This is a genomic window from Archangium lipolyticum, assembly GCF_024623785.1.
GTDB lineage: Bacteria > Myxococcota > Myxococcia > Myxococcales > Myxococcaceae > Archangium > Archangium lipolyticum.
Genome location: NZ_JANKBZ010000004.1, coordinates 283,504 through 397,613 on the forward strand (window position 1 = coordinate 283,504; position 114,110 = coordinate 397,613).

At 69.4% G+C, this 114,110-nt stretch carries 101 protein-coding genes (2 of these 101 only partly in view); 62 read left to right on the forward strand and 39 right to left on the reverse strand.

Annotated elements, in window-relative coordinates:
- The 3 genes from NR810_RS11395 to NR810_RS11405 all read left to right on the forward strand — a co-directional run.
- Positions 1-661, forward strand: partial view of a hypothetical protein gene (locus NR810_RS11395; protein ID WP_257451293.1) — the 3' portion only. The gene continues 2,243 nt to the left of window position 1, outside the view; the window shows 661 of its 2,904 coding nt (coding positions 2,244-2,904); its start codon lies off the left edge, out of view; it ends in the stop codon at positions 659-661.
- 24 nt (positions 662-685) lie between these two features.
- A complete protein-coding gene (locus tag NR810_RS11400) occupies positions 686-1,876 on the forward strand; it encodes an OmpP1/FadL family transporter (protein ID WP_257451295.1) in 1,191 nt (396 codons plus the stop codon).
- 95 nt (positions 1,877-1,971) lie between these two features.
- A complete protein-coding gene (locus tag NR810_RS11405; protein WP_257451297.1) occupies positions 1,972-3,246 on the forward strand; it encodes a YecA family protein in 1,275 nt (424 codons plus the stop codon).
- A gap of 3 nt (positions 3,247-3,249) precedes the next feature.
- Here the strand turns inward: NR810_RS11405 and NR810_RS11410 are convergent, their stop codons facing one another.
- The gene (locus NR810_RS11410; protein ID WP_257451299.1) at positions 3,250-3,822 is read right to left on the reverse strand and encodes a class I SAM-dependent methyltransferase; all 573 of its coding nucleotides are present in this window, start codon (positions 3,820-3,822) and stop codon (positions 3,250-3,252) included.
- Positions 3,823-4,028: 206 nt separating this feature from the next.
- Complete coding sequence (locus tag NR810_RS11415) at positions 4,029-5,591, reverse strand: LVIVD repeat-containing protein (protein WP_257451302.1); 1,563 nt, start codon at positions 5,589-5,591, stop codon at positions 4,029-4,031.
- A gap of 83 nt (positions 5,592-5,674) precedes the next feature.
- Here NR810_RS11415 and NR810_RS11420 point away from each other — a divergent pair, with 83 nt between their 5' ends.
- The 9 genes from NR810_RS11420 to NR810_RS11460 all read left to right on the forward strand — a co-directional run bounded on the left by NR810_RS11420 (position 5,675) and on the right by NR810_RS11460 (position 13,126).
- The gene (locus NR810_RS11420) at positions 5,675-7,000 is read left to right on the forward strand and encodes a WD40/YVTN/BNR-like repeat-containing protein (RefSeq protein ID WP_257451304.1); all 1,326 of its coding nucleotides are present in this window, start codon (positions 5,675-5,677) and stop codon (positions 6,998-7,000) included.
- 2 nt (positions 7,001-7,002) lie between these two features.
- Positions 7,003-7,596 (forward strand): hypothetical protein, encoded by a 594-nt coding sequence (locus NR810_RS11425; protein ID WP_257452016.1) that lies wholly within the window; start codon positions 7,003-7,005, stop codon positions 7,594-7,596.
- On the forward strand, positions 7,593-8,822 hold the full coding sequence (locus tag NR810_RS11430) for a YncE family protein (RefSeq protein ID WP_257451305.1): 1,230 nt from the start codon (positions 7,593-7,595) through the stop codon (positions 8,820-8,822). The genes NR810_RS11425 and NR810_RS11430 overlap by 4 nt, the downstream gene beginning before the upstream one ends.
- Positions 8,819-9,514, forward strand: a complete 696-nt coding sequence (locus NR810_RS11435; protein WP_257451307.1) for a c-type cytochrome — start codon at positions 8,819-8,821, stop codon at positions 9,512-9,514. Before NR810_RS11430 ends, NR810_RS11435 begins: the two co-directional genes overlap by 4 nt.
- Before the next feature lie 69 nt (positions 9,515-9,583).
- Positions 9,584-10,105: a hypothetical protein gene (locus tag NR810_RS11440; RefSeq protein WP_257451309.1), complete on the forward strand. Its 522-nt coding sequence runs from the start codon at positions 9,584-9,586 to the stop codon at positions 10,103-10,105.
- A 51-nt stretch (positions 10,106-10,156) separates the two neighbouring features.
- On the forward strand, positions 10,157-10,564 hold the full coding sequence (locus NR810_RS11445; RefSeq protein WP_257451312.1) for a DUF2203 domain-containing protein: 408 nt from the start codon (positions 10,157-10,159) through the stop codon (positions 10,562-10,564).
- Positions 10,565-10,704: 140 nt separating this feature from the next.
- The gene (locus NR810_RS11450) at positions 10,705-11,304 is read left to right on the forward strand and encodes a prolipoprotein diacylglyceryl transferase (RefSeq protein WP_257451314.1); all 600 of its coding nucleotides are present in this window, start codon (positions 10,705-10,707) and stop codon (positions 11,302-11,304) included.
- A 73-nt stretch (positions 11,305-11,377) separates the two neighbouring features.
- A complete protein-coding gene (locus NR810_RS11455) occupies positions 11,378-12,301 on the forward strand; it encodes an NmrA/HSCARG family protein (RefSeq protein ID WP_257451317.1) in 924 nt (307 codons plus the stop codon).
- 93 nt (positions 12,302-12,394) lie between these two features.
- Entirely contained in the window at positions 12,395-13,126 is a 732-nt protein-coding gene (locus tag NR810_RS11460) for a hypothetical protein (protein WP_257451319.1), read from the forward strand.
- Positions 13,127-13,129: 3 nt separating this feature from the next.
- Here the strand turns inward: NR810_RS11460 and NR810_RS11465 are convergent, their stop codons facing one another.
- Positions 13,130-13,420: a YgaP-like transmembrane domain gene (locus NR810_RS11465; RefSeq protein WP_257451325.1), complete on the reverse strand. Its 291-nt coding sequence runs from the start codon at positions 13,418-13,420 to the stop codon at positions 13,130-13,132.
- 170 nt (positions 13,421-13,590) lie between these two features.
- On the opposite strand from NR810_RS11465, the gene NR810_RS11470 reads away from it, so the two are divergent.
- Entirely contained in the window at positions 13,591-13,848 is a 258-nt protein-coding gene (locus NR810_RS11470; protein ID WP_257451327.1) for a PRC-barrel domain-containing protein, read from the forward strand.
- A gap of 111 nt (positions 13,849-13,959) precedes the next feature.
- Positions 13,960-14,613: a hypothetical protein gene (locus tag NR810_RS11475; RefSeq protein ID WP_257451329.1), complete on the forward strand. Its 654-nt coding sequence runs from the start codon at positions 13,960-13,962 to the stop codon at positions 14,611-14,613.
- A gap of 3 nt (positions 14,614-14,616) precedes the next feature.
- Here NR810_RS11475 and NR810_RS11480 read toward each other — a convergent pair whose 3' ends face one another.
- A complete protein-coding gene (locus NR810_RS11480) occupies positions 14,617-15,579 on the reverse strand; it encodes an ornithine cyclodeaminase family protein (protein WP_257451331.1) in 963 nt (320 codons plus the stop codon).
- Positions 15,580-15,824: 245 nt separating this feature from the next.
- Between NR810_RS11480 and NR810_RS11485 the strand changes: the two genes are divergently transcribed.
- Complete coding sequence (locus tag NR810_RS11485; protein WP_257451341.1) at positions 15,825-17,891, forward strand: ATP-binding protein; 2,067 nt, start codon at positions 15,825-15,827, stop codon at positions 17,889-17,891.
- Positions 17,892-17,909: 18 nt separating this feature from the next.
- On the opposite strand, the gene NR810_RS11490 is transcribed toward NR810_RS11485, so the two are convergent.
- The 3 genes from NR810_RS11490 to NR810_RS11500 form a co-directional block, all read right to left on the reverse strand.
- A complete protein-coding gene (locus NR810_RS11490; protein WP_257451343.1) occupies positions 17,910-19,541 on the reverse strand; it encodes a Sapep family Mn(2+)-dependent dipeptidase in 1,632 nt (543 codons plus the stop codon).
- A 25-nt stretch (positions 19,542-19,566) separates the two neighbouring features.
- Entirely contained in the window at positions 19,567-21,321 is a 1,755-nt protein-coding gene (locus NR810_RS11495; RefSeq protein ID WP_257451346.1) for a DUF6311 domain-containing protein, read from the reverse strand.
- Positions 21,322-21,431: 110 nt separating this feature from the next.
- Positions 21,432-21,833, reverse strand: coding sequence for a DUF962 domain-containing protein (locus NR810_RS11500; RefSeq protein WP_257451348.1), 402 nt, complete (start codon positions 21,831-21,833; stop codon positions 21,432-21,434).
- A gap of 107 nt (positions 21,834-21,940) precedes the next feature.
- Here NR810_RS11500 and NR810_RS11505 point away from each other — a divergent pair, with 107 nt between their 5' ends.
- From NR810_RS11505 to NR810_RS11515, 3 genes are all read left to right on the forward strand, one after another.
- Complete coding sequence (locus NR810_RS11505; RefSeq protein ID WP_257451350.1) at positions 21,941-22,969, forward strand: hypothetical protein; 1,029 nt, start codon at positions 21,941-21,943, stop codon at positions 22,967-22,969.
- Positions 22,970-23,034: 65 nt separating this feature from the next.
- Positions 23,035-23,286 carry a hypothetical protein gene (locus NR810_RS11510; RefSeq protein WP_257451352.1) on the forward strand — a complete coding sequence of 84 codons (252 nt, stop codon included), beginning with the start codon at positions 23,035-23,037 and terminating at the stop codon, positions 23,284-23,286.
- A gap of 13 nt (positions 23,287-23,299) precedes the next feature.
- Positions 23,300-24,217 carry a hypothetical protein gene (locus tag NR810_RS11515; protein WP_257451354.1) on the forward strand — a complete coding sequence of 306 codons (918 nt, stop codon included), beginning with the start codon at positions 23,300-23,302 and terminating at the stop codon, positions 24,215-24,217.
- 16 nt (positions 24,218-24,233) lie between these two features.
- Here NR810_RS11515 and NR810_RS11520 read toward each other — a convergent pair whose 3' ends face one another.
- On the reverse strand, positions 24,234-24,668 hold the full coding sequence (locus NR810_RS11520; protein WP_257451356.1) for an acyl-CoA thioesterase: 435 nt from the start codon (positions 24,666-24,668) through the stop codon (positions 24,234-24,236).
- 290 nt (positions 24,669-24,958) lie between these two features.
- On the opposite strand from NR810_RS11520, the gene NR810_RS11525 reads away from it, so the two are divergent.
- From NR810_RS11525 to NR810_RS11535, 3 genes are all read left to right on the forward strand, one after another.
- A complete protein-coding gene (locus NR810_RS11525; protein ID WP_257451997.1) occupies positions 24,959-26,662 on the forward strand; it encodes a metallophosphoesterase in 1,704 nt (567 codons plus the stop codon).
- A gap of 204 nt (positions 26,663-26,866) precedes the next feature.
- Complete coding sequence (locus tag NR810_RS52585; protein ID WP_257451358.1) at positions 26,867-27,364, forward strand: energy transducer TonB; 498 nt, start codon at positions 26,867-26,869, stop codon at positions 27,362-27,364.
- A gap of 31 nt (positions 27,365-27,395) precedes the next feature.
- The gene (locus tag NR810_RS11535) at positions 27,396-28,454 is read left to right on the forward strand and encodes an MBL fold metallo-hydrolase (RefSeq protein WP_257451361.1); all 1,059 of its coding nucleotides are present in this window, start codon (positions 27,396-27,398) and stop codon (positions 28,452-28,454) included.
- Between the two features lie 9 nt (positions 28,455-28,463).
- Here the strand turns inward: NR810_RS11535 and NR810_RS11540 are convergent, their stop codons facing one another.
- Positions 28,464-28,802: a hypothetical protein gene (locus NR810_RS11540; RefSeq protein ID WP_257451362.1), complete on the reverse strand. Its 339-nt coding sequence runs from the start codon at positions 28,800-28,802 to the stop codon at positions 28,464-28,466.
- 145 nt (positions 28,803-28,947) lie between these two features.
- Positions 28,948-30,387: an aminotransferase-like domain-containing protein gene (locus NR810_RS11545; protein ID WP_257451364.1), complete on the reverse strand. Its 1,440-nt coding sequence runs from the start codon at positions 30,385-30,387 to the stop codon at positions 28,948-28,950.
- A 197-nt stretch (positions 30,388-30,584) separates the two neighbouring features.
- Here NR810_RS11545 and NR810_RS11550 point away from each other — a divergent pair, with 197 nt between their 5' ends.
- A complete protein-coding gene (locus NR810_RS11550) occupies positions 30,585-31,718 on the forward strand; it encodes an EamA family transporter (protein WP_257451366.1) in 1,134 nt (377 codons plus the stop codon).
- Between the two features lie 146 nt (positions 31,719-31,864).
- On the forward strand, positions 31,865-35,026 hold the full coding sequence (locus NR810_RS11555; RefSeq protein ID WP_257451369.1) for a sensor histidine kinase: 3,162 nt from the start codon (positions 31,865-31,867) through the stop codon (positions 35,024-35,026).
- Here the strand turns inward: NR810_RS11555 and map are convergent.
- Positions 35,013-36,011 carry a type I methionyl aminopeptidase gene (gene map, locus NR810_RS11560; protein WP_257451371.1) on the reverse strand — a complete coding sequence of 333 codons (999 nt, stop codon included), beginning with the start codon at positions 36,009-36,011 and terminating at the stop codon, positions 35,013-35,015. The two genes, NR810_RS11555 and map, sit on opposite strands and share 14 nt — an antisense overlap.
- 149 nt (positions 36,012-36,160) lie before the next feature.
- Between map and hsdR the strand changes: the two genes are divergently transcribed.
- The 10 genes from hsdR to NR810_RS11610 all read left to right on the forward strand — a co-directional run bounded on the left by hsdR (position 36,161) and on the right by NR810_RS11610 (position 49,239).
- Entirely contained in the window at positions 36,161-39,559 is a 3,399-nt protein-coding gene (hsdR, locus tag NR810_RS11565; RefSeq protein WP_257451373.1) for a type I restriction-modification system endonuclease, read from the forward strand.
- Positions 39,560-39,770: 211 nt separating this feature from the next.
- On the forward strand, positions 39,771-41,204 hold the full coding sequence (locus tag NR810_RS11570) for a class I SAM-dependent DNA methyltransferase (RefSeq protein ID WP_257451375.1): 1,434 nt from the start codon (positions 39,771-39,773) through the stop codon (positions 41,202-41,204).
- Entirely contained in the window at positions 41,201-42,709 is a 1,509-nt protein-coding gene (locus NR810_RS11575; protein ID WP_257451377.1) for a restriction endonuclease subunit S, read from the forward strand. The genes NR810_RS11570 and NR810_RS11575 overlap by 4 nt, the downstream gene beginning before the upstream one ends.
- A gap of 31 nt (positions 42,710-42,740) precedes the next feature.
- Positions 42,741-43,040: a hypothetical protein gene (locus tag NR810_RS11580; RefSeq protein ID WP_257451379.1), complete on the forward strand. Its 300-nt coding sequence runs from the start codon at positions 42,741-42,743 to the stop codon at positions 43,038-43,040.
- A 58-nt stretch (positions 43,041-43,098) separates the two neighbouring features.
- Positions 43,099-43,989, forward strand: a complete 891-nt coding sequence (locus NR810_RS11585) for a DUF3396 domain-containing protein (protein ID WP_257451381.1) — start codon at positions 43,099-43,101, stop codon at positions 43,987-43,989.
- A 137-nt stretch (positions 43,990-44,126) separates the two neighbouring features.
- Positions 44,127-44,957 carry a hypothetical protein gene (locus tag NR810_RS11590; protein ID WP_257451384.1) on the forward strand — a complete coding sequence of 277 codons (831 nt, stop codon included), beginning with the start codon at positions 44,127-44,129 and terminating at the stop codon, positions 44,955-44,957.
- Positions 44,936-45,841: a DUF3396 domain-containing protein gene (locus tag NR810_RS11595; protein ID WP_257451386.1), complete on the forward strand. Its 906-nt coding sequence runs from the start codon at positions 44,936-44,938 to the stop codon at positions 45,839-45,841. Before NR810_RS11590 ends, NR810_RS11595 begins: the two co-directional genes overlap by 22 nt.
- 83 nt (positions 45,842-45,924) lie before the next feature.
- On the forward strand, positions 45,925-46,530 hold the full coding sequence (locus NR810_RS11600) for a Uma2 family endonuclease (RefSeq protein WP_257451388.1): 606 nt from the start codon (positions 45,925-45,927) through the stop codon (positions 46,528-46,530).
- 138 nt (positions 46,531-46,668) lie between these two features.
- Entirely contained in the window at positions 46,669-48,492 is a 1,824-nt protein-coding gene (locus tag NR810_RS11605; RefSeq protein ID WP_257451390.1) for a restriction endonuclease fold toxin 5 domain-containing protein, read from the forward strand.
- A 12-nt stretch (positions 48,493-48,504) separates the two neighbouring features.
- A complete protein-coding gene (locus NR810_RS11610; protein WP_257451391.1) occupies positions 48,505-49,239 on the forward strand; it encodes an immunity 52 family protein in 735 nt (244 codons plus the stop codon).
- A 16-nt stretch (positions 49,240-49,255) separates the two neighbouring features.
- On the opposite strand, the gene NR810_RS11615 is transcribed toward NR810_RS11610, so the two are convergent.
- The 4 genes from NR810_RS11615 to NR810_RS11630 form a co-directional block, all read right to left on the reverse strand.
- Positions 49,256-49,906 (reverse strand): hypothetical protein, encoded by a 651-nt coding sequence (locus tag NR810_RS11615; protein WP_257451392.1) that lies wholly within the window; start codon positions 49,904-49,906, stop codon positions 49,256-49,258.
- A gap of 3 nt (positions 49,907-49,909) precedes the next feature.
- A complete protein-coding gene (locus NR810_RS11620; RefSeq protein ID WP_257451394.1) occupies positions 49,910-51,145 on the reverse strand; it encodes a serine/threonine protein kinase in 1,236 nt (411 codons plus the stop codon).
- Positions 51,142-51,987: a DUF2381 family protein gene (locus NR810_RS11625; protein ID WP_326522497.1), complete on the reverse strand. Its 846-nt coding sequence runs from the start codon at positions 51,985-51,987 to the stop codon at positions 51,142-51,144. The genes NR810_RS11620 and NR810_RS11625 overlap by 4 nt, the downstream gene beginning before the upstream one ends.
- A 453-nt stretch (positions 51,988-52,440) precedes the next feature.
- Positions 52,441-52,782 carry a TraR/DksA family transcriptional regulator gene (locus tag NR810_RS11630; protein WP_257451398.1) on the reverse strand — a complete coding sequence of 114 codons (342 nt, stop codon included), beginning with the start codon at positions 52,780-52,782 and terminating at the stop codon, positions 52,441-52,443.
- A gap of 265 nt (positions 52,783-53,047) precedes the next feature.
- Between NR810_RS11630 and NR810_RS11635 the strand changes: the two genes are divergently transcribed.
- Positions 53,048-53,863 carry a YwiC-like family protein gene (locus NR810_RS11635; RefSeq protein ID WP_257451400.1) on the forward strand — a complete coding sequence of 272 codons (816 nt, stop codon included), beginning with the start codon at positions 53,048-53,050 and terminating at the stop codon, positions 53,861-53,863.
- Positions 53,864-53,882: 19 nt separating this feature from the next.
- Here the strand turns inward: NR810_RS11635 and NR810_RS11640 are convergent, their stop codons facing one another.
- A complete protein-coding gene (locus tag NR810_RS11640) occupies positions 53,883-54,521 on the reverse strand; it encodes an SRPBCC family protein (RefSeq protein WP_257451402.1) in 639 nt (212 codons plus the stop codon).
- A 113-nt stretch (positions 54,522-54,634) separates the two neighbouring features.
- On the opposite strand from NR810_RS11640, the gene NR810_RS11645 reads away from it, so the two are divergent.
- Complete coding sequence (locus NR810_RS11645) at positions 54,635-56,140, forward strand: HAD-IG family 5'-nucleotidase (RefSeq protein ID WP_257451404.1); 1,506 nt, start codon at positions 54,635-54,637, stop codon at positions 56,138-56,140.
- A gap of 39 nt (positions 56,141-56,179) precedes the next feature.
- Here the strand turns inward: NR810_RS11645 and NR810_RS11650 are convergent, their stop codons facing one another.
- Together NR810_RS11650 and NR810_RS11655 are read right to left on the reverse strand one after the other, a co-directional pair.
- Positions 56,180-58,759 (reverse strand): response regulator, encoded by a 2,580-nt coding sequence (locus NR810_RS11650; RefSeq protein ID WP_257451406.1) that lies wholly within the window; start codon positions 58,757-58,759, stop codon positions 56,180-56,182.
- Positions 58,760-58,910: 151 nt separating this feature from the next.
- Complete coding sequence (locus tag NR810_RS11655) at positions 58,911-59,366, reverse strand: DUF2267 domain-containing protein (protein ID WP_257451409.1); 456 nt, start codon at positions 59,364-59,366, stop codon at positions 58,911-58,913.
- 174 nt (positions 59,367-59,540) lie between these two features.
- Between NR810_RS11655 and NR810_RS11660 the strand changes: the two genes are divergently transcribed.
- The 5 genes from NR810_RS11660 (at position 59,541) to NR810_RS11680 (ending at position 62,104) form a co-directional block, all read left to right on the forward strand.
- A complete protein-coding gene (locus NR810_RS11660) occupies positions 59,541-60,053 on the forward strand; it encodes a hypothetical protein (RefSeq protein ID WP_257451411.1) in 513 nt (170 codons plus the stop codon).
- A gap of 96 nt (positions 60,054-60,149) precedes the next feature.
- Entirely contained in the window at positions 60,150-60,416 is a 267-nt protein-coding gene (locus tag NR810_RS11665) for a hypothetical protein (RefSeq protein WP_257451413.1), read from the forward strand.
- A 53-nt stretch (positions 60,417-60,469) separates the two neighbouring features.
- Entirely contained in the window at positions 60,470-61,138 is a 669-nt protein-coding gene (locus tag NR810_RS11670) for a hypothetical protein (protein ID WP_257451415.1), read from the forward strand.
- 83 nt (positions 61,139-61,221) lie between these two features.
- Positions 61,222-61,500: a hypothetical protein gene (locus NR810_RS11675; RefSeq protein ID WP_257451417.1), complete on the forward strand. Its 279-nt coding sequence runs from the start codon at positions 61,222-61,224 to the stop codon at positions 61,498-61,500.
- Positions 61,501-61,600: 100 nt separating this feature from the next.
- A complete protein-coding gene (locus NR810_RS11680) occupies positions 61,601-62,104 on the forward strand; it encodes a hypothetical protein (RefSeq protein ID WP_257451419.1) in 504 nt (167 codons plus the stop codon).
- Here NR810_RS11680 and NR810_RS11685 read toward each other — a convergent pair.
- The 5 genes from NR810_RS11685 to NR810_RS11705 all read right to left on the reverse strand — a co-directional run bounded on the left by NR810_RS11685 (position 62,055) and on the right by NR810_RS11705 (position 66,170).
- Positions 62,055-63,119 carry a S1 family peptidase gene (locus tag NR810_RS11685; protein WP_257451421.1) on the reverse strand — a complete coding sequence of 355 codons (1,065 nt, stop codon included), beginning with the start codon at positions 63,117-63,119 and terminating at the stop codon, positions 62,055-62,057. The two genes, NR810_RS11680 and NR810_RS11685, sit on opposite strands and share 50 nt — an antisense overlap.
- Positions 63,120-63,324: 205 nt before the next feature.
- Positions 63,325-63,894 carry a hypothetical protein gene (locus NR810_RS11690; RefSeq protein ID WP_257451423.1) on the reverse strand — a complete coding sequence of 190 codons (570 nt, stop codon included), beginning with the start codon at positions 63,892-63,894 and terminating at the stop codon, positions 63,325-63,327.
- A 43-nt stretch (positions 63,895-63,937) separates the two neighbouring features.
- Positions 63,938-64,327 (reverse strand): hypothetical protein, encoded by a 390-nt coding sequence (locus NR810_RS11695; RefSeq protein WP_257451425.1) that lies wholly within the window; start codon positions 64,325-64,327, stop codon positions 63,938-63,940.
- Positions 64,327-65,232, reverse strand: coding sequence for a hypothetical protein (locus tag NR810_RS11700; protein ID WP_257451427.1), 906 nt, complete (start codon positions 65,230-65,232; stop codon positions 64,327-64,329). The genes NR810_RS11695 and NR810_RS11700 overlap by 1 nt, the downstream gene beginning before the upstream one ends.
- A gap of 110 nt (positions 65,233-65,342) precedes the next feature.
- Positions 65,343-66,170 (reverse strand): CheR family methyltransferase, encoded by an 828-nt coding sequence (locus NR810_RS11705; protein ID WP_257451428.1) that lies wholly within the window; start codon positions 66,168-66,170, stop codon positions 65,343-65,345.
- 234 nt (positions 66,171-66,404) lie between these two features.
- Between NR810_RS11705 and NR810_RS11710 the strand changes: the two genes are divergently transcribed.
- Positions 66,405-67,784 carry a hypothetical protein gene (locus NR810_RS11710; protein WP_257451429.1) on the forward strand — a complete coding sequence of 460 codons (1,380 nt, stop codon included), beginning with the start codon at positions 66,405-66,407 and terminating at the stop codon, positions 67,782-67,784.
- Between the two features lie 14 nt (positions 67,785-67,798).
- Here the strand turns inward: NR810_RS11710 and NR810_RS11715 are convergent, their stop codons facing one another.
- The gene (locus NR810_RS11715) at positions 67,799-68,644 is read right to left on the reverse strand and encodes a DUF3396 domain-containing protein (RefSeq protein ID WP_257451430.1); all 846 of its coding nucleotides are present in this window, start codon (positions 68,642-68,644) and stop codon (positions 67,799-67,801) included.
- 62 nt (positions 68,645-68,706) lie between these two features.
- The gene (locus NR810_RS11720) at positions 68,707-69,504 is read right to left on the reverse strand and encodes a hypothetical protein (protein ID WP_257451432.1); all 798 of its coding nucleotides are present in this window, start codon (positions 69,502-69,504) and stop codon (positions 68,707-68,709) included.
- Positions 69,505-69,791: 287 nt separating this feature from the next.
- Between NR810_RS11720 and NR810_RS11725 the strand changes: the two genes are divergently transcribed.
- Both NR810_RS11725 and NR810_RS11730 read left to right on the forward strand, forming a co-directional pair.
- Positions 69,792-71,501: a DUF1592 domain-containing protein gene (locus tag NR810_RS11725; protein ID WP_257451434.1), complete on the forward strand. Its 1,710-nt coding sequence runs from the start codon at positions 69,792-69,794 to the stop codon at positions 71,499-71,501.
- On the forward strand, positions 71,498-72,832 hold the full coding sequence (locus NR810_RS11730; protein WP_257451435.1) for a DUF1552 domain-containing protein: 1,335 nt from the start codon (positions 71,498-71,500) through the stop codon (positions 72,830-72,832). Before NR810_RS11725 ends, NR810_RS11730 begins: the two co-directional genes overlap by 4 nt.
- 21 nt (positions 72,833-72,853) lie before the next feature.
- Here NR810_RS11730 and NR810_RS11735 read toward each other — a convergent pair whose 3' ends face one another.
- Positions 72,854-73,795, reverse strand: coding sequence for an agmatinase family protein (locus NR810_RS11735; RefSeq protein WP_257451437.1), 942 nt, complete (start codon positions 73,793-73,795; stop codon positions 72,854-72,856).
- A gap of 129 nt (positions 73,796-73,924) precedes the next feature.
- Here NR810_RS11735 and NR810_RS11740 point away from each other — a divergent pair, with 129 nt between their 5' ends.
- Positions 73,925-74,500: a CAP domain-containing protein gene (locus NR810_RS11740; protein ID WP_257451444.1), complete on the forward strand. Its 576-nt coding sequence runs from the start codon at positions 73,925-73,927 to the stop codon at positions 74,498-74,500.
- 13 nt (positions 74,501-74,513) lie between these two features.
- On the opposite strand, the gene NR810_RS11745 is transcribed toward NR810_RS11740, so the two are convergent.
- Both NR810_RS11745 and NR810_RS11750 read right to left on the reverse strand, forming a co-directional pair.
- Positions 74,514-75,362, reverse strand: coding sequence for a dienelactone hydrolase family protein (locus NR810_RS11745; protein ID WP_257451445.1), 849 nt, complete (start codon positions 75,360-75,362; stop codon positions 74,514-74,516).
- Between the two features lie 153 nt (positions 75,363-75,515).
- Positions 75,516-76,310, reverse strand: a complete 795-nt coding sequence (locus NR810_RS11750) for an FKBP-type peptidyl-prolyl cis-trans isomerase (RefSeq protein ID WP_257451447.1) — start codon at positions 76,308-76,310, stop codon at positions 75,516-75,518.
- Between the two features lie 170 nt (positions 76,311-76,480).
- Here NR810_RS11750 and NR810_RS11755 point away from each other — a divergent pair, with 170 nt between their 5' ends.
- From NR810_RS11755 to NR810_RS11770, 3 genes are read left to right on the forward strand one after another with little or no spacing between them, the layout of a single operon-like run.
- Positions 76,481-78,904, forward strand: a complete 2,424-nt coding sequence (locus tag NR810_RS11755; RefSeq protein ID WP_257451449.1) for an ATP-binding protein — start codon at positions 76,481-76,483, stop codon at positions 78,902-78,904.
- A gap of 57 nt (positions 78,905-78,961) precedes the next feature.
- Positions 78,962-80,560, forward strand: a complete 1,599-nt coding sequence (locus NR810_RS52085) for a sensor histidine kinase (RefSeq protein ID WP_306818076.1) — start codon at positions 78,962-78,964, stop codon at positions 80,558-80,560.
- A 38-nt stretch (positions 80,561-80,598) separates the two neighbouring features.
- Positions 80,599-81,093 carry an SRPBCC family protein gene (locus NR810_RS11770; RefSeq protein ID WP_257451451.1) on the forward strand — a complete coding sequence of 165 codons (495 nt, stop codon included), beginning with the start codon at positions 80,599-80,601 and terminating at the stop codon, positions 81,091-81,093.
- A gap of 27 nt (positions 81,094-81,120) precedes the next feature.
- On the opposite strand, the gene NR810_RS11775 is transcribed toward NR810_RS11770, so the two are convergent.
- On the reverse strand, positions 81,121-82,335 hold the full coding sequence (locus tag NR810_RS11775) for a choice-of-anchor D domain-containing protein (protein WP_257451454.1): 1,215 nt from the start codon (positions 82,333-82,335) through the stop codon (positions 81,121-81,123).
- Positions 82,336-82,592: 257 nt separating this feature from the next.
- On the opposite strand from NR810_RS11775, the gene NR810_RS11780 reads away from it, so the two are divergent.
- The 6 genes from NR810_RS11780 to NR810_RS11805 all read left to right on the forward strand — a co-directional run bounded on the left by NR810_RS11780 (position 82,593) and on the right by NR810_RS11805 (position 88,952).
- Complete coding sequence (locus NR810_RS11780; protein WP_257451456.1) at positions 82,593-82,793, forward strand: DUF6229 family protein; 201 nt, start codon at positions 82,593-82,595, stop codon at positions 82,791-82,793.
- Between the two features lie 118 nt (positions 82,794-82,911).
- On the forward strand, positions 82,912-85,767 hold the full coding sequence (locus NR810_RS11785; protein ID WP_257451458.1) for a type 2 lanthipeptide synthetase LanM family protein: 2,856 nt from the start codon (positions 82,912-82,914) through the stop codon (positions 85,765-85,767).
- Positions 85,768-85,900: 133 nt separating this feature from the next.
- Positions 85,901-86,629: a hypothetical protein gene (locus tag NR810_RS11790; RefSeq protein WP_257451461.1), complete on the forward strand. Its 729-nt coding sequence runs from the start codon at positions 85,901-85,903 to the stop codon at positions 86,627-86,629.
- A gap of 64 nt (positions 86,630-86,693) precedes the next feature.
- On the forward strand, positions 86,694-87,206 hold the full coding sequence (locus NR810_RS11795; RefSeq protein ID WP_257451464.1) for a hypothetical protein: 513 nt from the start codon (positions 86,694-86,696) through the stop codon (positions 87,204-87,206).
- Complete coding sequence (locus NR810_RS11800; protein WP_257451466.1) at positions 87,203-87,748, forward strand: hypothetical protein; 546 nt, start codon at positions 87,203-87,205, stop codon at positions 87,746-87,748. Before NR810_RS11795 ends, NR810_RS11800 begins: the two co-directional genes overlap by 4 nt.
- A gap of 97 nt (positions 87,749-87,845) precedes the next feature.
- Positions 87,846-88,952, forward strand: coding sequence for a hypothetical protein (locus NR810_RS11805; protein WP_257451468.1), 1,107 nt, complete (start codon positions 87,846-87,848; stop codon positions 88,950-88,952).
- A gap of 13 nt (positions 88,953-88,965) precedes the next feature.
- Here the strand turns inward: NR810_RS11805 and NR810_RS11810 are convergent, their stop codons facing one another.
- Positions 88,966-89,787, reverse strand: a complete 822-nt coding sequence (locus NR810_RS11810; RefSeq protein WP_257451470.1) for a GNAT family N-acetyltransferase — start codon at positions 89,785-89,787, stop codon at positions 88,966-88,968.
- A gap of 88 nt (positions 89,788-89,875) precedes the next feature.
- Here NR810_RS11810 and NR810_RS11815 point away from each other — a divergent pair, with 88 nt between their 5' ends.
- The 3 genes from NR810_RS11815 to NR810_RS11825 all read left to right on the forward strand — a co-directional run bounded on the left by NR810_RS11815 (position 89,876) and on the right by NR810_RS11825 (position 93,412).
- A complete protein-coding gene (locus tag NR810_RS11815; protein ID WP_257451472.1) occupies positions 89,876-91,087 on the forward strand; it encodes a tetratricopeptide repeat protein in 1,212 nt (403 codons plus the stop codon).
- A gap of 76 nt (positions 91,088-91,163) precedes the next feature.
- Entirely contained in the window at positions 91,164-91,793 is a 630-nt protein-coding gene (locus NR810_RS11820; protein WP_257451475.1) for a hypothetical protein, read from the forward strand.
- 5 nt (positions 91,794-91,798) lie between these two features.
- Entirely contained in the window at positions 91,799-93,412 is a 1,614-nt protein-coding gene (locus NR810_RS11825; RefSeq protein WP_257451477.1) for a TIM44-like domain-containing protein, read from the forward strand.
- 42 nt (positions 93,413-93,454) lie between these two features.
- Here the strand turns inward: NR810_RS11825 and NR810_RS11830 are convergent, their stop codons facing one another.
- Complete coding sequence (locus tag NR810_RS11830; RefSeq protein WP_257451479.1) at positions 93,455-95,155, reverse strand: phosphatidylinositol-specific phospholipase C domain-containing protein; 1,701 nt, start codon at positions 95,153-95,155, stop codon at positions 93,455-93,457.
- A 149-nt stretch (positions 95,156-95,304) separates the two neighbouring features.
- On the opposite strand from NR810_RS11830, the gene NR810_RS11835 reads away from it, so the two are divergent.
- From NR810_RS11835 to NR810_RS11845, 3 genes are read left to right on the forward strand one after another with little or no spacing between them, the layout of a single operon-like run.
- Complete coding sequence (locus NR810_RS11835; RefSeq protein ID WP_257451482.1) at positions 95,305-96,564, forward strand: saccharopine dehydrogenase family protein; 1,260 nt, start codon at positions 95,305-95,307, stop codon at positions 96,562-96,564.
- The gene (locus NR810_RS11840) at positions 96,561-97,316 is read left to right on the forward strand and encodes a glutathione S-transferase C-terminal domain-containing protein (RefSeq protein WP_257451484.1); all 756 of its coding nucleotides are present in this window, start codon (positions 96,561-96,563) and stop codon (positions 97,314-97,316) included. Before NR810_RS11835 ends, NR810_RS11840 begins: the two co-directional genes overlap by 4 nt.
- Before the next feature lie 52 nt (positions 97,317-97,368).
- Positions 97,369-97,875, forward strand: a complete 507-nt coding sequence (locus NR810_RS11845) for a VOC family protein (protein WP_257451486.1) — start codon at positions 97,369-97,371, stop codon at positions 97,873-97,875.
- Between the two features lie 9 nt (positions 97,876-97,884).
- Here NR810_RS11845 and NR810_RS11850 read toward each other — a convergent pair whose 3' ends face one another.
- Complete coding sequence (locus tag NR810_RS11850; RefSeq protein WP_257451487.1) at positions 97,885-99,519, reverse strand: sensor histidine kinase; 1,635 nt, start codon at positions 99,517-99,519, stop codon at positions 97,885-97,887.
- 162 nt (positions 99,520-99,681) lie between these two features.
- Positions 99,682-101,019, reverse strand: coding sequence for an MFS transporter (locus NR810_RS11855; protein WP_257451489.1), 1,338 nt, complete (start codon positions 101,017-101,019; stop codon positions 99,682-99,684).
- Between the two features lie 80 nt (positions 101,020-101,099).
- Here NR810_RS11855 and NR810_RS11860 point away from each other — a divergent pair, with 80 nt between their 5' ends.
- A complete protein-coding gene (locus NR810_RS11860) occupies positions 101,100-104,021 on the forward strand; it encodes an ATP-binding protein (RefSeq protein ID WP_257451491.1) in 2,922 nt (973 codons plus the stop codon).
- 15 nt (positions 104,022-104,036) lie between these two features.
- Here NR810_RS11860 and NR810_RS11865 read toward each other — a convergent pair whose 3' ends face one another.
- The 4 genes from NR810_RS11865 to NR810_RS11880 all read right to left on the reverse strand — a co-directional run bounded on the left by NR810_RS11865 (position 104,037) and on the right by NR810_RS11880 (position 110,701).
- The gene (locus tag NR810_RS11865) at positions 104,037-105,224 is read right to left on the reverse strand and encodes an aromatic ring-hydroxylating oxygenase subunit alpha (RefSeq protein WP_257451493.1); all 1,188 of its coding nucleotides are present in this window, start codon (positions 105,222-105,224) and stop codon (positions 104,037-104,039) included.
- Positions 105,221-106,942 carry a GH3 auxin-responsive promoter family protein gene (locus NR810_RS11870; protein ID WP_257451496.1) on the reverse strand — a complete coding sequence of 574 codons (1,722 nt, stop codon included), beginning with the start codon at positions 106,940-106,942 and terminating at the stop codon, positions 105,221-105,223. Before NR810_RS11870 ends, NR810_RS11865 begins: the two co-directional genes overlap by 4 nt.
- Positions 106,943-107,067: 125 nt before the next feature.
- Positions 107,068-107,841 (reverse strand): hypothetical protein, encoded by a 774-nt coding sequence (locus NR810_RS11875; RefSeq protein WP_257451499.1) that lies wholly within the window; start codon positions 107,839-107,841, stop codon positions 107,068-107,070.
- A 7-nt stretch (positions 107,842-107,848) separates the two neighbouring features.
- Positions 107,849-110,701, reverse strand: coding sequence for a CRTAC1 family protein (locus NR810_RS11880; RefSeq protein WP_257451500.1), 2,853 nt, complete (start codon positions 110,699-110,701; stop codon positions 107,849-107,851).
- Between the two features lie 179 nt (positions 110,702-110,880).
- Here NR810_RS11880 and NR810_RS11885 point away from each other — a divergent pair, with 179 nt between their 5' ends.
- Positions 110,881-111,516: a hypothetical protein gene (locus NR810_RS11885; RefSeq protein ID WP_257451502.1), complete on the forward strand. Its 636-nt coding sequence runs from the start codon at positions 110,881-110,883 to the stop codon at positions 111,514-111,516.
- Between the two features lie 260 nt (positions 111,517-111,776).
- A complete protein-coding gene (locus NR810_RS11890) occupies positions 111,777-113,339 on the forward strand; it encodes a S8 family peptidase (RefSeq protein ID WP_257451504.1) in 1,563 nt (520 codons plus the stop codon).
- An 83-nt stretch (positions 113,340-113,422) separates the two neighbouring features.
- Here NR810_RS11890 and NR810_RS11895 read toward each other — a convergent pair whose 3' ends face one another.
- Positions 113,423-113,812: an STAS/SEC14 domain-containing protein gene (locus tag NR810_RS11895; protein ID WP_257451506.1), complete on the reverse strand. Its 390-nt coding sequence runs from the start codon at positions 113,810-113,812 to the stop codon at positions 113,423-113,425.
- Positions 113,813-113,929: 117 nt separating this feature from the next.
- Positions 113,930-114,110, reverse strand: partial view of a CinA family protein gene (locus NR810_RS11900; RefSeq protein ID WP_257451509.1) — the end only. The gene runs 317 nt beyond the window's last position; only the last 181 of its 498 coding nucleotides appear in the window; the start codon falls outside the window, past its right edge — the gene reads right to left on this strand; its stop codon occupies positions 113,930-113,932.

Consider the following 114,110-nt stretch of genomic DNA (forward strand, 5'->3'; position numbering starts at 1 on the left):
CCACCAGGTCATCGACCTCGCCCAGGTCGTCCGCGTCCTCCGGGGCACCGGTGACGACAGCCTCGACACCCGGTTGGCGGCCCTCGGCGCCTCCGGGCTGGACGGCACCCGGATCGACTACGTGGGACAGAGCCTCGGCGGGCTCCTCGGTACCCTGTATGGCGCGGCGTCTCCGGACGCGCACCACGTGGTGCTCAACGCCCCGGGCGGGCGCCTCACCCAGGTGCTCGACGAGGCCACCGACAAGAACCTCGCGGCGCTGCGCGACAGGCTCTACGCCACGCTCGCCAGCCAGCAGATGCCGCAAGGCAGCCCGGCGTTCGACACCTACGTGCGCACCGCCCAGTGGATCCTCGACCCGGCCGACCCCGTCAACTCCGCCTGGTACGTGAGCAACGGCCCCGGCGTGCCCGCCAACCGCCGCGCCCTGGTGCAGTACATCACCCGGGACCAGGTCATCCCCAACTCCACCACCCAGGCGCTCATCGACGCCGCCAACGCACGCGGGGGCTCCTCACGGACCATGAGCGTCTCCAGATTCGACCCCGCCGATACCGAGCTTCCCGGGGAAGCCCGCCATGTCTTCCTGACCAGCGGCAACCCCACCGTGACGCAGCAAGCACAGTCAGACGTGGTGAAGTTCCTCAACGACATCCCGTAGTCCGCTTCGCGACGAAGGACCCGTATGAAGAAGACACTCCTGGTCGTGACCCTGCTCGCCGCCGGCACCAGCCAGGCGGCCGGCCTCGCCATCGATACCCAGAACGCCCGGGCCACCGGCATGGGCTCCGTGGGCGTGGCGAGCTCGCAAGACGCCTCGGCCATCTACTACAACCCCGCGGGCATCCTCGGAGTCACCAAACTGGACGCGCAGCTCGGCGACTCCCTCATCCTCCTCGGCCTGGGCTTCACCCGCGAGGGCGGCTCCAAGCAGACACAGAACACGGTATCCCCTCCACCCCACGCCTACTTCGTCTACAAGTTCGACGAGAAGGTGGCGGCGGGCGTGGGTGTCTTCACCCCCTTCGGGGCCAACAGCAACTGGCCGGATGACTTCGTGGGGCGCTTCCTCGCCAAGAGCTCCAAGGTCGCCACCTACGACATCAACCCGACCGTGGCCTTCGCCCCCATGCCGTGGCTGCGGTTCGGCGCCGGCTTCCAGGCGGTGTATGGCACCGTCGACGTCAGCCGCCAGCTCAACCTCATCACCACCGAGGGTACCGCGACGCTGTCGGGCAACGACTGGGGCATTGGTTTCAACGCCGGCGTCCAGGCGGACGTGGTGCCGCAATTCCTCACCCTCGGCGTCCAGTACCGCAGTCAGGTGGACATGCGCTTCAAGGGTGACGCGGACTTCAACACGCCTCCCGAGTTCGCCCCGGTGACGCCCCCGGATCAGCCCTTCACCCTGGACGTGACGATGCCCGCCTCGCTCGGGCTGGGCGTGGCCATCGTTCCCCTGCCGAAGCTGCTGGTGTCCGCCGACGTGAACTGGGTCCAGTGGTCCACCGTCGAGCAGCTCTACTTCCAGCTCCAGGACACCCCCCAGGCCAATCCCCCCGTCCCCAAGAACTGGGAGGACCGGTGGAACGTCCACGTGGGCGCGGAGTACGGCCTGACGAGCAGTCTGGCCGTGCGCGCGGGCTTCGTCTACGACCCGACCCCCTCTCCCGAGGAGACCCTCTCGCCGGACCTGCCCGACGCCGACCGCATGCGCATCACCGTGGGCGCTGGTTATTCCTTCTCCTCCTTCCGCGTGGACGCCGGCTACCAGCTCGTCCTCCTCTCGGACCAGGAGAGCACCTTCCAGCCCCTGCCCGGCACCTACAGCGGCTCGGCCCACGTGGTGGGCCTGACACTCGGTTACTCGCAGTGACCCGTCCTCCCTGTTAGGGAGGAATCCGGGTGACCCGGGCCCGGCCCCTCCGTGGGTGCCGGGCCTCGTCATTTCTCCAGGAGAGGTACAGCACCGTGAGCAGCCAAAAGCCCGGACGCAACGACCCCTGCCCCTGCGGCAGTGGCAAGAAGTACAAGGCCTGTCACGCCGCCGAGGACCGCGCCCGCGAGGTGTCCGCCGCGCCCGCCGCACCCCAGCACCCCATCGCCAGGGACCTCGAGGCCGCCATGGGCATGCTCGGCGACTCGGACATGTCGCGCGTCTCGGAGGCCCTGGAGCGACTCGGTTCGTTGCTCGCCGGGTGGGGCCCCGCCCCGGGTCTGCGCTTCGACGCCACGGCCTTCGACACGCACGTGTCCCGTGAGTTCGAACGCATGGAGGACGCCATCGAGCGCGACGCCGCCCAGGCCAAGAACGCCCTGCGGCTCGGTACCCTTCGTGAGCTGGGCACGCGCTCGTTCCTCGAGAAGCTGCGCTCCACCCTGCTCGCGCGCGCCACCACCGCCGGCCTCTCCTCCGAGGACCGTCAGGCCCTGTGTCTGGGCGCCCTGCTCTCCTCCACCCCCAAGGGCGGCCGCTTCCAGCCCGAGGACCGCCCCGTGCTGGACGTCGTCTTCGACGTGCAGTTCCGCGAGTGGGCCTCCCGTCAGAGCCGCGAGCTGGCCTCCAGAATGGAGACGCTCCAGGCGGGAGGCGCCCTCTCCGAGGAGGCCGTCGACGCCCTCCGCAAGGCCGGAGAAGGCGAGATGGAGCCCCTGGTGAAGTACGTGGAGGCCGACCCGAAGCTCGCCTCGCGCATCGCCCAGGAAGGCCGCGAGCGCGCCACCCGCGTCGAGTCCGCCATGCGTCTGGGCGCCATGCCCTCCGTCTTCACCCCCGACGAGCAGGTCTGGCTCACCACCGTCCTCTGGGAGCCCTTGAATGCCTTGAAGACGGGCTCCAGCGACAAGGACCGCACCGCCACCGTCTCCGCCTTCCTCGCCGCCGTCAGGACCGCCCTCGACTCGGACAAGGAGTTCCTCGCCGGCATGCTCGACCGTCTGCGCATCCGCTCCAAGGACGCCACCCTCGACGAGGCCACCTGCGCCTTCCTCTCCGACGCCGCCGTCGCCTTCGAGGCCGAGCCCGTCCGCATGGTGCTCGCCGCCATCCTCACCTCCCGCAACGAGCCCCAGGCCCGCTCCGCCGAGGAGCAGGTCGTCCGCGCCGACCTCGAGGCCAAGACCCGCTGGACCGCCGAGGACCTCGAGCCCTACCGCGAGCTCCTCGCCAGCATGAACCTCCCCGCCCCCGCCGAGCGCATCCGCCGCGCCCAGGAGTGGCTCCGCTCCCACCCCATCGCGATGTGACCCTCAGCCCCGCTCGAACACCAGGAAGTACTGGTCCGGCAGGAAGTCGTGCGTCCCGACCTGCCGGAACCCCACTGACTCCAGCTCCCCTCGCACCTGCTCGGGCGGCAGCTTGTGCTCCGCCGGTGGGCCCCTCGGCGACTCCTTCCGGTAGTCGATGATGACCACGCGCCCCCCCGGTCTCAGCGACTCATGGACCCGCCGCATGTAGCCGGCCCGGTCTCCGAAGTGGTGGTACGTGTCCACGATGATCGCCACGTCCACCAGCTCCGGCAGTCTTGGGTCTTCCGCTCCGCCCAGCACCGGCTCCAGGTTGCCCAGGTTCTCGCGCTTCGCCCTCTCGCCCAGGTAGCGCGCCATGTCCGGCTCGATGTCCACCCCGTACACCCGCCCCCTCGGCACCGCCCTCGCCAGCCTCACCGCGAAGTACCCCGTCCCCGCTCCGATGTCCGCGACCTTCGCGTCCTCCGGGAGCGCGAGCGCCTTCACCACCTCGTCCGGCTTCTGCCACGTGTCCCGCTCTGGATCGTCGAATCGCTTCGCCCACTCCTCCGCGTTCTCGAAGCGGTGCGGCATCCCTCCGTGATGTTGGCCTTGGTGTTGGCCAGGGTGTTGGCCGTGTTTGCACCCCGTGGCCGACAGCAGCATCACTGTTGCGAGGACGTACAGGACTCGGGGACTCGGAAATCGCTGGTTGGCGCTCATGGGCTTCTCCTTTACACGGATCTCACTGCCACGGGTTCTCTTACCCTCACCCCGTCCCTCTCCCAGAGGGAGAGGGTCTAACCCTCGGGCAGGATGAGTAGACCTCTCGCCGTGTCAATCACATACAGGTACCCGTCCCCTGGCACCCTCATCCCGATCGCCCCATCGTAGAAGCTCCCCCCTCTCCCCTCATCCGTCTCCCGGTACGTGTTGAAGTACCCCACCTCCCTCGGCTTCTCCGGCTCCGATACGTCCAACACCCTCACCCCGTGTTGGTAATGCGCGATGTACAGCCTCTCCCCCTTCAACACCATGTTGTGGATCGACGCGCTCGGCCCCAACTCGTACTCGCCTATCCGGTGCGGATTCGTTGGCTCCGTCACGTCCAGCACCCTCAGGTGCGCCCCCCAGTTCTCCCCTCCCTCGAATGCAATGAGCCGCTCCCCGAACCTCCCCACCGCGTTCGCGTGGCTCGTCGCGTACGGATATGTGTACGTGCTCAGTTTCCTCGGCTGCTCCGGATCCCCCACGTCCACGATCAGGTAACCCCCAGACCAATGGTTGATGTACAGCCTTCCCTCGTACGCCAACGCGTCGTGCGGATAGCCCACCTGCGCATTCGTCGTCGCCCCCGGCTCCGCGTACATCCCCCTCAGCACCGGCGCCGTGGGCGTGCCGATATCGAAGATGAGCGTCTGTGGTTGCGGGCCCGGTGACATCGCGTACAGGCGATCCCCTTCCACGAAGACCGTATGCACGTCGATCCGGCCCCCCGGATAGCTCCGCAGCAATCGCGGCTCCTCCGGCTTCGAGATGTCGAAGACGATCACTCCCGAGCTCGCGCTCGCCACGTAGAGCGCGTTCCCCTTCGACCACACCCCGTTCCAGTAGTTGTCCGTCGGCAGGGCGATCGTCTTCTTCAGCACCGGCGCCCTCTTGTCGCTCACGTCGAAGACCGTGAGCCCTCCACCCTCACCCCCATCCGGCACCGACACCACGTAGGCGTGCCCCTGCGTGACGTAGACGTCCACTGGCATCCCCTGGTCCACGAATGATTCGGATTCGAGCCGCAGCCCCGAGGCCTCCGCCTCCCCCGCGCGCCGCTCCCACTTCTCCGCCAGGAAGGTGCCCGAGACGGAGGGCCTGCCACCGCGGCAACTGACGAAGCAGCCGTACAGCCGGTTGCCCTCGGCCCGGCAGCCCACCAGTGAATCGCGCTGGGTCGACCTCACGCTCGACAGGAAGAAGCTCTCCGCGTCCACCCGCCGCTGCGTCGGCGTCATCCCTTGATAGGAATCGAGACTCCCGTCCGCCGACACACGGAAGGCGTCCGGGTCGATGCGCGGTAGCGGGGCGTCGATCCGGTACACCAGCGTGAAGACTCCGTCCCGTGGCAGGCCGCCCAGCGAGGCCCGGTCACACCCCGCCAGGTCGAAGGACTCGAAGTCCCCACACGCCGCACCGCTGGTGGACAGTCCGCAGGTGGCGTAGCGGCCCATGTCTTCCCAATCCCCCCGTGCATCGGTGGTGGTGGGAGACGGAGGAGGCGCCGGCTCCTCGGGACGGCAACCCGCCAGGCACAGTCCTCCCATGGTCAGGAGTGCACTCGCTCGGCTCATCCATCTCAGCAGTGTGAACATATCGGTCACTCCTCGGACTCGTCGGTATACCGCATGCCCCACGACGTCTATCGTCGGGCCCTGTCCCCTCCGGAGTGTCGCCCATGAGACTCCCGCTCTCCGTCCTCTGCTGGTTGGTGCTGGCTTCACTCGCGCTGCGTGCACCTCCCGCCCTCGCGCACGCGGGCCTCCCCGAGACCTCCAACGTCACCGTCCGCCGCGGCCACCCCGAGGATCTCTTCGCTGGCGCCACCTTCGGCGCCGTGGTCTCCCGCGACAGCGGGAAGACCTGGCGGTGGATCTGCCCCGAGTCCATGCTCTACGGCGGCTGGCGCCCCGAGTCCTTCCTCTGGCAGGCCAATGGCGACCTGCTCGCCGCCACCGGCGCCTCCCTCATCCGCTCGCGCGACGGCGGCTGCACCTGGCAGGCCCACCCCTTCTTCTCCTCCAACAACCTGTGGCCCTCGGGCCTCGAGGCGCCTCCCTCCACTCCCTCGCGCCTCTGGGTGACGACGGCCCGCGCCTCCTCCCCCAATGGCCTCTTCCGCAGCGATGATGGTGGCGAGACGTTCACCGCCATCGACGCACTGCGGAGCACGACCCACGTCTACTCCTCCGTGAAGGTCGCTCCGTCCGACACGCGGCGCATCTACGTCTCCGCCGATACGCCCCAGGGACTGCGCATCTTCCGCAGCGACGACGAGGGCTCCACCTGGGAGGAGATTCCCCATCCCTTCCCGGAATACTCGGTCGACTCGCGGCCGTATGACCTGCTCGTCCTCCGGGTGGCGGAGAACGACCCGGACCACCTCTGGGCCCGCGTCACCGCCCAGGGCTGGACCTATCTGCTGGAGAGCAAGGACGGAGGCCACTCCTTCCAGTCCATCCTCCATCCCCCCAACCAGGAGCATGATGGTCTCGACGAGTACCTCGTCGGCATCGAGGTCTCCGCCGACGGGCGCACCGTCTGGGCCGCCACGTACACCCGCTTCTTCCGCATCCGCGAGGGTGGGCCCACCACCCTCCTGTCACTCCCCGAGGGCAATGCCTGCGCGGACCGCCAGGGCGACACCCTCCTCGTCTGCGGCTCCACCTGGGTGCATGACTGGGCCCTGGCTCGCACCCGCGACGAGGGCGACACCTTCGAGCCCCTCTTCTCGCTCCCCCACATCCTGCCCCCCGCGTGCCCCGCCAGAACCCCCACCCAGGACATCTGCCGGCCCCGCTGGCCGCAGTTCGCCCCCTCCATCGGCGCGGACCCCACCCTGCCGCCAGAAGAGCCCGTCACGGTGGAGCCCGGAACGCCGGAGCCTCCCCCCAAGAAGGGCGGGTGCTCGTCCGCCGGGGGACTCGTGCCCGCCGCATGCCTCCTCACCCTCACCCCGCTCCTCCGCTCGCGACGGCGCGATCCGGAGTCCTCACGGAGATGAACATGAGACACCCGAGCACCGCCTGCATCACCGCCCTGGCCCTCACCCTCTCCGCCTGCGACCCGGAGACCTCCGAGTCCGAGTGCGGTGAGCCCCTCTACGCCGGCAAGGCCACCGACGAGGCCTGGCGCGCCATGGTGGACGCGCGCAAGAAGCCCCGCGACTCCTCCAGGGCCGTCACCCTCCACTCCCCCACCGAGGGCGAGGTGTACTCGGCCGACGCCACTCCGCCCGTCTGGCAATGGAGCTCCCTGAGCGCCTCGCTCTTCCGTCCCCAACCCCCCCGCGCTCCCCGTTCCCTCGCCTCGTGGTTGGGCGAGCTGCTCGTCCCCTCCGCCCACGCGCACCTGCCTCCCTACACGGGGGACCTCTACTGGGTGGAGGTCTCCACCCCCGGCGGCAAGTGCCCCGTGGTCCAGGTGCTGACCTCGGAAGTGTCTTGGCAGCTCGACGCCAACTCCTGGGCCGAGCTGGGCAAGAACGCGGGCAAGGACCTCACCGTGCAGGTGACGAGCGCCCACCTCCTGCAGAACACCGTCACCGAAGGCCCCTACTCGCTCGCCACGCCCCGCACCTTCCGCAGGGGTGCGCCATGAGGCTCCTCGTGCCCGCCCTGCTCGCGCCACTCGCGCTCGGAGCCTGCTCCAACGACAAGGTGCCGGAGCTCGACTACTCCATCGACTCCCCCTGGCCCTCTGCGCGGGAGCTGCCCCCGCTCGGGAGCGGGCGCATCGTCGTCACCAACAGCATGGACGACACCGTGAGCCTGCTCGACCTGGACTCGTTGGGCTCGCCGGGCTGGGGAGAGCTCGCCCGCGTCCCCGTGGGGCTCAACCCCGTGGAGTTGGAAGGCCCCCACCACGCCGCCTTCTCGCCACGCGGGGACTTCTACTATGTGGGCCTCTCCTACTCCGTGCCTGGCGCCGGCTCCGGCCCTCACGGGGCGCACGGCACCGGCACCGCCGACGGCTACTGCCTCAAGCTGGACGCGAAGGACAACCACCTCGTGGGCTCGGTGCGCGTGGACCGCAACCCGGGCGACCTCATCGCCAGCGCCGACGGCCGCACGCTCTTCCAGACCCACTTCGACCTGCTGAGGATCACCGACGTGGCGCGCCGTGGCGGGCCCGAGAGCGACATGGACGCGCGGCTGGCCATCCTCGACGCGGACACGATGACACGCAGGGCGATGGTCACGGTGTGCCCCGCTCCCCACGCGGTGCGCCTCTCCCCGGACGAGAAGCGGGCCTATGTCACCTGCATCTCGGACGAGGTGGCCGTGGTGCAACTGGACGCCGAGGGCTACCCCGTCACCCGCCTCAAGGTGGCCACCAACGCGGGCACCGCCGTGGCGCCCCGGCACGAGCCCTATGCGCTCACCGTGTCGCCCATCGATGGCTCGGTCTGGGTGAGCTCGCTCACGAGCGGCGTCGTGCAGGTCCTGGACCCGGAGTCGCTGACCATGCGTCCCGAGCGCGCCGTACACGTGGCTCACAGTGGCTCGCCCATGTTCGGCGCCTTCAGCACGGACGGCCGCACGCTCTACATGCCCTACAGCAAGCAGGACGTGGTGGCAGTCATCGACACGGCCGTCACCCCGCCCGTGGTGACCCGGGAGATTCCGCTCGCGCCCTCCGGCTGCGTCAACGCACATCAGGTGACGCTGACGCCAGATGGCCAGCACGGGCTCGTGGTGTGCGAGGGTGGCCACCAGGGCCCGGGCACACTGCATGTGCTCGACCTGGCGGCGGGCACGGTGACGAAGACCGTGACGCTGGGAATCTATCCGGACTCGGTGGGCATCCTGCGGGGGTCGCCATGAGGTGGCCGTGGCTGGGAGCGGTGCTGCTCGCGGTGGGCTGTGGCCCCGTGCCCGCGGCGGAATACGGCGAGGAGCTCTTCAGCGACCCGAAGCTGTCGGGCAGCCAATACAACACCTTCTCGTGCGCCACGTGCCACGCGACGACCGCCACTCCCCCGAAGGACGAGGTGTACGCGGGACTGTCCCTCTATAATGTGGCGTCCCGCCCCCACTGGTGGGGCGGCTACGAGACGCGCCTGCTGGACGCGGTGAACTTCTGCTACACGGCCTTCATGCGCGGCGTCACCCCGCTCGCGCCGGACGACCCGAGGAGCCGCGCCCTCTACGAGTATCTGGTCCGCATCAGCCCGGACGAGACCGCGCCCGCCCAGCCCTTCACCCTCATCAAGGACATCACCGACGTGCCGCGAGGCAACGCCAGGCGGGGCGCCGACGTCTACGAGGCCGCCTGTCGGGAATGCCACGGTGAGGCGCACACCGGGAAGGGCCGGCTGACACAGCTCGCGCCCGTGCTCCCCGAGGTCTCCCAGGAGTACGGCTCCCTCTTCCCTGGCGTGGCTCCCGGTCTCATCTTCATCGAGAAGGTCCGGCATGGCCGCTTCTTCGGCGTGGGGGGAAACATGCCGCCGTACAGCCGCGAATCCCTGTCCGATGAGGACCTGGGAGCACTGCTCACCCATCTCGGCCTCTAGGACCATGCCGCGAGTGGGAATCGTCCCTAACTTCCGGGACAGCCCGGATACACACGCAGGGAGACATTCATGGGTAGGACCTACAGTTTCGAACCTTTCCTTTCGCAACAGCCCGCGCAGACCTTCAAGGGTTCGGGCCCACGACTCGGCAACGACGAGTCCAAGGTCACGCTGGCCAAGGACATGGAGAAGGACACCCTGCCCAAGTCCTCCACCAGCTATGGACAGGCCCACTCGGAGACCGTGAAGCGCTATCGCACACGGGCCCAGGCACGTAAGCGCGCGGCGAAGACGGCCACGCCCCAGGCCAGGCCCGCGGCGAAGAAGGCCGCGACCCAGGCCCGCCCCGCGGAGCCGAAGCGGACCTCCACCCGCAAGCAGGCCACCGAGACGGCGGTCTCCAAAGCCCCCGCCCGTCAGGCCAAGGCCACGACGGCCTCGAAGACTCCCGCGAAGAAGAGCGAGCCCGCCATCCCCTCGCTCCGCACCATCGGCCGCAAGGTGGTGACGCGCGCCGCCGCCGCCGCGAAGAAGACCGTGGCTCGCGCCGTGAAGACCGCCACCGCGCGCAAGCCGGCGAAGAAGCGCTAAGAACACGATCGGCACGCACGCGTGGAGCCCGGGCGATATGCTCGGGCAGCCATGCGCTATTTCGGAGTGGAAGAGGCCAACCGTCTCATCCCGCTGCTCACCCGCACCTTCGAGCGGGTGCGCCCGTGGGTGGCGCGCGTGCAAGCCATCGTCCGCGAGCTGGAGTCACTCCAGGACTCCGGGGCAGGGCCGGAGCGCACCGCGCCCGTCCGCGCCGAGCGCGATGCCCTCTTCGAGCGCATCCGTGCCGAGTTGGAGCAGTTCCAGGATCTGGGCGTGGAGATCAAGGCCGCGGATGGTCTGGTGGACTTCCACTCCCTCAAGAGCGGACGTCCGGTGTACCTCTGCTGGCGGTACGGTGAGTCGGCGGTGACGCACTGGCACGAGCTGGACGGCGGTTTCGCCGGACGGCAGCTCATCGTCCACCCCAACGACTTCTCTCCCTCGTACCTGAGCTGAAACCCGGAGCACCGCAATGGGGCGTCCTGGCGATGGGGGACTTGCTCCCCCGCCCGCCCCCGACTGCGGTTCCATGCCCTGGAGGGGCTCCCTAACTTCCGACGAGTGACGCCAACAGCCTACTCTCCAAGGAGGCAGGGATGCGGACGTATAGCTTCGACCATTTCCGTGCGGACAAGCCGGAGCCCAGCGTGACCAATCCGGGCGGCGCCCGGCAGACCCCTCCGGCCGAGGAAGCCAGGCCCACGGTGCCGCCCTCGGCGGAGACGCCCATCCACTACGGCCGCCAGCACGCGCAGACGGCGGAGCTGTACCAGAAGCACCGCGAGGAGCGTGAGCTCCAGGAGCGCCTGCGTGCCTCCGAGGAGGTGCGGCAGGAGCCCGCCGAGGTGCGGCAGGAGCCCGCGGGCGCGGAGGCCCCGCCCCTCGAGGCCCGTGAGCAGGAGTCCACGCCGCCCGGGGAGCCCGAGGCCGTCCAGCCGCTCGAGCTCCAGCCCGAGAACCTGAAGGAACTGGCCCGGGAAGCGGTGGCGAGTGTTCTCCGGGCGGCGAAGGAAGCCGCCAAGGGCAATCCGTTCGAGGGCGCGAAGCATCTGGCCGGCGACGCCATGTCCGGTGCGCTCCGGGTGGCACGCGGCGTGTCCGCCCGCCGCGCGGCCAAGAGCGAGCAGAACAGCGAGAAGAAGGCTCCCCAGAAGCGGGGCGCCGCGAAGGCGAAGGGACCAGGCAAGAAGCGGTAGGCCCTGGCCCACGCCCCTCGCCTCGCGCGCCACCCGTCCCCACCTTGAGACAGGTTCTCTCCGGAGGAATCGCATGTTCCGACCCCTGACCGTGTTGGTGACCGGTGCCACCGGAAAGCAGGGTGGCGCGCTCGCCCGCCTGCTCCTCAAGCGGGGACATCGCGTCCACGCCTTCGTTCGCACCCCGGACTCGCCCGCGGCGAAAGATCTGGAGCAACGGGGCGCGGAGCTCGTCACCGGCGACTTCGATGATCCAGACAGCCTCGAGCAGGCCATGCGCCGCGACGTGGACGCCGTGTTCGCCATGGCCACCCCCTTCGACGCCGGAGGCCTCGAGGGCGAGGTGCGCCATGGCCGCCATCTCATCGATGCCGCCAAGCTCGCCCACGTGCGGCACTTCCTCTATTCCTCGGTGGCTGGCGCGGACCAGAACACCGGCGTCCCCCACTTCGAGACGAAGTTCGTGGTGGAGGAGCACCTGCGTCAGAGCGGCCTGCCCTACACCATCGTGGCCCCCGTCTTCTTCATGGAGAATTTCCTGGGGCCCACCTTCGCCCAGCGGCTGCACGAGGGCGTGCTGAGCATGGCCCTGCCGCCCCACCGCGGGCTGCAGATGGTTCCCACGGCGGACCTCGCCGCCTTCTGCGCCCGGGTGCTGGAATGGCCCGAGGATCTCTTCGGCCGGCGCATCGAGGTGGCCTCCGACGAGGTGACGGGTGAGCAGGCCGCCGCCCTCATCTCCTACGTCAGCGGGCACAAGCTGCGCTACGAGGAGGTCCCCCTGGAGATCGTCCGCTCCTTCAGCGAGGACATGGGCCGCATGTTCGAGTGGTTCCAGCGCGACGGCTACCACGCCAACATCGCCCTGCTGCGCCGGGACTTCCCGGAGGTGGGCTGGCACACCTTCGAGGACTGGGCCCGCGTGCAGGACTGGGACACGCTGCTGGGCACCACCTGGCGCGGCACCACCGCCGCGGAGCCCTCGCACACGCCCTAGTGCGCGGCTCCCGTCCGCACACCGGGCGGCCTCGCCACGACCTCGCGCACGCGCTCGGGTCCACTCCTAATTTTTCCCAGAGGAGACCCCCCCATGCGCATGCGCGCTCCCTGGCTCTTGCTCGCGGCCTCGCTGCTCGCCGCGGGCTGCGTGACCGAGACGAAGTTGCAGCCCCTGCCCTCCGCCGAAACCACCCGGGGCGGCGCGGCCGTGAGCGAAACCCAAGGTGTGCGCCTGGTGGCGGACGGAGACGCCTGGCGTGGCACCCCCTCCACCCTCGAGCGCATCGTCACCCCGGTGCAGGTCCGCATCGAGAACCAGAGCGGCCGGCCCCTGCGCATCCGCTACGAGGAGTTCACCCTGCTGGGCGACTCCCGCTTCCAGTACTCCGCGCTCTCCCCCTTCGAGCTGGCCGATGAGGGCCGCGCCGCGTACGGCGGCTCCGGCCCTGGCGGCTCGGGCGGCAGCGTCCGCATGTCCGTGGGCCTGGGTTTCGGCTGGTACACGGGCTGGGCCAACCCGCCGTTCTACACCTGGCGACACCGGGGCCGGGGCATCTACAACCCCTGGTACGATCCCTGGTACGACCCCTTCTACCGGCCCTATGCCTATTGGGACCCTCCGGAGCCACTGCCCACGCGGGACATGCTCAGGGAGGCCCTGCCCGAGGGCACGCTGGACACCGGCGGCACCATCACCGGCTTCCTCTTCTTCCAGGGCGTGAGCGAGCGCGAGGGCCGCGTCACCCTCCAGGCGCGCCTGGTGGATGCACGCACCGGCGAGCAGTTCGGCACCCTCTCCATCCCCTTCGACGTGCGCTCCTAGCCGCTAGTGCAGCAGCGTGGGGCGCTCCGTCATCGGCATGGGCGGGTGGGGCAGCAGCGAGTCCTCGCCGATGAGCCCCACCTTGCGGCGGATGGCCTCGCCCTTCACGGGCAGGCCGAAGAACGGGCCGAAGAGGCACAGGTCGAACGCCCCCGCGAGCAGCGGCACCAGCCCCACCACGGCCAACATCTTCCCCTTCACGGAGTCCGTGGACAGGCCGCCCACCACCAGGCTCGCGCCCGCCAGCATGCGCATCCAACGCCCCGTCCTCGAAGCCAGAAACCCCACCATCATCGAGCACCTCCCAGGCCCGATGAAGATGGGCATGCACGTGCCGACCCGTGTACCGGCCAACCCTTGGGACGTGCCCGGCCGCATGCCCGGTGCCGTCCCGGTTCCTCGTCCCTAGCTTGAAATCCGGGACTGCCGCTCGCTGCCCCTGCCCGGGGAGGAGGAAAGGGTACATGGTGGAACGTTCGGAGCTGCACGAGGGGATGCCAGTGTTCACCCACCGTGGCGAGAAGCTCGGCCATGTCGTCGAGGTGACGGACGAGGAGCTCATCGTCGAGAAGGGGCTGCTCGTCTGGCGCAAGGACTACGCCGTGCCACTCGACGACGTGCGGGAGGTCATCGCCGACGAGGTGCACCTCCACCACGGCCCGGACAGCCTGCTGTCGGGCCCGAGGGAGATCGACCGCGCGAGTCGCCGGACCACGCACTGAGCACGGCTCATCACATCCCCCGAGCTCCTATTCCATCCGGGAGAAGGCCACTGTCCGCCACCAGCCACGAGGCCCCGGCGGGCGGGTACGGCCACCACCTGGAGGGTCGTCGTGGCCGAGTCCCGAAAAAGATGGGTCCTGGACCTCCCCGTCATCCGAGCTGGGGGGGTCCTCTCCTTTCCGAAGGACTCCGCCCCGCCACGCGACGCGGACCAGGAGAACGGGCTCCTCGCGGTCGCCGACCTCGATGCGCTGCGCGAGCAGGCCCGTGTGTCGGAGGAGTTGCTCGCGGCGACCCTGCCCCGCTCCGACGAGTGGATCGCGCTCCTTCGCTGGAAGATCACCTGGTCCCGGCACTTCCTCTTCACCGGACAGCTCCTCCCGCTCGTCGGCGGAGCCGCGGCCCTGACCCAGCTCACCGAGGCCAGCGGACTCATGCGCAACCTGATGGGGATGTTGACGATCCTGGGCTCCGTCGTGGGGCTCCTCGCCCAGCACGTCGAGAGGACGCTGCTGCCGGGGCACACCGCCAGCGAGTTCCTCCCCCAGCTCGTCGAGGCGCGGGCGCGCGGGGAGCGGCTGCTTCACGAGCTCCAACTCCTGCGGAACAAGGGACAGGATCTGGAGGCCGGCAGGGAGCTCATCCAGCAGGCCCACCGCGTGGCGTACACCCTCCAGACCCTGGGCCCGATAATCGGTGGCGGCCCCTGGCGCGGACTGGTCCTCCGGCTGGGCACCCGCCTCCTGGGTGCCGGGCACGCCTGAGCCTCAGCCCTGGAAGTCCACGCGCTGCACCGAGTCGTCCGTGCGCGCGCCCTGGTAGACGTGCCAGGCCGCCACCAGGTCCTGGAAGGGCAGCCCCACCGCGCCGAAGATGGTGACCTGCCCCGCGTCGGTGCGCCCCGGCTTCCTGCCGGCCAGCACCTCGCCGAGCTCCGCGTGGATGCACTCCTCGCCGAGCCCCGCGCCGGCCGGTGCGCCCATGGCCACGTTGAGCGCCCGGTTGTCGCAGAAGAAGGTGGACTGGCGCAGCAGCCCGGCGGAGACCTCGGCCTTCCCCGGTTCGTCCGCGCCCAGCGTGGTGACGTGCGTGCCCGCGCGCAGCATGCCCGGGTAGAGGAAGGGCTCTCGTGACGGGGTGGCGGTGACGATGATGTCCGCGTCCTCCACCGCCTCCTCCACCGACATGGCCGGCCGCACCGGCAGGTTCAGCGCCTTGTACATGCGGGCGGCGAACTCCACCGCGCGCGCCACCTCCACGTCATAGACACGCACGTGCGAGAGGCTGCGCACCAGCCGCAGGCTCTTGAGCTGCATGGAGGCCTGGGCCCCCGCGCCGATGAGCGCCACCCGGGCGGCGTCCTGCCGGGCGAGCACGTCCGAGGCCAGCGCGCCCACCACCCCCGTGCGCAGCGCCGTGAGGTGCCCCGAGTCCATCACCGCCAGCAACGCCCCCGTCTCCAGGTCATGGAGTTGCACCACGCCCTGGATGGCCGGAGAGCGGCCGGGGAACTTCGCGTGCACCTTCACGGTGTAGGCGGGGATGCCGGTCAGGATGCCGGGGAAGACCACCAGCGAGGACCCCTGGGCGTGCAGCGGAGCCCGGGCGCGCTGGGGCTCCACCGTACGGCCCTCGGCATCCGCGCGAAAGGCCTCGCGCATCTCCGAGAGCAACGTGAGGGCCTCCATGTGGCGGACGACATCGGTGCGGGTCAGCAGGAGCGTGCTCATCTTGCCCCCAACCTAACCCTTCCCCTCCACTCCGGTGGGGTCTCGTTTCATCCAGGAGGCACGAGCCTGCCCACCGGGGCTGGACGGCCGGGCCCCGGAGCCCCAGGACGTCCCGAAGCGTGGCGAGGGAAGTGGCGGACCCCTCCCGGGTCCCTCCTCCTGGTTCTCTGGTACGAGGCCGGGGTCTCCCTACATGAGCAGACTCAAGGCTGGCGGCGGGGAGGCAGCCTTCGGGGAGCGCTCTCATGAGGGATCAGGATCCACCTCAACCGCTCCGGCCATCCGGTCCGGAGCCTGGTGAATCCCATCGGCTGGCGGACTTCCTCCGGAAGCACCGGGAGGACATCCTCTCGGACTGGGAGCACGCCCTGCATGCGCGGCACCCGGAGCAGCGGCCGGACGACTCCCCCCTGCGAGACCACATCCCCGAGTTGCTGGACAGACTCGCGGACGCGGCGGAGCACGTCCACGACGCGCAGCGCCCCCCCATGTCCCAGCTTCTCGGCGACGAGCACGACCTGGAACGGCTGGTGCTGGGGTGCGAACCGGGAGAAGTCGCCTTCGAGTACGGACTGCTGCGCACGTGCATCCTCCGCACCCTGGAGCGGAAGGGCCACTGGCCGGACTTCGCCGAGCTGGAGCTGCTCGACGAAGCCATCGACCACGGCATCACACGCGCCGTCAACAACTACGCACGGGTGCGCGAGCGGATGCTGCAGGCGCTGGAGCGTGTCTCCCATGCGGCGCTGGAGAGCGAGGACGTGGACTCCTTCCTGCGCAAGCTGCTGAAGGTGCTGATGGAGGCGGCGGTGGCGGTGGACGCGTCCTCCATCCTCCTGAGGGAAGGAGACCGGCTGCGGGTGCGCGCGGCCGAGGGGCTGGGCGCCCAGGAGGGGTTGGCCATCGACTACACCATCGCCATTGGCGAGGGCATCAGCGGCAAGGTCGCCGCCGAGCGCCGTCCCTTCTCCTCGCGCTCGGTGTCCAGCGATCCGCGGCTGGCGTACGACGTCATCCGGCGGCTCGGCGTTCGCGCCAGCTACAGCATCCCCCTGCTGCACGGGGAGGACCTGGTGGGCGTGGCGCACATGAGCTCACGGACCCTCTTCGACTTCAGTGAAGCCGACAAGCTGCTCTTCCGCACGATGATGACCCGCGCCACCGGCTTCATCGTCCAGGCGGAGCTGGCCGAGCGCGAGCGGGCCGCGCGGGACGAGGTGCGGCGAGCGCTGGCGCAGCTCAACACACTGCTGGAGGCCGCTCCGGTGGGCATCAGCCTCATGGACCGGGAGCTGCGCTTCCTCCGCATCAACGAGACGCTGGCGGAGCTGCACGGCAGGCCCGTGGACTTCCACCTGGGAAAGACCGTGCGGGAGGTGCTTCCCAGCCGGGTCGCCGACATCTGCGAGCCCATCTTCCGCCGCGTCGTCGACACGGGTCAGCCGGTGTCCAACCACGAGTTCAGCAGCTGGCCTCGCGGGAACACCTCCGCCCGTCACTGGCTGGGCAACTACTACCCGGTGCGGACCGAGAGCGGCGAGGTGGTGGGCCTGGGCTGCGTGGTGGTGGACATCACGAAGCAGAAGGAGGTGGAGACGGAGCTGCGCCGCTCCGGCGAGATGCGCGAGCAGCTCATCGCGGTGGTGGGGCATGACCTGCGCAACCCGCTCAACGCCATCACCGCCTCGGCCTTCCTGCTGCGCAGGACGGAGGAGCTGAGCGAGGGAGGAGTGCGGGCGGTGGAGCGCATCCGCAACAGCGCGGCGAGGATGGCGCGGATGCTCACCGACATCCTCGACTTCGCGCGCAGCAGCATCGGAGGCGGGCTGCCCGTGCACCGCGAGCGGGTGAACCTGCACGACATCTGCCGGAGCACGGTGGAGGAGTTGCAGGTGGCCAACACGGACCGGAGGTTGGAGCTGGACGTGGAGGGAGACGGGTGGGGGTACTGGGACCCGGACCGGCTGGCGCAGGTGGTGGGCAACCTGGTGAGCAATGCGCTGCAGCACGGAAGGCCGGACACGCCCGTGCGCGTGAAGGTGCGCGACGCCGGCCCCGAGGTGCTCCTGTCCGTCCACAACGAGGGAGAGCCCATTGGCCCCGAGATTCAGGCGGTGCTGTTCCAACCCTTCCGGCGAGGCACCACCGGCAAGGCGGCCACCCGCAGCGTGGGACTGGGGCTGTACATCGTCCAGCAGGTGGCGCACGCGCACAGGGGAGAGGTGAAGGTGCACTCCACCCAGGAGCACGGCACCACCTTCACCGTGCGCCTGCCGCGCGGCCTCCCCGAGCCGGGCAAGGACCCGGGTTGAGGAGGACGCGCCCGGGCCTTACTTCGCGGGCGGCGTGAGAGCCAGCGTGTGGAGGGCCTCGGCGACCATGCGGGTGGTGGCGTCGAGGTTGTCGAGCGAGATGGACTCGTCCGGGGCGTGGCCCGTGTAGAGGTCCCCGGGGAAGGCGGGCCCGAAGTCGACGGAGCGCGGGAAGAGGCGCGCGTAGGTGCCACCGCGCACCGACTGGGGCTTCGCGTCCGGCTCGTTGCGGTGCCGCTTGTAGATGTCGAGCAGCGTGGTGACGAGCGGCCCCGAGGTGTCCGCCACGTGCGGCTCTCCCACGTAGCGGCCGCCCTCGCCCGGCTTCCCACCCTTCACCTCCTTCACCCGGCCACCGGTGTCCTGGGAGAGCCGCTCCGCGGCGGCATCGAGCGAGGCGTTGAAGGCGGCGGCGTCCTTGCCCCGAGGCCGGCGCATGTTGATGCCCAGGCCCACCTTGCCGTCCTTCACGCGCAGCACCGTGGGCGCGACGAGGAGCCGGCCCATCAGCTCGTCCTGGTAGGCCACGCCCAGCTTCTCGCCCCAGTGGTCCCCATCGAAGCGCAGCGTCACCGCCTTCAACATCGCCCCGATGCCGTTGGTCTCCAGCGGCAGCTTCGCGGCCACGGCGGCCAGGTCCCAGAGGGCGTTGTTGCCCTCCTCCGCCACCGAGGCGTGCACGGCCTTGCCGTGAGTCATGAGGATGACCCGGGTGCCCTCCTGCTTCACCTCGGCCCGCAGCGTGGGGCGCTCCTGGCTCACCGCGGCCACGGCCTCCCGCACGGCGGCGAGCGCCTTCTCCGGTTCCAGGCCCGCCGACTCCAGCTTCAGCGTGGCGGCCCCGGGCACCTGGGTGAGGAACTCGCCCGCGGTGACGTCCACGGCGCGCAGCCGGCCCGCCGTTGGCTTCTCCGGTGCGACCCCCAACTCGGCCTCGAGCTGCCAGGCGACGAAGCCACACTGCGCCGCGATGACCGGGAAGTTCGAATCCACCGAGATGACGTGCGTGGGGTGCGGCTTCTGCGTCTCCGCGTACTGCTGCATGCCCGTCCAGTCGCTCTCCTCGCCGTTGCCGACGATGACGAGCACCTTGCCCTGTTGCGGCGACAGGCCCAGTTCCTTCGCCATCGCGAGCGCCACGAGCGCGGAGGCCAGCGGCCCCTTGTCGTCCTCGACGCCCCGTCCGTGGAGGCGGCCCTTCTCGACGTACGGCTCGAACGGAGGCTTCTTCCACTCGTGCGCGGGCGCGGGCACCACGTCTCCGTGGAAGACGAGCCCCAGCCGCGGCTCCCCCTCGCCCCAGGACAGCTCGAACACCTCGTTGCCGCCCACCGCGCGGAAGCCGAGGCCCCGGCCGCGCGCCCACTTCTCCAGGAAGCGCCCCATGGCGGCGATCTCCGGGCTCTTCGCCGCGGGCTGCTCGCTGCTCACCGTCTTGAAGCGGACGAGCGACTTCGTGAGCGCCACCACCTCGTCGAGGGCGCAGGCGCGGACGTACTCGGCGTAGCGCTCGGCGGGGGATTTGCCCTTCAGCGCCTTCTCGGAGAAGCGGGCGGCGCGGGCCTGGGGCGTGCCCTTGCAGCGGGCATCACCGGCGAGGGCGAGGGAGGGCAGCAGCAGACACAGGGGGACGAGGAGTCGGGAGCGCATCGCCCCCCCACCTGTACACCAGGGCCTACGGCGTGTCCCGGGCCACGTCCGCCGTCACCGGCTCCCGCGCGAGCGCCTCGCGGAAGGGCCCCTGGGCCTCGCTGGACACACAGACGAGCACCCCTTCCAACCTGCCGCAGGAGGCGTGTCCGGCGGTGCTCGCCAGGAAGCCCGCGGCCACCTGGTCATGCACCACGTAGACGGTGTCCGGCGACAGGCGGCCGGCCTGGATGTCCTCCTGTTCCCCCTCGCAGGTGGCCAGCGCGGAGGGCCCATCCAGCCGGGCGACATACCCGCTGTTGAACGTCATCCCGTTCAGCCAGGCCTGCCAGGCGTAGGGGGGCAGCTCGTTGTTGGTGAACAGGCCCGGGCAGCCGCGCCCGGCACCGTCCACGCGCGTGGCGGGGTAGAGGGCGAGGTGCTGGTACGTGCCCCTGGCCAGGGCCCACGTGGCGTCGCCTCCGGGCGCCGGCCGCACGTGCGGGGTGAAGCGGGCACGGCAGCCGTCGGCGGGCACCTCGACGGCCTGGAGCACCACGGCGAGGCCCAGGGCGGCGGCGGCCCAGGCCGGGCGGTTGCGTAGCACGCGCAGCAGGCCCGCGATGGCACCGAGGATGAACAGGTAGTGCATGGGCCAGATGAAGCGCCCGGACGAGCGGAAGACGCGGGCGAGCGGCGCGAGCACCGCCTCGGAGACGCGCTGGTAGCTGAAGACGGTCCACCCGGCGAGTTGCATGCGGGCCGAGAAGGCGAAGAGCGCCATGAGCCCGCACACGGTCAACAGCGGCCAGAGGCCCGGGGGCAGCAGCGGCCCGAACCGCTCGCGCTTCGCCAGCAGCACCCCCAGCGACGCGAAGCCCAGCAGCAGCACGCCGATCCCGAGGTACGCGGCGCCCTCGTACTGCCCTCCGCCGACGGGAATCTCCGGCACGAAGCGCGACATGCCGCCCTGGTTGAAGAAGGTGAGGAGGTTGGCCGAGTAGTGGTTGAAGCCCGTGGCGGACGTGGTGGAGAGGGAGAAGTAGCCGAACAGCACCATCACCCCGAGCGCCGAGCCGGAGAGGCCGGCGGCCCACGCCCCAGCCCTCGCGCCGGAGAAGAGGCCCTGCACGCGCCACAGGCGCAGCACGAGCCCGAGCGCCAGGGCCAGCGCCATGGTGGCCAGGTAGACGTGGACGCCCGCGGCCAGCACGACGAAGAAGGCGGCGAGGCCCAGCGTGCGCGAGGCGGCGCGCGCATCGGGGGAGGGCCGCAGGTGGAGCCACAGCGACGCGAGCACCAGCCAGTGCGCGCACAGCGAGAGGTGGCCCAGGCGCATGGCCAGGGCCGGGGACATCACGAAGAGCAGGCCCCCGAGCACCTGGTGCAGCGGGCGCGGGGAGAGCCGCGAGACGAGGAGCGCGCCGAAGAGGCCCTGCAACGAGAAGCACAGCGCCACCCACGGCCCATGAATCTGGAAGGCCAGGGGCAGCAGCGAGGTCAGCGGCTTGAAGAGGGTGCTCCACCACGGCGTGGCATCCGTGTAGGCCAGCGAGGTGCCGACGGGGTGGAGGAAGCCCGCGGCGTCTCCCAGGGGGAGGCCCCAGGGGCTGGTGCGCGAGTAGAGCCAGCCGAACAGGATGGGCGACCAATCGTCCTGCAGCATCCAGTCGACGTTGCCGGGCAGCAGGGCCCCGGGGCCGACGATGTACGCGCTCCAGGCGAGGCCCGCCAGCGTGCACAACACAGGGGCCCACCAGCGCGGAAGGGTGCTCTGGGACGACTCGGCGAGGGGCTGCATGGAGCGTGCAAGGTAGACCAGTGGAGGGGCGGCGAGGAAAGAACCCGCGCGCCCTGGCTGCCCGCCTGCTCCCTCGAACCGGGGAGTGGTCCCCGGTCAGGCCCCGAGACTCAGCGCCCGTTGCGGCGCGAGCGGACGGGCACGGGAATCGGGCGGAGGTGGCCGCCGGACTGGTCGTCCTCGTCACGCACGCCCGCGCGGGCGAGGTGCTTGGAGAGCCGGCCGACCAGCATCAGGCCCGCCATGCGGAAGTCGGAGAAGAGCGACCACAGGGGGTACTTGAAGGTCGCCGGCCGGTTCTTCTCGAGGGTGAAGTGGCTCACCCAGGCGAAGCCGTAGCCCGCCACGAACATGGCCGGAACCAGATCCGCCCTGCCCGTCAGCGCGGCGGTGATGCCCAGACCCACCGCCACCGAGGTGCCCACGAAGTGCAACCAGCGTGTGATGGGTAGCGAGTGCTCACGGAGGTAGTACGGCCAGAACTCGGCGTAGGTCGGGATGCGCTCGTTCATAGGTGAATTGTGCTGCCGGAGCCTCCCCATTCGTCAACCCTCCGCCACACCTCTTTGGCGCTTCTGTGTCATTCGTCTAGGCTCGAGGGTCTCCGGGGAGACGGATCGTGAACGACTGGACGCCCAAGCCCATTCCCTCGGCCGCCGTGGCGAAGCTCCCCCTCTCCCCCGAGGAGGGCTTCGTCCTGTCCCGTCTGGACGGCGCCACGCCCGTGAAGCACCTCACCGCCCTCACCGGACTCCCTCCCGAGCGCATCCAGGCCATCCTGACGCGCCTGGTCGAGCACGGCGCCGTCCTACCCGCGCCCACCTCAGCACCGCCGCCGTCCACCGGGGCCCGGGCCGCCGCTCCGCCCGAGGAGGACACACCGGCCGAGGCCGAGGAGCCGCTGGCCGCCGAGGAGGAGGCGCCCGAGGACGCCACGGTCGAGGCCGCCGCGGGCAACTGGAGACAGATCTTCGAGCGGCAGTTGCACCCGCTCCCCGAGGACGAGCGCGCCCGCAGGGCCCGGGGCGCGGAGGATCCGGAGCTGTCCGCGTTCTGTTTCGACCCGGTGCCCGCGGTCATCAAGTCGGTGCTGGAGAACACGCGGGTGGGACTGGGGCACGCGCGGCTCATCGCGCGCCACCATCACAACCCGGTGGGACTGGAGGCCCTGTGTGGCCGGGCGGCCTTCGTGGCGGACACGGGGGTGAGGCGCTGGCTGGTGCGCAACCCGCAGCTGCCCGCGGGCCTCTACCGGCGCCTGTGGAGCGGCCGCCGGTTGCTGGAGCAGTACAAGGTGGCGATGGACCGGGACGTGCCCGAGGGCACCCGCCGGACCGCGCGCGAGGTGATGCGGACGCGCTTCAACACCGCGCCCGCCGAGGAGCGGGTGGAGCTCATCCTCAACACCGAGGGCCGGGTGCTGGCCTCGCTGGTGGGGCTGGCGGTGGACGGGAAGACGGCGGCGCTGCTGTGCGGGCGCACGTACCGCTCGCCCATGCTCATCCAGAACATCGCGCGGTGGAGCGCGGCGCCGCCGGCCCTCATCGCGCACCTGCTCAAGCAGGAGGCCGTCCGGAGGCAGCCGCAGTTGCGCATGCTGCTCCAGCGCCACCCCAACGCCCCCGCGGACGCGCGCCGCGGAGGGTAGCGCCTGCCCTCACCACCGGCGGATGCCACGCGGTGCTAACGTTGGGCCACCACGTGGGGGGCGACATGGCAAGACGGATCCTGCTGCTGGCGCTGCTGCTCGCCGTCGAGACCGCATGCCCGCATGCCTGGGGTCGAGGAGGCACGATCGACCGGACCGCGGAGCGCGACATGATCGAGTACCAATCGAGAAAGGACTGTCCTCTCGACGAAGAAGACTGGATGGACTTCTGCGCGGACTTCCATGCGCGCAAGAACGACCCCAAGGCACAGCGACTCTGTCCCCTGGAGTGTCGCCCGAACGGTGGAAGACCGTGAGCCCGGAGCCCCCATGAAATGGCGCATGCTCCCGGCCATCCTGCTCGGCCTGATCCTCGTTCTGCCGCTGGCGTGGCTATCCCGCACCGCCCTGTTCGGAAGCGGAACGAACACGTCGACCCCCCAGGGAAAGACCCTCGTTCCCATGCTCTCGCCCGAGGAACGCCAGCGCCTCCTCACCTACGAGCGCGACTGCGAAACGGACGCCGACTGCGAGCCGCCCCTCCGCTGCTTCTTCAGCACCCGCTCGATGAGCCGCTATTGCTCGGACAGCAGGTGCGTGACGGACCTGCAATGCAAGGAGGGATTCGCCTGCCGCACCCAGACCACCACCCAGGGCGAGGCTCCGCTCCGTGTCTGCTCGCTGGTGGGCGCTCGCAAGGAGGGAGAGGAGTGTCTGGAGCATGCCTCCACGACCGATTACGCATGCGAGAAGGATCTGCTCTGCCAGGGCCGGTGTGGCCGTCCGTGCCAGTTGGAGGACCCCTCCTCCTGCCCCGAGGGCTTCTTCTGCCACGGAGGATCCGAAGGGCCTTCCTGCCTGCCCACGTGCGAGGGCCGCACCTGCCCTGATGGCCAGCGATGCGTCGCCCTGGAAAGACCCAGGCTCCAGGGCAGGCACGTCTCCCTCTGTGCCAGGGTGTACGGCCAGGATTGTGGGCGGAACCCCTGTCCCCAGGGACAGAGCTGCGTCCAGCGCGATTACCCGGAGCACCCGGGCTCGGTGTGGATGGAGTGCATCTCACCTTGCGGCGAGGACGCGCCTGCCTGCCCCGAGGGTACCGTCTGCGCCATGCACCAATGCCTCGCGTCCTGTACTCCCGAGGACCCCTCGGACTGCGCGCCGGGCTTCACCTGTCATCGCAAGACAGCCCAGGAGCCCTGGAGGTGCGTGCCAACCCCCCGCGCCTCCAGCAGGCCCTCGCCGTAGCCCCGACGCTCCCACCTCACTCGAAGATGCGGCCCTCGAGCGCCTCGATGGCGGCGCGGATCTCCGGAGGCACGGCCACCTTCTGGTAGGTGGGGTACTGCAGGGTGACGAGCACCGCGCCGCCGCGCGCATAGCGCACCCCGGTGTGCGCATCGTCCACCGCGTACTCCATGGTGATGCTGGTGGTGCCGAGGCGCGAGACACGTGCCCCCACCACCAGATCCGCCGGGAAGACGACGGGGCGCAGGTACTCCGCGTTCGTCGCGGCGACGATGGGACCCACGCCCCCGTCGGGCTTCTGCATCTCGGTGCTCACCAGACCCACCCGCGCCATGTAGGCGATGCGGGCCGACTCGAACCAGGTGAAATAACGCGCGTTGTTCACGTGGCCGTACGCGTCCATCTCGCTCCAGTGAACGGGGAAACGAACGGTGATGGGGAAGTCGTTCATGGACGGGCCATGCATCACGCCCGGCGGCCCGGGGCAACCGGAATCATCCGATTGGATGCCCGGAGGGCAGGAAGAGGAGCGCTCGCCAGGGCTCCAACGGCGCCACCCGACGGGGAGTTGACCCGGACACGGTGCTGGGGGACCGTGCCTCGGTGACACCGCACGAGCCCGGCACCGCGAAGCAACAGCACGCCGAGGGGACGCACGAAGCGCCTCCCCGCGACCCCCACCTCCACGAGACCCGCCCTCCTCGGACTGGCACCGCGACGAAGCCCGAGCAGCACGCGGACATGGTGCGCTGGCTCCACCCCGCAATGCTCGTGCGCACCGGGTTGGACGCGCTGGTGGCCGCCGCGTTCGGCGCTCGCGCGGACCACCGCCTCATCGAGGCCGTGGTGCGCCCGCAGCCCCCCTTCTTCGACTACTCGGAGGAGTCCCCCGATGGGGACTTCTGGCTGGACTACGCGGCCGACAGCGGCGACGGGTGGAACTCCACCTATACGGTGGCGCGGTTGATGGCGCTGCCCTCCCTGGAGCTCAAGGACGCCACGGGCCAGGCGCACGCCACCGAGCGCGGACGCATCCTCGTGCTCGGCGGCGACCAGGTGTACCCGGGCGCCAGCCGCGAGACGTACGAGGAGCGACTGGTGCTTCCCTACGAGGAGGCCATGGCGCGCACGAAGCAGCCCAGCCCGGACCTGTTCGCCATCCCCGGCAACCACGACTGGTACGACGGGCTGTCCGCCTTCATGCGGCTGTTCTGCGCCAACCGCTGGCTGGCCGGTCGGCGCACGCGCCAGAGCCGCAGCTACTTCGCCCTCAAGCTGCCGCGCGGCTGGTGGCTCATCGGCACGGACGTGCAGCTCAACAGCGACATCGACGTGCCCCAGGTGGAGTACTTCCACCAGGTGGCCGCGCACATGAAGCCGGACGACCGCGTCATCCTCTGCAACGCGGAGCCCGCGTGGATTCTCGCCGCCACCAGCCAGCGCCGCGGCTACCTGGAGAACAACCTCGAGTACCTCCAGGAGAAGGTGTTCGGCCGGCGCATCAGCCTCTTCCTCGCGGGAGATCTGCACCACTACAAACGGCACGAGGACCCCGAGGGCCGGCAGAAGATAACGGCCGGCGGCGCCGGGGCCTTCATGCACCCCACGCACACGCCGTCGGCGCACCGGCTGCGCGACGGGTACGTCCAGAAGGAGTGCTTCCCGGATGAGCGGACGTCCCGGAAGCTGGCTCGCGGGAACCTGATGCTCATCCGCTCCAGCCCCCTCTTCGGGTTGATGACGGGCGCGCTCTACCTGCTGCTCGCGCTGGCGACGTATACGGAGATTGGCATCTTCGGGCTCTCGCACATGCTGGAGGCGCTCTCCGCGGTGGCCTCCTCGGTGGTGACGCGCCCGTGGTCGCTGACGCTGGGGCTGGCCACCATCGGTGGGCTCATCGGGTTCGCGGACGTGGCCTTCGGGCGCTGGCGCGTGCTGGCCGGCACACTGCATGGCCTGGCGCACATCACCACCGCCTTCTTCGTGGCCTGGGGCTCGGTGTACCTCACCGTCAGCGTGCTGGGCATCTGCCCGGAGGTCATCTCCGGCAACACGGCCCTGGTGCCCGGGGTGGCCCTGTGCGCCGCCGGGTGGACACACGTGTGGGCCAAGTTCCTGCTGGGCGCCCTCTTCACCTTCGCGGGTGGCTTCCTGGTGGGCCCCTTCATCATGGGCCTCTACCTGACGGTGAGCGTCAACGCCTTCGGGGCCCACTACAACGAGGCCTTCATCTCGCTCGCCATCGAGGACTGGAAGAACTTCCTGCGGCTGCGCATCGACAAGGAGGGGCAGCTCACCGTGTTCCCGGTGGGCATCCAGCGAGTGCCCCGCAAGTGGAAGGCGACACACGCCGGTCCCTACGCACCCGCCTACGACCCGGACGACCCGAAGGCCACCGAGCCCGTCCTCATCGAGCCTCCGGTGCGCGTGCGACCCCGCCCCTGAGACATGGGGCAGCACGGATTTCTCGGTGGGCCCGCACCACTTCAGCCGTTTTTGGTGTAAAATTACGGCATGACTGGCGCTTCCTTCTCCCTTCAGCCTCGCCTTGCCCTTGCCGTCCTGCTGACCGCGTGCGTGGCCTTGGGTGGTACAGGGTGTGCCACCACCTCACGAGCTACCACCTCCGCACTTCCCGCGCCCGAGCCCGTGGCCCAGCCCACCTCGGCCCCCGCGCCCGAACCAGCTCCGGCTCCGGCTCCGGCCCCCACCAAGGCGGAGCGCCCGAAGGCCGTGGCGAAGCGCTCCACCCCCAAGGCCGCCGCCGCGCCGGCTCCAGAGGTGAGGACGTCCGTCGCGGCGAGGACGCTCGAGCCCAGGCGGCCCCAGCCGGAAGGGTTCGGCGCCGCGCCGTCCGAGCCCGTTCCGTTCGAGCCCTCGGCCATGACGCGCCCGCAGCGGGTCAGCGGCAGGGAGCCCCGGCTCACCGAGGAGGCCCGCGCCGCGCGTGTGCGAGGCACCGCGCTGGTGCGCTGCGTGGTGACGCGCGAGGGACAGGTGAAGGGCTGCAAGATGCTCAATGGCCTGCCCTACATGGATCAGGAGCTGCTCGAGACGGTGTCCACCTGGCGCGTCACGCCCGTCACCCAGCAGGGCAGGCCGGTGGACGTGGAGTACACCTTCGTCGTGCGCATCCCCGCGAGTTGAGGCCAGGAGGGTCCGGCGTTAAACCCACCCCATGCCCAAGGGTTCCGTCTTCGGTGGGAAGGCCCAAGGCCTCCGCCTCGAGCGCATGCGCGCCTCTCCCCGTTTCCTCGAGGGGATCTTCAAGAACACCGCGGGGGTGGGCCCCGGGCTCAAGCCTGGCACCGCGCTCTCGACGATGGGCGAGTTCCTCCTCGGAGGACAGAACCGGACGCCGCCCGGGCCGCTGCCGCTCGAGAGCCCGCTCGCGACGTGGGCCCGGCCGGCGGACACCGGGCTGCGCGCGACGTGGCTCGGGCACTCGACGGTGCTGCTGGAGCTCGACGGACTGCGCGTCCTCACGGACCCCGTCTGGGGCGAGCGCGTGTCACCCTCGTCCTTCGCCGGGCCGAAGCGCTTCCATCCGGTGCCGGTGACGCTCGCGCAGCTGCCGCCGCTGGACGCGGTCATCGTCTCGCACGACCACTACGACCACCTCGACTACCCCACCATCCTCGAGCTGGCGCGCACGGACGTGCCCTTCTACACGTCGCTCGGCGTGGGCGCGCACCTGGAGGCCTGGGGGGTGCCGCCGGAGCGGATCACCGAGCTGGACTGGTGGGAGTCCGCCACCCTCCCCCGCGGCGAGCTGCGCATCACCGCCGCGCCGTCGCAGCACTTCTCCGGCCGGGGCATGGGAGACCGCAACCGCACGCTCTGGTCGTCATTCGTCGTCGAGAGCCCCCGGCACAAGGTCTTCTTCAGCGGCGACACGGGGCTCACGCCGGAGTACGGAGAAATCCGCCAGCGGCTCGGTCCGTTCGACCTGGTGATGCTGGAGGTCGGCGCGTACCACCCGGCCTGGGGCGACATCCACCTGGGGCCGGAGAACGCGCTGAAGGCGCTAGAGCTGCTCGGTGGCGGCGCGTTCCTGCCCGTGCACTGGGGCACGTTCAACCTCGCCATCCACGCGTGGGATGATCCGGCGGAGACGCTCCTGCGGCTCGGACAGGAGCAGCGGGTGCGGCTGGTGATGCCGAAGCCGGGCATGCCCGTGGAGCCGTCGCGGGTAGAGGGCGTGGAGCCCTGGTGGAAGCTGAAGCTGGCGGCCTGAGCCCGGCCTTCAATCCGGAGGCAGCGGCTTGTACGTGCCGCCCTGGGACTCCACGGCCTGCCGCACGGCCTGATCGAACTCCGCCCGCGTGGTGAAGATGCGGATGCCGCCCAGCTTGATGCCGGCCATCGTCACGCCCATCTCCACCAGGCTCGAGCCGATCAACACGCTGAGCGAGTTGATCCGCGGTGCGAGCCGCAGCCCCAGCTCCGTCAGCTCGGTCCGGGCGTCGGTGGTGTACAGCTCCATCGCCTCCCAGTCGTGGAAGATGTCCACCTTGCGCGAGGTGTCGGCGACGAACTCGTTGATGACCTCCACGGCGATCCTGGAGCGCTCGGCGTCGAACAAGCGCCCGCGGAATCTCAACACGAGGACATGAGGGGCGGGCAGCCAGCGACGCAGCTCTCCGTTGGGAGAGGGCCACGTCCTGGTTCCATTCACGAGCGGCTGGGTGGGCATGCGCGGACGGACAGTATGGCAGTGAGACCACACCTCATGCCATGTTGCGCGCGAGGCACCCCAGGGTAGCCAGTGCCCCCTCCAGGCGGGGTGACCACGGAAAACCACAGCTCAGACGGATGAAGTTCCCGTAGCGCTTCTGCGCCGAGAAGATGGGGCCGGGCGCGATGCTGATACCCGCCTCCAGCGCCCGCGCGTGCAGCACCAGCGCGTCCACCTTGCGCGGCAGCTCCACCCAGAGCAGCGAGCCGCCCTCGGGGCGCGTCGCGCGCGTGCCCTCCGGGAAGTGCTCGCCGACGGCCTCCACCACCTGCCGGACCTGCGCCTCGAGCCTCCGGCGCAACGTGCGCAGGTGTCTGTCATAGCCCCCATCCCGCAGGAAGGCGGCGATGGCGAGCTGCGGCAGCGTGGGCGTGGCCACCGTCTGTGCGAACTTGAGCAGCTCCACCTTCTCCCGGAAGCGCCCCGGCGCCACCCAGCCCACCCGGTAGCCCGGCGCCAGCGTCTTGGAGAACGAGCCGCACAGCAGCACCAGGCCCTCCTTGTCGTGGGCCTTCGCCGGCCTCGGGCGCCGCGGGCCGAAGTGCAGGTCCCCGTAGATGTCGTCCTCGATGAGCGGAATGCCGCGCCCGGCGAGCATCTCCACCAGCCGCTGGCGGTTCTCCTCGGGCATGCAGCTGCCCAGCGGGTTGCTGAAGCTGGGCACCACCAGCACCGCGGCCACCTTGCGCTTCGTCAGCGCGGCCTCCAGCGCGTCCAGCTCCATGCCGTGGCGCGGGTGGCTGGGAATCTCCAGCGCGCGCAGCCCCTGGGCCTCGATGGCCTGCAGCGTGCCGTAGTAGGCGGGAGACTCGATGGCCACCGTGTCCCCGGGGCGCGCCACCGCGAACAGGCTCAGGTGCAACGCCTCCGAGGCCCCGCACGTCATCACGAAGTCCTCCGGCGCGAGCGGGCAGCCCCAGTCCAACGAGCGGCGCGCCACCTGCTGGCGCAACGCCAGGCACCCCGGCGGCATGTCGTACTCGATGGCCACCTCACCCGCCTCGCGGGCGATGGCGGCCAGCTCGCGGTTGAGGCGCCGCGTGGGCAGCAACGCCGACGAGGGGAGCGCCGCCCCGAGCGGGACGATGCGTGGGTCGTTCGCCGCGCGGTACACCCGGGCCACCAGCGCGCTCACGCTCACCGGCGTGGCCAGGGCCGCGGGCCGCGACACCTGGGGCTCGGCGGGCAGGGGGCGCTCGCGCTGGCGCACGTAGTGCCCGGACTGGGGCCGCGTCTCGATGAGCCCCAGCGACTCCAGGTGCAGGTAGGCCTGCAGCACCGTGGACACGCTCACCCGCTCGCTCGCGCTGAGCTGGCGCACCGAGGGCAGCCGGTCTCCCGCACGCAGCGTGCCCGCGGCGATGGCCTCTCCGAGCCGCTCGGCCACCTGCTCGTACAGCGTGGAGTGGGGTGTCACACTCGCCTGCCTCATCGCGCCTCCCTGCAGGGCCCGAAGCCACCTCCTCCTCTAACGAGGAGCCGCCGCCCGGCCCAGGTACAGCTGACCCCCGCGAGGACCAGCACAGTTCGGGAAGAGTAAACTGTACCGGTCACAAACGCGAGTCGCTGAATCTGTTCTGCTTTCCGCGCCGGACGCATGTTGTGCGTGGAAAAAGGAGGTGCAGAGACATGGCCACGACAACACTCGGTGCTGGCGGAGAGCCGGTGGGACTGGCGCTCGCGCAGGGCGCGCTGTGGACGTACCTGCCACGCATGGGAGGGCTGAGGTTCTCCTGCCGCGAGGGCAGGGTGTGGCTCACCCGCGAGGGGGACGCGGAGGACCACGTGCTCGAGCCCGGAGACGTGCTCCAGATGGAGGGACACGGACGGGTGGTGGTGCAGGCGCTCCAGCCCGCCCGCCTGGACTTCGCGCTCACGCCGCCCTCCGAGACCGCGCGTGCGTGGGAAGGACTGCTGCTCGGCGCGCTCGGCGTGCTGGCCTTCAGCCTCACCCTGCCCGCCACCCGGGTGTCCGTGCCCGAGCTGGGCGGCACCGTGGTGGGGCTGGGGCGCGCGCTCATCGCCGCGGGCCTCGCGGGGCTGGTGCTGGCCGTGCGGCGCGAGCGGCTCCCCGAGCGCCGGCACTGGCCTCGCCTGGCGCTGGTGGCCGGGGGGGTGGTGGTGGGCTTCCCCCTCTTGTCCGCCCTGGCGCTGCGCCACATGCCCGCCTCGCACGGCGCGGTGCTGGTGGGCCTGCTGCCCGCCGCCACCGCCGTGGCCGCCGTGTTCCGCGCACGCGAGCGGCCCTCGTGGGGCTTCTGGCTGTCCGCGTTGGCGGGGCTCGGCTGCGTGGTGGGCTTCGCGCTGGCCCAGGGCGCGGGGCGGCCCACGAGCGGGGATGCGCTGGTGCTGCTCGCGGTGGCCGCGGGCGCGGTGGGCTACGCCGAGGGAGGAGTCCTGGCGCGCGAGCTGGGCAGCTGGCGCGTCATCTGCTGGGCCCTGGTGCTCTCCGCGCCCTTCCTCGCCCCCGTGGTGGCGCTCTCCCTGCGCCCCGAGATGCTCTCCGCCAGCCCGCGTGCATGGCTCGGCCTGGGCTACGTCTCGGTGGTGAGCATGTTCCTCGGCTTCTTCGCCTGGTACCGCGGCCTGGCGCTCGGCGGCGTGGCGCGCGTCAGCCAGCTCCAGCTCGTCCAGCCGCTGCTCACCCTGCTGTGGTGCGCGCTGCTGCTCGGCGAGCCCGTGGGACGCGGCACGCTCGGCGCCTCCGTGCTGGTGATGCTGTGCGTGCTCACCAGCGTGCGCAGCCGCGTGCGGCGTGCCTGACCAGGGGCTCCCTCATCCGGCAGCCCGTGAGCGGGCGCGCGACGCGCACGAGAGGGAGGGGAGCATCCCTGACACGGGGACTATGGGGCTGGGAACGGGTGTCTTGAAGGGGAATCCGTTCTCGCCGCAGGGGGAGGAGAGCCGCCGTGAACCTCGAGATGCCTTGGCCCATGTCCTCGCCCACCACCCTGGCGGACATGCTGGAGGCCCGGCGGGAAGACATCATCCACCACTGGGTCGAGCGTCTGAGCGGAAGCCTGGCGCCTACTCCCCAGACGCGGTGCATGTTGGAGGACCACGCCGAGGGCTACCTCCACGAGCTGACCGAGGAGTTGCACCAGAGCGCCCCCGAGCTTCGAGCGCACGGTGGCCAACACCCCCGCCCCGGCGTGGACCTGCCGGCGCTGGTGCGGGAGTACGGCCTGCTGCACGAGTGCATCCTCGACTCGGTGGCGGAGACGGGCACGCATCTCTCCCTGGCGGAGGTCCGGACCCTGGCCTCCTTCATGATCCACGGCATCACCGAGGCGGTGGACGCGCTCTCCACGGAGCTCGCCGCGCACAGGGAAGCCGAGGCCCGGCTGCTGCGCGAGTCCGAGGAGCAATACGAGCGCATGGCCGCCCTCTTCCAGCAGGCCCCCTCCGCCATCGCCTTGATGCAGGGCCCCGAGCATGTCATCACCCTGACCAACGATCTCTACGCCCAGCTCTTCGGCGCCCGGGACGTACTGGGCAAGCCCGCCCGCGAGGCCGTCCCGGAGGTCGAGGGCCAGGGCTACTTCGAGCTGCTCGACCACGTCTACGGCACGGGCGAGCCCTACGTGGGCAACGAGGTGCCGTTGTGGTGGGACCGGCGGGGGGACGGCACGTTGGAGGAAGGCTTCTTCAACACCACCTACCACCCCATCACCGGGCGGGACGGACGCATCACCGGCATCTTCGCGCAGGGGGTGGAGGTGACGGAGCTGGTGCGCGCGCGCCGGCGGGCCGAGGAGGAACGGGCGCTGGTGGACATCCTGCTCACCAATGCCCCGGTGGGCCTGTGCTTCGTCGACAAGGACATGCGCTACGTGCGCATCAACCGGCTCCTGGCGGACATCACCGGTGTCTCCATGGAGGAGGCCCTGGGCCGCACCCTGTACGAGCTCGCTCCCGCCCTGGACGCCAGCCTGCCCATCCTGCACCAGTGGGTGCTGGACACGGGGCAGCCCCTTCTCGACTACGAGGTGACGGGGCGTCCCGCCGGAGAGGGTGGAAGGCTCCGCCACTACCTCGTCAGCCACTACCCGGTGCGCAACCCGGCCGGCGAGGTCTTCCTGGTGGGCACCTCGGTGCTGGACATCACGGATCGCAAGCGCGCGGAGGACGAGACCGAGGAGCGCTTCCGCCTGCTGGTGGAGGGCGCGGAGGACCACGCCATCCTCATGTTGGATCCCGAGGGCCGCGTGGCGAGCTGGAATCCCGGGGCGGAGCGCATCAAGGGCTGGAAGGCGGAGGAGGTGCTCGGCCGCTCCATCTCCCTCTTCTATCTCCCCGGGGACGTGCAGGCCGGGGTGCCCGAGGAGGCCCTGCGCATCGCCGCCACCGAGGGACACTACCGGACGGAGGCCCTGCTGCTGCGCAAGGATGGCCACCAATACTGGGCGGACATCCACCTCACCGCCCTGAGGGACGAGCGGGGCCACCTGCGAGGCTTCGCCAAGATGACCCGGGACATCACCGCGCGGCGGCGGGCCGAGGAGACCCTGCGCGCGACGACCCAACGGCTCCAGGCCATCCTGGAGACGGCGGCGGACGGCATCCTCACCCTCGACGAGCGGGGCCGCATCCAGAGCCTCAACCCGGCCACGGAGCGCATCTTCGGCCATCCGGCCGAGGAGCTCCTCGGCCGCGACATCCACCAGCTGGTGCCCGGGTTCCACCCGCGCACCAAACACAAGCCGGGGACGCGCGGCACCCGGCGCGAGGTGCGGGGCCGGCGCCAGGACGGGAGCCTCTTCCCCCTGGAGCTCTCCACGAGCGAGATGCGCCTGCCCCAGGGGCGCTTCTTCACCTGCATCACGCGCGACATCACCGCGCGCAAGTGCGCCGAGAAGGCACAGGCCCTGTTCGTCGAGCTGGGGACGCTGCTGTCCCAGTCCCTCGACGTCCCCACCACCCTGAGGAGCATCGCCTCGCTCGTGGTGACCCACCTGGCCGACAACTGCCTGGTGTACCTGGTGGGCGAGGACGGACACATCCACCGGCAGGAGATGGCGACGGGCGATCCGCGGCGGCATGCCATCCTCCAACGCTTGAGGCTCCACTCACCGGGAACGGGCGAGTCCCACGCCTTCACCCGGCTCCTGGAGCGGGACGAGCCCCTGGCCGTGCCAGAAATCACCCCCGAGTGGCTGGATGCCCACGCCTTCAACGCGGAGCACCGGGAGCTCCTGGAGCAGCTCGCCCCGAGGTCGTTGCTGCTCATGCCCCTGGTGGCCCGGGGCCGGAGGCTCGGCGTCATCAACTTCATCTGGAACCGGCCGCGCCCCACGTGCACCTCGTCGGATCTGGAGGTGGCCCGGGGCGTGGCGGATCGCGCGGCCATGGCGCTCGACAACGCGCGGCTCTACCAGGAGGCCCAGGAGTCCATCCGGGTGCGTGAGGACGTGGTGGCCATCGTCAGCCACGATCTGCGCACGCCCCTCAACGCCATCGCCCTGTCGGCCACCACCCTGCTCGAGCGCGAGGACGTGGACGCGCGCACCACGAAGACGGCCCGCCGCATCCACGCGGCGGCGGACCGGGCCAGCCGGATGATCCGCGACCTGCTCGACTTCCACCAGGCGCGCACCCGGGGCCTGCCCGTCCACCGCGAGCCCATGGACTTCCACGAGCACATCCTGCGGGTGGTGAAGGAGGTGCGGCTCGCCTGGCCCGAGCGGCGCATCGTGTTCCACTCCAGCGGAGACGGCCGGGGAGAATGGGATGGGGACCGGCTGGCCCAGGTGGTGACCAACCTGGTGGGCAACGCGCTCCAGCACGGGCCGGGGGGCACGCCCGTGCGGGTGTCCACCCGGGGCGAGGACTCGAGCGTGCTGCTCGAGGTGCACAACGAGGGGCGCCCCATCCCCGCCGGGGTGTTGCCGGGCCTCTTCGAGCCGTACCGGCGGGGACCGGAGGCGGGGGCGCGCCAGGGAAGCCTCGGGCTGGGCCTCTTCATCACCCGGCGCATCGTCCTGGGCCACGGCGGCACGCTGGAGGTGCGCTCCACCGAGGCGGAGGGCACCACCTTCACCGTGCGCCTGCCACGGCTCAGGCCACGGTGAGGATTTCCACGCCCGTGTCCGTCACCAGGATGGTGTGCTCGAACTGGGCCGTGCGGCAGCCATCCGCCGTCACCGCCGTCCAGCCATCGTCCCACACCCGGTGGTGCCAGTGGCCGAGCGTGATCATCGGCTCGACGGTGAAGATCATCCCGGGCTCCATGATCGTCTTGGCCTCGGGGTCGTAGTGGTGGGGAATCTGGAGCGAGGTGTGGAAGCGCTCGCCGATACCGTGGCCGCAGTAGGCGCGCACCACGCCCATGCCGTGCTGGGTGGCGTGGGCCTCGATGGCCTTGCCGATGTCGCTGATGGGCCGGCCCGGCTTGATGGCCTCGATGCCGAGCATCATGCACTCGCGGGTGACGCGCACCAGACGCTCGCTCTCGGGGTCCACCGTGCCCACGAAGTAGGTGGCCGAGCAGTCCCCATGCACCCCATCCAGGAAGATGGTGATGTCGAGGTTGACGATGTCCCCGTCCTCGAGCGGCCGGTCATCGGGGATGCCGTGACAGATGACCTCGTTGATGGAGGTGCAGAGGGACTTGGGATAGCCGTGGTAGTTGAGGGTGCTGGGGTAGCCGCCACGCTTGATGTACTCCTCGTGCGTGATGGCATCGATTTCATCGGTGGTGATGCCGGGGCGCACATGGGCGGCCGCGGCGTTGAGCACCTCGGCGGCGGCCTTACAGGCGCGGCGCATGCGGGCGATGACGTCGGCGCTGTTCACCTCGGAGGGAGGGAAGAAGCGGCCGGGCCGCCCGGAGACCGCGTAATCGGGGCGCTTGATGTGGGCGGGGACGGTGCGGATGGGGCTGATGACGCCCGGCCGGATGCCCCGCGAGCGGGCCTCGGGCCCTCGCTTGCGTGCCTCGACGGAGTCCGCGCCCCGATGGCACTTCTTGTACTTGGTGCCACTGCCGCACCAGCACGGGTCATTGGGTTTTGGCAACACTGCGGGTGCGACCCGCGCGGTGGAGACGTCGGTCATACCCTGGACCTATAGCCTCTGGGGCCGCACCGCGCACGCCTTCTCGGCCGCCTGCCCCTTGGGTTTGCCGTCCTGGGTACACCGTGGTGGGTTGTCTGGCCACCAACCTGCGGATTTCCCGGCCCTTCGGCTAGGCTGCGTGTCTGCCCATGGCCGCACCTACCTCGTCGAATTTCCAGTTCCTCTCCGCTCACGACACGTTGCTGGTGGCCCTCGGCGCCCAGGCCGAGCGCTACTTCGTGGAGGACCCCAATACCAGCTTGATGAAGCTGCGGCAGTTCGGCGAGCGGTTGGCACAGCGGGCAGCGGCCCACCTGGGCATCCGATGGGACAACCTCCGGCAGTTCGAGCTCATCGAGAAGCTCGCCTCGCCCCCGTACAATGCGCTCTCGGCCGAGGTGCGGAGCATGCTCCACGAGCTGCGCAAGGGCGGCAACGACGCCGTTCATGACTTCACCGCCAGCCACGAAGAGGCGCTCCAACTCCTCAAGCTGGCCCGGCAGCTCGCCATCTGGTTCCACGGCACTTTTGGCAAGGTGTCAGGATTCAACCCCGGCCCCTTCATCCCCCCGCCGGACCCCGCCCAGGAGAACCGGGCCCTCGCCACCGAGTTGGAGCGCCTGCGCGGCGCGCTCAACGCCGCCCAACTCGATGCGGAGACGGCCCGCTCGGCCGCCGAGGCCGAGGCCCGCCGCCGGCTCGACGCCGAGGAGCGCGCCCGGCGGGATGCCGAGGATTGTGCTGTCTGGCAGCAACTCGCCGAGGAGGCCGAGAAGCGGCTCGTCGAGGAATTGAATACCCTCCAGACCCAAGCCGCCGCCCAGCCGCCGGAGGCCCTCAAGCTGCTGGCCGCCGCGTCCTACCAGGCGGGCGAGAAGCTGGAGCTGGACGAGGCCGAGACCCGCCGCCTCATCGATGCCCAGTTGCGCGAGGCCGGTTGGGAGGTGGACTCGGAGCGCCTCACCCACGAGAGCGGTGCCCGTCCCGTGGCTGGCCGCAACCTGGCCATTTCCGAGTGGCCCACCGGCAACGGCCGCGCCGATTACGTCCTCTTCGCCGGACTCCAGGCCGTGGCCGTGGTGGAGGCCAAGCGCTGGCGCACGGATGTCTCCGGTGCCTTGCCGCAGGCCCGCCGCTACGCCGAGTCCTTCGCCCCCACGGGGGACGCGACGCTCCCGGGTGGGCCCTGGGGCACCAGCCAACTGCCCTTCCTCTTCGCCACCAACGGGCGCCCCTACCTCAAGCAGTTGGAGACCAAGAGCGGCATCTGGTTCCACGACGTGCGCCGCCCAGCCAACCTGCCTCGTGCCCTCCCCGGCTGGTACTCGCCCCAGGGCCTGATGGATCTGCTGAAGCAGGACATCGAGGCGGCGGAGAAGCAGCTGCGCGAGCAGCCCGTGGATCTGCCCTCGCTGCGCCTGCGCGACTACCAGAAGAGCGCCATCCAGGCCATCGAGGACGCGCTCGCAACGGGCCGCCGCGCCTGCCTCGTGGCCATGGCCACCGGCACTGGCAAGACTCGCACCTGCCTGGGACTCGTCTACCGGCTGGTGAAGTCCAACCGCTTCCGCCGCATCCTCTTCGTCGTGGACCGCAGCGCCCTGGGCGACCAGGCCTCGGACACCTTCAAGACGGAGCTCATCGACGGCCACCAGACCTTCGCTACCATCTACGGCCTCAAGGAGATGAAGGACATCTCCCCCGACGAGACCACCCGGCTGCACGTCGCCACGGTCCAGGGCCTGCTCAAGCGCGTCCTCTCCCCGTCCGAGGGGGAGCCGCCTCCCGCCGTCTCCCAGTACGACTGCATCGTCGTGGACGAGTGCCACCGCGGCTACACGCTCGACCGGGAGATGTCCGACGGGGAGCTCACCTTCCGTGACCAGGACGACTACCTCAGCAAGTACCGCCGTGTGCTGGAGTACTTCGACGCGGTGAAGATCGGCCTCACCGCCACCCCAGCCCTGCACACCCAGGAGATCTTCGGCTCCCCGGTGTTCCAGTACGGCTACCGGCAGGCCGTCATCGACGGATGGCTGGTGGACCACGAGCCCCCCATCCGCATCTCCACCGAGCGCAGCGAGGCTGGCATCACCTTCAAGGCTGGCGAGGAGGTGCCCACGCTCGTCACGGGTACCCAGTTGGAGCTGTTCCGCCTGCCGGATGAGATCAACTTCGAGGTGGAGGACTTCAACCGGAGCGTCATCACCGAGCCCTTCAACCGCGTGGTGGCCGGTGTGGTGGCCCAGTACGTGGACCCCCGGCTGGAAGGCAAGACGCTCGTCTTCTGCGTGAACGAGCAGCACGCGAACCTGATGGTGAAGGTGCTCCAGGAGGCGCTCGCGGCCCGCTATGGAGAGGTGGACAGCAACGCGGTGATGAAGATCACCGGGAAGACGGACCGGGTGGACGAGCAGATCCGCCGGTACAAGAACGAGCGCCAGCCCTCCATCGCCGTGACGGTGGACCTGCTGACGACGGGCATCGACGTGCCCTCCATCTGCAACCTCGTCTTCGTGCGCCGGGTGAAGAGCCGCATCCTCTACGAGCAGATGCTGGGCCGCGCCACGCGGCTGTACGACTTCAAGACGGAAGGTACGGTCAAGGAGAGCTTCCGCATCTTCGACGCGGTGGACCTATACGAAACACTCCAGCCGTACTCCGCGATGAAGCCGGTGGTGGTGCAACCGCACATCCCCTTCGCCCAGCTCGCGCAGGAGCTCCAGGGGCAGGCGGATGACGCGTGGAAGCGCGTGGTCCTGGACCAGCTCCTGGCGAAGCTCCAACGCAAGAAGAAGGCGCTGCGTGAGCGTCACGCGGAGCTGTTCGAGGCCGCCGCGGGCGCGCCGGTCGACGAGGTGCTCGAGACGCTGAAGGCGGCCTCGCCCCGGGAGGCGGCGGAGTGGTTCACCGCGCACTCCCAGGTGGCGGAGCTGTTGGACCGGACCACGGGCAACGGAGACCAATCACGCGTCTACATCTCCGAGCACGCGGACGCGCTGAAGTCCCTGACCCGGGGCTATGGCGAGGGCCGTGAGCGCCCCGAGGACTACCTGGAGGGCTTCGGGCGGTTCGTGAAGGAGAACGCGAACAAGCTGCCAGCGCTGCTGGTGGTGACACAACGCCCGCGCGAGCTGACGCGCGATGCACTCAAGGAGCTGAAGCTGGCGTTGGACACGGCGGGCTACACCGAGCCGCAGCTCCAATCCGCGTGGCGGGAAGTGAAGAACGAGGACATCGCCGCCACCATCATCGGCTTCGTGCGGCAGCAGGCACTGGGCGAGCCGCTGGTGCCCTACGCGGAGCGGGTGGAGAGGGCGATGAAGAAGGTGCTGGCGAGCCGGCAGTGGGAACCACCGCAGAAGCAGTGGCTGCGGCGCATTGGCCAGCAACTGACGGCGAACGTGGTGCTGGACCGGCAGATCTTCGATTCAGCGCCGGCCTTCAAGGACCACGGAGGCTGGGCCGCGCTGGACAAGGTGATGGAAGGCAAGCTGGAGCAGGTGCTCGGAGAGCTGGCGGACAACGTCTGGAGCCCAGCTGCCTGACCACCCTCTCCCTCTGGGAGAGGGCCGGGGTGAGGGTTTTGTCCTTGTTCGTCAACAACCCGGATGCGGTGTGAGTGCTCTCCTTGTAGCTGCCTTCCGCGTACCCGGAAGAGCATGAGGAGGGCCATGCGAGCGAGCCCGCCTCGGTTCACGCGGTGGCGCTTGGGAGACCCGCTTCCCTGGGGTACGAAGGGCTTCCGGAGAGAGGCCCATGCAGACGACGAACGACATCGTCCAGAAGCTGTGGAACCTGTGCTCGCTGTTGCGCGAGGACGGCGTCACCTACCACCAGTACGTCACCGAGCTGACCTACCTGCTCTTCCTCAAGATGCTGAAGGAGACGGGGCGCGAGGACGTGCTGCCCAAGGGCCAGCGCTGGGATGACCTCGCCGGGAAGAGCGGCATGGAGCAGCTCGACTTCTACAAGCGCCTGCTGCTCAACCTGAGTGCCCTGGGCTCGCCGCGCGTGCGCGACATCTACACGGATGCCTCCACCACGCTGCGCCAGCCCAAGACGCTCACCGAGCTGGTCAGGCACATCGACGGGTTGCAGTGGTACAGCGAGACCCGCGAGCACATGGGCGACCTCTACGAGGGCCTGCTGGAGAAGAACGCCACCGAGGTGAAGAGCGGCGCGGGCCAGTACTTCACCCCCCGGCCCCTGGTGGAGTCCATGGTGGCGCTGGTGAAACCCCAGCCCGGCGAGCGCGTGCAGGACCCGGCGGCGGGTACCGGCGGCTTCCTCATCGCCGCGGACCGGTACGTGAAGGACCAGACGGACGACCTCTTCACCCTCCCAGAGAAGCAGCAGCGCTTTCAGAAGCACGAGGCCTTCTACGGCATGGAGTTGGTGCCGGACACGCGCAAGCTGGCGCTGATGAATTTGATGCTCCACGACATCGAGGGTGACCTGCGACTGGGCGACACGCTCTCCCCACAAGGAGCGGCGCTGCCTCCGGCGGACGTCATCCTCACCAACCCGCCGTTCGGGACGAAAAAGGGCGGCGGACGGCCCACGCGCGACGACTTCACCTTTCCCACCTCGAACAAGCAGCTGGCGTTTCTGGAGCACATTTATCGGGGACTGAAACCGGGCGGTCGGGCGGCGGTGGTGGTGCCGGACAACGTCCTTTTCGAGGACAACGTGGGCGCGGCCATCCGGGCGGACCTGATGGACAAGTGCGACCTGCACACTGTGCTGCGGCTACCCACGGGTATCTTCTACGCGCAAGGAGTGAAGACGAACGTGCTGTTCTTCACGCGCGGGCAGACGGACAAGGGGAACACGAAGGCGGTGTGGTTCTACGACCTGCGCGCCAACATGCCATCGTTCGGCAAGCGCACGCCGCTGACCCGCAAGCACTTCCGGGAGTTCGAGGAGGCATTCGGCGAGAACCCCCATGGGAAGAGCAAGCGAAAAGATCAGGGAGAGGAGGGACGGCTCCGGAAATACACTCGCGATTATATTCGGGATCGCGGCGACAATCTGGATATTTCCTGGCTACGCGATGAGAGCCAGGGGAGCGCGAATGACCTGCCCCAGCCGGAGGTGATTGCAGTGGAACTTCGGGAACAGTTGCAGGTGGCCCTTGCGGAGATTGATGCACTCAGTGCACTGCTGGGACGTGAGGATGTCGGAACATGAAAAGCAGTTACATCCCGCCCGGCTGGAGCGAAGCCCCTATCAGCGACCTTTGTCATCTCATCAATGGGCGAGCATTCAAACCCACCGAATGGGCAAAATCAGGGTTACCCATCGTCCGTATCCAAAACCTCAATGAGCCAGACAGCTCATTCAACTATTGCGACAAAGAGGTCGAAGAAAAATTCATCATTGATGCTGGCGAGCTTTTGTTTGCTTGGTCCGGCACACCGGGCACCTCATTCGGAGCACACATCTGGAAGGGACCGAGGGCTGTACTCAATCAGCACATTTTCCGGGTCCACATAGAGGAGCGCCATCTCAACAAAGAGTTCTTCCGCCTTGCTCTCAATCAGCGTCTCAACACCTTCATTGAAAAAGCCCATGGCGGGGTCGGGTTGGGGCACATCACCAAGGGCAAGTTCGAAGACACGACTCTCTATATTCCACCTCTTAACGAGCAGCGCCGCATCGTCGCCAAGCTTGAATCTCTGCTGGCCCGAAGCCACCGCGCCAAAGAAGCTCTGGACGCCATCCCGACTCTGCTAGAACGATTCCGGCAGTCGGTGCTCGCAGCAGCTTTCCGTGGCGACCTCACTGCGGACTGGCGCGCGAAACATCCTGACATCGAGCCCGCGTCCAAATTGCTGGAGCGCATCCGCGCCGAGCGCCGCCGCAATTGGGAAGAAGCAGAGTTGAAGAAGATGCAGTCAAAGGGGAAAGCCCCAAGAGATGATGCATGGAAAGACAAGTACGAGGAACCAAGCACACCAGACACCCGCCTACTGCCCGAGATACCTCAAGGATGGTCATGGGTAAGGCTGCCTGAGCTTGGAGAGGTGGCTCGTGGGAAATCCAAGCACCGGCCCAGAAACGACCCACGGCTATTCGATGGCCCATATCCATTCATCCAAACGGGAGATGTTGCCCAATCGAACGGTCGTATCGACTCGGCATCACAAAGCTACAGCGAACTTGGCTTAGCTCAAAGCCGTCTATTCCCCAAGGGAACTGTGTGCATCACCATCGCAGCCAACATTGCTGACACAGCAGTGCTTGGCATTGACGCCTGTTTTCCGGATAGCGTCGTTGGCGTCATTACTGAAAGCAGGCTCGTGTCCCCAGAATATCTTGAGCTTTTCATTCGAACCATCAAGTCGGACCTCGCCGATTTTGCACCGGCAACGGCACAAAAGAACATCAATCTGGAGGTTCTATCCGAAGTAGCCATTCCAATTCCTCCACCAGAAGAAAGAGTCGAGATAGAAGGGCTCCTAAACTCCGCACTAGGGCACATCAACGCACTCGAAAGGACTCACACATACGCAGTGCGCATGATGTCATCACTGGAAAGCTCTATGCTCAGTAAGGCGTTTCGCGGCGAACTCGTCCCGCAGGACCCGAACGACGAGCCCGCCTCGGTTCTCTTGGAGCGCATTCGCGCCGAGCGCGAAGCCACCGCCAGCTCCGTGCCCAAGCGGTCCCGGGGCCGCCGTCCCGCCGCGTAAGCCCCACCTCCTCTCCTCACCGAGCCTGGACATGAGCAAGCAGGATTGGCGCCCTCAACTGACCACCATCGAGGATCCCATCGCCGAGGACCGCTGGTCCTACACCGCGAGCGATGGGAGTACGAAGGTTTCGAGAATCCTCGTCGGACGCCCTCAGCCACTCCCCGGAGAGGAAGACCGGGCCTGGTACTGTCCTCTCGCCATCGAGGGATATCTCCCCGGCATCAAGTGCGTCATGGGGGTTGGGCCCGTCGATGCCCTCATGAACGCCATGTCGCTCGTGAGAAGGTTGTTCGAGGAGCAGTCCAACGTCACCCCTCATGAAGGGTGAACAATACGCGCCTGAAGGTAGGGCCCAACCTCGTGGCCCCCATATGGAAGATCATCCGATGGTTCGCATCCCCCAGATAAGGCTCCACGCGGAGCATGGCGCGCTCGTGGTGCGCGAGGGCTTCAGCATCTGCTTCTACATACGCCGCTCCCACAGGGAGATTGCCCCGGCGGTCATGCACTCACTGGATACGTACCTGCACGCGGTGGGTCCGCGGGCGCTCGGCTGGTACGTGGACCCAGAGGGAGACTGGCAGGAGCTCGATGCCACGGGTTGGACACACGTCCGCGACAAGCTTCACAAGAGCAGCCCCATCCTCAAGTTGAGGGATACTCCGAGCGGCGCTGGCCAGTACGAGCTCAATTACCACGGCAAGTCACTCGACGCGCCCTTGTTCGTCGACAACCCGGATGCGGTGTGTGCTCTCTCCTTCTGGCTGCCTTCCGAGTACCTGGAAGAGCACGGACCCGCGCACGTTCGTGAGCTGGCGCTGGAGCTGGCCGCACCACTGCCCATCAACTCCGGGCACGCGGGCCCCGCCTTCAACTTCCTGTTCATGCCCCCGGAGTTCCGTTCGTTGTGCTTCCGCTACCCGGGAATGGACGTCTGCTCGCCGATGGATGTGTCCTGGAGCATCGGCACGCGCGTACGAGGACCCCATTGGCTGACCTTCCTGGGTCAGCCGGTGCTCGGTGAGGTGGGGGGCTCGGCTGGCCTGCGCACCCGCCTTTCCTCTCCGGGCATCACCGTCCAGGAGATGGATGGCGAGCGAGCCGTCGTCACCCTGGGGGAATCGCCCGAGGCGGGTGACACCGAACAGGGCCGGGACCTGCCCCTCCACCGTGAACTGGCACGCGTCCTGGAGCCCTGGCTCTACCAGCAACGAATCCCCTGGAGTGGCTTCACCCAGGAGGACATGCGCAGGTGGGAGCGCCGCTTTCTCGACTGAGACCCATCCTGTGAGGGCACCGGTGACCAGCACATCGGGCCCCGGCATTGCACAGCGCCAGGGGCATGCTGGTTGGACCCGTCGATCCCCTCATGAGAAGGGTAAACGATCTGCGCCGTCGATTGTATGAGAACTCCATGACATCACCCGTAAACAACCTGCTGCGACAAGCGGTGCTCACCGCAAGTTCCCTGCTCACGGCCTGCGGCTCGGCGGCCTACACCATCGACTCCGCCACGAGCGCCTGCCGCCAGAACCCGGCCTACTGTGCCCACGTAGCGGGTGAGGAGACCATCGTCCCCACCCTCCGGAGCGCCGCCCAGGAGACCGTGGTGTCCACCGTCAAAGGGGGCACGGAGGCAGCCTCCGTGGTGGCCACGCTCAAAGTGCTCTTCGCCAAGAAGCAACCTGACATAGAGAAAGCCCTGGTGGAGTGCGTCGATTGGGCGGACACAGCGGTCAACCGCAAGCGTTTCGGAGGCAACGACCCCACACGAACCCAATGCCAGGAAGAGGTGGAGAAGGACCCTTGTGGGAAGCCGGTGACCCGGGCCATGCAACTGGGCACCGAAAAGCACCGTCTGGCCATCCAGTGCACGAAGGAGAAGCTGGACGCATTGATTCCGGGGCGCTTCAGCCTGGAACAACGCTACCGCTACGATGAGCAGACGGGACAGAAGCAACTGGTCAGCCCCGAGGAGGAACGCGCTCTCAAGCAGCAGGGATGCAGTGGCGCACTCGAAGGCACACTCGTTCCCGATGTCGTCATCCACTCGGGAAATCCGCTCCAAGCCCTGGCCGTCTACGACTTCAAGTTTCCCTGCCCCATTACCAATCGACCCAGGTGGAAACCCTACCCCCACCTGGGCGTGAATCAGGGAGATATGTACCGCAAGCTCCTCGAGGTAGCGCCCAATATCGTGACACCCATACGGGGCATCATCCGATGGCTCGCATCCCTCGAATAAGGCTCTACGCCAAGAATGATGTGCTCCTGGCTCGTGAGGCCCTGAGCATCTGCTTCTACATGCGCCGCTCTCATCGTGAGATCGCACAGGCAGTGCTGTGCTCATTGGAGGTGTACCTACGAGCGGTGGGTCCACAAGCGCTCTGCTGGTATGGAGACGACCAGGGCGATTGGCAGGAGTTGGATACCGCGGGCTGGGCCCACACCCGGCACGAGCTGCGCGAGAGCCCCGGTCTCATCGTCGAGTTGGCGGATACACCGAGTGGTGCGGGCCAATACGCCTTCGAGTATTACGGCAAGCCGCTCGACTCTCCCTTGTTCAGCAACGACCCGGGCGCGGTGTGCGCGGTCTCGTTCTGGTTGCCTCCCGAGTACCTGGAGAAGCACGGTCCCGCGCACGTTCGTGAGCTGGCGTTGGAGCTGGCCGCGCCGCTGCCCTTCAACTCCGGCCATGCCAGCCTCGCCATCAATGCCCTGACGCAACTCGTGGGAGTGTCAGCGGAGCTCCGGCACGGGTGCTTCCGCCACCCGGGAATGGACATGCCCGGTCTCGGAGACCTCTCGATGAACCTCGGCACGCGAGTGAAGGGAGCCTACTGGCTGACCTTCCTGGGTCAGCCGGTGCTCGGTGAGGTGGGGGGCTCGGCTGGCCTGCGCACCCGCCTTTCCTCTCCGGGCATCACCGTCCAGGAGATGGATGGCGAGCGAGCCGTCGTCACCCTGGGGGAATCGCCCGAGGCGGGTGACACCGAACAGGGCCGGGACCTGCCCCTCCACCGTGAACTGGCACGCGTCCTGGAGCCCTGGCTCTACCAGCAACGAATCCCCTGGAGTGGCTTCACCCAGGAGGACATGCGCAGGTGGGAGCGCCGCTTTCTCGACTGAGACCCATCCTGTGAGGGCACCGGTGACCAGCACATCGGGCCCCGGCATTGCACAGCGCCAGGGGCATGCTGAAATCTTCCCTCATGACCTCCCGTCGCCCTCCCGGCAATGAGTCCACCGAGCGAAACGCCCCATCCGTCGAGGCGGCCTTCCAGGCGGTTCCGCCTGAGATGGTGGCGGAGATCCTCGACGGGGAGCTGCACGTCAGTCCCCGCCCGGCCCGCCCCCATGCCAACGTGGCGTCGAACCTGGGCGGCATTCTCCTGGCGCCCTTCAAGTTCGGCACGAGAGGTCCGGGAGGCTGGGTCATCATCAATGAGCCGGAGCTCCACCTCGGTCCCCGCCCGGACAAGCTCGTGCCGGATCTCGCCGGGTGGAGGCGCGAGCGTCTGCCTCGCGCTGTTGGAGGGGACGATGCTCCGGCGCATTACGACCTCGCCCCGGACTGGGTCTGCGAGGTCCTCTCCGAACGTACGCGAAGCAGGGACAAGGGACAGAAGATGCGCATCTACGCCCGCGAAGGCGTCCGGCACGTGTGGCACGTGGACCCGCTCGCGCGCACGCTCGACATCTTCCGGCTCATGGAAGGCCAGTGGCTCCTCGTCCATTCCTTCGCCGGAGAGGAGACGGTCCGCGCCGAGCCCTTCGACGCCATCGACCTCGAGCTGGCCCTCGTCTGGTCCGAATAGTCAGCGCGCAGTGCAGTGCCGGGAGAGGCAGCGGCACCATCAAGAGAAGGCACGAGGATTCAGGGCTGTGCCCCTAACAGGTTGGCCATCCAGCAACCTATCCTTCAGGGTTGTCGCACCTGGGGAAAGGCCAGCGTCATGGCGAAGGAGTACTGGAGTCCTGGGACGGGGGAGGGCGGCGGTACGCAGTTCGAGACACGGCGGAACTCGCGCGACCGGCCCTGGTGGGCCTCCGGAGTGCTGGCGCTGGTGATTCTCGGGCTGCAGGCGGCGTGTGCCTCGGGCTACCCCATGGGAGGGACGCTGGCAGGCACCGCGCGCCACTGGGGAAGTGCTCAGCGGGTGAGTCCAGGTGAGGAGGAGCGCGTTGACGGAGCCCTGGTGGTGGCCGTGGCGAGGCCCAACGCGCCCAGCGAGGACGTAGAGGTTGCTGACGTCGGCGCGGAGGACCGCGAAGGTACTGGGGTGGAGGAAGTGAGCGCGGCCGAAAGCGACAAGGCGGCGAGGCGGCCTCGGTACCTGTCCAGCCGCGTGAGCAGGGTGGAAGAGGAGGAGGTACTGGAGAGGGAGGGCGTTGGATGGCCGGATGGAGTGGGCGACGGGAGACCGTTCGAGGTGCCTATGAGCCTCGACTACTTCCAGGGCTTCCTCGTGCAGGCCGGGGTGCCCAGCACCGCAGTGCCCAGGGACGGGCGCACGCTGTCGCCCCAACAGGCGTTGGAGCTGGTGCCGTACCTGCTCGCCACACCGGTGACGTTGGGCAGTTTCGGGCCGCGCCGCATGGCGGCGCACGTGCTCATGGAAGTGGCCACGGGTGGGGAGTTGGTGACGCGGGACGAGCTCCACGCGCGCATGCGGCGCTTCTCGCGGCTGCTGGTGCTGCGACCTGACGGCTATCTGGTGAAGGTCACCTCGGGGGAGGCAGTCCAGAAGGCCGGGCAGGTGGTGCTCGCCGAGGATGGGACGCTACGGGCTGGCCGGTTCGAGGTGGGTCCCTTCTACGCCATCGACGGCGAGCGCCTCTTTCCGGTGGATGAAAAGCTCGAGGTGCCGAAGGGAGCCCGCCCCACGGGCATCTACGAGCCGGACGACAACCCCGGGCTCGCGGTGGCCGAGGGCGCAGTGCTGGCGATGGTGGACATGGTGGAAGGCCTCTACCGGCTCGTCTTCTACACGGGCGAGACGCTCGAGGGGCTGGCCCAGCTCCCAGGCGCGGTGAGGCAGCTCTACGAGAGCTCGCCACAGCTGTGGGAGGAGTTCCGCCACAAGCCCCATGCGGAGAAGGTGCGGACCGTCTCCCGGCTCGTGACGGGCATGGTCCTGACGGTGGGCACCTCGGGAGCGGGTGCCGCGAAGGCAGCATCGTGGGGAGGGAAGCTCGGGAGCGTGGCCGTGCCGCTGCTTTCGCTTTCGGGGGAAGGACTCCTGGCGGTGCGCCTGGTGGCGGTCCCCGTGGGTGGAGCCGTCGCAGTGGCGGGCAACGCGCTGAGTGCCACCTACGTCCTGCACATGGCCAACACGAGTGCTCAGGGGGCAGGAGGAGGTGGTGGGTGGCCTCCGGTAGGAGGGCCCGGGCAGTGGGTGGAGGACACCTCCAGCATGTCCGAGCAGGCCCGGGACTATCAGGCCCAGGTGACGGGCGCCCCCAAGCGGTGGGCCTACAAGGTCTGTCGGGACGGTGAGTGCGTGAACTACGACGGTTACGAGCCAAAGACGGGCACCCTGCTCGAGGCCAAGGCGCGCGAATATGCGAAGTGGTTCGACGAGAAGCTCGACCCTAGATTCAACTACGAGGGACTGGAAGACATGGTCGCGCAAGCAGAGCGGCAGCTTCGGGTGGCTGGCGGGAGACCGCTTCGCTGGCACGTCGCGGAGCCGCGTATGGTGGCCGTGCTCAGGAAGTGGTTCGACTTGAATGACCTTCAGGCAGTCGAAGTTGTCTACACGCAGCCCATACGGTGAGGGTCACCGCGCATGAGTGAATCCTATGGAGCTGGAGCCTATTGGGGGCGGCGTCCGGAGGGAGCTGAGGCGTGCGCTCGACGCGCGGAGACATTCTTCCACCTCCTCGCGGAGTGTCACCCGAGCTATGCCCGGTGGTACGAGAAGAACAACTCCACGCGCAAGGCGCTGCAACTCGGCTTTGAACCCACCCGAGAGACCTTCGAGCGCTTCTTTGGACGAGAGAAGTACCAGAGCGGAAATGACGGGTTCCGCTTCAGTGCCTGGACAGGGCACGTCGAGCAGGACCAGGGCGGCGCGGTCTCGGTCCGTTGTGGGTCGAAGGCCGAGTTTTCGTCCAATGTGGTGCGCGTGCAATTCCCGCATGAGGAATCCGGTCACGAGCGCATGCTCACGATGCCGGTGCTCGCGGGCATCATGCGCGCCATGGCCGTGGCCTGGGAGCCGGACTGGGCTCTCGCGACAGCGGATGGACTGTGGGAGCAACTCTCCGGAGGCAGTCGGATCGGCTGCTTCCTCGGGTGGATGACGTACTTCTCGCGCGAGCGTGGGGAGGTGCCCCCCCTGCCCGAGCCAGTGCGTGTGGAGCCGGTAGGCGACAAGGGTACGCTCGTCATTTTGACTCCCGAGCGGCTCATGCCGAGCAATCCCGAGCATGTGGCGCTCGCCTGGCGCGTTCAGAGGCTGCTCGAGGAACGAGGGCTGCTCAGACGGGTGGTCGAGCCGCCCCCTGTGGCGCGTCCATGAGAGAGCGCGTGCTCAGTCAGCGCCAGTCCGGCGGCGCCAGATTGATGCGCGGCACGTAGTAGCCCTCGGGCCCCTGCAACACCGTCTCGAAGCGCGGATCATTGAGCACCACGCTGCCGGGGCTCTTGTCCACCCGGGCCGGATCCACCTTCGTGCCCGGAATGGGAAACTTCGCGTACGTCGCGATGCCGTACTGATGCAGATCATCCACGGCCACGCCGCAGATGGGCATCGAGGTGCCGTCCGGAAGGTAGAGGCGATCGAACTGCATGTAGACGCGGTGGGGCGTCGTCACCGCTTCACCCGTGATCTTCAGGTACAGTTCCTGGCCCTTCATGTCGACGTACATGGAGGCGGTGACGGGGCCCGGCTTCAGATTGAGCGCGCCTCCATCCTCGATGGATTCGTCCGAGACGGCGGTCCCCGTCTCCAGGAAGGAACCCTGCTCGTCGGGCTTGATGCCCAGCTTGACCGGAGTGGCGCGCGCCTCGGGAGAGCAGCGGGCGAGGTAGCCGATGGGATCCGGCCGCACGGGAGCGGTGGCGCATCCCACGAGCTGCGCGACGGACACGCTCAGCAGGCTCGTGAGCAGCGCACACCAACGGGAGGGGGACGGCTCGGAGGCGGAGATGCCGATGGGCGCTTCGATAGAGGAAGAGGAGGACACGGACTACGTTCCTTTCGCGGATGGCGCCGGAGAGACCGACGCGGTGGGCTCCGCGCGCAAGCCATCCTCCCCAGGAGGGACACACGCCACGCGGAGGAGCATCCACCCTACCCCGAGCAGCCCCAGCATGAACGGAAGAGCCATCAGTCGCCGCGGCCACTGTCCCACCCTGGCCGCGAACCGGGGGGAACGGGTCGTTCCGGCGGAGGTCGGAGGAGAAGGTGGAGACTCCGGCTCCGGTGGCTCCTCCTTCACCTCCTCCAGGATGTCCACGTCCGGGAATGACGCCTGGAGCCGCGCGCACTGGGCTGGCCATTTCGCCGGGGCCTGCCAGGAGGCGGTGAGTCCCTCTTCCGCGCGCATCCGCTCCAGTTCCTCGCGCACGATGCGGGCACTCACGGGGCGTTTGCCGGGCTCCTTCTCCAACAGCCACATGGCCATCGCACACAGGGACTCGGGAAGTCCGGGATCGAGCAGCCGGGGATGAGGCGGAGACGTGGAGGCGATGGCCACCAGCAACCGCTCCAGCGGCAGCCGTGTGCTGAAGGGACGGCAGTTGGTGAGTGTCTCGTACAGCAGCACGCCAAAGGCATACAGGTCCGCGACGGGCCGGGCCTCCAGGCGCGCACCCGGGCGCAAAGCCTCGGAAACCAGGAAGGTGACGACCTCGGGAGGCTGGCAATGGATCGTGCCCGGCGCCAGCCCCTCCGTCAGCGTACGAGCCCAGGGCAGGTGCACCGAGCCGAAGTCGATGAGGAAGGGTTTGTCATCTCCCCGTCGCACCAGGAGGTTGTCCGCCTTGATGTCCCGGTGGCACACGCCGCGCTCATGGAGCACCTCCAGGAGCTTCAATCCCTCGCACAGCACGCCCACGCAGCGGTAGAGCGTCGCGCGCTCGCGCCAGCGCCACGCGTGGAAGGTGCTCCCGGAGACGTAGGGGGTGACGAAATAGGCGTAGCCCGTCTCCGAATCGGGCCACCGCCCCCACTCAATGACCGGCAGCAAGTTGGGATGTTCCAGATGCCCCAGCGAAGCCACCTCGCGACGCATCCAGGCATCCACTTGGTCCTCATCCACCTTCGAAGCAGGCCGGACCGCCATCTTCAGCGACGAGCGACGGCCCGCGCGCTCCACCAGGAACACGAACGCGAAGCCCCCGACGCCCAACCGGCGCACGATGCGGAAGTCCCGCACCATGTCTCCCGGGCGAAGTTGATTGGGGTGCAGCGGCGAATTCATGGGCGAGACGAACCCGCTTCCAGCCGCAGCGGTTGGAAGTTCCCTGGCGAATCCTCCCCATCCAGTGCCAGCTCCAGACCAAGGGCTCCCTCTGGGAGCAGCCCGGTCAGGACGTGACGCTGGCGTATGGCGTTCGCCACACCTGACAGCACATGCGCTGGCCACTCCAGGAGGACACCGTCCGCGAATGACACCCGCAGCCGCCCCTGCACCAACCTCCACGCGGGAGACCCCTTCTTGCGGCTCCTCACGCCCACGGTGACGAAGAAGCGCCGACCCAGCCACAGCACGGACTCGACCCGTCCTCGCGAGTCATGTGGATTGCGCTCCACCACCTCCTGCGGCACGGCCAGCGTGGCACGAGCATCCGGCGCATCGAGGAGGCTCCTGGCCATCAGCTCCGCACCGTCCTCATCGGCGGAAGCCGGAGCGCGCACCACGCGCACCCACAGGTCAACAGCGTCACGCTTCGTCACGAGTGAAAAGCGGATCGGCTCGGCGCCGTCCTCGGCACTCACCGTCAGGAGCACCGGCTCATCCGGGAGCACCGCAGCGGTTGCGATGAGGACCAAGGCCCTCTCGTTCAGACGGCCGATCTGAACGGGCCCATCCTCACAGGCTGGCTGAACGACCTCGGCCCGCAGGGGCGGTTCAAGCTCGACGACCGTGGCCACGCCCGGCGCCAGATGCAGCTCCAGCGGTAGCACCTGCCCGGGACTGGAAGGGAGAACAAGTGTGCGTCGCTGGTGCTCTGGCCTTCCCACACCACCCCATCCGGAGCTGCCGAAGCCAGGGAGGGAGACGAGGAGAGGCAGGAGCAGCCAGGCACCAGGACGCACCACTCATCCATAGGAGGAACCGGCTCCCGTGGCAAGCAAAAAACCACTTTTGCCGTCACCTCGAACGGGGTGACTTCTGCGATGGTGTCCTCACACAGTCCCAACCCTGGACGCCGACCGCGTTGACGCGCCACCTGGAACTTCCGGATGATCAGCGGACACGCAGAACTTCCAGGGGGTGTTCCATGCGCGCCGATTCCACGGACTCTCGACCTGTCGTCATCAGGAGGCGCCGCGGAGCACGGGCTCTCGGCATGGCGCTCCTGCTACTGCTCGGGGGATGCGCCACGAGCGCTCCGCTCCCGGGACTGCTGCCGGGTTCCCACCGGCGTCCCGCCCTCCGGCCTCCCCAGGTCGCCTCTCCCGCCCCCTCCTCCGGGCAGACAACCCCAGCCTCCGGCGGTGGCTTCAACACGCCCTACACGCCCTACCAGTGACACTCCGCACGCGGGTGGATCAGCGCTCCACCTGCTCGCTGCACGTCATGCAGTGACGCGCCTCGGGAATGGCCCGCAGCCGGTGCCTCCCGATGGCCCCGCCGCACCGCGCGCAGTGCCCGAACCCGCCCTGCTCGATGCGCACCAGCGCGTCGTCGATGTCCCTCAGCTCTCGCCGCTCCCGCTCCGACAGCCGCTCCAGCACCGCCTCCACGCTCTCCTCCGCGGCCTCGTCCGCCGGGTCGGACGGCCGCCCGTCCCTGAGCTCCTCGGCCTCCGCATGGTTGTCACGCAACAGGCCACGCAGGCTGCTCCGCCGCTGCAGCAAGGCCTCCCGTGCCTGGTTCATCAACGTGTGCATGATGGCTTCCCCACTTCGCGCGGCGAGCCTCGTGGGCCACCGAGGTATGAGTCGCGCCGGTCCATTTCAGGAACCGTGCCTCGCACCGCCTTCCTCTGGACGGCCCCTCCCGCGCGCAAGGTTTGCGGCTCTCTCCAGGCCCCTTGTGCACCCCTTGCGCACGGCCCCCTCTCCTCCTCCCACACGCACGCTGGAACACGCCTTGCTCCGGGTGTTGGCGGCCACCCTCCCGGTGTCCAGACTCCCTTGGATCGAGGTCGCTCGCATGATGTCCTCCCCCTCCGCGTCCACCCCTCCCCGCCCGCTCCTCCAGGGACTCCTCCCCCGCGAGCATGGGGCGTACTTCCAGCTCGGCCTCCCGCTGGCCACCGCCCTCCTCGTCTCCGGCGCGCCCCCCGCGGCCCGCTGGCTCTCCGGGGCCGCCATCGCCTGCCTGCTCGCCCACGAGCCCCTCCTCCTCCTGCTCGGCCACCGGGGCGCCCGCCGCGGTGAGCGTGATGGGGGCCGTGCCCGCTCATGGGGTGTCGCCGTGGGGCTCCTCGGCGCGCTGTGCTTCGTGCTCGGCACCCTCTCCCTGCCCGCCGGGGTGTGGCCCTTCCTCGCGCTGCCCCTCATCCTCGGCGGCGAGGTGCTGCTGCTCGCCTGGAACCATCAGGAGCGCACCCTCGCGGGCGAGGTGCTCGCCGCGCTCGCGCTCGCGGCCTGGGCCGTGCCCATCGCCATGGCCGGCGGTCTTCCCGCCTCCACCGCGATGACGCTCTGGGGTACCTATGGACTGGCCTTCGGGCTGGCCACCCTGGCCGTGCGCACCGTCATCGCCAGCCACCGCCCCCGCGCCCACCGCGAGCGGCTGCGCTGCTCGGGCGCCGCCCTGGTGGCCGCCTTCCTCCTGGCGGCCGTGGCGTGGGCGCTGCAGGCCGGGCTGTCCCCGTTGTGCGTGGCGGCGCTGCTGCCCGTGGGCCTCGTGGCGCTCGGGCTGTGCGTGGCCCTGCCCTCGCCCCGGCGGCTCAAGTCCATCGGCTGGACGCTGGGCGCGGCGGGCACCCTCACGTCGGTGCTGCTCGGCGTGGGCCTGTCCTGAACGGGGACGGCCCGCGCGTCTAGCGTACCGAAGCCCGCTCCGTGGCCAGCTTGCGCGCCCGCTTCTCCACCGCGCGCACCGTGTCCATCACCGCGTCCTTCTGGCCCACTCCGGCCAGGAAGCCGGGGATGGAGCCCCCGGGCTCCACGGTGAAGCGGTAGACGAAGCGCACCCGGCTCTCACCGGCCGGGGTGAAGTGCCAGCTGCCCTCGTTGTGGTACAGCCGCACCACGCCCGTCCGCTCCGGCAGCGCCTTGCCCTGGGAGAACCACCGCTGGCGGAACTGCCCCGTACCGTCCGCGGCCAGCAGCTCCTCGTCCACCACGCGCAGCACGTAGTCCCGGTTGGAGATGATGGGGAAATCCAGTTGCGTGTACGTCACGCGCCCGTCCGGCTCGTGGGACACCACCTTGGACTCCGTCACGTACGGCATCCAGTGCCGGAAGCTCTCGTGGTCCCTCAGCGCGGACTGCACGTCCTGGATGCTGACGTCCAGGTGCCCCTCGGCCCAGACCTCCCGGCCACCGGGGATGTCCGCACGCTTGCGGGCCTTGATGGCCACATCCCCCCCGGCGACCTTCTCCCATTCCTCCGCCGCCCCAGCACCACTCATCGTCAGGACCACGAACAGGGCCGTCAGGCCCGGCAGGCTCCGCATGTTCGACTCCCCTCACTTCGAGGCGGGTCACCGGCCGGTTTCCCGCCATCCACCAACACCGCCACCACCAGAATCATCGACTTTTGGTACCGGCCAGGGCACGAAGGTAGACCATGACCGGCCACCTGCCAGCCCCCCCACCCGAGCGAGGACTTTTCTGCAATCGCACCCTCAACATGAGGGCCATCAAAGCCATCGGTTATGACATGGATTACACGCTCATTCACTACAAAGTGGAGGCGTGGGAACAGCGGGCCTATGAGCATATGAGAAACCGGCTCGTGGCCCAGGGTTGGCCCGTGGGCCACCTGACGTTCGATCCGATGCTGGCCATGCGCGGCCTCATCATCGACACGGAGAAGGGAAACCTCCTCAAGGCCAACCGCTTCGGCTTCGTGAAGAAGGCGCTCCATGGCACCCGGCCCATGGACTTCGAGGCCCAGCGCCGCGAGTACTCCGGCACCATCATCGACCTGGCCGACCGGCGCTGGGTGTTCCTCAATACGCTTTTCTCACTTTCCGAGGCGTGCCTCTACGCGCAGGTGGTGGACCTGCTGGATGACGGCAAGCTGCCCGGCCCCATGGGCCCCATGGGCTACGGCGACGTCTACGAGCTGGTGCGCCGCAGCCTGGATGCCACGCACATGGAGGGCGCGCTCAAGGCGGAGATCATCGCCGACCCGGGGCGCTACGTGCTGGCCGAGCCGGACACGGCGCTCGCGCTGCTGGACCAGAAGAACGCGGGCAAGAAGCTGCTGCTCATCACCAACAGCGAGTGGGCCTACACGCTGCCGATGATGCACGCGGCGTTCGATCCGTATCTCCCGCCGGGGATGACGTGGCGGGAGCTGTTCGACGTGGTCATCGTCAGCGCCCGCAAGCCCGAGTTCTTCACCACGCGCTCCTCGCTCTTCGAGGTGGTGACGGCACCGGGCCACGAGGGCCTGCTGCGTCCGCACTCGGGGCCGCTCAAGCCGAGGACGCCCTACTTCGGGGGCAGCGCCACCGAGGTGGAGCGCTTCCTGGGCATGAGCGGGGATGAAATCCTCTACGTGGGCGACCACATGTTCGGCGACGTGCACGTGACGAAGAACGTGCTGCGCTGGCGCACCGCCCTCATCCTGCGCGAGCTGGAGGATGAGATCCGCGCCATCAGCGCCTTCCGGGGCACCGAGGCGCGGCTCGCCGAGCGGATGCAGCACAAGGAGCGTCTGGAGGCCGAGTCCTGCCAGGTGCGGCTGGAGCTGCAGCGGCGGCGGCTGGGCTATGGCCCGCGCGAGCCCTCGCCGTCCGACGAGCAGCTGCACGCCCGCGCGCTCGAGCTGCGCACCCAACTGGAAGCGCTCGACACGGAGATCGGCCCGATGGCCCGTGCCGCCAGCGAGCTGGCCAACCCCATCTGGGGCCTGCTGACGCGGGCGGGCAACGACAAGAGCCACCTGGCGCGCCAGGTGGAGCGCTACGCGGACATCTACACGTCGCGGGTGAGCAACTTCCTCTTCGCCACGCCCTTCGTCTACCTGCGCAGCCCGCGCGGCAGCCTCCCGCACGACCCGACCACGCCCGGCGGCACGCCCGTGTTCCCCGCCAGCGCCACCGGGGACACGAGCGCTCCCTGAGCCCCGGGGCCGCTGGGACTCCCCCAGCGGCCCCGCCCGTCACCCGTTGGAAGGCCGTCCCGCGAGGGCGTCCATCATCCGGTCCAGCACGCTCTCGAGCTGGGAGAGCTCATAGGGCTTCGGCAGCAGCACGGCGCCCGGCACCGTGTTGCCCGCCGCGCCGCCGTAGCCGGAGGCGATGATGACCTGGAGACCGGGCCGCTGGCGGACGGCCTCGCGGGCCAGCTCCACCCCCGACATGCCGGGCAGGCTCACGTCCGTGAACAGCACGTCGATGCCGCCGGAGGCGAGCACCTTCTGGGCCTCCTCCGCGCTCGGCACGGCGAGCACGCGGTGCCCGAGGACATCCAACAGCTCGCAGACGGAGGAGCGGATGGACTCGTCATCTTCCACGAGGAGGATGCGCAGTTCCTTGGGTGCGGGCGCGGGCGCGGGCGCGGGCGTGGGCGCCGTCCGCGCGGCCATCCGCTGCTGGCGGTTGCGCAGCAGCTGGCGGAGCTTCCGGGCCAGGTCCTCCCGGCGATAGGGCTTGCTCAACAGGCTGACACCGGGATCCAACCGGCCGCCGTGGACGATGGCGTTCTCCGTGTAGCCCGACGTGAAGAGCACCTCGAGGTCCGGCAGGAGCGCCTTGGCCTGCCTGGCGAGCTCCGGGCTGCGCACCGGGCCGGGCATCACCACGTCGGTGAACAGCAGGTCCACCGGCACGCCGCTCTGGATGACCGCCAGGGCGCTCTGCCCGTCGGTGGCCTTGAGCACGCGGTAGCCGAGCTCGCTCAGCAGCTCCACCACCGTGGCACGCACCTCGGCGTCGTCCTCGACCACCAGGATGGTCTCGTTCCCCCCCTCGATGGGGCCCGAGACGACCTCGGTGCGCTGCACCTCCGCCTGGAACGAGCGCGGCAGGTAGATCTTGATGGTCGTCCCGTGTCCGACCTCGCTGTAGATCTTGATGTGGCCGCCGGTCTGCTTGACGAAGCCGTACACCATGCTCAGCCCCAGCCCCGTGCCTTGGCCCTCGGGCTTGGTCGTGAAGAAGGGCTCGAAGACCCGCTCCATGATCTCCGGCGACATGCCACAGCCGGTGTCGGAGACCGCCAGCATCACGTACTGGCCGGGGGTGACCTCCGAGTGGAGCTGGGCGTAGTGGTCGTCGAGCATGGCGTTGCCGGCCTCGATGGTCAGCTTGCCCTCGCCCTCCATCGCGTCGCGGGCGTTGATGGCCAGGTTCAGGATGACGTTCTCGAGCTGGTTGGGATCGGCGAACGTGTTCCAGAGGCCCCCGGCGATGACCGTCTCGAGCGCGATGTCCTCGCCCAGGGCGCGCCGCAGCAGGTCGTCCATGGCACGCACCAGCCGCCCCACGTTGAGGGCCATGGGCTCGAGCGGCTGCCGCCGCGCGAACGCGAGCAGCTGGGAGGCGAGTCTGGCACCGCGCTCGACGGCGCCGACGGCGGTCTGCAGGCGCCGCTGCGCCTGCTCGCTCCCGGAGATCTCCCGCTGCAGGAGCTGGAGATTGCCGCCGATGACCTGCAGCAGGTTGTTGAAGTCGTGCGCCACCCCGCCCGTGAGCTTGCCCACCGCCTCCATCTTCTGGGCCTGCCGCAGCGCGGCCTCGGTCTGCCGCCGCTCGGCCTCGCTCTCCTCGAGGGCGCGGGTGCGCTCGCGGACCAGCTCCTCGAGGTGCTCGCGGTATTTGAGCAGCTCGTCCTGGGCGCGCTTCTGCGCGGTGACGTCGTTCCCCTGAGCGAAGATGCCCGAGATCGTCCCATCCGGTTCGATGATGGGCTGGTACACGAAATCGACATACGCCGCCGTGAGCGTCGAGCCCGGCTCCCGCTGCACGAGGAGCCGCTGTCCCCGGCCGACGATCGGCTCGCCCGTCGTGAACACCTGGTCGAGCATTTCGAAGAAGCCCTGCCCCTCGACTTCGGGAAGGGCTTCCCGAGCCGGCTTGCCCAGGAGCTCCCGATGGCCGACGAGCTGGTAGTAGGAGGGGTTGACCAGTTCGAAGACATGCTCCCGGCCCCGGAGGAAGGCCACGAACCCGGGCGCCTGTTCGAACAGCCGGCGGAGATGACGGCGCTCGGCGTCGAGGTTCCTGTTGGCCTCCTGGACGAGCCGCGCGCGCTGAAGGACCCCCGCCTCCATCTGTTCCATGGGAGGGGCCTCCTCCCGGGCGAGCTCCGCGGCCCTCACGGCCTGCTTGAGCCGTTGCAGCTCCGTCACGTCCACGGTGTGCTGGAGGATGAAGGCCACCTCGCCCCGGTCATCGAGGAGCGGCGTATGGGTGGCACTCCAGTAGCGGTCCTCGACGACCACGCCCCCGGGGGTCTGGCGGGGGACCCGATAGGGGATCAGCGCCAGGGTGTCCGGTACGCGCCCCTTCAGGACCCGCTCGAACGACTCCCGCAGCTGGCGCGCGCTGCTGTTGTTGGGGTCGTTCGGATCATGGGGGAACGCCTCGAAGACGCTCCGCCCCAGGATGTCCTCGGCCCGGCTCGCGGTCACCCGCAGGTAGGCCTCGTTGGCCGCGACGTACCGCAGCTCCCGGTCCAACACCATGTAGGGATTGGGCGAGCGGTCGAAGAGCGTCTCGAAGTCGATGGTGTGGGGCATTGTTGAAGGCGGGCCGAAGCCCCTCCGCTCTCTTGCCTGGCTGCGAGTCCCTGGAGGGCTCATGCTTTCCAGGTACACAAACAATCGAGAGGAGGCGACACCAAATCCCGCCCCGGGCCCTCTCGGAGACCATCGCCTGACACAACCCGGCCTACTGCGTGCGGCGCCAGAGGTCCCGCAGGTCGGGCGACAGGTTGCTCTCGACGTCCTCGGCCTCGCCCTCCGAGATGTGCTCGCGCAGCCCCTGGAAGACGGCGCGCACCAGGGGCTCCACCTCGGACACGTCCTTGCGCAGGTCCTCCGCCACCACCCTCAGGAAGTCGTCCCGGTTCTTGCCAAAAGCGCGCACCGGCTTGTCCTCACCCTCCTGGGGCAGGAACTCCACCAGCTTGCGCGGCAACTGCGCCTTCAGGTCCTTCGCCTCGCCGGGCTGGATGCGGTGCAGCAGGGCATTGACGACCGACACCGCCGCACATTCCGCCACCCCGGGTTCCAACTTCCCTACCTCGCACAGGTGTTTGATGAAGGCGGCGTAGGTAGAGCCGACACGGGACAGGTGCCGCTTCTCGCTCCGGCTCAGGGGGGTTTCCTCTGGAATATCAGCCATTTCGCGCTCCTCGGTGTCGTCTCCTGAAAGGTGGACATGCCCTGGCGGGAGGGGAGATGGGCTGATCGGAGGGCGGGCGGTGGAGACCGGGGCGGGGGTGGAACGCCTGGAGAGCGAGCGGGCGACCTGGGCGATCAGCAAGGAATGTCAGACCCCTCTAGTATCAGTGGTGCCGTGAGCCATTCGACCACCAACGGCGCGTTGCGAGTCCTGGAGCAGGGCAATCTTCTCGACGGGGCGTACCTGGTGCCTGGCCTGAACGGAACCGGAGACAAGAAGCGGGCCCGCAAGAAGAAAGCGGCGCCCAAACCGGGCTTCGTCACGGCGCTGGCGCTGGCGGTGCAGCAGGGGCGGCAGCTCGCGAAGGAAGTGGGCAAGACGGCGCTGTCGCGCTGCCCGCGCTGTGGACACGTGGGGCCGACGCAGCGGGACTTCGGCACGCGCATCATCCGGGGCGAGCGCCGGCCGCAGTCCTGGTGCCGCAACTGCCGGAAGACGAACCTGCCGCCGCTCAAGGCCCTGCCGGATGCCTCGGGCCGGGACGTGAAGGCCGCGCACGGGGAAAAGGCCCAGGAGAAGCACGAGAAGTCCCGCCGCGCCCCGGTCCGCGAGGTTCGCCAGGCCCGTGAGGACGGCTGGCTGTTCCCGCCAGAGATGCTGGGCGGCGGCAAGCGCCGCGACTCCTGAGGCCCGGGCAACCGTCCGGGGCCTCCGTCCGCTCCCCCTGGGGATGACGGCACCGCCGTGCGCACTCATTCCTCACGAGGCAAGGAAGGAGAGCACATGGCGGTTCGAACGGACACAGTGGGTATCAAGAACCTGCGTCAGGCGGACGTGCACGCGGCACAGTCCGGCCAGCAGGCCAGCAAAGGTCGGCCCATTCCCTTTCAGGACGAGCTCCCGGCGCTGAAGCGCGAGCGGCTGCTGGCCCGGGCCCGGCTGGGCCCGGCCGCGGAACTCCACCTGCCGAAGATTCCCCGGACGGTGGCCCCCGTGCGCGGGCGCAAGAAGCCCCCCAGTCAGATGCACATCAAACGCAACGGCGGGTGAGCCCGGCAACAAAACGGGGACAGGCGCGATGGGCGGTCTATGCTGGGACCGAAATGAGTGACGCGCTGTTCTCCTCGGAAGTGGAACCGGCCGACACGCGGTACCTGTGGCGGCTGTGGTTCGCGGACGTGCTGGACCTGGCCACCTCGGCATGGGTGGGCTGGGGAGTCCTGCGCATGGTGGACGTGGAGCGCACGGGGGGCTCGCTCGTGGTGGCCGGCGTGGTGACGTGGCTCCTGCTGTCGCTGGCGAGCGGGCTGAGCGGGTGGACGCTCTGGCGGGGCCTGGTGGGCCTGCGGCTGGTGGCGGATGGGAGCGCGCCGGGCGTGGCGCGGGGGCTCGGCCGGGCCTTCGTGGTGCCGGTGGACCTGGCCATCTCCCCCTTCCTCCAGCGGCGGTATCTCGACCGCCTCCTGAAGGTGCAGCCCGAGGCCGTGGCGCTGCTGTCCAAGCGCTGGCAGCGCGGCCTGGGCTGGCAGGTCTTCTGGCTGGTGATGGTGCTCGGCGCGGTGTGGTTCATCGTCATGCCCACCCGGCGCGAGGCCGTCACCTACCTCAAGCGGCTGGACGGGTGGCGCTGCTGCCACGCGAAGACACCCCCCTCGGCCTTCAAGTGCTCGACCTCGCTGTGGCGCGCGCGCGGTGCCGCCGAGAGCGGAGACGCCCAGGCCCAGGCCATCATGGCGGACTGTCCACGCGCCTCGGGCACGCTGGAGCCCTGAGCCGCGCGAGACCGGCACCCGAGCGAGCGGGGGGATGGAAAAACCGCCCGGGCGTCCTTACCTCCGAGTCAGGAGGCCAACACATGGCGGTCAGGACGCGGGAAGCAGGTACCAAGAACAAGAGGCGGGTGACGAGCGTCGACGAGACGCAGCCCAACCGGCAGGCCCAGGGGCTCAGCAAGGGACGCAAGACCGTGCCGCGAGACCAGGCCGCGGCCCTGCGCCGCCAGAAGCTGATGCGCAAGGCCACGCCCGGCCCCGCCATGACGGAGCCCGTCGGACTCGGGCCCGCCACCACCGAGGTGAAGCCCGGAAAGAAGACCCTCACCCGGCGCAAGGCGAAGCGCGGCAACCTCGTGTAGCGCTCACGCCCCAACCCCCATTCCCATCCATCCGACAGAGATGGACCGGCCCCCCTGGTCAATCGGGCCGGCCATCCCTACCTCACGCTGGGGAGGTCCCATGCCAGAGAAGACCAAGCAGTTGCGCGCCAAACGCGCCAAGGCGAAGGGCACGACCATGACGGTGATGGCCTCGGACACCGGCGACGTTCCCGCCGGCAAGAGCGCCCACGCCCTCAAGAAGAGCCGAAGCATCGTCGGCCGCACCCGCACCACCGAGCGGTCCGTCAGCCGCCGCCGTCCTCCCGGCGAGGGCAAGACGGCCCAGAGCCTCAAGCTGCCCATCCCGGAGACCGGAAGCTCCACCTCGCGCCGCAAGACGATTCCAGACGAGGCCGCCGCACAGTACCGCCACGGGACACGCCGCAAGACGGTCGCCACCGAGGCCGCCGCCGCCTACCGCCGCGAGGAGCGGCCCAAGAATCCTCGCAACGAGGCCAAGCAGCGCCAGGAAGCTCGCAGCAAGCGCGGCTCGCCCGTGCAGGGCCGCAAGAAGGCCCCCAGCGAGATGGACATCACCCACAGCGGTGGCCCGCGCAAGCGCCTGCCCCTCCACGGCGGCTGAGCCACACGCCCCACACGAGCCACGCCAGCGCCCCTGGGCCTGGCGCTCCCGTACAGCCCCGCGCCTCCTCCGGCGCGGTCGGCTGTGTCCGTCCGCATGGGGTGAAGCACCGGCACGCCTCTTCCCCCTCGGGCTCCAGGCGCGCGCACACGCTCCCCGCTCCACAGTGGGCATCCTCGGTGCAGAGAGCTCCATAGTCGCCTTCCCGGAGCGCGGGCTGGAGGCATCGGCCCGGTCCGTCCTCCGTCACGGGGACGCAGGTGAGACCCGAGGGACACTCGGCGTCCCGTGTGCACGCGTCCGTGCAGAGGGTGTCGGGCGCCAGCACCGGGCCCGGAGGCGGGAGGCTCTCGGCGAGGAAGGGGTGGATGAAGGACTCGAGCAGCGCGTCCACCCGGACGTTGAAGGCGTCCTTCCGGCACGCCACGTCCCCGCTCGCCGTGAGGCCCACGAGCACCTCGCGCCCGTCCGAGCCACGCACCAGCACCGGCCCTCCGCTGTCTCCCACGCAGCTCATCGCCGGCGAGGGCCCTGCGTGGAACGCTCCCGGCTCCACGGAGGTCACCCGCAGGGTGCCCTGTCTCCGCTGGCCCGAGGGTGCGTTCGCGTCCTTCGTGTCGCCGAAGCCCACCACTCGCGCTTCCTGGCCGGTCTCCAGCTCGCCCCACCCGGGCTCGGGCAGGGGGAACGGTCGCGCATCCAGGGGTTTCGCGAGACGCAGCAGCGCCGCGTCGAAGGTATGTGTGGCCGCGTCGTAGTCCCAGTGTCTCACCGCCCTCGCCACCCGGGCGAACTGGCCTCGCGGCTCGGGCTCGGGCAGGAGCTGGGTGCCCAGGAAGATTTCGTACGCTCCCTCCGTCCCGAAGATGTCCAGGCAGTGCGCCGCCGTCAGCACCACGTCCGGCGCGATCAGCGCCCCCGTGCACAGCAGCGTCAGCGGTTCTCCCGTGCAGCGCGCTCGGCGCGACAGCAACGCCACCACCGCCGCGTCATCCGGCGCCGCGGTTCCTCCCACGATGGGGGACTCCTGGGTGGATGGAGCCGGAGACGCTGGAGTGGTGGGTGCGCAGGCGCACAGCGTCAACAGTGTGAGAAGGGGGACGGTGACTCCGTGAAGACCCTCACCCCAGCCCTCTCCCAGAGGGAGAGGGTGATCGCAACCCGGGTTCATCCGATACCCTCACCCCGTCCCTCTCCCGAAGGGAGAGGGGTTGTCGCGCTCACTGGACCCGCGCCTGCTCCTCTTTTCGCGCTGCTTCCTCCAACGCCACTGTTTCTTCTCTCAGCTTTCCCAGCCTCGCCCGGTGGCGGGTGAGTTGCACCTCCAGCCTCCTCGCCTCCGCTTCGTCCCCTCGCGTCCGCGCCGCCGCGCGCTCCTGCTCCAGCCGCTCCACGTCCCGCCCCAACAGCTCCGTGATGCGCACCATCTTCTCGTGCCGCCATGCCGCCGTCTGCGGCTTCTCCGGCTCGATTGGATCGTTCTCCTGCGGCAGCGGATTCTCCACCTCCGGCTCCGGCACCACATCCCCGGGTCCGATCGGCACCACCGTCGCCCGGAGCCCCTCCGCTGCCTGCTCGGGCGCCTCGGGCTTCACCGGCTCGGGCTTCGCTGGCCCCGTGATGGGCGACACGCGCGCGGGCTCGGGCGCCTTGGACACCTCCACGGGCGGAGCCTTCCGCTTCGAGGTGCCGGTGGCTTCCGGCACGGGCCAGAGGAAGCGCAGCGCCAGCGCGGTCCCCAGCAGCAGACCCGCGGCAAGCGGTGGAACCCATCGGGAACGGTTGTTCATCGCGCGTCCATTCTCTCCCAACAGGGGCCCACCGCGCCTTCACTCACAGGCGCAGCTTCCAGCCCTCCGGGTACTCCTCCACCCGTAGGAGCATCGGCTGCTCGCGGACCCGCCCGTTCCTCGCCACCCGCGCGCGCACCATCACCGCGCTCGAGTCCCGCCCGTCCACCTTCGCGTCCAGCACCTCCACCAGGGAGACGCCGTGCTCGTTCAGCTCGTCCACCGTCGCCCGGCAGGTGTCCGGCCCCTTGCCCACCAGCAACGGGCCGAGCACCGCGCAGTCCCCCGCCGGCAGCGCCTCGAAGAAGCGCCGCACCGTGGCCCGCGCGGCCTCGGTCTTCCCCGTCTCCGAGGGTCTACAGGCGAGGGCGGCCAGCAGGCCCAGCCACACCGCGGCGCGCGGCACCGCCCTCATCAGCACGAAGCGTGTCATCAGTAGCAGTTGGGCGCGTACAGCTCGTCGTCGCTCGCGGAGGCGAACTGGTCGTCGCAGTAGGCGCTCGCCAGCGCGTGGCCGTTGCGCACGCAGCCGTCGTGGTTGGTGGCGTCCAACGTGTACTGGGTGTCGCCTCCGCAACCCCCGCCGCAGCGGCCGAAGCAGATGCCCTGCACCTTCGGACGGCTCCAGTGGTCCGGCTCGCCGCACACCCAGGAGCCGCCGCTCAGGTAGTACTCGTCACCGCTGCACGTGGCGTGGTTGCCCAGCTGGGCGATCTGCTGGTTGATGGTGGCGTCGAAGCCGCCATGCTGGCAGTCGTGCTTCGCGTACGAGTACCAGTTGAAGCTGCCACCGCAGCTGCCCGTGTAGCTGCCGTTGCACTTCGCGTAGCTGCACAGCATCGTGTAGCCGCGCCCCTGCTCGCCCATCACCGTGCGCTGCAGCTCCACGGTGCCCGGGTGCTCGGCCCACAGGCCCACCGCGCGCCGCAGGTACTTCGCCTCGGGCGACGCCGCGTCACTGGCCGGCAGCTGCGCGTTGAGCGCCGCGTACAGGCCCGTCAGCAGCTCCCGGTCCCCGTCCAGCATCTGCGTGTCCAGGCCGCTCTCCTCCGCGAACCCGTCCAGCGATGACACGCCGTTGGCCGCGTCCACCAGGCCCGTCAGCGTCATGCCGTTCTGCCGCAGCTCGATGCGGTAGACGCCCTCCTCCACCGAACGCGAGGAGAAGCCCACCTCGAGGCCCCCCTGCACGTAGCGGCCAGACACCACCCCGGCCTCCTGCGTCAGCTCCAGCCCGTCCGCGGCCTTCAGCTCTTCGTCCGTGCGCGTCGGCTCGCTGCCCTGCCCACCGCAACCCCACAGCATCATCGCCGCGACTGCTCCGAGTACCTTCCGCATAGGCGCGTATCCCCTCCTGCCTCGATTCCTGCCTCGATATTCCCAAAAGCAGAGAAAATAAGAGGATTCGGCTTTAACGGACCTGTTGCCTTCCAGCAAGTCGTGGCGCGTCAAGCCGGCGGGGCCTCACGGCGGAACAAGGGGAGCGCCCCGGCGGCGCGGGCGAGGCCCGTGGCCCCCTCGGGGAGGGACTCGTGGGCGCCAATGGCGAGCAGCCCCCCGGGCTCCAACCGCTCCAGGAGGCGCGCCAGCACCTCGCGCTGCACGGGCGGCGCGAAGTAGGTGAAGGCCACATTGCGGCAGAGCACCAGGTGGAAGGGGCCCTCGGGCATGCGCTGGCGCAGGTCCTCCAGGCGGAAGTCGAGCCCCTCGCGGTACTCGGGCCGCAGGCACAGCAACTCCTCCCGGGGCGTGAAGGCCCGGTCCACCCACCCGGAGGGCAGCTCCCGCAGCGTGGCGCGCCGGTAGCAGCCCTGACGCGCACGCTCCAGGAGCGAGGCGTCCGCGTCGGTGGCCACCAGCTCCAGGCGGAAGTCGGGGAAGCGCGGCCACAGGCCCAGCCGGAAGAGGACGGCGACGGTGTAGGGCTCCTCGCCCGAGGCACACCCGGCGCTCCACACGCGCAGCAGGGAGCCGCCCCGGGCCCGCTCGGCCTCCAGCACCTCGGGGAGCAGCGGCTCGCGCAGCGCGTCGAAGACACCCTGGTCCCGGTAGAAGCGGGAGATGGTGACGCGGCACAACGCATCGAGCACGGCGCGCTCGGCCGCGTCCCCCTCCAACCGCTCGAGGTAGGCGGCCAGCCCCGGCACTCCGAGCGCCTTCATCCGCCGGCCGACGCGCTTGCACACCTGCCCGCGCACGCGGCGGAACCCCTCGTAGCGCAGGCCCAGGCGAGGCGCGGCCCACCGCAGCAACTCCAGGCACTCGGCATCCGTCACGCGGCACCTCCCCCGTGTCATCCCGTCTCCGGGCCGGTCGGAGCGGGACCGACAGGAGAGCAGGTCCCCCGAGTCCGGAAACCACCAGTCGCGGAGGGCTGTTCAGGGTCCGACGTGAGCACCGTACACCCGGGCAGGAGCTTTACACCTGCGTCTGCCTTCACTGTTGAGACCTCGGCGGGCAACCCCCACCCAGGCCCGACGGGAGCCGGCGCAGGCCGGATGGAGGCAGTCATGGTTGGAGGCGGCAAGCGGGCATGCGGGCGTCTGTGTCTCGTCTTCGTGGTGTCCGTGCTCACGGCCTGCGGTCCGGACGGTGGGCACGAAGACCCCAACACGGAGTGCCGTGAGGGCCCGAGGACCGGCAGGCAGCACTCCCCCGGGGGTGAGACGCAGTGGGTGCGCACGGTACGGAGCGAGGGAGGGAGCGACGTTCCGGTAGCCGTCACGCACGACCGGCAGGACAACGTCATCACCGTGAGCAATCACCTCACGCCCATCGACTTCGGACACGGCCCCCTGGGCACGCCCTCGGGGGCATACGTCCTCGTCGTGTCGAAGTACTCGCCACGCGGCGAGTTGCTGTGGGTCCGCTTGCTCGAGGCTCCCGCGCGCACCGGGGTGAGGCCCTACGTGCGAGCCCAGGCGCTCACGGCCGACAGGCACGGGAACCTCTTCCTCACGGGCCAGCAGAGCGGCGGATTGGACCTTGGAGGAGGACCGCTGCCGGCTGGCGCGTTCCTCGCGCGGTTGGATCCGGAGGGACATCCGCGCCAGGCCCGAGCCCTGCCCATCAGCGCCACGGAGCTGGCCGTGAACACGTGGGGCGACATCACCCTCTCGGGCGTCCTGTCGGGACAGGTGGACTTCGGCCAGGGGCCGGTCACGGGCAATGGCAATGCCTATCTCGTCCAGTATGGACCCGAGGGCGGGTTGCGCTGGGTCTACGTCGACTCCGCGCGCGGCGTTCCGATGGACCTCGCGCAGGATGAGGCGGGAGACCTCTACCTGGCGGGCGGCCAGTTCCTCCCCCCCTCTCCGTTCCCCACGCCCTTCCTCACCCGCATCACCTCCGAGGGCAGGCACCAGTGGACGCGGCGGCTCCAGGGAGCATCGGGACTGGCCATGAGCGTGGCGGCCCGGGGCGGCCAGGTGGTGGTGTCCGGCCACTTCACGGGGAGCTTCGCCTTCCGTCAGCAGACGTTCTCCGCGCCCGCGACCCGTGGCCTGGTGCTCGCCTACGAGCGCGAGGGGAAGGAGCGCTGGGGCTACCTGCTCGGCAGCACCTGGGGACTGGTGGCGGTGGACCAGGGCCAGGGCGTGGTGGTGGCCGGCCGCTACACGGGATGCGAGGACTTCGGCCTCGGACTCGGAGGGCTCGAGGGCTACCCGGGCGCGACCAACCTGTACGTGCTGCGGCTCCAACGCCCCACGGGGAAGCTCCAGTGGTTCCACGGCTACCCCTCCACCGGGACACTGCCACAGGACCTCTCCGTGACACGCCAGGGAGAGGCGACCCTCGTGGGCACCTTCCGGGACCCGGTGGACCTCGGCACCGGCCCGCTGGCTCCGGGCCCGGGCTCCAACACCTTCGTCCTCCAGTTGGAGCGCTGAAGACGGAGCGGAGGTCAGTCGAGGAACCGGCGCTCCCAGCGGCGCCTGTCCTCCGGGCGGAATCGGCTCTCGGGGAGGGGCCCCTCGTAGAACCAGGGCTCCAGCACGCGCGCCAGCTCGCGGTAGGCGGGCAGCGTACGGCCCTGCTCGGTATCACCCGCGTCCGGCCACTCCCCGAGCGTCACCAGCACCCGGTCGCCGTCCAACTCCTGCACCATGGTGCCCGGTGAGCGCAGCCGCGCGCGCAATGCCGCCGCGCCGCCCAGCTCTCCCAACACCGGCTGGCCCAGGAACGTCAGCCACGAGGGGCCGCGCACCCGCGTGCCGATGTTGTACGAGTAGAGCGCCACGTCGGGGAGATCCATGCCCGGGTAGCGGAAGCACAGGTCCTGGATCTCCTTCGTTACCCCCACCACATCGTTCGGACCCAGGAAGGCCATGCCCCCGTTACCGGAGCAGAAAGGCAGAGGGGCCGCCAGCTCCAGCGCCAGTGCTCGCACCCGCTCGGGTCCCTGCTCCTCCAGGTACTCCGTGGGCAACCAGAACGACGCCACGCAGGCGTGCTCCTTCGCCCCCCTCCACTCGGGGTTGTCGAGGTGCCTGCCGTAGTATTCGAAGTGGAACCTCTCCGGACCGCCCGTTCTGACGTCTTCCAGGATGACGCGAGGCCAGGGGTCCTCCAACAGATTGCGCCGGTTGAGCGCCCAGCCTGCCTCATCGAGAACCTGATCATCGCCTTCATCGTCTACATAAAAGCCAAGATTCTCCATCCCTACCGCGTCCAGGTAGGTGTCCATCGAGCGCATCACCGCCCGCGCCATCTGCGTGTGTGGCCGGCGCATGTAGAAGTCCAGCCGCAAGCCCTCATATATCCAGTATCCGCGGGACTCTGTACGGAGGCGGATTCTCGGGTAACGCTCACTCACCAGAAGGCTCCTTTTCGAGGGCCGATGAGCTCGACCTCGGGTCCGAAGGCCTCCTTATAGATATCGCCCTGCGATCTACCCGCATAACGGTGTCCCGGAGGATACGTCCTCCATCTGGGCCGCTCATCGAAGTTCACACAACGGAACTTGAAGTCATAGACGGCCCGCACCTGGAGCGGGTCTCCGGTGTGGATGACCACATCGGGTTCCAACGTTCCCTTCAGCGCCTCGCCTCCCTGACGCAGCAGCGCCTCCTTCTCCGAAGGACTGACGAGCGACTTCTCTCCCGTCTCCCTTTTGAACCGGTAGCGCTGCTTGAAGCTGAACTTCAGGCCCATTTCCCTCAGCTTCACCTCGGCGCACTTCATGGCCACCTCGTGCATCTCCAGCCCGAGCCGCATGGCCCACGTCACGCTCCTCCCCTTCGTGTCCACGGTCATCTTGTTGCACTCTCCCGCGTTGGGCACCGGCCCCTCGAAGGTCCCCGTGTGACTCAGCAGTACCTCCGTGCGAGCCAGGTCCGCGCATTGTTCCAACGCGCTCTGGATGGAGCTTTGCGTCACATCGCCCTGAGCAGATGCCACCACGCCCGCGGAAGCCACGACCGTGCCCACCGTCTGCACCGGTTCGGTGGCGACCTCCCTTCCCGTCGCGGTGGCGCAGTAGACGGGATTCACCCTGCACCGGGCACTCAGTGAATCCTGGGCGTAGTGACTCGGAACACCTCGGACAGGCGTGCTCGCACAGGCTCCGAGCAGCAGACAGCCAGCAAGCAACCATCCCAGTCGATGCATGAGCCGGTCCGGCATCTCCCCTCCCTTTCGCCGCCACAGGAGGGGCAGCAGCATCAGTCTACGCCGCGACGGACCACGCACGCGCATTCCCCACCGTGACGCGTGGCATACCGCACCCGGGACACACGGCATCCCTCCCATGCCGTGCACCTTCCCACGCATCCGAAAGGTCCCCGACACCAGCTCGTCCTCCCATCGGAGCGCTCCGTATTCAGTCCAACGAGAAACGGATTGGTTGAAAACTTGCTCCGGACCCCGCCCGAGCCCCCGTGAGGAGGAGGTCCGACGTGAACAAGGTGGACTCACGCGGCTGGCGAATGGCGCTGGCAGGCACGGCCTGCGCACTGTTGCTCGCCAGCTGTACCCGGAAAGAACCGCGCGCCAACGAGGAGCCCCCCAACCCCGCGGACTCCCAGACGGATCAGACGCCCCCGGAGTGCCAGGGGCCGAGAGACCCCGGCCGCGTCACCCTGCACCGGCTCAACCGCGCCGAGTACGACAACACCGTGAGGGATCTGCTCGGGGACACCACGCGCCCGGCGCGAGACTTTCCCGCGGACGACCACGGCTACGGCTTCGACAACAACGCGGACGTGCTCAGCCTCGGGCCACTGCTGATGGAGAAGTACTCGGCCGCGGCGGAGAAGCTGGTGGAGGCCACCTGGAAGCAGGATGCCACCCGCGACCCGCCATTGGTGCGAGTCTGCGCGCCGGACCCGGCGGACCCGCTCCCCTGCGGACGACAGATATTGGAGCGCTTCACCCGCCGAGCCTGGCGCCGACCCGTCACCTCCACCGAGGTGGACCGGCTCATGGGCTTCCTCTCGCTGGCCAGCGAGCACGGGGACAGCTTCGACGCGGGCATGAAGCTGGCGCTGCGAGCGGTGCTCCTCTCGCCGCACTTCCTCTACCGCGTGGAGCTGGATCCCAACCCCGCCTCGACGGAGCCGCACCGACTCAACGACTACGAGCTGGCCAGCCGGCTCTCCTACTTCCTGTGGAGCAGCATGCCAGACGAGGCGCTCCTGGCGGCGGCCGGCACGGGCACGCTGCACACACCGGAGCAACTGGAGCGGCAGGTGCGCCGGATGCTGGCGGATCCGAAGGCGGAGGCGCTGGTGGACAACTTCGCCGGGCAATGGCTGTACACGCGCGCGCTCGACTCCTTCCACCCGGATCCACTCCTCTACCCGTTCGACGACGGGCTGCGCGAGGCCATGCGCCAGGAGACCCGGCTCGTCTTCCGCGAGTTCCTCCTCGGCAACCGCCCCGCGCGCGACCTGATGGACGCGGACTTCACCTATGTGAATGACCGGCTCGCCCAGCACTACGGCCTTCCCGGGCCGGGCACCCAGGAGATGCGGCGCGTGAGCCTCGCCGGACACCCGGAGCGCTCGGGTCTGCTGGGCCAGGGCTCCATCCTCGCCGTCACCTCGCATCCGGACCGGACCTCACCCGTGAAGCGCGGGCTCTGGGTGCTGGAACAGCTCATGTGCGAGGCACCGCCGCCCCCACCTCCCAACGTGGAGGGCCTGCCGCCCGCGGTGGATCCGAAGATGAGCATCAAGCAGCGCATGGCGCGGCACCGCAGCGACCCGACGTGCGCTGGGTGCCACACGCTGATGGATCCCATCGGCTACGGAATGGAGAACTTCAACGTGGTGGGCGCGTGGCGGCTGAAGGAAGAGGTGAGCGGCGCCGAGGTGGACCCGAGCGGCGATCTGCCCGGAGACGTCCACTTCAAGGACGGCGTGGAGCTGCGCGCCATCCTCAAGGCGGACCCGGAGTTGGACATCTGCATCGCCCAGCACCTGCTCGCCTACGGACTGGGGCGCGGGCCGGTGAACGCGGACGCCTGCACGCTGCGAGACGTCTCCAAGCAGGCCGAGGCACGCGGGGGCAGATTGTCGGACCTCATCCTCGCCATCACCCAGAGCGAGGCCTTCACCTGGCGGCGCGGTGAGGCGGAGGGCACGAACGAGGGGGGAGCGCCATGAAGGACTTCAAGCTGTCACGGCGGACGTTGCTCCGGGGCATGGGCACGCTGATGGCGCTGCCCGTGCTGGAGCAGATGGTGCCCTCGGTGGCGCGGGCGGCCGGGCCCGGAGCCGCGCCCCGCCGCCTGGCCGTCTTCTATGTGCCCTGCGGCATCTACATGCCCAACTGGACACCGAAGGGCACGGGGCGCGACTGGACGTTGTCGCCCACGCTGCAACCCCTGGCACCGGTGAAGGACGACGTGCTGGTGCTCTCCGGGCTGTCGCACGAGCCGGGGCGGCCGGACCAGTTCGGCCACCACGCGGCCGGCACGGGCGCCTTCCTCTCGTGCGTGAAGATCCACAAAACGGACGAGGAGGAGGACGTGCGCGCCGGCGTCTCCATGGACCAGCTCGCCGCCAGGGCCCTGCGGCCCTACACGCGCCTGCCCTCGCTGGAGCTGGGCAACGATGGAGGCGATGGAACGGGCTCGTGCGACGCCAGCTTCAGCTGCGCGTACGCGCGCAACATCGCCTGGGCCGCGCCCACCTCGCCCGTGGCCAAGGACACGAACCCGCGCTCGGTGTTCGACCGGCTCTTCGCGGGCTTCGACCCGGACGCCACCCGGGCGCAGATCGAGAAGCGCAAGGCCTACGAGCAGAGCATCCTGGACTTCGTGCGCGAGGACGCCCAGGGCCTGAAGCAGAAGCTGGGGACGAGGGACCGGCGGAAGCTGGACGAGTACTTCACCAGCGTGCGCGAGCTGGAGCTGCGCGTGGCGGCGCTCGACCAGCAGGCCCCCACGTGCTCCAAGGGCCCCCGGCCCGGGAACACGGAGGACGTGCGCGAGAAGACGAAGGTGATGTGCGACCTGATGGTGCTCGCCTTCCAGTGCGACCTGACCCGGGTGGCGACCTTCATGCTGGGCAACGGGCGCAGCGACCGGGTGTACGACTTCCTCGGACTGACGAGCGGGCACCACACGTACTCGCACCACCAACACGTCCCGGAGAACCACGCGGCGCTGGCGAAGATCGACCGGTGGGAGATGGAGCAGTTCTCCTACCTGTTGCAGCGGATGAAGTCCGTGCAGGAGGGAGACGCGACGCTGCTGGACAACGCGCTGGTGTACTTCGGCAGCGAGGTGGCGGACGGCAACTCGCACGGGCACTCGGACATGCCGGTGCTGCTCGCGGGGCGGGGCGGGGGCACGGTGACTCCAGGACGGCACGTGCGCTACGGGGGCAAGCCGGTCGCCAACCTGTTCATCTCGATGCTGCAATCCGTGGGCGTGAACGTGAGCAGCTTCGGTGACGACGGCTCGGGCCCCCTCTCCCACTTGAAGGAGTGAAGCCCCGAGCTCCAGCGGGCCTCAGCCCCGCGCCGAGAGCACCTCCAACAACAGGCGGGCGGCGAGCTTGGCGGTGCGCTGGTTCTCGTCGTGGGGCGGAGACAGCTCCATCAGGTCCGCGCCGATGAGCCGCGGGTCGGCGGACACGGTGCGGATGATGTCGATCATCTCGCGCGAGGACAGACCTCCCACGCCCACGGCGCTGACACCCGGGGCCACGGCGGCATCGGCGGCGTCGATGTCGACGCTGAGGTAGAGGGCATCCGCGTCGCGCATGACCTGGGACAGGGCCTCGCGCGCGATGGCGGCGGCACCGCGCTCGGCCACGTCCTCGACGGAGTAGACGTGGACGCCCTGCTCGCGGACCCAGGAGAGGTAGTACCGGGAGTTGGCGAAGCGGCGGATGCCGAGCATCGCGGTGCGCGAGCCGGTGAGGATGGAGGTCTCCAGGGCGCGGCGGAAGGGCGTGCCGCTGGAGAGCGAGGCGGCGTCATCATACTCGCGGACATCCAGGTGGGCATCGAGCGTGACGAGCGCGAGACGCAAACCCGGACGAGCGGCGGCGAGCCCGCGAAGAAGAGAGCCGGTGATGCCATGGTCGCCGCCGACGAAGAACGGGCGGGCGCCGGTGGAGAAGAGATTCCGGGAGGCCTCCTCGATGCGGGCATGGGCCTTGGAGGCGTTCATGGAGGCGAGCGCGAGGTCTCCCATGTCCACGATGTCGGCGAGCTCGCGCTGCCCATCGAAGGAGCCATAGGAGGAGAGGGCCTCGCGGAGGGCCTTGGGGCCGAAGCGGGCACCGGGACGAGACGGAATGCCGCCGTCATAGGGCAGACCGAGGACGACGGTGCGGTCGCGGAGCGGGACACCGGGCTCGAAGGGGCGCAGGAGGGAGGAGGCGCGGGGGTCGCGGGAATCGGCGGCCGGGCGGAGGCCGGCGAGAGGGTCATGAGGAGTATCCACGGTCATCTCCGTGTCTATATCCCCTCTCCCTCCGGGAGAGGGTAAGGGTGAGGGTATCGAGAGCCTCGGGTCGCATCCTTGCCACGAATCGAACCCGTATCGAAGAGTTGGGAGCAAGAGGAGCCAACCATGAACACGAGCAAGTTCCGCCTGCTCGCCCTGTCGCTGACCTGCCTGGCGGCGGGAGGGGTGGGGAGCGGGAGCAGCGAAGCGGCCACGAAGACCGGGAAGAACAGCGGCACGAACGCCCAGTTGGCGGCGGACATGGTGTCAGCGCACAACGAGGCGAGGGCGAGCGCGAAGCCGGCGCCGAAGCCCGAGCTGCCCCCGCTGATCTGGTCGGAGGACGCGGCGAAGGTGGCGCGGGCGTGGGCGAGCCAGTGCAAGTTCCAGCACAACCCGAACCGGGGCAGGCACGGGGAGAACCTGGCCGCCGCGGCGCCGCCGGGTTCGAAGACGAACAAGGAAGCGGTGAGGGACTGGGTGTCGGAGGCGGCGGACTACACGTACGCGAGCAACAAGTGCGCGCCGGGCAAGATGTGCGGCCACTACACGCAGGTGGTGTGGCGCAACACGACGCAGGTGGGGTGCGCGACGGTCACCTGCACGAAGAATTCGCCCTTCGGCGCGCAGTTCCCCAAGTGGCAGCTCTGGGTGTGCAACTACGCGCCGCCGGGCAATGTCGTGGGGCAGAAGCCGTACTGACCCACGCGCGGGCTCACGGCTTCAGGTGCTCGGCGAGGAAGCCCTTCACCTGCTCCCAGGCGGCGGCCGCGGCCTCGGGGTTGTACCGGTCCGGCGAGGAGGGGTTCGCGAAGGCGTGGGGCGCGTCGTACTTCAGGATGCGGTGGGTCACCCCGGCGTCCGACAGCGCCTTGTCGAACTCCTCCACGAGCTCATTGGGGATGGACGCGTCCTGGGTGCCGAAGACGCCCAGCAGTGGCGCCTTGATGGACTTGAGCTCGTCCACGTTCGTCACCGGGCGCCCGTAGTACATGACGACCGCGCTCAGCTCCGGGATGCTCATGCCCGCCTGGAGCGACCACGCCCCGCCGAAGCACCAGCCCATGACGCCCGTGCGGCTGGACTGTATCCGGCTGTCGGTCATCAGGAACTGGTGCGCCGCCTGGAGGACCTCCCGCGCGCGCTTCGGGTCCACCTGCTTCATCGCGGCCATCGCCTCCTCGCGCGTGGTGAGCACCTTGCCGCCGTACAGGTCCACCGCCAGCGCCGCGTAGCCCTGCGCGGCCAGCCGGTCCGCCCAGTGCATGATGTGCTCGTTGAGTCCCCAGAACTCGTGGATGACGAGCACGCCCGGCACCGGCGCCCGGGCGTTCTCCGGCAGGCTCAGATAGGCCCGCTCGCCCGCCACTTGAATCATCTGCCCCTTGCGAGGCGGCGCGGCCTCGGACTTGAGCTGGTGCAGCTCCTGGAACTGCGTCTCCGTCAGCCCGCCCAGCTCCTCGCGCCGCTCCTCCGAGGCCCCCTTCTCCGCGCCCTGCTTCGTCGCACAACCAGACAGGGCGAGCACCACCACCGCGACTCCCCACATCTTCCGTAGACCCATGATTCCTCCCGTGGGCCCTCGCGTAGCGCGACCCCACCGCCCCTTCCAGGGGCCTTCGCCGTCGAATGGAGGAAAGACGACGGGCCATCCGGCGCTCCGCCCCGGCGGGGGGTGGAACCGGATGGCCCGTGAAGGACGACCTGGCCCGCGGGACTACTTCTTGGCGGGCTGGCCCTGCTGCTGGCCACCCTGCGGCTGACCACCCTGCTGCTGGCCCGGGGCACCCGGAGCGCCCGGAGCGCCTTCGGGCATCGGGGGCGGCTCGTTCTTCTGCACCTCGAGCAGCTCCACCTCGAAGATGAGCGCGGAGCCGCCCGGGATGCCCGGGGTGCCGCGATCGCCGTAGGCGAGGTCGGACGGGCACACCAGCTTGGCCTTGCCGCCGGCCTTCATCTTCTGGAGACCCTCGGTCCAGCACTTGATGACACCGTTGAGCGGGAACTGGGCCGGCTCATTGCGCTTGTACGAGCTGTCGAACTCCTTGCCGTCGGGCAGGGTGCCCCGGTAGTTCACCTTCACCACGTCGGTGGGGCCGGGCTGCGCGCCGGTGCCCTCCTGCAGCGACTTGAAGATGAGGCCCGACTCGGTCTTCGTCGCGCCCTGCTCCTTGGCGGCCTCTTCCAGGAAGGCCTTGGACTTCACCTTCTCCTTCTCCGCGCGGGCGGTGGCGCGCGTGCGAGCCAGCTCGGGCAGCTTCGGCCCGAAGGCCTGGATGTCCACGATGGGCTCCTTGCCCTGCACGGACGCCGTGATGCCCGCCTTCACGTACTCCAGCTCCTCGGGCGTCATGTCGAACACCTGGATCTGCCGGCCCAGGGAGAGTCCGAGCGCGTAGAAGGTCTTCTGCTCGTCCGTCTGCGGGTTGGCTCCGGCACCTTCCTTGGGGCCACCCTGCTGCTGACAGCCCGCCACGGCGAGCATCACCGCCACCACGAGAAACTTCCGCATGTGTCTGTCCTGCCTTTCGATGACCAGGGCAGCGACCGCTGCCCGCGCCGCGCCCTTATACAAAAGAACCGGGCGGCCCGGCGCGTGAGCGGGGTGTCCTTATCTTTTTCCGGAGTCCACCGTCGGCGAGCCCGTCCCCGGCGGGGCGACGACCCGGGAGGCATCCAGGCATGGAGATGGACGTGCGGCGCGTGCTGGACTCCTTGGGGGACCCATTACTGGCGGTGGACCGCTCGGCCTGTATCCTCCACTCCAACGCGGGGTTGAAGGAGCTGCTGGGTTGGTCTCGCCTGGAGCTGATCGGCCGTCCGATCTCCACGGTGATTCCGGCCGGGCTGCCAGGGGTGCCCCGGATGGGCCCGGACGTCCCTCCCTGGAGTCGGAGACCCGCGCCCCCCCCAACCCGCCAGCTCCTGCGGGTGCGCGCCCTGCGGCGCCATGGGGACGTCCGGGAGGTGGAGGTGCGGCTCTCCCCGTGGCCCGGGAGCGGGGCCGAGGGGTTGCTCGTCGTCTCCTTCCACGATCTGGAAGCCCAGGTGGAGTTGGAGCGGCAACTGCGGCTGTGCAAGCGGTTGAACGTGCTGGACGCGGCGCTCACGCAGGTGCTCGCGCTGACATCGGACGAGGAGGAGGCGGCCCATTCCCTCCTCCAGGTCTGCGGGGAGACCGAGGGCTGGGCGATGGGCACCTACTGGCGGCTGGAGCGCGAGGAGGAGGTGCTGGTGCCGGCCACCGTGTGGACGTCGTCCTTCGAGCTGGCCAACTTCGCGAATGTCACCCTGCGGCGCACCTTCGCGCCCCCCGAGGGACTGCCGGGCCAGACGTGGTCCCGCCGGGAGCCGGTGTGGGTCCAGGACGTGACCCTGGAGGCGAGCTTCCTCCGCGCGGACGTGGCGGCGAAGCAAGGCCTGCGCGGAGGACTCTTCGCCCCAGTGGTGGGCAGCGGCCGGGTGTACGGGGTGCTGGAGCTGTTCAGCCACGAGCCCCGGCAGAACCAGCTGGAGGACGAAGCCATCGCGACCACGCTCGGCCAACGGTTCGGGCAGTTCCTGGATCAGCACGACCTGAGCGAGGCGGAGCTGACGCGCGCGAGCACCTCGTGGCGCATCTGGGACTCGGACCTGATGGGGTTGTTCGTCAGCAACAGCCATGGCCGGCTGCTGGACGCCAACGCCACCCTGCTGCGGATGCTGGGCTACTCGCGCAGGGACCTGAGAGAAGAGCGCCTCACGTGGACCGTCCTGACGCCGCCGAGCCAACGCCTCACCCTGGAGGGGGCCCTGCGGCGGCTGCGCTCCGAGGGTGTCTTCCACTCCATGGAGGGGGAGCTGCTGCGCAAGGATGGCGGCGGCGTGCCGGTGCTGCTGGGCTCGGCGAACCTGGACGAGGGCCGCGTGGCGACGTTCGTGGTGGACCTGTCGGACTGGAAGCGGGCGGAGAGCGGTTCGCACGCCCAGGTGCAGACCCGGCTCCAGTCCCTCATCTCCCACGCCCCCGTGGTGCTCTTCGCGCTGGACCGCGATGGGGTCTTCACCCTCTCCGAGGGTCAGGCGCTCGGGGCCCTGGGATGGAAGCCCGGGCAGGTGGTGGGCATGTCCGTGTTCGAGGTCTACCGCGCCGAGCCGGCCGTGCTGACCCACGTGCGGCGGGCGCTCTCCGGGGAGGACTTCTTCTCGGTGGAGATGCTGACCTCCGGGCTGCTGTACGAGACGCACTGGACGCCGCTGAGGGATCCGGACGGACGGCTGGCGGGCACCCTGGGGCTGGCGGTGGACGTCTCCCAGCGGGAGCGCGAGGCACGCTGGCGGGCGCAGCTGCTCGCGGAGGCGGAGGAGGCGCGCCTGGCGGCGGAGCGCGCGGTGAGGGTGCGCGACGACTTCCTGAGCGTCGCCTCGCACGAGCTGAAGACGCCGCTCACCTCCTTGAGCCTGCAACTGCACGCGCTGCTGAAGCGGGCGCGGCAGACCCAGCGGCCGGAGGACACCGAGCAGGTGGAGCGGCTGGAGAAGGCCCAGCGGCACCTCCAGAAGCTGGCGCGGATGATGGACGACCTGCTGGACGCCTCACGGGTGGCGGAGGGGCAGCTGCGGCTGGACCTGGGCGATGTGGACCTGGTGCGGCTGGTGCGCGAGGCCTTGGAGCGCTTCCAGGAGGAGGCGCAGCGGACGGGAACACACCTGGAGCTGAGGGGAGATGACGCGGTGGTGGGCCGGTGGGACCGCGCGCGGCTGGAGCAGGTGGTCACCAACCTGGTGTCCAACGCGTTGAAGTACGGGGCGGGGTCACCGGTGGAGCTCCACGTGCGCTCCAGTGGGACCCTGGCGCTGCTGGAGGTGACGGACCACGGCATCGGCATCTCGCCGGAAGACCTGGCGCGCATCTTCGAGAAGTTCGAGCGCGCAGTGCCAGTGCGAAAGTACGGTGGGTTTGGATTGGGGCTCTACATCGTGCGCCAGTTGGTGGAGGCGATGGGGGGAGCGGTGGACGCGGAGAGCACTCCCGGAAAGGGCACCACCTTCCACATCGCGCTGCCGCTGGCGGGGCCCGGCACACATCCGATGCCCCCCGCGCCCACGCAGACGGGCCTGCATTGAGCCGCGAGCCGGAAGAACGGGTAGCATGGTGGCGGTACACCAGGGTTCGGAGGAATCTTGCAAGCAGCGCAAGCGCCACGCACCAGCGTGCTGCTGGTGGATGACCAGCCCTCGGATCTCCTCGCGCTCGAGCGCCATCTGAGTCCCTTCGAGCTGCACCTGGTGACGGCCCGCTCCGGAGAGGAGGCGCTCGACCGCGTCAAGGACGAGGACTTCGCCCTGGTGCTCATGGACGTGAGGATGCCGGGCCTGGATGGCCTGGAGACGGCGCGGCTCTTGCGCGAGCACGAGCCGAAGCGGCGGAGCGTACCGCTCATCTTCCTCACGGGCGCCTCGCGCGAGGAGATGTCCGTCGCGCACGGGTATTCGACGGGAGCGGTGGACTGGCTGCGCAAGCCGGTGGAGCCGGAGACGCTGCGCGCCAAGGTGCGCGTCTTCGTGGACCTGCACCGCGAGCGCGAGGCGCTGCGGCGCCAGCAGGCCGAGCTGCACGAGCGGGAGCGGGAGATGCTCGAGGAGTCGCGCCGGCGGGCGGAGGAGGCGCTGCGCGAGAGCCAGCGCACCCTGTCGACGCTGATGGACAACCTGCCCGGCATGGTCTTCCGCCGCCATCCGGACCAGACGTTCGCGCTCGTCAGCGAGGGATGCCTGTGGCTCACCGGGTATTCCGCCCCCGAGTTCGTCCAGGGCACCCTCCGCTGGACGGACCTGCTGCACCCGGAGGACCTCGGCCGGGTGGAGCTGGCGGCGGCGGAGGCCTTCGCGGCCGGGCGGCAGCTGACGGTGACGTACCGCATCCAGACGCGGGAGGGGGGCGTGAAGTGGGTGTGGGAGCGCGCGGTGGGCGTCTACCATCCCGAGGGGACGCTGCGCTTCATCGAGGGCTTCGCCGCGGACATCTCGGAGCGCAAGGCGGCGGAGGTGGAGCGCGAGCGGCTGGTGACGGAGCTGCGCGAGGCGGTGCGCCTGCGCGAGGAGTTCCTCTCCGTGGCCAGCCACGAGATGAGGACGCCCCTCACGCCGCTGGCGCTGCGGTTGCAGCTGCTACAGCAGGCGATGAAGGAGAAGGGCCCGGGACTGGAGCCCCTGAACAGGCACGTGGAGGCGGCGCGCGGACAGGTGCGGCGGCTGACTTCACTGGCGGACAGCCTGCTGGACGCCACGCGCATCTCCAGCGGACGGCTCACGCTGCGGCTCGAGGAGGACGTCGACCTGGCGGCGCTCGTGAGGAACGTGGCCACCGACTTCGAGACGCAGGCGGCGCGGGTGGACTGCCCGTTGGTGGTGGAGGCCGCTGGCCGCATCCCGGGCCGCTGGGACGTGCTGAGGCTGGAGCAGGTGGTGACGAACCTGCTGTCCAACGCGCTCAAGTTCGGGGCGGGCCGGGCCGTGCACCTGCGCGTGGAGGAGCGGGAGGGGTGGGCGCGGCTGACGGTGCGCGACGAGGGCATCGGCATGGACGAGAGCGTGCGCACGCGCGTCTTCGGTCGCTTCGAGCGGGGCGTGTCGGAGCGGCACTACGGAGGCCTGGGCCTGGGGCTCTACATCACCCGGGAGGTGGTGGAGACGCTGGGGGGCCGCATCCACGTGGAGAGCGAGCCGGGACGAGGCGCCACCTTCACCGTCGAGCTGCCGTGCACGCCGCCGCTGCAGTAGGCGCGGGAGTCCCACGAGCGATTGGAGAGGAGCACGGAATGACGCAGACCGGAATCGGAGTGGGGGTGGCGAGGACGGAGGTGGAGGTGACGGTGGGAGCGCCGAGGGAGCGGGTGTGGAGGGCGCTGGTGGAGGAGACGGGCCGGTGGTGGCCGCGGGAGTTCTACGTGGGCCGGGAGCCGAAGGGCTTCGTCATCGAAGCGCGCCCGGGAGGGCGGGTGTACGAGGATTGGGGCAACGAGGCGGGGGCGCTCTGGTACACGGTACTGGTGGTGGAGCCACCGGGGGTGCTGGAGCTGGCGGGGCACCTGACGCCGGCGTTCGGAGGGCCGGCGACGACGACGGCGCGCCTGACGTTGAAGGAGGAGGGAGAGCGGACGGTGGTGCGGGTGGAGGACGCGATCTTCGGCCGGGTGGACGAGCACACGGTCCCGAGGCTGCGGGAAGGCTGGCGTGCGCTGCTCGGAAGTGGAGGGCTCAAGACCTACGTGGAGACCCCCACCCCCTCTCCCTCTGGGAGAGGGCCGGGGTGAGGGTCTCTCGTTCCCCGGGTCCTCAGCTCACGGGTCCACACCTGTACCTGAGAGGTTCAAGCCCGCGGACCGCGTGCCCCCCGTGCCATTGAGGAAGTTGAGGGAGAGCGCGAAGTGTCTCGGGCCCAGGGTGGTCGGAGCGAACGTCACGACCAGCGTGCAGCTCGCACCGCTCTGGAGCGAGGTGTCACAGGTGCCGCCCGTACCGGGATACGCTCCGCCCTTGAAGGAGAAGGGCTCCGCGCGGAAGTCCGACCGCAGCTGGGTGGCGGCCGTGCCACCCACGTTGGTGACCGTGAAGGTGTGCTCCACGACCGTTCCGACGGTGACGGCGCCGAAGTCGAACGGATCCGCGTCCGAGAAGCGGAGATACGCGGAGGACACGGCCGAACCGCTGAGGACGAGTGGAAGGCTCCGGAAGGAGACGCCGTCCTCATAGGAGATGGACAGCGTGGTCCTCGCCTCACCCACGTCGAAGGGACTGAAGCCCAGGACGAGGGTGCAGCTCTCTCCAGCCGCGAGGGTGATCCAGCACGTGCCCTCCGTTCCGGGCTGGTAGCCCCCCTTGAAGGAGAAGGGCTGCGGGGGGTTGCGCGCCGAGAGCTGGTGCGCGTCCACGTCGCCGATGTTCGTCAGGGTCACGGTGCGCCAGGAAGTCGAGGACGAGAGCACGACCACGCTCCCGAAGTCCACGCTCGCGGGCTCGACGCGCACGAGCGCGGGGGCGAGCCCCTTGCCCGCCAGGGTCCGGGCGATGACAGCGTCCACGGGCCCATTGCCGAAGTGGACCGTGAGCGTCCCATTCACGGCGCCACGCGCGGTGGGAGCGAAGGCCACCGCGACCTGGCACGAGGCCCCGGCGGCGAGCTCGCTCCCGCACGTGCCTCCGGCGCCCGGGAAGGTGCCGCCCGCGAACGCGAAGGAGGAACCCGCCAGCGTCACCTCCAACTGCGTCGCGGTGTCCGTGCCGCGGTTGCGCAGGACGAAGCGATGCTCGGCCGTGGTCCCGATGAGGGTCGAACCGTAGTCGAAACCAGCGGCGTTGGAGACCTCGAGCGCCGCCAGCCCCGACGAGGTGCCCGCGTCCCCGCCCGTGCCCGAGCCCGCATCCGCGAGCACACCCGAGTTCTCGCCGTCACCCTTGTCGAGCCCGGTGTCGGACCCTGACTGCGTTCCGCCGCACCCGGCGCTCGCCACGGCGCACACCAGACCCAGAACCAATCGTTTGAAAAACACACCCATGTCTCTTGTTTCCCCTCTTTTATTACCCCCCGGGCCCCTGGCCCATGCGGGGACGCGCGTTCTACCCGACCTCGCCGCGCCAGGTGAAAACCAATCGAAGCCGCATGAGCGCCGTGACGCACCACGGCGGGGAGGGCGCGATTTGCGGTTTGAACCTTGAGTATGTTTCAATTCACATCACGTCGGGGCATGCCTGCGCTCACGTGGGCGGCTCTCGACGCATGACGTGCTTCTCACGCTGCAATGGAGAGTCCCCCATGAAGATGACTGATGCCCATGTCGAGGAGATTCTGTCGGGTTGGCTGTCGGGTTCCGAGACGTCGCTCGGAATGGTCAACCCCGCGGGCCCGCTGTACGTGGGCGGTTCGGCCACCGAGAGCGCGCTGACGGACGCATCTGACGCGCTGCTCACCGGCTGCAGCTCGTGCACCGGCTCGCGCAACAGCTACTGCTGCTGATCCGCGGTTGAAGTGACGTCGTCGAGAGCCCCGCGGCACCCGGCGCTGCGCCGGATGTGCCGTGGGGTGCTCTCCGCGCGGCGAGAAGCCCCTTCGGACAAGTCACGAGGAACAGACAATGGCTGAGAGCCCCGAGTCGGAATGGCTCGTGCGCCCGGTAGTCGCGCTGATTCAACCGTTCCTGGGGAAGCTCACCGAGCGATTCGGCCAGTTGAAGGGCCTGGGTGAAGCCGAGCATGCCCTGCTGCTCGAGGCCGCCCGGACGCACCTGCGCAATGGAGCCCAGGCCCGGGTCAGCCGGGTGTTGCTGTTGGAGCTGCACGCCGCCTCCCTGACGGGGAAGCTCGACGCGGCGGATGAGACGCAGCGGTGGGAGCAGTTCATCGCCCTGGCCTGCACGGAGCCGTTCAGCGAGCACCTGCGCCGCCGCTACCCCACGCTGCACGAGCGGCTCGCCACCTTCTGCCAGCTCCAGATGGACGCGGTGCTCACCCTGGTGGAGCGCTTCATCGCGGATCGGGAGGCACTTGGCACGTTGCCGGGCGGTCCCGGGGGCGAGCTGCGCGCCATCTCCCTGGGCGCCGGGGACTCCCACCGGGGCGGCCACACCGTGGCGCGCCTGGATTTCGAGCGGGGCTCGGTGATGTACAAGCCGAGGGACGTCCAGGTGGACATCGCCCTGGAGGCGTTCCTGGAGCGCGTGCTGGCGGACCGTCCACCCCAGGAGCGGATCCGCGTGCCCAAGGTGCTCGCGCGCGAGGGCTACGGCTGGGCGGAGTTCGTCGAACATCGCTACTGCGAGGGCGAGGCCGAGTTCATCTGCTTCTACCGGAACCTCGGTCACTGGCTCGCGGTGATGCGCCTGGTGGGTGGCACGGACCTGCACTCGGAGAACCTCGTCGCACAGGGCCCGGTGCCCGTGGTGGTGGACGTCGAGAGCCTGTTCGCTCCGGACACACCGGCCAGCCCCTCCGGGCGGGGCCAGGCGGTGGACATCGCCGCGGAGACCATCCGCACCACCGTGCTGCGCACGGGCCTGCTGCCGCTGCGCGCCACCGGCCTCGCCCTGGCCGGCGTGGACATCTCGGCGGCGGGGGCACTGCCGGGACAGCAGCCAAAGATTCCCACGCCCACCATCATCGGGGGCGGCACGGACTCCGCGCGTCTGGGAATGACCGTGATGGAGCTTCCTCCCACGAAGAACCATCCCAGTCCCAAGCCGGTCCTCTTCCAGTATTGGGATCAGATCGTCACCGGCTTCCGCGACCTCACCGCTCGCTTCCGGGAGCTGGACGCGGCGCGGGACATCACAGGACTGCTCCGACACTTCTCCGGCTGCGAGGTGCGGCGGATCCTCCGGCCGACCCAGGCGTACGCGGAGATCGGCCGGATGCTGTGGCATCCCGCATCGATGCATGACGCGCCCAAGGCGCTCGCACGCGCCCGGGACGTGCTGCGCCGCAACGCCGAGGCCTCACCGGGTGCGCCGACCGACCCCGCCGTCATCGACCGGGAGATCGACGACCTGCTCGTGGGGGATGTGCCCGTCTTCACCGTCCGGGTGGATGACGCGCTCATCGAGAAGATCGTCGCCGGGTGGCGTTCGGCCGACCTCGCCCTGGAGGAGATGACCATCCAGGGGGCACTCGTCAGCGCCTATCTCAACGACCGGGTGCTCCCGCCCCGCATGCAGGATCCGCTGAAGCAACCACGCGGGGAGCGGCTGGACGCCCGCCGCAGGACCCTGGCCGCCGCGATGGTGCGGCAGATGCTCGATGCGGGCATCCGGGGCTCGGACGGCACCGTCACGTGGATCAGCCCGGTGCTCACCGAGGTGGGCTGGGTCATCCGCCCGCTGACCGCCGACGTCTACAGCGGACAGGGCGGAGTCGCGCTCGCGCTCGCCGAGTACCTGCACGAGATGAAGCAGGGACGGGTCGAGGAGGTGGAGGGCCTTGCGGCGGCGGTGAGGGGAACGCTGGAGGTGCTCCGGGCGACCGAGGAGAAGGTACCCACCCAGCACATCGGCGCCTTCCTGGGCGTGGCGTCGCAGGTGTGGACCTGGAGCTCGCTGCACGACCTGATGGGCGAGCCGTGGATGCTGGAGCGCGCCCGCGCCCGGGCCGAGGTGCTCGAGAAGCGGATGGACGAGGAGGACCGGCTGCTGGAGGTGCTCGGAGGAGCGGCCGGCGTCATCGTGCCGATGCTCAACCTGTCCGAGCAGACGGGGGAGGCGCGGTGGCTGGAGCTGGCCGCCCGGGCGGGCCGGAAGTTGGAGGACACGGCGACGCGCGACGCGATGGGAGCTCGGTGGTCCACCTCGATGTTCCCCGAGGCGATCGGAGGCTTCGCGCACGGCGCGACGGGAATCGGCTGGGCCCTGGCGCGGCTGGGGCTGAGCGCCGCCGGGACGGAGGCGGACCGCCGGCGGTGGCTGGAGCTGGCCGACCAGGCCTTCGCCTTCGAGGAGTCGCTGTACCGCCCGGAGAAGGGAGTCTGGGCGGACGTGCGGCGCGGCAGTGCCGTCGAGTACGTCAACGCGTGGTGCCACGGGAGTACGGGCATCGGGCTGGCGGCGTGCGACCTCTATGTCCGCACTGGAGAGACACGGCACCTGGACGTGGCCCGGAGGGCCCGGGCCGCGGGCCTGAACGAGGGCTTCGGCTGGAGCCACACGCTCTGCCACGGTGACCTGGGCTTGTGGGAGCTGCTGGACACCGAGCGGAGCATCGACCCGGAGTCCACGGGTCCCGACCGGGAGTGGATGGACACGCAGCTCCTGTCCAGCCTGGAGGAACGGGGGCCGGTGGGCGGACTGGCGCGGGAGGCGTTCTCTCCGGGATTGATGCCGGGACTCGGCGGTGTCATCCACCTGCTGCTCCGGATGCACCCCGAGCAGTCCCTGGCCACGCCGCTGCTGCTCGGCAGGTACGGACAATCGCTCCGGCAGGTGCGCGCCGCGCGCGAGCGGTAACCAGGCGACCGAGCCCCTCCCTGGCGCCTCGGGCCCCATGGCATCCCATGGCCCGAGTGCCCACCGTGCCCCGAGTGGGTACCGCGTGTCGCGCACGAGGCCTCCCCGGGAGGCCTCCACGGTGGAGGGGACGATGAAGGCACGGGGTGGAGTCGGTGCGCTGCTGCTTCTCGCGGGGCTGGTAGCGGGAGCGGAAGCAAGGGCCGAGGAGAAACAGGGCCACGGCTGGGACATCACGGTGGAAGCCAACACGGACTTCCCGCTGTCGGTGGGCGGCCGGGTAGGAGTCGAATCACCGTGGCGGCTGCGCCTGTCGACGTCCCTGGGCTATCTGCCAGCGGCGTATGTGCGAGCGGTGAACGACGTAGCGGTGGAGCTGGGCGCCTACGAGCGGGACCGCGCGACACTCATCGAGGAGGCGCTGCAAAGCTCCCTGGTGTGGAGGACACACGTGGGTTGGCGGCCCTTCCCGAGCGCGGGCTTCTACGTGGAGGGTGGCTACGGGCTGGTGGCGCTCGGCGGCGAGACGAACCCGGAGGATGTGCTGGTGGCGCTGACGGGCGTGGAACCACCGGTGGGCGAGTCCGTGCTCAACCGGGAGTACCGCGTGCGCTCCGTGCTGCACATGGTGGACGTGGAGCTGGGCTGGCGGTGGGGACTGGGCTCGGGCTGGACGATGCGCACGGCGCTGGGCGCGGCCTTCACACTCGACTCCAACAGCCGCGTGGAGCCCCAGTTCGAGCCGAGTCAGCCGCTGCTCGTCACCGCCTTCTCCCGCTTCGCCGAGGGCTACCTGGACAGGACCTTCGAGGAGTACGTGCACTTCCCCGTGCTCTCCCTGTCCCTCGGCTACGCCTTTTGACACCCCATATCCATTCGTGGCCCAATCAGGCTCAAACCTGATTGGCTTCAATGGGGGGTGGACCGTGAGCATCTGGAAGCTCCTACTCAGCGGGTGTGCGCTGCTGTGCACCATCGGCTGTGGCCATGGAGAAGCCGCGCGACGGGAGGAGCCCGGAGAAGGCCTGCGGGTGGCGTGTGCCCAGGGAATCGAAGGGGCATGCGGGGCTGAGGAGCTCGAGGAGGTCACGCGCACCAAGGGAGGCACGATCTCGGCACGTATCTGGGCGCTCATTGCCCAGGGCGAGTTCGCGCAAGCGGAGGCGCTGATCGCCGAGTCGGCGGCGGTGGGGATCATCGAGCAGCAGCAGGCGGCGCGAATGATGGAACGCATCGCGCTGCTCAGCACGCGATTGGGACAGATCCCCGCCACTCTGCAACGAGTACGCGACTTCCCGTCACAACTGCGCGACCACACCCTCTTCCAGATCAAACAGATGTTGGAGCGCAAGGACTTCACCCTGGCGACACAGTCGCGGCTGAAGCTGGCCGAGAAGCTCATCGAGCAGCAGGACCGGTTGATGGAGAAGGTGCAATGACGAAGAGGACCTTGCACCCGGGAGTGGAAGAGCTGGCGGAGCGGCTCCGGGAGGCGCGGCGTGCGGGCGCACCGGGAGACGCGAAGCGGCTGCGGCTGCACCGAGAGCTGGCGTCGGAGCACCCCACGTACACGCCCAACCTGTTGGAGCTCGCGAGACAGTTGCAGGTAGCGGACGAGCCTGGCCGGGACGCGGAGGAGACCTTCGAGGAGGCGCAGAGGTTGCTGGAGGAGGCGGTGGTGGGGTCGGAGCGGAGCGCACCGGCGGTGGTGGAGCTGGGGTACTTCCTGGACACGGTGCGCAACGCTCCGGAGAAGGCGCTGCCGCTATACGAGGAGGGCGCGGCGAAGGCGCTGGAGACCCTGGAGGACGCGTGGGCGGGGCTGCTGCGCGGCTGGGTGCACGAGAGGACGAAGGAGTCGCTGGAGAAGGCGCTGAGGCTGAGCGAGCAGGCGGAGAAACTCTTCCCGAGCTCGGGCCGGATCCAGGGAGTGGTGCAAGACGCGAGACGAGCCGCGGCCCTGGAGGGCCTGCTGAAATAACAACCCCTCTCCCTCTGGGAGAGGGACGGGGTGAGGGTATACGCCCCCCCGGGTTGCCACCGTTCGCCCCCCACTCGCCTAAACTGTGGGGCACCCCATGAGCGACCTGCGCCGAGCGAACCGTGAAGACAACGCCCGACTGCTCGATCTCTTCGGCTCGGTGCCGATGCAGGGCGAACTGGTCCTGACGACGCAGCGCTCGCCGGACTTCTTCAGCCTCTACGACATGCAACGGGGAGACACGGAGCTCTGGGTGCACGAGGTGGAGGACGGGCTGGATGGGATGGGCACCATCCTGGTGAGGGACGGCTGGCTGGAGGGCCGGCCGTGCCGGGTGGGGTACCTGGGGGATCTGCGCACGCGCTTCTCCGCGAGACGCAGCCGGAGCGTGGCGCGCTTCTACGGGCCGGTGCTGGAGGAAACGGCGGAGCGGCTGGGGGTGGAGGCCTTCCTCACCTCGGTGATGGCGAGCAACGCCGCGGCCCTGCAGGCACTCGTGAAGCGCAAGGCGAACCGGGTGAACCAGCCGCACTACACGCTGCTGCGCCGCTTCTCCGCGGTGTCCGTGCACTTCACCCGCCGCCGGAAACCGGGCCGTGGCCCCATCCACGTGCGGCGCGCCACACCGGGGGACGTGCCGGCCATGAGCGCGCTGTTGGACGCGGACCACCGGGCACGCCCCTTCGGCTACCGCTACGACCAGGGGGAGCTGCAACACCGGCTGGAGCGCTGGCCGGGGCTGAGCGTGGAGGGCAGCTACCTGGCCTTCGACAGAAGCGGAAAGCTGGTGGGGTGCACCTCGGTATGGGACCCGGAGGCGGTGAAGCGCTACCGGGTGCTGGCGTACCGGGGCTCGATGCAGTGGGTGAAGTGGGGCTACGACGCCATGGCCACGGTGCTGCGCGCGCCGCGGTTGCCGGAGCCGGGACACGACTTCCGCTACTTCTACCTGTGCAACACCAGCATCACGGGGGAGGACCCGGCCATCCTGCGCGCCCTGGTGGAGCACGTGTACGCGGACCACCACGGCAAGGGGTACCACTTCTTCTCGCTGTACATGGATCAGGACGACCCGCACGAGGGGGCGCTGAAGGGCTTCTTCCAGCGCAGGCTGGACTTCCACCTCTACGCGGTGACGCCCGCGGGCCTCGCGCGCGAGCACTTCCCCGAGGGGCGCACCGGCTTCGAGATGGCGCTGGCCTGAAGCCCGCTCGCGCTCAGCCCCAGCCCCACGGAGAGAGCTGCCGCACCATGACGAGCTTCGGGTACGCGCAGCGGAAGCCCGCCCGCTCGTAGTTGCGCTGCGAGGCCGTCAGGGGCTCCGTCGAGGCGGTCACCACGTCGCAGCCCCGCTCCGCCGCCCAGGCCATCCGCGCGTGGATGAGCGCGAGTTGGAGCCTCCGCCCCCGGAACGCCGGCACCACACCATCCGCCGACAGCAGGGCCACGCCGCCCGTCGCGGAGACCACGCCCACGCCCCGGGCCTCTCCCTCCTGGAGCGCCAGGAAGCAGGTGTTCCCCTCGGTGCGGAAGATGCCCAGCCCTCCGGCCAGCTCCACCTCGGACGCCGTGGGCCGCCCCACGAAGCAGAGGAAGAAGAGCTCGGACCAGAGCCGCTCCTCGCCGGGGCGCACGGGGCGGACCTCGACGCCCGGAACGGGCGGTGGCACGGGCACCGGAGACCGCCACCACACCTGGAGGAAGCGCTCCACCCGGTAGCCGCGCGCGGCCAGCTTCGCCGAGAGCGAGGGCTCGCAGAACGGATTCAGCTCGATGCGGACGGCGCCGCCCCCCGCGCCCAGGTGGGACTCGATGCGCTCGAGGTCCTCCATTCCCACCAATCCCTCGAGCCCCACGCCAATGGCCACCGAGTAGGGCGAGCGCGGCCCGAGGAAGATGGCGCGCCCTCCCGCGACCCGGAGTGCGGGCTTGCCCTGCCGCGAGGGGAACGGCGTCCGATCGACCTGCTCCGCCTGGGCGTTCTCGATGCGCAGCGCCAGAAGGCGGGGATCCAGGTGGGGAAGAGAAACGGCTGTCATGCGTGCCTCCGGGCCCGAGTTTGAAGGGGAGCGGCCAGCCGGTCGAGCACGCTTGCGAGGTATACGTCGTCCACTCCATGCTTCGTGGATGAAAAGACTCCGACTCCTGGGAGTCCTGGGAACGGGACTCCTCCTCGGCACCGGCTGCGCCACCCGCCACGCCTCCACGGCACCGGCCAGCGCTCCGGCGGACACCGACGAGGCGCGGCTGGAGCGGGCGGCCCTGGGGCTTCGAGGACCGGAGCGCGAGGCCTCGCTCGCGGACCTGGAGAAGCTCTCGCGCCAGCTGGAGGCCCGCGTCGGGAAGAGCCCCCAGGATGCCCGGCTCCATGCACTGCTGGCGCGGGTGGAGTTCCTCCTCCACAGGGGAGACTGGGGCCTCGAGGAGGCCGAGCGGGCCCTGGCGCTCGCGCCGGAGCTCGCCGAGCCGCACTACATCAAGGCCTTCCTGCGCGGCGGAGGGGACCAGCCCGAGGCCGCGCTCGCCGACGCCCTCCGGGCCACCGAGCTGGAGCCCCAGCGGAGCCGGTACTGGCATCTGCTGGGCACGCTGTACCTGCAGCTCGATCGGCCGGCGGAGGCGCGGACGGCCATCGACCGGACACTCGCGCTGGAGCCGCGCAACGCGCAGGCGCTCTTCCTCCTGGGCCTGCTGCACATGGACCAGGGCAAGCCCCAGGAGGCGCTGGAGGCCTACGAGAAGGCGCGCGAGGCCGAGCCGGGCTTCACCCTGGCGCACTACAACGCCGGACAGCTGCGGCAGCTGCGCGGCGAGTCCGCGCTGGCGCTGGAGTGCTTCCAGAAGGCGGCGGACCTGGAGCCCCAGGACTGGAAGACGCGCGCCAAGCTGGTGCAGCTGCACCAGGCGCTCGGGAACAAGAAGCAGCGGGACACCGAGCGCGAGGCGGTGCTGCTGCTGCACCAGGCGGGCAAGGTGGACAAGGACTACTTCATCCGCGACCAGTTCCAGGAGTCGGGCCGCAACGTCATGGTGGTGGAGAACTTCGAGCTGGTGGGCGACTGGGCCAAGCGCTACGAGTTCCAGGTGTACGAGCCGGACAAGGAGCAGCCCGCGTTCGTCGTGTCCCTGGGCTCCTATGCCTTCGCCAACGCGTTCGTGCGGGAGAAGAACCCCTCGGCGCCGCGCGTGTTCCACCTGGACGGCTACTACCCGGGCAACGTGCACAAGACGTTCGGCTTCTTCGAGAGCGAACCCTCCTACGACGAGACGCGGGAGATGCTCGTCTCCATCCTGCGGGGCGAGCTGAAGCCCCAGTCCTCCACGAACCCCAGGCAGTGACGGACAGTGCGGAGACCCGGGATGGGGTGCGGCCCGGGGACCGGTCGGCTAGGCTGCGCGCCCCAGGAGATGACTCATGTGGGCTCGCGCATTCTTCGATGACGCCGCCAAGGCGAAGGCCGCTGACGAGGTGAAGGCCATCGAGGCCCGGACCGCCGCAGAGGTGGTGGTGTCGGTGCACCGCACCTCCGGCCAGTACCGGCACACGGACTACCTCGTGGGCTTCGGGCTGGGGCTGGTGACGCTGGTGGCCATGCTCTACCTGCCGCAGGAATTCCCCCTCGAGTTCTTCCCCATCGACGTCGCGCTGTCCTTCGCGGTGGGGGCGACGGTGAGCGCGGCCCTGCCCAACGTGCGCCGGTGGCTCACCTCGCGGAAGCTGCTGGAGGAGAACGTGCGCAAGGCGGCGCGGGCGGCCTTCGTGGAGCTCGGCATCTCGCGCACCACGGGGCGCACGGGCATCCTCGTGTTCGTCTCCACCTTCGAGCGGCGCGTGGAGGTGGTGCCCGACATCGGAGTGGACATCGCCGCGCTGGGCCAGGAGTGGGAGGAGGCGCTGGCGAAGCTGTCGGCCGCCGTGGCCGCCTCCGAGTCCCCCGAGCCCTTCTTCGAGGCGCTGCGGCTGCTGGCGCCCCCGTTGGAGCGGGTGCTGCCGCGCTCCGCCGATGACGTCAACGAGCTTCCCGACGCTCCCCACGCCGCGTGAGACCCATGAGACGCTCCCTTCATTGGCTGGCCTTCGCCGCCCCCCTGCTGCTCGCGCTGCTGCTCGTGGTGCCGGAGAGCCTGGCACGGCCGGGCGGTGGCAACACCTACCGCGGCTCGAGTTCCTCCAAAGGCTCGAGCTCCTCCCGGGGCTCGTCCAGCAGTTCCTCCTCCTCCCGGAGCTACTCCAGCAGCTCGTCGCGCAGCTACTCCAGCGGCTCCAGCTACTCCGGAGGCAGCTACACGTACAGCGAGGGCGGCTCGAGCAGCAGCGGAGGCTTCTGCTGCACGCTGATGATGGTGATGGTCATCATCGGCGCGGTCGTCGTCGTGCAGCGGATGCAGAAGAAGGAGGGAGACTGGAGCACGACGGTGCCCCAGCAGCCGCCCGGAGGGAACGCGGAGCGCTCGGGGGCGGTGAGGGAGAGGCTGACGCGGCTGCGCACGGTGGGCCCACCTGGAGCGAATGGAAGGCCGGTGCCATTCGACCCGGACTTCTCGCTCGTGCCCTTCGAGGACTTCCTCTACGCGCTCTATGCCAAGGCCCACGAGGCGCGCGGCGGAGGACGGTTGAACACGCTGGCCGCGTACCTGTCGCCCCAGGCGCGCGAGGCCCTGGGGAGCCTCGGCCAGCCGGCGCGGGTGCAGGCGGTGGTGGTGGGCTCCATGCAATACCTGAGCGCTTCCTCGATATGGCCGAACAGCACGAGGGTGAACGTGCGCATCCTCTTCGAGGCCAACTACACCGAGCAGAGCTCGCGTGGCTCGGAACAGAGCTACTACGTGGCGGAGGAGTGGACGCTGTCGCGCGGCACGGCGGTGAAGTCGCGCTCGCCGGACCAGGCGCGGGTGTTCAAGTGCCCCAACTGCGGCGCGCCGCTGGACGGTATGCGGGGCAGCACGTGCTCGTACTGCGATCAGAAGGTGGACACGGGCGAGTTCGACTGGGTGGTGGAGAGCGTGCAGCCGCTGGAGCGCGAGGCGCGCGGCCCGCAGCTCGGCGGTGACACGCCCGAGGAGGGCACGCACCTGCCCACCGTGAAGCAGCCCCAGGTGGACGAGCGCATGCGGCGGCTGCTGACGCAGGACCCGAACCTGTCCTGGGACGCGCTCAACCAGCGCCTCGGGCTCATCTTCCAGGAGATGCAGGTGGCCTGGTCCAACCGCCAGTGGGAGCGGGCCCGCCCCTATGTGAGCGACAGCCTCTTCCAGTCCCAGCTGTACTGGATGGACGCCTACAAGCAGGCGGGGCTGCGCAACATCACCGAGAACGCGCGCATCACCAGCGTGGAGCTGGCCCGGGTGGTGAGCGACAAGTACTACCACGCCATCACCGTGCGCATGTACGCCACGGGCCTGGACTACACGGTGCGGGACTCGGACGGGAAGCAGGTGTCCGGCAGCCGGTCGCGCGAGCGCCAGTACAGCGAGTACTGGACGCTCATCCGCGGCACATCCGCGAAGGGCAGGCCGAGCGCGGACAAGCGCTGCCCCTCGTGCGGCGCACCGCTGTCCATCAACATGGCGGGCAACTGCACGCACTGCTCGGCCCGGGTGACGTCTGGCGACTTCGACTGGGTGCTCAGCCGCATCGAGCAGGACGAGTCCTACCAGGGCTGAAACGCGTGAAGGGCCTCCTCGGTCGAGCAGTGGCGCTCGTGCTCAGTAGCGCCAGACCTCGACCGAGGAGATCCGATCGTTCCATCCCTGGCTGACGAGATCATCCCGGGTCTGCGGCACGTACAGGCCCGCGCCGGTCAAGTCGTTGTGCTCCCAGATGTTGGCACGGTAGTTCCCGACGATGCGGATGGAGGAGGTCCGGTCGTTGAAGCTGTCGAGCGAGCCGGCCGACCCCGTCAGGTGACGGATGTCGCCCTGATAGCCCGCGTGCTCGTACAGGTAGACGCCCGCCTGCGGTGCATAGCCCCACACCGCGTAGGCGTAGTCTCCAGACCAGCGCTGGTACTGGGTGCCCCCCACGCTGTAGGCCCAGTTGTCGAAGCCTCCCGGTGCCCGCTTCACCAGGACACTCCAGGACTGGAAGGGAAAGCGCGCCCGCACCAGCGAGCCGAGCTGGGCCGCCCGCTGCTCCGCGTTGCCACTCAAGCCGCCAATGGCTCCATCGACATAGCTCGCCAGCAAGCTGTCGCTGACCGTGCTGTCGCTCGACACCGTGCCGAACGCCACGTGGCAGTAGCCGTTGATCCACTCCGACTTCTGGTACAGCCCGTGATGCTGGACCGTGTAGCCCCAGTTGTCCGAGCCAGACGTGCCCGACACCAGCACGTGCCAGTTCACGCCCGGCAGCACATGGGACAGGAAGCTCCTGGCTTCAATGACCCGGTCCCGCGCTTCATCATCACCCTCGCTGTGGAAGCCATGGGCGACGTTGTTGAAGGCGGTCGCGAAGTCGTTCCCCACCGAGAACGCGTTGGTGGCCAGACGGAAGTCATGGGCGATGATGGCGTCGATCAATCCCGCGCCCGGGAAGTCCATCATGAGCACGCCCGTACGCTGGACGTTGCCGCCCATGAGGTAGTGGAGAGCCTCTTGATTGACGGCGCCCGCGATGGCCCGAGGCGTTCCACCCACTCCCGAGGCACTCAGGAAGTTGACGTACAGCCTGTTCGGGTCGCCCGCGTCGGTGGCCTCGAGGTGGTCGCGCACCAGGTTCCACTTGGTGGTGGTGTTCGTCTCGGTCCATGCGTCCTGCAGGGCGAGGCTGCCCCAGCTGATTCCATAGGTGCCCCCGGCGAAGTCATCGATGATGACGATCCTCCCCCGGACATCGCCCAGCCTGGGGATGGTGGTGCCTCGCCAGATGTACGGTGAATAGGCGGACTGGTCGCGGTACCACTCGAAGGTCGCGGCGAAGGAGCGGGTGGTGTTCTCCTCGGTGTGCTCCTTCTTCACCCGCATCAGCACGGTCTCGGTCGGGTTGTCCCTCAAGAACTGGATCGCCGTCTCCAGCACCTGACCGAAGTTCGCCATGAGGTGGTAGCTGCCGTGATGAATGGTGAAGCGATCTCCGATGTGGCGGGCGCGGATGTCCAGGACGCGGATGCCCGCGTCCAGCTGGGGACGGAGCTCCATGCCCTGGGTCAAAATCCAGGGCCGCTCGAACTCGGTCACGTACCACTCGGTCTCGTTGGCCATCGTGTCATGGGTGCCTGGGAGCGAGAGCGCCGCGAGACTCGTGGAGTCGGGAATCCAACGCATCCAGCTGGGGTGATTCACGCCCACGGAGCTGGCGTCGCTGAAGTACCGGCCATGCGCGGCGGCGAAGCGCACCGGCAGGAGCAGGGTGAGAAAGAGGACCAGGACGGCCCGGTGGGGACGGAGTGAGCAACTGGATTGCAACATGAAACCCTCACTGAACGAGGTGGGTGACTCGCCGCGAATCATCCACGAAGCCCTCTCGAGAACCCAGTCACAACAGCATTCCGAGAAATACCGGAAGACAGTGACATGTGCATGGCGGAGAGAGCGCGCTCCTGCTAGCCCTTCCACCCATGCCCAAAGCCTCGAAGACGGAGTTCGACATCATCTTGTGGGGCGCCACCGGTTTCACCGGCCGCCTCGTCGCCGAGTACCTCGCCCGGACGCAGGACGCGCACCGCGCACGCTGGGCCCTCGCGGGCCGTGACCGTGCCCGGCTCGAGCAGGTGCGCGCCACGCTCGGCCCCGCCTGCGCCGAGCTGCCGCTGGTGATCGGGGATGCGAAGGACGCGGCCTCGCTGGACGCGATGGTGGCTCGCACGCGCGTGGTCATCTCCACGGTGGGCCCCTACGCGAAATACGGCAATGAGCTGGTGGCCGCCTGCGTGCGCGGCGGCACGGACTACTGCGACCTGACGGGCGAGGTGCAGTGGATGCGCCGGATGATCGACGCCCACCACGAGCGGGCCCGCGAGACGGGCGCGCGCATCGTCCACACCTGCGGCTTCGACTCCATCCCGTCGGACCTGGGCGTGCTCATGGTCCAGGAGTACATGCGGGAGCACCACGGTGGGCACTGCGAGCGCATCCTCTTCCACGTGGCGAAGATGCGCGGCGGCTTCAGTGGGGGCACCGTGGCGAGCATGCTGCAGACCGTTGACGAGCTCCGGGCGGACCCCTCCTTGCGCCGCGTGCTCGGCAATCCCCACGCGCTCGACCCCGAGCCGCGGCGGGGCCGCCCCGAGGAGCGCGATCAGATGGGCGTGCGCTACAACCCGGAGCTCGGGCGATGGACGGCGCCCTTCGTGATGTCCGCCGTCAACACGCGCGTGGTGCGGCGCTCCAATGCCCTGCTCGGCCATCCCTGGGGCCAGGACTTCCTCTACTCCGAGGTGTCCAGCTTCCGGCCCGGGGTGAAGGGACTGCTCACCGCCACGGGCATGACCGCGGGGCTCGGCGGCCTGCTCGCGGCCATGTCCGTGCCCGCGTTGCGGCGACAGCTGGAGAAGCGGGTGCTGCCCGCCCCCGGCGAGGGCCCCTCGCCCGAGGAGCGCGAGCGCGGGTTCTTCGAGGTGCGGCTCATCGGCGAGGGGATGTCCGCGAAGAGCGGGAACCGCGTACGGCTGGAGGGAAAGGTCGCCGCCAAGGGAGACCCCGGCTACGCGGCGACGTCGCGGATGCTCGCCGAGTCCGCCCTCTGTCTGGCCTTCGATGAGGCTCCCGCCAAGGGGGGTGTCCTCACTCCCGCCTCGAGCATGGGCATGCGGCTCGTCGAGCGCCTGCGGCGCGCGGGCATGACGTTCGAGGTCCAGGAGCAGGCGTCCCGGTCATGATGCCCACACTCGTCGGTCTCAGCTATTCGGGCTGGACGGAGAAGGCGCGCTGGGCCGTGGAGCACCACCGCCTCTCCTACCGGTACCGCGAGCACATTCCCCTCCTCGGGGAGCCGTGGTTGCGCAGGCACACGCAACCCGGGATGCGCCCCTCCGTTCCGCTGTTGCTCGATGAGGCGGGCCCCATCACGGGCTCGTTCGCCATCGCGCGGCGCGTGGAGCAGCTGGGGCGGGGAGAACCCCTCTTCCCCGCCGAGGCCTCCGAGACCATCGCGCACTGGGAGGACGTCAGTGAGCGGGTGCTCGGCGTGGCCCGTGCGTACGTGGTGGCACGGCTGCCCCGGAACCGGCGGGCCCAGGAGGAGAGTCTGCCCCCATTGCTGCCCGCGTGGACCCGCCGCCTGTTCGCCCCATCCGCCACGATGGCCGCGCGCTTCCTCGCCCGCAAGCACCAGGCTCCGGCCGACGTGGACGCCGCCATTTCCGCGACCGTCATCCCCGCGTTCGAGCAGCTGCGTGCCGCCCTCGGAGGCCGTCCCTACCTGCGAGACCGCTTCACCTACGCGGACATCACCGCGGCGGTGATGCTCCAGTTCGTGCGCCCGGTGGACGATGCCTACCTGCCACTGGGCCCGGGCACGCGGGAGCTCTGGAGCCACGCGGAGCTCGCATCGCGGTTCCCGGATCTGCTCGCGTGGCGGGACGGCCTCTACGCCAAACACCGTCCTCCACGGCCGCTTGAAGCCGATTGAGGCCGCGTGCTAGCGGAGAGACGTACAGCGCACTTCGCGCGAGGAGGGGCTCATGATCCGCGGCCTGCATGGGTTGTTCTACACGTCCGATCCCGATGGGATGCGCGCGTTCCTGCGCGACAAGCTTCGGCTGCCACACACGGACGTCGGTGAGGGTTGGCTCATCTTCGACCTGCCGGAGGCGGACCTCGGCGTCCATCCGGTCGACGAGTCGGGACGCCCGCCGTCCGGCACGCATGACGTGTCGTTCTACTGCGACGACATCCAGGGCACGGTCGCGGACCTGAAGTCGCGTGGCGTCGCGTTCGATCAGGACGTCCAGGACCACGGCTACGGCTTCGTGACGTACTTCACCATGCCGGGTGGCGTGCGCGTCCAGCTCTACGAGCCGAAGTACCAGAAGCGCACCGCGCCGGCTCCGCGCAAGGCCGCGAAGAAGGCCGCCGCGAAGACGAAGACCGCCGCGAAGAAGGCCGCCGCCAGGGCCCTGGGCGCTGTGAAGAAGGCCGCCGCGAAGGTGGCAAAGAAGCGCGGTGCGACGCCGAAGCGCCGCCGCTGAGAGCCCCTCTCACGAGGCGAGCGCGGCCAGTGCCTCCATCGCGCGCTCGCCCGTGGGCAGCACCAGCGAGAAGGTGGTGCCGCTGCCCTGCTCGCTGCGCACGCGCAGCTCGCCCCCCATCTTCTGGACGAGCGAGTGGCTGATGGACAGGCCGAGCCCGGTGCCCGAGCCGGCCGGCTTGGTGGTGAAGAACGGATCGAAGATCTTCGGCAGCACCTCGGGAGGAATCCCGTGGCCGGTGTCCGAGACCTCGATGCGCACGCGCTCGCCCTCGCGCGCGGTGCACACACGCAGGGTGTTGCGCTGCGGGGAGCCGGGCTGCATGGCCTGGATGGCGTTGATGATCAGGTTGAGGAACACCTGGCCCAGCCGGCTCTCGTTGGCGAACACGACCGGCAGCTCCAGGTCGTAGTCCTTCTCCAGGCGCGCGGTGCGCTTGAGTTCGCTCTGTGCCATGCGCAGCACGAAGTCCAGGCTCGCGTTGATGTTCACGGGCGCCAGTGCCTCGTCCGGAGCGTGCGAGAAGAAGCGCATGTCGTGCACGATGTCCCGGATGCGCTTGCAGCCGTCGAGCGACTCGGAGATGACCTCCCGGGCCTCGCCGAGCAGGTCCGTCACGTGCGACGGGAAGCCGGGTGATGCCGCCAGCTGCCGCTCCAGGTCGTCGCGCCAGCCCTCCAGGAAGGACAGGTTGGAGAGCACGTAGGCGATGGGGTTGTTGATCTCATGCGCGATCCCCGCCGCCAGCGCTCCCACCGAGGCGAGCCGATCATTCTGGATGCTCTGCTGCTCCAGCCGACGCTTCTCGGTGAGGTCGTGCCCCACGAGCAGCAGGCGCCGCGTGTGGCCCATCTCCTGGAGCGAGGCGGCGATGTCCAGCGACACGCGCTCGCCCCGGGCGGACTTGAGCCCCTGGTTCTCCAGGCGCACCGTGCCCCGCATGCGCAGTTGCTGGAGCGCGCGGCGCAAGGTCTCCCGCTCGTCCTCCGGGGCCAGCGTATCGAGGAAGGTGCCCAGCACCTGGGAGCCACCGAGGCCCAGCAGCCGCTCCGCCACCGGGTTGAGCTCCACCACGCGCCCCAGCTCGTCGAGCATGATGACGGCATCGCTGGAGCTCTGCAGGAGCTGGCGGTTGCGCTCCTCGACCTGCTTCACCTGGAGGCGCAGCCGCAGCAGCAACTCCACCTGCCGCTTGAGCGCGACCAGGCCGCGGCGCTGCTCGTCGGTGAGCGGGCGGGGCTCCCGATCGATGACGCACAGGGTGCCCAGGTGATAGCCGTCCTCCGTCTGGATGGGAGCGCCGGCGTAGAAGCGGATGAAGGGCTCCCCCGTGACGAGCGGACAGGAGGCGAAGCGCGCGTCCTTCGTGGCGTCCTCGACGACCAGCACATGCTCGCGCTCGATGGCGAAGGTGCAGAAGGAGATGCAGCGCTCCGTCTCCGTCACCCCGGGCAGCCCCACGTTCGCCTTGAACCACTGCCGGTCCCGGTCCACCAGGCTGATGAGCGCGATGGGGACGTTGCACAGCCGCGCCGCGAGCTGGACGATGTCGTCGTACTCCGCTTCGGGCGCCGTATCGAGGATGCCGTAGCGCTGAAGCGCCTGCAGGCGCTTCTCTTCGTACAAGAGACCTGGGGGAAGCATGTGCTGCTGGATGTGCATCGCGACCCCGCATGCGGCAGCGCCCCGGGGGCACTCCGTGCACCAAGCAACACTCGAGAGGTGTGTCCTTCAACACAGTCGTCTCGCACTCGCGTCCCTGTTGCATTCAGGGTGGAGGAGCGAGCCTGTCATTGGAATCCACCGTCAATCGAAGCGGCTCTGCCTGCGCGTGTCCCTCATGAAGGCGTAGACGAGCAGCGAGCACAGGATGCAGCCGGTCACGTACCAGAAGAACCAGCGCTCGTGGCCGGCCAGCTTGAGCCAGGTGCCCACGTACTCGGCCGTGCCGCCGAAGATGGAGACGGTGAGCGCGTAGGGCAGCCCCACGCCCAGGGCGCGGATGCTGGCCGGGAACAGCTCGGCCTTCACCACGGCGTTGATGGAGGTGTAGCCCGAGAGGATGACGAGCGCGGCCAGCACCAGCAGGAAGGCCGTGAAGGCATCCCGCGTCCGGGTCAGCGCCGTGAGCAGCGGCACGGTGCACAGCGTCCCCATCAGGCCGAACCAGATGAGCACGGGCCTGCGGCCCACCTTGTCGGAGATGAGGCCGAACACCGGCTGCAACAGCATGTAGAGGAACAGCGACGAGACGGAGATGAGCGTGGACTGGTCCCGCGTCAGGCCCACCGAGTTGACCAGGAACTTCTGCATGTAGACGGTGTACGTGTAGAAGGCGAGCGTGCCGCCCATGGTCAGCCCCACGACGATGGCGAGCTCCCTGGGGTGGCGCAGCAGCTCGCGCATGGGCCGGTGCTCCGTCTTCTTCGCGGCCTCCGCCTGGAAGGCCTCCGTCTCCACCATGTTGCGGCGCATGTAGAAGCCGAAGACGGCCAGCGCGGCGCCGCACAGGAAGGGGATGCGCCAGCCCCAGGCCTCCAGCTCGGGGCCGGTGAGCACCAGCCGCTGCAGCACCAGCAGCGTCATCGTCGCGAGCAGCTGGCCCATGATGAGCGTGACGTACTGGAAGGAGCTGTAGAAGCCGCGGTGGCGCGAGGTGGCGACCTCGCTGAGGTAGGTGGCGCTGGTGCCGTACTCCCCGCCCAGCGAGAGCCCCTGCAGCAGCCGCGCGAGCAGCAGCACGGTGGGCGCCAGCACGCCGATCCGCTCGTAGGTGGGGCAGAGCGCGATGATGAGCGAGCCCAGGCACATCAACGTGACCGACAGCGACAGCGCCGCGCGGCGTCCCCGCAGGTCCGCGTAGAGGCCCATCACCCAGCCGCCCACCGGACGGATGAGGAAGCCGAGCGCGAAGACCCCGGCCGTGTTGAGCTGCTCCACCACGGGGTTGCCGCTCGGGAAGAAGGCCTTCGCGAAGTACAGCGAAAAGGCCGAGTAGATGTAGAAGTCGTACCACTCGATCAGGTTGCCGACCGAACCGCCGAAGATGGAGAGCAGCCGCTGCCGGACAGACTCGGTGGACGGGGACGCGACGCTGGACAGATTCAAGGGCTTGCCCTGTTCGATGCGATACCGGGATCGCACCGCTCTATATCAAACTCCGGGAACGCCCCCGCCGTGTGTTGACCCATCACGGGTGGAGCGCACTCGAAGGAGCCCATCGAATGAAGAACCACGGAGCCGTGGCGGACGTGCTGGCCGGAGGCGGGATGATGGGGGAGCTCATGCGCGCCCTCGACTGGTCCCGCACGCCCGTGGGCCCCGTGGAGGGCTGGCCGCAGTCGCTGCGCACCTCCGTCTCCATCCTCCTCAACTCGCGCTTCCCGATGATGATCCACTGGGGGCCGGAGCTGACCCAGTTCTACAACGACGCCTACGTGCCGAGCCTCGGCTCCAAGCACCCGGGCGCCCTGGGCCAGGCGGCCCAGCCCTGGTGGGCGGAAATCTGGGACGTGCTGGAGCCGATGTTCGAGCGCGTGCTCGCGGGCGAGGCCACCTGGTACGAGAACCAGCTCTTCCTGCCCAACCGCAAGGGCTTCATCGAGGAGGCGTACTTCACCCTCTCGCACAGCCCCATCCGGGACGAGACGGGGGGCGTGGGCGGCATCTTCCTCGCGGTGCACGAGACGACGGGCCGGGTGGTGGGCGAGCGGCGCCTGCGCGCCTTGAAGGAGTTGAGTGAGGCCGCCTCGGGCCAGCCCACCGCGGAGGCGGCGTGCCGCGAGGCGGTGCGCGTGCTGGAGGGCCATCGCTACGACATCCCCTTCGCCCTCCTCTATCTCACCGATGCGCGAGAGGGCCAGCTGCGCCGGGTGGCCACCCTGGGGGTGGAGGAGACGAGCCCCGCCGCGCCCGAGCGGGTGTCGTTGAGCGAGGGAGAGGACGCGGAGTGTCCCTGGCCCCTGGGAGCCATCGCCCGCACCGGCGAGGTGCACACGCTCACCGATGTGCCCGCGCGCGCGGGCCACCTGTCGGGAGGTCCATGGCCGGAGGTCCCTCACACCGCGCTGGTGCTTCCGGTGGGCAGGGAGGGCGAGGAGACGGCGGCCGGGGTGCTGGTGGTGGGCGTCAGTCCACGCCGGGCCCTGGACGCGGAGTACCAGAACTTCCTCACCCTGGTGGCGGCCCAGGTGGCCACGGCCATCGCCAGCGCTCGCCGGGCCGAGGAGGAGCGGCGCCGGACCGAGGCCCTGGCGGAGCTGGATCGGGCCAAGACGGAGTTCTTCACCCATGTCTCCCACGAGCTCCGCACGCCGCTGACCCTCATGCTGGGCCCACTGGAGGACGCCCTCGGGGATACCGCCCACACGCTGCCCGACGCCCAGCGCGAGCGCGTGGAGCTGGCCCACCGCGGCGCCCAGCGCCTCTTGAAGCTCGTCAACGCGTTGCTGGACTTCAGCCGCGTGAGCGCGGGGCGGATGCACACCACCTTCGAGCTGACGGACCTGTCCGCGCTGACGGCCGGGCTCGCCAGCAGCTTCGAGGCCCTCATGAAGCGCGCGGGCCTCCGGCTGGTGGTGGACTGCCCTCCCCTGCCCGAGGCCGTGTGGGTGGACCGGGAGGCCTGGGAGAAGATCGTCCTCAACCTCGTGTCCAACGCCTTCAAGTTCACCTCCACCGGAGAGGTGCGCGTCTCCCTGCGGTGGCTGGGCGGGACGGTGGAGCTGATGGTGGCGGACACCGGCACGGGCATTCCCGAGGAGGAGCTACCGCGCGTCTTCGAGCGCTTCCACCGGGTGAGCGGCGCGCAGGGGCGCAGCTTCGAGGGCAGCGGTATCGGTCTCGCGCTGGTGGAGGAGCTGGTGAAGCTGCACGGGGGCGGCGTGCGCGTGGAGAGTGCCGTCGGCCAGGGGAGCACCTTCTTCGTCTCCCTTCCCACCGGCAACACCCACCTGGCGCGGGAGCGGCTGGGGCCCGCCCGGACGAAGGCCCCCACGACGGCGCGCGCCGCGGCCTTCGTGGAGGAGGCGGAGGGATGGTTGGACGATGGGAGCGGCCCCACCTCGCGCGCCGGAACGCACCCCGCGCCGATGAGGGGCCACGTGCTGCTGGCGGAGGACAACGCGGACATGCGCAACCATGTGCGGCGTCTCCTGGAGGAAGGGGGCTACACGGTCCAGGCCGTCGCGGACGGACGGGCCGCCCTGGAAGCCACGCGGGCACGGCCCCCTGACGTGGTGCTGTCGGACGTGATGATGCCGGGGCTGGACGGCTTCGGCCTGCTGCGCGAGCTGAAGGCCGACGCGCGCACGGCCTCCGTGCCCGTCATCCTCCTGTCGGCCCGTGCGGGGGAGGAGGCCACCGTGGAGGGACTCGGAGCTGGCGCCAGTGACTACCTGGTGAAGCCCTTCTCCGCCCGCGAGTTGCTGGCGCGCGTGGAGGGGACCGTGAAGACGGCGCGGGCCCGTGCGGACCTGGACGCCTTCGCCGGGAGGATCGCCCATGATCTGCGCAACCTGCTGTCTCCGCTGACCATGATTGGAGCACAGGTGCGCGCCACGTCCGACGAGCGGGCGAAGCGGGCCGGAGAGCGGCTGGAGCGCGTCACCCGCCGGGCCTACAACCTGCTCGACGGCATGCTGGCCTTCTCGCTCGCGGGCGGAGCGGTGAAGTCCTCCGGAGGGACCACCTCCGTGCCAGCCGTCGCCGCGGACGTGGTGGAGGACTTGAGCGGTCTGCGGGAACAGATCCAGGCGGAGCTGGACATCATCGGCGTGGAGGACGTGAACGTGGCGCTGCCGCGAGGGCTCCTCTACGTCGTCCTCCTCAACCTGGTCTCCAACGCCCTCAAGTTCATGGAGGGCCGGCCCGTGAGGCGGGTGGAGCTCACCACCCAGACCTCGGGAGACCAGTGCGCGCTGGTGGTGAAGGACACGGGGCCCGGCATCGCGCCTGGAGCGCTGCGGAACATCTTCGAGCCCTTCTACCGGGCTCCGGACGCGAAGGCCTCGGGGCACGGCATCGGGCTGGCCACGGTGCAGCGCATCGTCAAGGTGTACGGCGGCGAGGTGGCCGTCTCATCCGTGGTCGGTCAGGGCTCGACCTTCACGGTGCGGCTCCCGTGTCGCCCCACCTCGCGGGTGTAGGCCGGCTTCCGCGGCTCAAATCCAGAAGACGATGTCGCGCTCCTCGTCGCCAGGGCCGGAGCCATGCCCACCCTCCAGCAGCCAGCGGCGATAGGCCTCGATGTCCGCGTGGAGCAGATCCGCCTCGGTACCGGAGAAGACGCCGCCACCGGGGCCGTTGAGCAGCCCCTCGCGCTGCACCTTCATGATGTCCACGTCCTGGAGGATGACCTGCGTGGTGTACCACTTCACCAGTGGCTTGAGCGCCCGCGCCACGAGCGCACGTGGCAGGTCGTAGGGGAGCCGGTAGCTGATGGCCGTGTAGACGAGGCTGTCGGTGGGACCGATGGGCGTTATCTGCGAGTTGATGGCGAAGCCGCTGCGGTCCCCCCACATGTAGTCCACGCGGGTGACGTTGGGGATGAAGTAGTGGTCCGTGTGGACCATGGGCAGGCCGCCCGGATTGAAGAGGCGTCCGAGCCCCGTGACGGTGTCCTGCTCCTGCCTGTAGGTGACGAGCACGCTGCCATCGAAGCGCTTCACCGTTGCGGGCACCCGCTTGCGCGCCGCGCGGCGGAACCAGCCCTCGTGGACGAAGACCGTGTGCGGCACGTCCATGAAGTTCTCCGCCAGGTTCGTCACCCCGTTGGGGAAGCGCGTCACCATGAAGTAGACGGTCCACTCGGGATGGCCCCAGTACGGCACGCGGAAGGCGGGACGGCGGGCGCGCGAGGAGTCCCCGCCCATGAAGACGTAGACGAGCCCGTCCTGCTCCAGGGTGTCGAAGCGCCGCAGCTTCCCGAGGTCACACGGGCGCACCTTCAGGCCCGCCCGCACGTGCCCCTGTACGTCCAGCGCCTCGCCGCACTGCTGGGGTCCGAGCGAGGGCACCTCCACCACCGCTCCCGACGCGTCATACACCCAGCCGTGATACGGGCAGCCGATGCGGCCGTGGAACACGTCTCCGGCGGACAGGCGCGCGTTGCGGTGCAGGCAGCGGTCTCGCAGGGCCGCGGGCCTTCCGCGCTCGTCACGGAAGAGGACGAGCTGGGTGCCGAACACGGTGCGCGCCAGCGGCTTCTTCGAAGTGAGCTCGGTGGAGAGGCAGGCGACGTACCAGAAGTCCTTGAGGGCACCGCAGCGGGTGAGGTCGGCCTCGGCTTCGAGTTCCACGGCGGGGGTGGTGACGAGCGCGAGGTTCTGCGAGTCGTGCGGATTCCTCATGGGCGCAGCGTTCCTCGCTGGGAGAACCACACGGTCCACCCCGCCTGTCGATGAAGGTCCGTGGGCTTGATGTCGCCCGCGCGCTGGCCGAGCGCGATGCACCGGGCCTCGTAGCGGCGGGTGCCCTCGGTGACGCGGATGGCACGCAGGGGCCCGAGCTGGCCGAGCTCCCGGGCGTAACGGTAGTGGTAGCCCTCGCAGAGGGCGCGCTCGATGGCACGGGCGGCCTCCTCGAGGTGCACGTCGGGTGCATCGGTCTCCAGGAAGAGCCGGTAGGCCGGAGCGGCCTGGGCCTCCCACTCGGGGGCCACCATCGCGAAGGACGGACGCCGGCCGCCGAGCACCGTGGGCAGCATGGCATCGAGCACGGTGGAGACGCGGGTGGCGGCGAGCTTCTCGCCCACGAGGTCGCACACGGAATCCGCGCGGCCCACGAAGCGGACACAGGGCGTGGCGTGGTGGAAGCCCTCGACCCGGACGAGGTCTCCGAGGCGGTAGCGCAACAGTCCGCCGGAAGTGGAGAGGAGCACGGAGTAGGTCCGTCCCCGCTCCAGCTCGTGCGCGAGGCGGGGACGCGCATCGGGGTGCTCGGGGTCGAGGAACTCGAAGAAGTGGCTGCGGATGGCGAGCACGGGGGCGGGGGCGTCGAAGAGCGGAAGGGAGACGACGCCCTCGGTGGCGAGCAATCCCTTGCCCTGGACCTCGACGCCCTGGAAGCGGTGGCAGGCGGGGCCGACGGAATGAGCGGCCTGCGCATCGGTCCACATGCTGAGCAGGGAGAGCCGGGGCCAGAGCATGCGTCCCTGAAGTCCGGAGCGAAGCGCCGCCCGAAGCAAGCGAGCCCGAACCGGCTGAGGCCTGAACCGCATCCGCGAGAGCACCGCGTCAATCCCCTCTCCCTCTGGGAGAGGGCCAGGGTGAGGGTCTACGGGAGGCCGGCACACCCCGAGCTCCAGATCCTCGGCCAACCGTTCCCCATGCCGTTCCAGAGCGTCCATCAACAGCGTGAGGAAGCTCGGGTTCCACACGCTCAAGAGGGCCAGGTCCCCACACGCCACGAGGAACCACAGCGTCACATACCTGCAAGACTCCACATCGGGCAGATGAGCCACGGCTCCAGGCACGGCGAACACGCGCGAGAGCAACGGTTGCAGGAACCGCGGGAAGTACGCGGAGTCCTCCACGCTGCCCACGGGAATGCCCCCCGCCGTGCGTCCCTTCTTGCGCCCGATGGGCGAGATGGACCAGTAGCTGGGGCCCTCGCGGACGGCGGGGCGCGAGGACAGCAGGTCGAACAACATCGGCGCGAGCGCCCGGTGGAACTCGTCGAGCAGTCCCCGCGTGACGGGGACGTACTTGGAGGCCCCAGAGGAGCCCCCAGAGGGCTCGAAGCGCACCACGGGCTCGTGGGTGAGGACACGCGGCGCTCCCGCCTTGAGCGCCTCGATGTCCGCCTGCACCGAGTCCGGTGTGGACACGGGTACCGCGTCCTGGAGCTCGCGCGCGGTGCGGATGCTCGGGAAGCCGGGGACTCGCGCGGCCTGATTCGTGTCCCGTACGGACCGGAGCACCCGGGACAGGCACTCGGCCTGCGCCTGCTCGGGACTCGAAAGTGATTGGCGGAACAGCAGCGCCGAGGGGGATTGTGCCGCCATCAGCCCCGCGAGCATCCGGCTCGAGGTCAGCACCTTTCCCAGTGAGTCCAGGAGCACGGACATGGGAAGACCCTCACCCTAGCCCTCTCCCAGAGGGAGAGGGGACATACACGGGTTCAACCCGGGGCACGAGATACCCTCACCCCGTCCCTCTCCCGGAGGGAGAGGGGTTTTGGTTCTCCTCGGACTCATGCCCTCGCCCTCACTCCAATCAATCGCAGACCCCGCCGTGTCCACAGTCTCACCTGCTTCAGGCTCAGCTCACCCAGTGCCCACATCAGGTCCCTCACGCGGATCTCCGCCAGGCACACCAGCTCCTCTCCCTCCACGTGCCCCGGGTTGCTCCTCGCGAAGAACCCGATGTGCGGATGCGCCGCCGCTTCCCGATCGATCGGCGACACCCCGTCCCTCACCCGGTAGTGCGACCCCGTGAAGCGCACCGTCCCCTGTGTCTCGTCGTACTGCGCCCCGAACCACCTCAGGGCCAGCCCTCGCAGGAACGACACGCGCTCGGAGGGTGCCTCCCAATCGTGGCGCGGCACCGTGCGCGGGAAGTGGTTCACCGCCAGCAGGTACGTCTTGTAGCCCGCGCTCAACAGCAGCCACAGCAGGGGGCGCAGGGGACGGCGCAGCTTGCGCGCGAGCATGAAGCGCCCGAACCGCACCTGCAGCTCCTTCTGTCCCCAGTAGTCCGGGTGGATGACCGTGTCTCCCGAGAAGACGACCTCCACCGGCCTCCCATCCACCCGCTCCTCCGCGACGCGCAGGGTGCTGAAGCCCACCAGCTCGCCCGTACGCCGCGCCGACAGGAGGATGACGTACTGTTTTTCGTCCAGGTCACGCGTGAAACGCTCGGCACTGACGCCCGCGTAGCACACCTGCATCAACGCCAGCATCTGCGCGCGCTGGTGCTCGGTGAGCGACTCGCGCGAGACGGTGGCACCCTTCAAGGCGGAGAACATCGGACTCCTATCGGCTGCCCCGCAGGCCCGCGGTGACGGCGGGCTGCTGGATGACGTGGTAGCGGTCGGCCTCGAGCTGCACGGTCTGCACCTCGCCGCCATACCAATGGAGGGTCGCCGTCACCGGGCCCGCGTGCCTCCCGAGCCCGAAGTGCAGGCGCGGATCCGCCGAGGCGCTGAGGCCTCCCATCAGCCCCACCTCCCGCACCTGCTCCACGTGCTTGCCCCCCTCGTCGTAGGACACGACCACGCGCGTGCCCACCGCGCTCCGGCTCGTCCGCTGCCCCTCCCCCACCAGCGTCAGGCCCACGAAGTGCGCCGCGTCCTTCGCCGCCCCCTCGCGCAAGCTGTTGCGGTACACGGACACCGGCCCGTGCTGGTTGGTGATGACGGCGTCCAGGTCTCCATCGTCGTCCAGGTCCGCCAGCAGCACGCCGCGCGAGTTGTCCGGCTCGTCGATGCCCAGCTCCCTCGCCACGTCCACGAAGTGGCCCGGGTCCTCGTCCCCCAGGTTCAGGTACGCGCGGCGGGCCTCGTTCGGATAGATGGTCCGCCCGCGGATGTCGCCCCACTTGTCCGCGTACGTGTGGACCTCGGGACCGGACTGCATCAGCTTGTGGTTGACGTACCAGTAGTCCTTGCGGCCCGAGTCATACAGGTGGTCCAGCCGGTCATCGAGGTGGCCGTTGGCCTGCACGATGTCGGGCCACCCGTCGTTGTCCAGATCCCCCGCCGCCGCGCCCCACCCGAAGCGCCGCTCGTTGAGCGCCCCGCGGAACGTCGCCTCGTCCTTGAGCTCGGGGACGAACGGCTCCTTCCCCGCCGACACCATCCACAAGAGGCTCCCCTCGGCCTGCAGCGAGTGGTGCACGTTGGACACGTACACATCCAGCCACCCGTTGCGATCGAAGTCCGCCACCGAGGCGTTCATCCCCTTGTACGTGTCCTTGCCAATCTCCCCGAAGAGCTTCCCCACGACGCGGCGGAAGTGCCGGCCCTGCTCGTTGAGGTAGACCTCGTCCGGGCCGAAGTCGTTGGCGATGTAGAGGTCCGTCCACCCGTCCTGGTTCAGGTCCACCGTGCTGACGGCGAGCGACCAGCGCGTCTCCTTCAGCCCCATCGCCACCGAATCCAGCTTCTCGAAGGTGCCATCCCCCCGTCCCCGGTAGAGCACGTTGAGGCCACCGTTGTCGGCGTTGTGCCAGCCGTTGTGCATGAAACGGAGCATGCGCCGGTCCCCGGGATACTCGGGTGGCGGCAGCCGGAAGAAGTTGAACGGCGTCGGCGTGGCGTAGTCCGGCAGGTGCGTGGTGAGCGCGTTGGCCACGAAGAGATCCAGGTGCCCATCCCGGTCGTAGTCGAGCATCGTGACGGCCATGCTCACCGAGTGGTCCCCCACCCCGGCCCGCGGGGTGACGTCCTCGAAGGTGGCGCTGCCCGTCTCGCGCAGCAGGTTGCGCAGCAACTTCGAGGGCCCCCACGCCACCGCGATGGCCAGGTCCTGGTCCCCGTCGCCGTCGTAGTCCACGAAGGTGCCACCGGCGGCCGCGCCCTCGGTGGTGATGCTCGCGGCGATGTGCTCCAGGGCCGGCACCTTCACGCGCTCGAAGCGCAGGTCTCCCAGGTTGCGGAAGAGGGCCGCCCGGTCCGCCTCCGACTTGAGCGCGTTCGTGAGGAAGAGGTCCAGCTTCCCATCCCCATCGAAGTCCCCGGTGGCCACCGCGTCCCCCACGCTCAGCACCCACTTGGACACGTGCAGCACGCGCGGATCCACCCGCGTCAGCACGTCCCCCATCGTCGAGCCGAGCCCCGTGTGCGCGGCCTCCAGGCGCTCCATGCGGAAGGGCAGCGGACGGTTCAGCGCCCCGGGCGACACGGCGAACGCGTAGCCCGCGGCCATCACCGCCCCGACGCCTCCCACCGCCGCCAGCCGCTTCAGCGGCCCCGGGGAGAAGAGTCCCGCGAAGTACGCGCGAGGCCCGCGTTGCCACAACGCGCGCCCGTGCAGGAAGAGGAAGCGCGCCGTCGCGCACGTGAGGGCCGCGTAGAAGAACGTGAACACGCTCTCCTTGAGGTGGAGCACCAGGTCCACCAGCGTGAGCGCCAGCGCCAGGAGCACCTGCGCGCGGGCCGTCTTCGGCGACGTGCCCGGGTCCGTAATCATGTAGAAGGTGAAGATGAAGAAGGCCGGCGCCCCGAGCGTTCCCAGGAAGAGCACCTCGGGCGGCAGGTGGTGGCGCAGGATGTACGCCCGCAGGCCCGTCTGCAGCGCGTAGAAGCCCAGGAAGCTCAGCACCAGCCACGTGCGGCCCACCCGGAAGAAGAAGAGCACCAGCGCCGCCATGACGATGAACGCCGAGAGCGCCACCTCTCCATTGGCCCACTGGTAGGCCGGCGCCGCCGTTATCAGCTCGCGCGTGAGCAGCAGCGAGGTGGCCACGCCGAACATGGACGGGTTGAAGACGTGGCGGCCCTCGAAGGTCAGCACGTACTTCGAGCCGATGGTGAGCCACACCGGCAGCAGCAGCAGCCAGCTCGAGTGCGAGTAGTTGAGCAGCAGCGCCAGCGAGCAGCAGGAGATGTAGCCGCTCAGGGGCACCACCCTCTCGCGCCGCAGCAGCCAGCCCAGCCCCGCGTCCAGCGCGCTGCCGCTCACCACGATGGCCGCCATCTGCCACGGACTGCGGTTGAAACCGAAGAAGGAGAAGCCCAGCACCCCATACAAGGTCAGGATGGCCGCGAACGGGATGCGCGGGTCGTTCCAGCGGGGCCACACCCAACCCCAGCGCTCGACACGGGGCGCCGTGTGCACCACGGTGCCCACCGGCACCGGGTGTGTCGCTGCCTGCTCAGCTCTCATGGGATGCGCCTCCGAGCGCGCGCCGAGAGTGCCGCGCCCCCTCTCCCCTGTCCAGGAAGGGCGGCGGGCTCGCATGACTCCCCGGGCTCCTGCCCACCCTCTCGATGATTCTCGCGCCGTCTTCCATCAGCCCGGCTCTCACTGCAAACTCCGGGCACACCTTCGACGCGCCGTCCTCGATGCTCTCGCCCCTCACCCGCGTCCTCATCCTGGCCCTGCTGTGCCTGTCCGCGCTGCTCGGCTTCCTCTTCTGGCGCAGGCAGAACGCGCGGCGCTCCCTCGGCGGCCGCATCTCGCCGCCCAAGCTGGCCTGGCTCCTCTACGCCATCTTCCTCTGGTTCCTCCTCTGTCCCCTCGTCGCCCTCGACTCCGCCGTCCATCCGGAGCTCCGCCGGGTGCTCGGTGCCTTCGGTGCCTGCATGTGGGTGCGCGGCCTCGCCGAGCTCTACATGCTCTACGTCTCCCACAACTGGAAGCCGCCCTACGGCATCGGCCACGACGTGCTGTCCATCCTCCTGCTCCTCGCGGGCCTCTCCTGGTACCAGGTGCACCGCACCGGCACGCCCTCGCCCCTGGACTCGTGGACGCTGTCGCTCCTGGCGCTCGTGCTGGTGAGCCTCTTCATCGAAGTCCTCTACGCCACACTCTTCTTCCAGGCCGTCCAGGGACACACCACGGGTGAGGACGGCATCTGGTTCGCCGACGAGGAGCAGGCCCGCTTCCGCCGCATCAACCGCATGACGTTCGCCTGCAACGTCCCGCTCTACGCCGGCCTCGCCGCACTCCTCTGCGTGGCGATGGGCCTCCACCCCTGAGCACGGCCAGAACGGCAAAAACCGTTTTCACCGCCATATTCCCGAAGAACAGAATTTCTGCTAATACCGTCTTCAACGTAAATGTATAGGAACCTGACGGCCCGCCCGGGTGTGGAATACCAGCGTGGCAGGCTAGGAGCGCGATGGCGGTGGGGAGGCTTCGGGCATTCCCCTACCCGTGGCCCGTCGTCGTGGCCGTACTTCTCCCCCTTCACCCCCACGAAGGACGGACGATGAAGGCGACTTGTCTCAATTCCCGCGTGACTCGCACGCTCATGCTGGGCCTGGGTCTGCTCCTGGCCCCCGCCGCGCACGCCAGCGGCGTCAAGGTGCTGGAGCCGCGACTCCCCACCATCAAGCCCACCCTCCCCGAGCTCGACGAGGAGACGCCGGTCCAGCGACTGGTGGTGAAGTTCCAGGAAGGCACCCGGGTGCGCCTGCGCGGCGGACGGATGCAGGCGCTCGGCACGGAGCGGGGCGAGCACGAGTGGCGCCGCATGAAGCGCTACGGCCTGTCCGACGGACGGGTGATGGCCGATCTCACCACCGCCCACTCGGTGGTGGAGCGCATCCCGCGCCGGGGCCAGCTGGGACGGCTCTTCCGCGAGACCGAGCTGACGCTGGCCGACCACAAGCACAGGGCCGAGGAGCGCACCGGCAAGGAGATGGCGGACCTGGACCTCTACTACGAGGTGCCGCTGCAGGGCGGCGTGCGCGCCCGGGAGGTGAACGCCCTGGTGATGCAGCTCAACTCGCTGGACAGCGTGGAGATCGCCTACGCCGAGCCCATGCCCGAGCCGGCCATGGTGGACTTCGGCGCGGTCGTGCGCGACCCGCGGACCGAGCTCCCCCCGGTGCCCACCACATTCCTGTATGACAACCAGCAGGGCTACTTGAACGCGGCGCCCCTCGGCATCGACGCGCGCTACGCCTGGACGGTGCGGGGCGGCGGCGGCGAGGGTGTGAGGATCGTCGACGTGGAAGGTGCCTGGAACGACAAGCACGAGGATCTGCCCCGCTTCTTCTACGCGGGCGGCACCGAGTTCGACGACGCGGGCTGGCGCGACCACGGCACCGCGGTGCTGGGCGTGATGGTGGGCGCGCGCAACGGCTACGGCGTCACCGGCATCGCCCACCTGGCGCGGATCGGCCAGCAGGGCGTCGCCACCCAGACCGTCGCGAGCGCCATCACCCACGCGGCCGTCGCCGCGGGCAAGGGCGGCATCGTGCTGGTGGAGCTGCAGGCCCGGGGGCCTCGCGCCAACAGGCACTGCACCTGCAACACCGCCCAGTGCAACTACGTCCCCATGGAGTACTGGCAGGCCAACTTCGACGCCATCGCCCAGGCCACCGCCAACGGCGTGCACGTGGTGGAGGCCGCTGGTAACGGCGGCGCCAACCTGGACAGCCCCGTGTACCGCGGCGCCTTCGATCGCTCGGTGCGTGACTCGGGCGCCATCCTCGTGGGCGCCAGCTCCGCCACCACCCGCTCCCCCATGTGCTGGACCAACCACGGCAGCCGCGTGGACGTGCACGCCTGGGGCGAGAAGGTCGTGACGCTCGGCTTCGGAGACCTCTCCGCCTCCAGCGAGAACCAGTGGTACACGGCCAGGTTCAGCGGCACCTCCAGCGCCGCCCCCATCGTGGTGGGCGCGGTCGCCTCCCTCCAGGGCGCCGCCAACGCCGCCGGCCTGGGCCCCATCCCGCCTCGCACCCTGCGCGACCTGCTGCGCACCACCGGCACGCCGCAGGCCCCCAGCACGAAGCGGATCGGCTCCCAGCCCAACCTGCGCGAGGCCCTTCCCCAGCTCCTCGCGCGCTGAGCCTCACCGGGCCCTTCCGGACGCGCTCCGCGCCAACGGGTCCGACCATCGGACCCGTTGCCAGAGAACACGCCCGGAGGGGCTCAGGCGGAGAGCGCCTCCTCTTCTCCGTAGACGAGCCAGCGCAGTGCCGCGCTGTCATCGGCGAACCGGCGGAGGATCTTGTCCGTGCCGCTCTCGCGGGCCACCCGGTTGAGTTGCAGGGCAACGACCTGGCTCTCCACCATCTCCGCCACCCGCTTCACCCCGGCGCGAAGACCGAACTCCTGCACCGCGCGGATCATCTCCGCCACCTCCGGCGCGGAGGGCCGGAAGGTGCGCAGGTCCGCCTTGATCTTGATGTCCCGCCCCATCAGTTGCTGGGTCGCGTCCCGCAGCTCCTCCACGAACCTCTCCATCTCGTCCTTGCGAATGAGGCCGTCCAGGGCGAATTCGATGAGCGCTTCCTGCCTGTCGACGTCGAGCCTGTACACGAAAAGATCTCCTTCCGCGCTGGGGTGCACGGTGGGGATGGGGGAAATCCTTGGAGAGAGAGCATTACCATTCCAGACGGGTCAAATGCGGAGACTCACACCCACCCTGACAGGTGCTCAGTCCCCCTCCAGCAGGGTAAGCAGCAGCTCCAAGCCACGGGCCGCCGAGGCACGGCGGATCGCCGCGCGGTCACCGGGAAAGACATGGCGCTCGCAGCGGGTGGGGCGGCCCCGCCGTGCGACGGCGAGATAGACGAGTCCCACGGGCTTGGCCACCGAACCGCCCGTGGGGCCGGCG

Excerpts from the sequence above, each read along its gene's own strand:
- NR810_RS11665 (WP_257451413.1), top strand. The coding sequence starts at position 60,150 with ATGGCGGTTCGAACGGACACAGTGGGTATCAAGAACCTGCGTCAGGCG.
- NR810_RS11780 (WP_257451456.1), top strand. The coding sequence starts at position 82,593 with ATGAAGATGACTGATGCCCATGTCGAGGAGATTCTGTCGGGTTGGCTG.
- NR810_RS11570 (WP_257451375.1), top strand. The coding sequence starts at position 39,771 with ATGCAGACGACGAACGACATCGTCCAGAAGCTGTGGAACCTGTGCTCG.
- NR810_RS11635 (WP_257451400.1), top strand. The coding sequence starts at position 53,048 with ATGATGTCCTCCCCCTCCGCGTCCACCCCTCCCCGCCCGCTCCTCCAG.
- NR810_RS11450 (WP_257451314.1), top strand. The coding sequence starts at position 10,705 with ATGCGGACGTATAGCTTCGACCATTTCCGTGCGGACAAGCCGGAGCCC.
- NR810_RS11500 (WP_257451348.1), bottom strand. The coding sequence starts at position 21,833 with ATGAACGAGCGCATCCCGACCTACGCCGAGTTCTGGCCGTACTACCTC.
- NR810_RS11585 (WP_257451381.1), top strand. The coding sequence starts at position 43,099 with ATGGTTCGCATCCCCCAGATAAGGCTCCACGCGGAGCATGGCGCGCTC.
- NR810_RS11545 (WP_257451364.1), bottom strand. The coding sequence starts at position 30,387 with ATGAGGCAGGCGAGTGTGACACCCCACTCCACGCTGTACGAGCAGGTG.
- NR810_RS11885 (WP_257451502.1), top strand. The coding sequence starts at position 110,881 with ATGCTCTCGCCCCTCACCCGCGTCCTCATCCTGGCCCTGCTGTGCCTG.
- NR810_RS11680 (WP_257451419.1), top strand. The coding sequence starts at position 61,601 with ATGCCAGAGAAGACCAAGCAGTTGCGCGCCAAACGCGCCAAGGCGAAG.
- NR810_RS11495 (WP_257451346.1), bottom strand. The coding sequence starts at position 21,321 with ATGCAGCCCCTCGCCGAGTCGTCCCAGAGCACCCTTCCGCGCTGGTGG.
- NR810_RS11720 (WP_257451432.1), bottom strand. The coding sequence starts at position 69,504 with ATGCATCGACTGGGATGGTTGCTTGCTGGCTGTCTGCTGCTCGGAGCC.
- NR810_RS11435 (WP_257451307.1), top strand. The coding sequence starts at position 8,819 with ATGAGGTGGCCGTGGCTGGGAGCGGTGCTGCTCGCGGTGGGCTGTGGC.
- hsdR (WP_257451373.1), top strand. The coding sequence starts at position 36,161 with ATGGCCGCACCTACCTCGTCGAATTTCCAGTTCCTCTCCGCTCACGAC.
- NR810_RS11485 (WP_257451341.1), top strand. The coding sequence starts at position 15,825 with ATGAGGGATCAGGATCCACCTCAACCGCTCCGGCCATCCGGTCCGGAG.
- NR810_RS11755 (WP_257451449.1), top strand. The coding sequence starts at position 76,481 with ATGGAGATGGACGTGCGGCGCGTGCTGGACTCCTTGGGGGACCCATTA.
- NR810_RS11465 (WP_257451325.1), bottom strand. The coding sequence starts at position 13,420 with ATGATGGTGGGGTTTCTGGCTTCGAGGACGGGGCGTTGGATGCGCATG.
- NR810_RS11520 (WP_257451356.1), bottom strand. The coding sequence starts at position 24,668 with ATGAACGACTTCCCCATCACCGTTCGTTTCCCCGTTCACTGGAGCGAG.
- NR810_RS11675 (WP_257451417.1), top strand. The coding sequence starts at position 61,222 with ATGGCGGTCAGGACGCGGGAAGCAGGTACCAAGAACAAGAGGCGGGTG.
- NR810_RS11800 (WP_257451466.1), top strand. The coding sequence starts at position 87,203 with ATGACGAAGAGGACCTTGCACCCGGGAGTGGAAGAGCTGGCGGAGCGG.
- NR810_RS11785 (WP_257451458.1), top strand. The coding sequence starts at position 82,912 with ATGGCTGAGAGCCCCGAGTCGGAATGGCTCGTGCGCCCGGTAGTCGCG.
- NR810_RS11845 (WP_257451486.1), top strand. The coding sequence starts at position 97,369 with ATGATCCGCGGCCTGCATGGGTTGTTCTACACGTCCGATCCCGATGGG.
- NR810_RS11750 (WP_257451447.1), bottom strand. The coding sequence starts at position 76,310 with ATGCGGAAGTTTCTCGTGGTGGCGGTGATGCTCGCCGTGGCGGGCTGT.
- NR810_RS11515 (WP_257451354.1), top strand. The coding sequence starts at position 23,300 with ATGAAATGGCGCATGCTCCCGGCCATCCTGCTCGGCCTGATCCTCGTT.
- NR810_RS11640 (WP_257451402.1), bottom strand. The coding sequence starts at position 54,521 with ATGCGGAGCCTGCCGGGCCTGACGGCCCTGTTCGTGGTCCTGACGATG.
- NR810_RS11490 (WP_257451343.1), bottom strand. The coding sequence starts at position 19,541 with ATGCGCTCCCGACTCCTCGTCCCCCTGTGTCTGCTGCTGCCCTCCCTC.
- NR810_RS11730 (WP_257451435.1), top strand. The coding sequence starts at position 71,498 with ATGAAGGACTTCAAGCTGTCACGGCGGACGTTGCTCCGGGGCATGGGC.
- NR810_RS11865 (WP_257451493.1), bottom strand. The coding sequence starts at position 105,224 with ATGAGGAATCCGCACGACTCGCAGAACCTCGCGCTCGTCACCACCCCC.
- NR810_RS11525 (WP_257451997.1), top strand. The coding sequence starts at position 24,959 with ATGGTGCGCTGGCTCCACCCCGCAATGCTCGTGCGCACCGGGTTGGAC.
- NR810_RS11595 (WP_257451386.1), top strand. The coding sequence starts at position 44,936 with ATGGCTCGCATCCCTCGAATAAGGCTCTACGCCAAGAATGATGTGCTC.
- NR810_RS11745 (WP_257451445.1), bottom strand. The coding sequence starts at position 75,362 with ATGGGTCTACGGAAGATGTGGGGAGTCGCGGTGGTGGTGCTCGCCCTG.
- NR810_RS11630 (WP_257451398.1), bottom strand. The coding sequence starts at position 52,782 with ATGCACACGTTGATGAACCAGGCACGGGAGGCCTTGCTGCAGCGGCGG.
- NR810_RS11820 (WP_257451475.1), top strand. The coding sequence starts at position 91,164 with ATGTGGGCTCGCGCATTCTTCGATGACGCCGCCAAGGCGAAGGCCGCT.
- NR810_RS11710 (WP_257451429.1), top strand. The coding sequence starts at position 66,405 with ATGGTTGGAGGCGGCAAGCGGGCATGCGGGCGTCTGTGTCTCGTCTTC.
- NR810_RS11430 (WP_257451305.1), top strand. The coding sequence starts at position 7,593 with ATGAGGCTCCTCGTGCCCGCCCTGCTCGCGCCACTCGCGCTCGGAGCC.
- NR810_RS11835 (WP_257451482.1), top strand. The coding sequence starts at position 95,305 with ATGCCCAAAGCCTCGAAGACGGAGTTCGACATCATCTTGTGGGGCGCC.
- NR810_RS11670 (WP_257451415.1), top strand. The coding sequence starts at position 60,470 with ATGAGTGACGCGCTGTTCTCCTCGGAAGTGGAACCGGCCGACACGCGG.
- NR810_RS11825 (WP_257451477.1), top strand. The coding sequence starts at position 91,799 with ATGAGACGCTCCCTTCATTGGCTGGCCTTCGCCGCCCCCCTGCTGCTC.
- NR810_RS11550 (WP_257451366.1), top strand. The coding sequence starts at position 30,585 with ATGGCCACGACAACACTCGGTGCTGGCGGAGAGCCGGTGGGACTGGCG.
- NR810_RS11860 (WP_257451491.1), top strand. The coding sequence starts at position 101,100 with ATGAAGAACCACGGAGCCGTGGCGGACGTGCTGGCCGGAGGCGGGATG.
- NR810_RS11840 (WP_257451484.1), top strand. The coding sequence starts at position 96,561 with ATGATGCCCACACTCGTCGGTCTCAGCTATTCGGGCTGGACGGAGAAG.
- NR810_RS11415 (WP_257451302.1), bottom strand. The coding sequence starts at position 5,591 with ATGTTCACACTGCTGAGATGGATGAGCCGAGCGAGTGCACTCCTGACC.
- NR810_RS11480 (WP_257451331.1), bottom strand. The coding sequence starts at position 15,579 with ATGAGCACGCTCCTGCTGACCCGCACCGATGTCGTCCGCCACATGGAG.
- NR810_RS11650 (WP_257451406.1), bottom strand. The coding sequence starts at position 58,759 with ATGCCCCACACCATCGACTTCGAGACGCTCTTCGACCGCTCGCCCAAT.
- NR810_RS11580 (WP_257451379.1), top strand. The coding sequence starts at position 42,741 with ATGAGCAAGCAGGATTGGCGCCCTCAACTGACCACCATCGAGGATCCC.
- NR810_RS11620 (WP_257451394.1), bottom strand. The coding sequence starts at position 51,145 with ATGAATTCGCCGCTGCACCCCAATCAACTTCGCCCGGGAGACATGGTG.
- NR810_RS11775 (WP_257451454.1), bottom strand. The coding sequence starts at position 82,335 with ATGGGTGTGTTTTTCAAACGATTGGTTCTGGGTCTGGTGTGCGCCGTG.
- NR810_RS11805 (WP_257451468.1), top strand. The coding sequence starts at position 87,846 with ATGAGCGACCTGCGCCGAGCGAACCGTGAAGACAACGCCCGACTGCTC.
- NR810_RS11810 (WP_257451470.1), bottom strand. The coding sequence starts at position 89,787 with ATGACAGCCGTTTCTCTTCCCCACCTGGATCCCCGCCTTCTGGCGCTG.
- NR810_RS11880 (WP_257451500.1), bottom strand. The coding sequence starts at position 110,701 with ATGAGAGCTGAGCAGGCAGCGACACACCCGGTGCCGGTGGGCACCGTG.
- NR810_RS11770 (WP_257451451.1), top strand. The coding sequence starts at position 80,599 with ATGACGCAGACCGGAATCGGAGTGGGGGTGGCGAGGACGGAGGTGGAG.
- NR810_RS11690 (WP_257451423.1), bottom strand. The coding sequence starts at position 63,894 with ATGAACAACCGTTCCCGATGGGTTCCACCGCTTGCCGCGGGTCTGCTG.
- NR810_RS11400 (WP_257451295.1), top strand. The coding sequence starts at position 686 with ATGAAGAAGACACTCCTGGTCGTGACCCTGCTCGCCGCCGGCACCAGC.
- NR810_RS11460 (WP_257451319.1), top strand. The coding sequence starts at position 12,395 with ATGCGCATGCGCGCTCCCTGGCTCTTGCTCGCGGCCTCGCTGCTCGCC.
- NR810_RS11410 (WP_257451299.1), bottom strand. The coding sequence starts at position 3,822 with ATGCCGCACCGCTTCGAGAACGCGGAGGAGTGGGCGAAGCGATTCGAC.
- NR810_RS11870 (WP_257451496.1), bottom strand. The coding sequence starts at position 106,942 with ATGTCCGTGCTCCTGGACTCACTGGGAAAGGTGCTGACCTCGAGCCGG.
- NR810_RS11440 (WP_257451309.1), top strand. The coding sequence starts at position 9,584 with ATGGGTAGGACCTACAGTTTCGAACCTTTCCTTTCGCAACAGCCCGCG.
- NR810_RS11740 (WP_257451444.1), top strand. The coding sequence starts at position 73,925 with ATGAACACGAGCAAGTTCCGCCTGCTCGCCCTGTCGCTGACCTGCCTG.
- NR810_RS11590 (WP_257451384.1), top strand. The coding sequence starts at position 44,127 with ATGACATCACCCGTAAACAACCTGCTGCGACAAGCGGTGCTCACCGCA.
- NR810_RS11455 (WP_257451317.1), top strand. The coding sequence starts at position 11,378 with ATGTTCCGACCCCTGACCGTGTTGGTGACCGGTGCCACCGGAAAGCAG.
- NR810_RS11535 (WP_257451361.1), top strand. The coding sequence starts at position 27,396 with ATGCCCAAGGGTTCCGTCTTCGGTGGGAAGGCCCAAGGCCTCCGCCTC.
- NR810_RS11425 (WP_257452016.1), top strand. The coding sequence starts at position 7,003 with ATGAGACACCCGAGCACCGCCTGCATCACCGCCCTGGCCCTCACCCTC.
- map (WP_257451371.1), bottom strand. The coding sequence starts at position 36,011 with ATGACCGACGTCTCCACCGCGCGGGTCGCACCCGCAGTGTTGCCAAAA.
- NR810_RS11600 (WP_257451388.1), top strand. The coding sequence starts at position 45,925 with ATGACCTCCCGTCGCCCTCCCGGCAATGAGTCCACCGAGCGAAACGCC.
- NR810_RS11655 (WP_257451409.1), bottom strand. The coding sequence starts at position 59,366 with ATGGCTGATATTCCAGAGGAAACCCCCCTGAGCCGGAGCGAGAAGCGG.
- NR810_RS11830 (WP_257451479.1), bottom strand. The coding sequence starts at position 95,155 with ATGTTGCAATCCAGTTGCTCACTCCGTCCCCACCGGGCCGTCCTGGTC.
- NR810_RS11610 (WP_257451391.1), top strand. The coding sequence starts at position 48,505 with ATGAGTGAATCCTATGGAGCTGGAGCCTATTGGGGGCGGCGTCCGGAG.
- NR810_RS11645 (WP_257451404.1), top strand. The coding sequence starts at position 54,635 with ATGACCGGCCACCTGCCAGCCCCCCCACCCGAGCGAGGACTTTTCTGC.
- NR810_RS11695 (WP_257451425.1), bottom strand. The coding sequence starts at position 64,327 with ATGACACGCTTCGTGCTGATGAGGGCGGTGCCGCGCGCCGCGGTGTGG.
- NR810_RS11470 (WP_257451327.1), top strand. The coding sequence starts at position 13,591 with ATGGTGGAACGTTCGGAGCTGCACGAGGGGATGCCAGTGTTCACCCAC.
- NR810_RS11605 (WP_257451390.1), top strand. The coding sequence starts at position 46,669 with ATGGCGAAGGAGTACTGGAGTCCTGGGACGGGGGAGGGCGGCGGTACG.
- NR810_RS11700 (WP_257451427.1), bottom strand. The coding sequence starts at position 65,232 with ATGCGGAAGGTACTCGGAGCAGTCGCGGCGATGATGCTGTGGGGTTGC.
- NR810_RS11850 (WP_257451487.1), bottom strand. The coding sequence starts at position 99,519 with ATGCTTCCCCCAGGTCTCTTGTACGAAGAGAAGCGCCTGCAGGCGCTT.
- NR810_RS11420 (WP_257451304.1), top strand. The coding sequence starts at position 5,675 with ATGAGACTCCCGCTCTCCGTCCTCTGCTGGTTGGTGCTGGCTTCACTC.
- NR810_RS11445 (WP_257451312.1), top strand. The coding sequence starts at position 10,157 with ATGCGCTATTTCGGAGTGGAAGAGGCCAACCGTCTCATCCCGCTGCTC.
- NR810_RS11575 (WP_257451377.1), top strand. The coding sequence starts at position 41,201 with ATGAAAAGCAGTTACATCCCGCCCGGCTGGAGCGAAGCCCCTATCAGC.
- NR810_RS11875 (WP_257451499.1), bottom strand. The coding sequence starts at position 107,841 with ATGTTCTCCGCCTTGAAGGGTGCCACCGTCTCGCGCGAGTCGCTCACC.
- NR810_RS11510 (WP_257451352.1), top strand. The coding sequence starts at position 23,035 with ATGGCAAGACGGATCCTGCTGCTGGCGCTGCTGCTCGCCGTCGAGACC.
- NR810_RS11790 (WP_257451461.1), top strand. The coding sequence starts at position 85,901 with ATGAAGGCACGGGGTGGAGTCGGTGCGCTGCTGCTTCTCGCGGGGCTG.
- NR810_RS11815 (WP_257451472.1), top strand. The coding sequence starts at position 89,876 with ATGAAAAGACTCCGACTCCTGGGAGTCCTGGGAACGGGACTCCTCCTC.